Consider the following 115,343-nt stretch of genomic DNA (forward strand, 5'->3'; position numbering starts at 1 on the left):
CGCTGCTGTCGCTGCGGCCATGGCGGCTGCCTCGAACCCTATGTGTCGACCGTTGCGCTCTCCGACATTCTTCAGGTGCGGGAGAGCGATCTGATCGGCCGCGGCGACCGCTGGCCGGATGACTTCAGCATCTCGGCGGCGGCGCGCGCAGAGATCAAGGCGCGGTTGGGCCTGCTGGGCCTCGCGATCGGCAACGCCCTCAATCTCAACCGCCAGCGCAATGTCGTAATTGGCGGATGGCCGGGGGCGCTGCCGGCGGAGGATCGCGCCGTGGTCATGGACGCCATCGGCGCATCGCGCCTCGGCGGCCTGCAGGGCATCGCGCTCAGCTTCGCGCCGGCGAGCCTCGGGCGCGAGCCGGTCTCGGGACTGGCACTCGCCGCCTTCTCGTTCATCCGCCGCAGCGGCGCGCGCCGCAAGCAGCGACAGCAATTGATCTCGAATTGACAAGAGTCGGCGGCCGTCACGTCCGACGATCAGGGGAGGGAAGCATGAAACCACATCACGTCCTGGCGGGCGCTCTGCTCTGCCTGGCAGCCGTGCTGCCGGCCACGTTCGCGCGCGCCGAAACCGTGCTGAAGGTGAAGCCGTCGGGCGACCTCAAGGTGCTCGATCCGACCATCGCAGCGGATTCGATCGCGCGCAATTTCGGCTACATGATCTACGACACGCTGTTCACGGTCGACGACAGACTGCAGGTCAAGCCGCAGATGGTCGACAGCTGGACCACCTCCGCCGACCGCAAGATCTGGACCTTCAAGCTGCGCGCCGGGCTGACATTCGGCGACGGGGCGGGCGTGACATCGGAGGACGTGGTCGCGTCCCTCAAGCGCTGGAGCCAGGCCGATGCGATGGGGCAGATGCTGAATGCGCATGGCGCCGCGTGGGACGTGGTCGATGCCAAGACGTTCAGCCTGACTTTGAAGGAGCCTTGGGGCTTCGTGCTCGATGCGCTCGCCAAGCCGGGCGCGCCGGTGCCCTTCATTGTTCCGGCTCGCGTCATCGCCGCGACCGCGGCCGGCCAGCCGCTTGCAGATCAGACCGGATCAGGTCCTTTCATCTTCAAGAAGGATGAGTGGGTGCCGGGCTCCAAGCTGGTGTTCACCAGGAACCCGCATTACGTGCCGCGCGCCGAGCCGGCCTCGGGGCTTGCCGGCGGCAAGGTCGTCAAGTTCGACCGTGTCGAATGGCTGATCATTCCCGACCAGCAGACCGCGCTCGACGCGTTGAAGAAGGGCGAGCTGGATATCGCCGAGGACATTCCGGCCGACCTCGTGCCGGTGGCGAAGGCCGGCAAGAACGTGGTCGTCTCCAACCAGGACGAGATCGGCGTGGCGCAGCAAATCCGCCTGAATTCGATCCCGCCGCCATTCGACAATCCCGCCATCCGCCGCGCCGCGCTGCTCGCCGTCAATCCGCAGGACTACATCGAGGCCTGGGGCGGCGGCGAGGGCGGGCTCATCAAGGCCTGCAAGTCGTTCTACATCTGCGCCTCGCCCTACTACACGGAGGCCGGCTTTCCGTCCTTCAATCTGGAGAAGGCCAAGACGCTGCTGCGCGAGAGCGGCTATGACGGCACGCCGGTCGTGATCCTCGACGCCTCGGAGAACGCGCAGATCCATCCGGCAAGCCTGGTCGCCGAGCAGCAGCTCAAGGCCGCCGGCTTCAAGGTCGACGTGCAGGCGATGGACTGGGCGAGCGTCGTCAGCCGCCGCGCCAAGAAGGAGCCGGTCGGGCAGGGCGGCTGGTCGATCTTCATCTCCGGCCCGGGCGGCCTCGACATGATGCTGCCGATCAGCCATCTCGGACTGCGCTCGAACTGCGACAAGGCCTGGTTCGGCTGGCCGTGCGACGCCGAGATCGAGAAGCTCCGCGCCGCGTTCGGCGACTCCGCCGACATGGCCGAGCGCAAGGCGCTGGCCGAGCAGATCCAGCAGCGCGCCGTGCAGACCGTGCCCTACATTCCGATCGCGGTAGCCTATCAGTTCCGCGCGGCGCGCGCCGACCTCACCGGCATCCTCAACCCGCCGGCGCCGGTGTACTGGAACGTCTCACGCAAGTGAGACGGCGCGGGCTAGCCCTTCGGCAGCTCGAACACGAGGCACGTCGTGGTCGCGTGCGCCAGCAGACGGCCTTGTGAATCGATGATGCGCGCTTCCGCCGTCGCCGCGCGGCGGCCGAATGACAGCGTGGTGCCTTCGGTCCGCACCACGCCCGTCGCCTCGGTCATCGCCTTGACGAAGGAGATCTTGAACTCCAGCGTGGTGTAGCCGCTGCCCTGCGGACAGCGGGTGTGGACGGCAAGCCCCATCGCCGAGTCCAGCAGGATCGCGGCATAGCCGCCGTGCACGGATCCGATCGGATTGTAGTGCCGCAGGCCGGGCACGCTGTGCATCACGACATGGCCGGGCTCCGCGGTGCAGTCGAATGGCTCGACCGTCTGCATGATCGGCGGCTGTGGCAACCTCCCAGCAAAGATGCGACGCACGAAATCGAGCCCGGGCATCGAGGCCAGTACCGACACCGGCACCACGCCGAATTCGACTTCAGGTCCGGCGGCTTCGCTCATGTCGCGTTCTCCCTATGAATGATGTCAATCATATAAAGAAGGCGAAAGCAACGCGAGCGCAAAACGAGTCGGCGTCATCACGAGGCTGAGCGATAAAAAATGCCCGGGAGCGACCCGGGCATTCGATCTCGTTAAACGCTCGGCCTCACGCCGCGCTGCGCTTCTTCTCGCGCATCAGCTCGGCAAAGCGCTGGAAGAGGTAGTGCGAGTCGCGTGGGCCGGGCGAGGCTTCCGGGTGGTACTGCACCGAGAACACCGGCTTGCCTTCGAGCGCGATGCCGCAATTCGAGCCGTCGAACAGCGAAATGTGCGTCTGGGTCGCGCCGGCGGGCAGCGTGTCCTGGTCGACCGCGAAACCGTGGTTCATCGAGGTGATCTCGACCTTGCCGGTGGTCTCGTCCTTGACCGGATGATTGGCGCCGTGATGGCCCTGATGCATCTTCTTCGTCTTGGCGCCGACCGCGAGACCGAGCATCTGATGTCCGAGGCAGATGCCGAAGGTCGGCGTCCCCGAGGCGATCACCTGCTGGATGACGGGCACGGCATATTTGCCGGTCGCCGCGGGATCGCCGGGACCGTTGGACAGGAACACGCCGTCCGGCTTCATCGCCATGATGTCCTCGGCCGAGGTCGTCGCCGGCACCACCGTCACCTTGCAGCCGACGCCGGCGAGCAGGCGCAGGATGTTGCGCTTGATGCCGTAGTCGATGGCGACGACGTTGAACTCCGGGTTGGACTGGTGGCCGAAGCCTTCGTTCCACACCCAGGGCGTCTCGTCCCAATTGAAGCGTTGCGCCGAGGTGACCATCGGCACGAGGTCCATGCCTTCGAGGCCCGGCCACTCCCGCGCTTCCTTTTTCAGGGCCTCGAGATCGAACGTGCCGGTCTTGGAATGGGCGATCACGGCATTCGGCATGCCCTTGGAGCGGATCAGCGCGGTCAGCGCGCGGGTGTCGATGCCCGACAGGCCGATGATGCCGCGGGCGCGCAGCCACTGGTCGAGATGCCGGCTGGCGCGGTAGTTCGACGGGTCGGTGATCGCGGTGCGCAGGATCACGCCCCGCGCGCCCGGCGTCGCCGCCATGTTCACCGTCTCGATATCCTCGTCGTTAGTGCCGACATTGCCGATATGCGGGAAGGTGAAGGTGATGAGCTGGCCGGCATAGGACGGATCGGTCAGGATCTCCTCATAGCCGGTCATCGCGGTGTTGAAGCAGACCTCGCCCACGGCGTGGCCTTCGGCGCCGAGGCCGAAGCCTTCCAGCACCGTTCCATCGGCGAGCACGAGGAGCGCGGTCGGTTTATGGTCCGGCCAGGCGGCGTCAGTATCGATGTGTGTCATGAGGCCCCTACATAGTGGGACGAGGGCCCGGCGTCAAAGCGGGAAGCGGCCGATTCACACGCGAATTCGGTCAAATTGCGCGGAGAACGGCCCGGTTTGCGCATGGAAAGGCGGAACGGATGCGGAACCGAGTTGTCTCAGGGGGACGAACCGCCTAGACCAGCCGCCAACCGAATTCGAGAGGGCGAGATCATGCTGCGCGACGACATCAACAATGCGGTCAAGGAGGCGATGAAGGCCAAGGACGAGCGCAAGCTGTCCACCCTCCGCATGGTCAACTCGACCCTGAAGAACGCCGACATCGCCGCGCGCGGCGAGGGCAAGCCGCCGCTCACCGATGCGGACGTGCTCGCGGTGCTGCAGAAGATGATCAAGCAGCGCCAGGAATCCGTCGAGCTGTACGAAAAGGGCGGCCGCGCCGAGCTCGCCGCCGGCGAGCGCGAGGAGATCGCGGTGATCTCGGCCTACCTGCCGAAGCAGATGAGCGACGACGAGGTGAAGTCGGCGATCTCCGCTGCGGTTTCGGAGACCGGCGCCGCCGGCATGAAGGACATGGGCAAGGTGATCGCGGTGCTGAAGGCGAAGTACACCGGCCAGATGGACTTTGCGAAGGCCAGCGCACTGGTGAAGGCCGCGCTGTCGAGCTGACCTGCTGATTGCTACAGAGAGAGCGAGCCGCGAGGGCGGTGCGCTCCCTCTCCCCGTTCTTCACGGGGAGAGGGCTGGGGTGAGGGGCAGCCACACGAGAAGTGTGCGCCGATAGACCTGTACCCCTCACCCGGATTGCATCTTGCGATGCAATCCGACCTCTCCCCGCCCTAGCGAAGCTTCGCTTCGCCCTGGCAGGGAGAGGTAAGAGACCGAGCCGGCGCTCGAACTAACAACCGAGAGGGAAACGCCTCCGCCATGCTTCAGGAAACGTCCGACTACGAGCAGCTGTATCGCGATTTCCGCTGGGAGATCCCGGCGCAATTCAACATCGCCGTCGCGACTTGCGATCGCCATGCCGACGGTTCGGGGCGCCTGGCACTGATCGTCGTCGAGGAGGACGGCGCCGCGCGCCGCGTGTCGTTCGACGAGCTACGAGACTATTCCTGCCGCTTCGCCAATGTGCTGAAGGCCGACGGGCTCGCACAGGGCGATCGCGTCGCGGTGTTCCTGTCGCAATCCCTGGAGCTGCCGATCGTCCATCTCGCCGCGTTCCGCGCCGGCCTCGTCTCGGTGCCGCTGTTCACGCTGTTCGGCGAGGACGCGCTGCAATTCCGGCTGCAGAACTCCGGCGCCAAGGTCGTGGTCACCGACACCACGGGTCTCGCCAAGCTCCAGCGCATTCGCGACCAGCTGCCGGAGCTCAAGACGATCTACGTCATCGACGGCGAGGGCAGCGGCGCCCGGCCGTTCTGGCCGACATTGGAGCGCGCCTCCGCTCAGTTTCCGACCGTCGCCACCTCGAGCGACGATCCCGCCATCATCATCTACACCTCCGGCACGACGGGCAATCCCAAGGGCGCGCTGCACGCACATCGCGTGCTGCTCGGCCATCTGCCGAACGTCGAGATGGTGCACGGCTTCCTGCCGAAGCCCGGCGACGTGATGTGGACGCCGGCCGACTGGGCCTGGATCGGCGGCCTGTTCGATGCGCTGTTTCCGGCCTGGTATCACGCGGTGCCGGTGGTGGGCTATCGCGCGAAAAAGTTCGTGCCGCAGGCGGCGATGCAGCTGATGGCGGACTATCACATCCGCAACGTGTTCCTGCCGCCGACCGCGTTGAAGCTGATGCGACAGGCCAACGTCAGGCACGACGGCGTCAAGCTGCGCAGCATCCTGACCGGCGGCGAGTCGCTCGGCGCCGAGCTGCTCGACTGGGTGCGGGCGACGTTCGGCATCGACGCGCACGAGATCTACGGCCAGACCGAATGCAATCTCGTCGTCGGCAACAACGCAAAGCTGCTTCCGATCCGGCCGGGCTCGATGGGCAAGGCGACGCCGGGCTTCGAGGTCGTGATCGTCAACGACAGAGGCGAGGAGCTGCCGCGCGGCGAGCGGGGCATCATCGGCGTGCGCCAGCCCAATCCCTGCACCATGATCGAATATTGGCGCAATCCGGAGGCGACGGCCAAGAAGTTCGCCGGCGACGTGCTGCTGACGGGGGATCTCGGCACGCAAGATGAGGATGGCTATTTCTGGTACGCGAGTCGCGAGGACGACGTGATCACCTCCGCCGGCTATCGCATCGGCCCGGCCGAGATCGAAGATACGTTGCTCAAGCATCCGGCGGTCGCGCTCGCCGCCGTGGTCGGCATTCCCGATGCCGTGCGCACGGAAGCCGTGAAGGCCTGGATCGTGCTGCGGCCGGGCTTCGTTGCGAATGATACGCTGTCGCGGGAGATCCAGGACTTCGTCAAGGTGAAGCTCGCCGCGCATGAATATCCACGGCATGTGGAGTTCACCGACAGCCTGCCAATGACGGCGACGGGCAAGGTGCTGCGGCGGGAGCTGCGGGCGCGGGGGTAGGCTGTCGCGCCCGACTGGGCACGATGGGGCACCTTCTTACTTCACAGCTCCAATCCTCGCGAAGGAGGCCGTCGGCGGCTGCAGCCAGCACCCTGCCTGGTTACTCCGTCATGCCCGGGCTTGTCCCGGGCATCCACGTCCCTCCGAGAATGCCGAACCACGTGGATGGCCGGGACAAGCCCGGCCATGACGGCGCAGAAAAAGACGAGCACAACACGAGACCGTCCTCAGCTGCCCTGCCTACAAGTTGAAATTGAAATCCCGGCCCTCTCGCTGTTAGCATCCCCCTAACAAAAACATGCAGGAGGGACCGCCGATGACCGCATCCGTTTCGGGACGATCCGATCCCGTGGTGCGCCGCATCACCACGGCCGACATTGCCGAGGCCTTGACGCAAGGCTTGCGGGATTTTCAGGCACAGCCGCTGTTCGGCCTTGCTTTCGGACTGATCTACGTGCTCGGCGGCGTCAGCATCGTGCTGTGCGTGACCGCCTTCGGCATGGTCTATCTCGCCTATCCGCTGGCGGCAGGCTTTGCCCTGATCGGGCCGTTCGTCGCCATCGGCCTCTACGAGGTCAGCCGCCGTCGCGAGCTCGGCCAGCCGATCTCCTATGCCGCGATCTGGCGGACGATCACCTCGCGAGCCGAAATCGCCTGGATGGCGTTCGTCACCGTGTTCTTCTTCGTCATCTGGATGTACCAGATCAGGCTGCTGATCGCGCTGCTGCTCGGGCTCAACGCCTCGTTCTCCAGCTTCAAGGAGTTCATGACGGTGGTTCTCACGACCAACGAGGGCCTGCTGTTTCTCGCGATCGGCAATCTTGACGGCGCCGCGCTGTCGCTGGTGCTGTTCTCCCTCACTGTCGTATCGTTTCCGCTGCTGCTGGATCGTGACGTCGATTTCGTTACGGCCATGATCACCAGCGTGCGCGCGGTCGTGAACAGCCCCGGGCCGATGATCGGCTGGGCCGCCGTCATCACCGTCCTGCTGATCGTCTCGGCCTTGCCTTACTTCCTCGGCCTGCTCGTCACCGTGCCGGTCCTGGGCCATGCGACGTGGCATCTCTACCGGCGGATCGTCGCGCCGACGTAACTGCAGGCTGGGACGAAGGTCGCATGGTCGATGGACACGCCGCCGCGTATGTTTGCTGCAAAGCGCGGCCGGCGGTCAGATGTTCGCCCAGTGACGTCACCGGGGAGGGATGATGCCAGACAACATCGCCTTGTTCGCCACCATCATTCTGCTGCTGCCGATGTTCTATCTGCTGCTGGCCGCACCGGCTTTTCTGCTGGTGCGGCTCGACATCGTGCCGGTCACGCGGCTGCTGCGCGGCATGTTCGAGTCCTATTTCGTGGCGCTCGCGATCGCCGGCGGCATCGGCACGCTGGCCGTGCTCGCGGATGGCCGTCCCTTGCTCGCCCTGGGCATCGGTTCCGTGGCGGGCTTTGCACTGCTGTCGCGCCGCTGGTTTCTGCAGCGGATGGATGCCCGCATCAACGATCGCGACCGCGGCGATGTGACGGCCGTGCGCCGGCTGCGCTTGCTGCATTGGGGCGGCATGCTCAGCAATGCCGTCCAGGTCGGCGGCGTGCTGGCGTGCATTCCGCAGATCGCGGCGGTGTCGTAGGCCGCCGCCGTCACGGCATCCCGATTCCCAATGTCTTCATCGCTGTGAGCATGCGCGTAGGCGGCGCCATTCGGACGGTGAGCGGCTTGCCGGTTTCGAGCAGGCTCTTCAGGCTCGACAGGATGGCCGGCCAGCCCTGGCGGCCGCCGGACAGGATGTCGTCGGACAGCGACCGCTCATGCGCTTCGGTCATGGTGAGCCGCACGGCCTCACCGGCTGGCTCGATCTCATAGGTCACGAGCGTGCGGCCGAGCGCCGCGACGAGACCGGGCCAGTTGACGTCCCAGGTGATCGTCAGCCGCTGCGGCGGCTCGCAGACGATCACCTCGCCGCTGATGTGCTCCGAGCCGTCGGGTGCGCGCACGATGAAGGCGCCGCCGGCGCGCAGATCCGCCTCGACGGCGAAGCCATGGAAATACTGCCGGCTGAACTCAGCCGAGGTCAGCGCCTGCCACACTCTCTCCGGCGTCGCCGCGATGTAGATCGTGTAGACGGTCTCTGGCTTGAACTTGGAGATGTCCACTGCGCGTCCCGGCTCAGTCATCGCTATCCTCCAAACGCGTCTTCAAATCGCCTAGCGCGACCAGCCTGGCCCGCTCGAACTTCCTGATCCAGCGCTCGCCGATCTGATGGATCGGCACTGGATTGAGAAAATGCAGCTTCTCGCGGCCATTCCTTATCGCGATGACCAGATTGGCTGCTTCGAGGATCGCAAGATGCTTGGTCACGGCCTGCCGCGTCATCGCGAGGCCGTCGCAGAGCTCGGTCAAGGTCTGGCCATTCCGCGCATGCAACCGGTCGAGCAGCGCCCGCCGCGATGCGTCCGCCAGCGCCTTGAAGACCTCATCCATGGCGGAGAAATTACGCAACCATAAGGTTGCGTGTCAAGCAGCCGAAGAGCTGGCAGAAACCTTCTGGAGCCTTGCGTCGTCAGCTGTTCAGGGCGGCTAGCCGCACGAGCGTCGCCGAGAGGACGCTGCATCCTTCCGGAAAATACTGCCGAAGCGCGTCCTCCTGCTGGTGCGGATAGCCGAGCAGATTGTTCAGGGATCCAACCATCGCCGCAAGCAGCTGGTCGGAGTTGCAGGCCGGAGAAGGCCATGCCTCGTAGATCGCTCTCACCTCAGAGCGCTCGAGACCGAACAGCGTTTGGAACTCCCATTCCGGAAAGAACGAGCCTTCGACAGCGGCGCGAAGCGCGCGATGCACGATCTCGCGATCCGCTGTCGAGAGAGAAGCTATCGAGATGGACATGGCGGGTGGTGCCGGCTCGGCGTCGGATGGCGTGGAGATGCCCTTCTGGTGTATGACAAGGTGTCCTCCTTCACGAGTCCTCTTCATGTCCCTGCAAGTCTATCTCGCCTTCGTTGCCGCCTGTATCGCGCTGGCACTGCTGCCCGGACCCGTCGTCACGCTGCTGATCGCGAACGGGCTGCGTCATGGAACCCGCGCGGCGCTGATCAATATCGCAGGCGTCCAGACCGGGCTTGCGATCGCGATCGGCATCGTCGCGATGGGCCTGACGACCTTGATGGCCACCATGGGCTATTGGTTCGAATGGGTGCGCCTGATCGGCGCCGCCTATCTGGTGTGGCTCGGCATCCAGCTGATCAGCTCGCCGGTCGAAGGCATCGCGGAAGGCGAGGCGCCGCCACCGCCGCCGCGCGGCGGCTTCTTCCTGCAAGGGTTGCTGGTGCTGCTGTCCAACCCCAAGGTGATGGTGTTCTTCGGCGCCTTCCTGCCGCAGTTCATGGACATGAGCCGGGATCACGTGCCGCAGGTCGCGCTGCTCGGCGTCACCTTCATGGTGGTCGCCGGCCTGACCGACGCCGTCTATGCGCTGCTCGCCGGCCGCGCGCGAAAAATGTTCTCGGCCAGGCGCACCCGCCTGGTCTCGCGCATCTCCGGCGGCTTCATGATCGGCGGCGGCCTGTGGCTGGCGCTGACGCGGGCGCGGTGAGCTGACGTCTCGCTGCGGGCGACTGACTACTCGACCAGGCGCGGTCGCGGCCGGAATTCCAGTCCAGCATAGACATCAAGAAGGCCGATCGCGACGTTCAGCTTCTCCAGCTGAATGGTCGCATCGACCCCCTTCAATACCACGTCGGTCCAGGCGCCATTCGGATCGCGTGAATAGAGATGGAGGTTGGGGCTGTCGGTGTCGACGAACAGAATGTAGTCGAGAGAGGGGAGAGCCTGGTATTCGGCCAGCTTGACCGTCACGTCGAAACCGCCGGTCGTCGGAGACAGCACCTCGACCAGCAGCGCCGGTCGATCCGCCACCAGGGAGTCCTCGTCAGGCTTGCCGCAATCCACGCCAAGATCGGGGATGCGACGGGTCGATGGTGAGGTGACCACGTAGATATCGCCGGTGAAGGTCTGGCACGGACCCCCTCTGGTCTGGGCGTGCAGCGCCGCGGTCAGGTTGACGACGATCGCGTCGTGTCGCCGGCCTGCGCTGGCCATCATGACGACCTCGCCGTCGACAAGCTCGTAGCGCTCATCCTACGCTGTCACCCACGAAAAGAACTGTTCGGGCGTCACCGCCGCCGGGTCGATCTTGATGCTCATGCGAGAGCGCCTGTTCGGCTGAACTATAGGCGAGCCGGTCGGCATGTGAAAGCATCGCCCCGGCCTGGATCCGAGCTCCCGTCGACGCTATCCGTGGCCTACACGCTGATCGTGCCCTTCACCACCGGAGCGACGTCGCCGCCGACCCAGATCGTCTCGCCGTCCTGCGCGACGTGCACCCGGCCGGCGCGGCCGAGCACCGTGCCCTGCGACGCGACATATTGCTTCGGAGCAATTCCGGCGCCGATCAGCCATTGCGCCAGACTTGCATTGAGGCTGCCCGTGACAGGGTCCTCGACCCCGCTCCAGGTGAAGGCGCGGACTTCGTACTGCGCGTCGTCCCCGTCCTTCGCAGGGTCCCATGGCGCGACGACGCCGACCGGTTGTTGTGAGAGGGCGAGCACGTTGAACTTGATGTTCAGCAGATCCTGGCGCGAGTCCAGTAGCACGCCGATCCAACCCGGACCGTTGTCGATCCACTCGACGGCGCGCATCGAGCTCGGCTGAAGACCGAGCGCGGCCGCGATCCGGCTCGTGAGCTCCGCATCGACGTGGCCGGAGCGGCGCAGCGGCGGCGCCGCGAAAGCGAGTCGATCGCTGTCGCGCTTGATGCGCACGAGACCCGCACCGCATTCCTGCACGACGTATTCGCCTTTCGGCCGGCCACCGAGCGCGAGCCAGACATGCGCGGAGCCGAGCGTCGGATGGCCAGCAAAAGGCAGCTCGCGCTGTGGCGTGAAGATGCGCACGCGATAATCAGCGCCTGGATTCTGGGCGCGCGACAGAAAGGTCGTCTCGGACAGATTGGTCCAGTTGGCGATCGCCTGCATCGCCGCATCGTCGAGGCCGTCGGCCTCGGCGATCACGGCAAGCGGATTGCCCTTGAACGGGACTGCGGAGAACACGTCGACTTGGTGGAACGGATGCGTCGGCATTGCGGTGTCCTCCTGGAGGTCGTCGTCAGTCGCGCCAGAACGGCTTGTTGGCTTCGTCGTGAACGACGGTCGGATCGAGTCCGCAGTCGCGCATCTGCTCGGCGTCGAGCATCGCGAGCTCGGAGCGCCAGAACAGACGCTGCAGCCACAGCTGGGGGACCTGGAGCAAATTGCTCTTTCCGTGAGCAACTTGCGGAGTTGCCCAACGCTGCGCCAGGGAATATGCCATGAGTCACCTATTGGTCTTCGATTGCGTTGTTCGAAGAGCAATCGCGCAGTACATATCTCGGTGCAATCGAAACATTGCTCTCGGTGCAATATAGCATGAATGCTTCGTATACGACCCTGGTGGACGACATCGCCGAGGAGATCGCGCAGGGCCGGCTGAAGGCCGGCGACCGGCTGCCGCCGCAGCGCCAGTTCGCCTATGAGCGGGGAATTGCCGCATCCACAGCAGCCCGCGTCTATGCCGAATTATTGCGCAGGGGTCTCGTGGTGGGTGAAGTCGGCCGCGGCACCTTCGTCGCCGGCGAGCCTGTACCGGTCCCGCCGTCGTTGCGGCTCGAGGCGTTCGACGGCCGCATCGATCTCGAGTTCAATTTCCCGACACTGCCCGATCAGGCGGCACTGATCGCGAAATCGCTGGCCGTCTGGCAGCGGCCGGAGAAGCTCGCGCCGGTGCTGGCGCCGATCACCCAGCGCCGGCTGGTCGAGGCCGGGCGGACCGCCGCGACGTTTTTTGCCGGGGAGCGCTGGCGTCCGCGCGCGGAAAACTTCGTGTTTGCCGGCAGCGGGCGGCAGTCGCTGGCGGCGGCCATCTCGGCGCTGGTGCCGGTCGGCGGCCGGCTCGGCGTCGAGGCCGTGACCTACCCGATGATCAAGGGCATCGCGGCCCGGCTCGGCGTCACCCTGGTGCCGCTGGCCATGGACGCCGAGGGCGTGCGCCCGGACGCGCTGACCAAGGCGCACCGCACCAGCGCGCTCAATGCAATTTACATCCAGCCGGTCATGCAGAATCCGCTGGGACTGACGATGAGCGAAGCGCGGCGGGAAGAGATCGTGCGGCTCGTGCGCAAGCACGATCTGATGATCATCGAGGATCTCGTCTACGGCTTCCTCAGCGACCAGGTGTCCCTGGCGGCGCAGGCCGAGGAGCGTGTCATCGTGGTCGACAGCCTGGCCAAGCGTCTCGCGCCGGGCATCGCCGTCGGCTTCCTCTACGTCCCGTCGCATCTGCGCGAGAAATTCGCTGCAACCGTGCGCACCGGCGCATGGTCGGTGACCTCGCTCGCCCTGGCCGCCGGCATGGGCCTGCTCGTCGATGGTACCGCGGCCGAGATCACCAAGCGCAAGCGCGCCGATGCATTGGTGCGGCAGGCGATCGTGGCCGAGTGCCTCGCGGGCCATCGCATCGACGCCGATCCGCGCTCCTACCACGTCTGGCTGCATCTGCCGGAAGGCTGGCGTGCTGAGGCGCTGACGGCGGCGGCCGCGCGCGCGGGCATCGCGATCACGCCCGCGAGCGCGTTCGCGGTGGCGCATGGCCACTCGCCGAATGCTGTCAGGCTGGCGCTGGGGCTGCCGAGCCACGACGATCTCAGGACCGCGCTGTGGCGTCTCGCCGGCCTGCTGTCGCACCACGACGCCTCCGACATGACGGAGTAAGGGGCTACGCGAGCCCCTTGCTGCGCAGCTCGACCTCGATCTCGCCGATGATGCGGATCAGCCGCTCGGCCCAGAGCTGCTGACCCTCGGGCTCGGCGATCTCGTTCTGTCGGATCTCGATGCCCGATGTGATCAGGCCGCGGTCTTCGCCGTGCACGGGGATCGTGTAGTCGGTGCCATTGCCGACCGCATAGGGCTGGTTGTCGCCGACGACCAGATCAGGCTCGGCGCGCAGCGCCTTCAGCAGCAGCGGCGGCAGAATTTTGTCATGCTGATACAGCGTGCCGATGTGCCAGGGCCGGGCGATCCCCGCATAAACAGGCGTGAAGCTGTGCAGCGACACGAGAATGGTCGGCCGTCCCGCCGCCTTGCGCGCATCGAGCACTGCGGTGATGCGGTCGTGATAGGGATCGAAGATCGCGCGGCGACGCAGCTCGGCGTCCTCATGCGTGAGACCTTCGTTGCCGGGTATGGTGGTGCGCTCGCTGATCATCGGGATCGAGTTCGGTGCGCCCGGCGAGCGGTTGCAGTCGATCACGAGCCGCGAATAGCGCTGCGCCACCAGATGCGCCTCGAGTGCGCGCGACACCTGCTCGGCCACGCCGGCGATGCCGATGTCCCAGGCGATGTGCCGCTCCAATTCGCTTTCGGGCAAGCCGAGATCGCCGAGTGCGCGCGGCAGCAGCCGGCCGTAATGATCGCAGGTGAAGACGAAGGCCGAAGCGCCGTCCGCGTTCTGCTCGATCACGGGGGAGGGCTCGTCGGACAGCAGCAGATGGCGCGGTTCAGTGCCAGGAATGATCGGGGTCTGGTTCATTTTGCCTCTGGGAAGCGGCTGTCCCGCGAGCCGGCCCTCGCGCGTCAGCCGCAAATCAATTGATCACCCGACGATGCCGATTGCGGCCGAGGACGCAACCCAGAACTGCGCGAGTGCGGTCCATCCCTGTTGATCTCCGCTGGCGGTCGCATCGCGCGGCGAAGTCGGCTAGAGACGGGCCATGACCTGCGATCTGCTCTTCGTCTACGGCACCTTGATGCGCGGCTTCGACCATCCGATGGCGCGGCTGCTGTCGGCCAATGCCGATTTCGTCAGCGAAGCCAGCTGCCGCGGCCGGCTGTACCGCATCCAGCATTATCCGGGTCTCGTGCTCTCGGACGATGCGGCTGATATGGTCCATGGCGAGCTGTTCCGGCTGCATCAGCCCGATCCGATGCTGCGCGAATTCGACATGTACGAGGCCTGCGGCGAGGGTTTTCAGCAGCCGACCGAATATCTGCGCCAGCACCTCGGCGTGACGCTGGCCGACGGTACGGCCCGCGAGGCCTGGACTTATGTCTACAACTGGCCCGTCGACGAGACCGCCCGCATCGCCTCGGGCCGCTTCCTGGCGCCGTAACGGCGCCTTCACTGCGTGCGGCCTGTGAATAGCCCTGATAAAGCCGAGGAAGTTCACATTTCGTACACGGCTGCCTATATGCGTAAGTCCACCCCCACAGGACCACCTCGCCGCCCATGGCCCGCTTCACGCCCGAATTCCTCGACGAGCTGCGCGCCCGGCTTCCGGTGTCGGATGTCGTCGGCAAGCGCGTGAAGCTCAAGAAGGCCGGGCGGGAGTGGAAGGGGCTGTCGCCGTTCCAGCAGGAAAAGACGCCGTCCTTCTACGTCAACGACCAGAAGGGTTTTTATCACGACTTCTCCTCCGGCAAGCACGGCAACATCTTCGACTTCGTGATGGAGACCGAGGGCTGCTCGTTCCCAGAAGCCGTCGAGCGGCTGGCGGGGATTGCCGGCCTGGCGCTGCCGGTGGCGACGCCGGATGCGGCGCGTCAAGAGCGGCAGCGCAAGACGCTGTATGACGTGATGGAGCTGGCGGCGAAATTCTTCGCCGACACGCTGGCCTCGCGCCACGGCGCAAGAGCGCGCGGCTATCTCGCCGATCGCGCGATCCTGCCGCAGACGCAAGTTCAGTTCCGGCTCGGCTACGCGCCGCCGGACCGCTTCGCGTTGAAGGAATATCTCGGCGCCCAGGGCGTGCCGGTGAACGACATGGTCGAAGCCGGTTTGCTGGTCGGCGGCGAGGACATTCCGGTGCCCTACGATCGCTTCCGCGACCGCGTGATGTTCCCGATTACCGATCTCCGCAACCGGGTCATCGCCTTTGGCGGCCGCGCGATGCAGAAGGACGTGCCGGCGAAATATCTGAACTCGCCGGAGACACCGCTCTTCCACAAGGGCGACAACCTCTACAACCTCGCGAGCGCCCGCCAGGCCGCCCACAACGGCGCGCCGATGATCGTGGTCGAGGGCTATGTCGACGTCATCGCGCTGGTGGCGGCGGGCTTTGCCGGCGCCGTGGCGCCGCTCGGCACGGCGCTGACCGAGAGCCAGCTCGCGCTGATCTGGAAGATGGTCGACGAGCCGATCCTGTGCTTCGATGGCGACCGTGCCGGCCAGAAGGCGGCCTATCGGGCCGCGGACATCGCTTTGCCGCACCTCAAGCCGGGCAAGAGCCTGCGCTTCGCGCTGCTGCCTGAGGGCCAGGACCCGGACGATCTCGTCCGCTCCGGCGGCCGCGGCGCGGTCGAGGAGGTGCTCAAGGTCGCCAAGCCCCTCGCCGAGGTGATCTGGTCGCGCGAGATCGAGGGCGGCAGCTTCACCACCCCGGAACGCCGCGCGGCGCTGGAGGCGCGGATCGGCCAGCTCACCGGCGGCATCGCCGACGAGGTGGTGCGCCGATACTATAAGCAGGACCTCAGCGACCGGCTGTACCGGGCCTTCGCCCCCGACGGCGGGAGAGGCTTCGGCCGCGGCTTCAGTGCCGAATCAGGACGCCGGTTTGCCCCGCGCGGTCCCGGTTCCGGACAGCAGGGGCGGTTATCCACAGGGGGCGGCCGCCGTGGGGGCGCGCCATCCACAGGCCCGGCGATGGCCCGCGGCCCCTACATGGCGGCGAGCCCGCAGCTCGCCATGAGCCCGATCATGCGCGGCCAGCGCTCGGCGATCTCCCGCCGCGAGGCGCTGATCCTGCAGTGCCTGATCAACCACCCCTGGATCCTGCACGACCACCTCGAGGAGGTCGCGGCATTGGAACTCGCCCATCCCGAGGCCCACAAGCTGCGCGCCGCCATCATTGCCGCCTTCGCCAACGACCACCACCATTCGCCGGATCCGGACGAACAGGCCGAGAAGATGCGCAGCGACCTGGAGAAGGGAGGCTTTTCCGAGCTTCTTCAACGGGTTGAGCGGGCGATCACGACCGCCGCGGTGTGGGCCGCCAAGCCCGGCGCCGCCCGCGATGACGTTCTTGCGACCTGGCACCAGCTCGTTGCCTTGCATCGGCAATGGCACTCATTATTTAGGGAATTGAAGGATGCCGAGCTTGCTTTGGGCGAGGAGCCGAGCGAGCCGAACATGGGCTGGTTGAGGGACGTGAAGGCCAGGATGGCCGAGATGGACGGCACCGAAGCGCTGATCGAAGGCTTCGGTGAACTGTCCGGGCGTACCAATCGCAACGTGTGAAAATCGGGCCCGGCGCCCTGTCATGGACGAGCACATTTCGGTCCGGTCCCCCCGAGCGGGATCAGGTCCGCGCGAAAAGACTCGCCAAATCCATGGTTTGGCTGCAAAAACAGGGTTAATCGAAGTTTAAGAGGTCCGGGGCATTTTCTGCAAGTGATGGGTTGGTTTCGCTGTCGGATACCACGCCGGTAATTGGGCGCCGGATTCGATTGCAAAACCGGTATCGCTTTTGCAAGAAACGCGCGCCGGTCCAAAACGGGACGACACCAGCGTAGGACGACACGAGCGAAAGACCTTTGGGGGTGGCGACGTGAGATGTGCGCCGCCCTTTCCGCGTCGAGAACAGTTTGAGTAGAGCAGGCGGGCGCCGCCATGCCAAGGGCGAAGATGCCACGGGCGAAGCGGGCGCGTTTCGGGAGCAATGAATGGCCACGAAGGCAAAGACGCTGCAGGTGAAGGACAAGGAAAAGGACGACAAGGCCGCCGACGCTCCCGAAAAGGACGCCGCCGACGCCCCTTCGCCGTTGCTCGACCTGTCGGACGCCGCCGTCAAGAAGATGATCAAGCAGGCCAAGAAGCGCGGCTTCGTGACCTTTGATCAGCTCAACGAAGTGCTGCCTTCCGACACCACCTCGCCGGAACAGATCGAAGACATCATGTCGATGCTGTCCGACATGGGCATCAACGTGACCGAGGCCGAGGAGGCCGACGAGTCCGAGGAGAAGGACGACGGCGAGGACGAGACCGACAACGAGCTCGTCGAGATCACGCAGAAGGCCGTCACCGAGGTCAAGAAGTCGGAGCCCGGCGAGCGCACCGACGATCCCGTGCGCATGTATCTGCGCGAGATGGGCACCGTCGAATTGCTCTCGCGCGAGGGCGAAATCGCGATCGCCAAGCGCATCGAGGCCGGCCGCGAGGCGATGATCGCGGGCCTCTGCGAAAGCCCGCTGACCTTCCAGGCCATCATCATCTGGCGCGACGAGCTCAACGAAGGCAAGATCTTCCTTCGCGACATCATCGATCTCGAAGCCACCTATGCCGGCCCGGAAGCCAAGGGCGGCATGAACCCGCAGATCGCTGGGCCCGCCGCCAATGGTGAGGGCGCTCCGGCCGAGGGCGGCGAGATTCAGGCCGCAGTCGCGCCGCCGGCGGCCCCGCAGCAGGCGACGCCGTTCCGTGCCGCGCCGAACGGCGCGCCCGCCGAGGAGAAGGATCCCGGCGAGGCCGCGGCCGAAGCCGACATGGACGACGACGAGTTCGAGAACCAGATGTCGCTCGCCGCCATCGAGGCCGAGCTGAAGCCGAAGGTGGTCGAGACCTTCGATAAGATCGCGTCCGAGTACAAGAAGCTGCGCCGCCTGCAGGAGCAGGACATCGCCAACCAGCTGCAGAGCGAGTCGCTGTCGCCGTCGCAGGAGCGCAAGTACAAGAAGCTCAAGGACGAGATCATCGTCGAGGTGAAGTCGCTGCGCCTCAACCAGGCGCGTATCGATTCACTCGTCGAGCAGCTCTACGACATCAACAAGAAGCTGGTCTCGTTCGAGAGCCGGCTGATGCGGCTCGCCGACTCCCACGGCGTCGCGCGCGAGGACTTCCTGCGCAACTACCAGGGCTCGGAGCTCGATCCGCGCTGGCTGAACCGCGTCTCCAAGCTGTCGGCCAAGGGCTGGAAGAACTTCGTCCATTACGAGAAGGACCGCATCAAGGATCTGCGCCAGGAGGTGCAGTCGTTGGCCGCGCTCACGGGTCTCGAGATCGGCGAATTCCGCAAGATCGTGCACTCCGTGCAGAAGGGCGAGCGCGAGGCCCGTCAGGCCAAGAAGGAGATGGTGGAAGCCAACCTCCGTCTCGTAATCTCGATCGCCAAGAAGTACACCAACCGCGGCCTGCAGTTCCTCGACCTGATCCAGGAGGGCAACATCGGCCTGATGAAGGCGGTCGACAAGTTCGAGTACCGCCGCGGCTACAAGTTCTCGACCTACGCCACCTGGTGGATCCGGCAGGCGATCACCCGCTCGATCGCCGACCAAGCCCGCACCATCCGCATCCCCGTGCACATGATCGAGACGATCAACAAGATCGTCCGCACCTCTCGCCAGATGCTGAACGAGATCGGCCGCGAGCCGACACCGGAGGAGCTCGCCGAAAAGCTCGGCATGCCCTTGGAGAAGGTGCGCAAGGTCCTCAAGATCGCCAAGGAGCCGCTGTCGCTCGAAACCCCCGTGGGTGACGAGGAGGATTCTCACCTCGGCGACTTCATCGAGGACAAGAACGCGATCCTGCCGATCGACGCCGCGATCCAATCGAACCTGCGCGAGACCACCACCCGCGTGCTCGCCTCGCTGACCCCGCGCGAAGAACGCGTGCTCCGCATGCGCTTCGGCATCGGCATGAACACCGACCACACGCTGGAAGAAGTCGGCCAGCAGTTCTCGGTGACGCGCGAACGTATTCGCCAGATCGAGGCGAAGGCGTTGCGCAAGCTGAAGCACCCGTCGCGGTCGCGGAAGCTGCGGTCGTTCCTCGACAACTAATCACTGCATTAGTGGTCATTGCCGGGCTTGACCCGGCAATCCATCAGACCAGGACGGCGGGCCGAAAGGTCCGCCGCTTTTGTTTGAGGCTCAAGGCTCCGCGAGCTTTGCAAACCCTGGCGGCGCCCCTGATGCGGATGCGTAGGGTGGGCAAAGGCGCGTGCACGGTGTCGAGATTGGCGACGGTGTCGCGCGCCGTGCCCACCGCGCTTCGAGGCAGGCGGCTAATGGTGGGCACGCACCGCCTTCGGCGTCGCTTTGCCCACCCTACGCACTGAGTTTATCCTCCGACGGCTATGGACGAGACTGCGCTGCGCAACGGCAAATGACGGCATTCCTGCAGCAATGCCCGCAGCAACATGGTTAATGACTTGTTTACGCTTCTCAACCAAGGTTCGGCGGGCGACCGAATGACGCTCGCGTTCCGGCACTCTGCCCCCTCGTGACAGAACATGACGATGGCGGCTGATCCCTGGAAGTCGTCAGCATGCAGCCAGCCTTGCGGAAGGGCGACGAGATCGCCGACCTGTTCGCCCGGGCCAGTGCGTTTCACCGGGCTGGCGATCTGGAGAAGGCGCAGGCCGGCTACAAGAAGATCCTGAAGAAGCGGCCGAACCATTTCGGCGCTCTGTATCAACTTGGATTGGCCGAACACCAGAGCAGCAATTCAGAAGCGGCTGAGCGCCTTCTGAAGCGGGCGCTGCTGGTCGACCCGCAAAACGTTGCGGCAAGATATGCACGCGCGGTCGTCCTGTCCGCGCTGCAGCGGGACGGCGAAGCCTTGACCTGCTTCGACGATCTGCTGGCCTTGAAGCCGGATTTCTTCGATGCGCATCTGGAGCGTGGCAAGCTGTTGTCGCGGCTCCAGCGCTTTGCGGACGCGATCTCAAGCTACGACACCGCCCTCCAGCTCAATCGGCAGCGGCTGGACCTGCTGATGAACAAGGGCGAGGCGCTGCACTATCTCGGCCGGTTCGTCGACGCGATCGCGTGCTATGATCAGCTTCTCGCGGCGCATCCCACGCATGTTGCCGCCTTGATCAATCGGGGCTGCGCGTTCAAGGATCTGCGTCGCGCCGATGAGGCGATCGCCGAATTCAACCGCGCGCTGGCGCTGGCGCCCGACGACACCACGGCGCTGATCAATCGCGGCGAGACGTTCCTCACGCTCAAGCGCAACGACGAGGCGCTCGCTGATTTCGACCGGGTGATCGCGCTCGATCCGCGGTTTACCCTGGGCTGGCTCGGCCGCGCCAACGTGCTGATGTTGAACAAGCAGGTGAGCGAGGCGCTGGAGGCCTGCCAGCGCGCGCTTGCGATCGAGCCGAACTCCGCGAAGGCGCTCAGCCAGATCGGTCAATGCCATGCGTTGCTCGGCGATGCGCAGGCCGCTGTCGCATTCTTCGATCGCGTGCTTGCGATCGATCCATCCGACGAGATCGCGCTGGCCAACCGGATCTTCTCGTTGGACTTCTGCGAGGTCGGCTATGCGCAGCACCAGGCGGCCCGATCGGAGTGGTGGCGCCGGATCGGATCCAGGATCGCCGAGGCGCATCCGCCCGACCATGCCAACGTTCTCGACCCTCACCGGCGGCTGGTCGTGGGCTATGTGTCGGGCGATTTCCGGGAGCATTCCGCCGCCCGCACCTTCCGGCCGGTGCTGCAGAACCACGACAAATCGCAGGTCGAGGTGATCTGTTATTCGAACTCGCCGGTCCAGGACGAGATCACGGCCTCGCTCAAGCAGGCTGCCGATCGCTGGCGCGACGTGATGCAATGGTCCGACGATCAGCTCACGGAGTGCATCCGGGCCGACCAGGTGGACATTCTCGTCGACCTGTCCGGACACTCGCGCGGCAACCGTCTCGGCACCTTCGCGCGCAAGCCGGCCCCCGTCCAGGTCACCGCGTGGGGCCATGCGACCGGCACCGGCCTGACAACGATGGATTATCTGTTCGGTGATCCCGTGATGGCGCCGCCGGAGGTGCGTCATCTGTTTGCCGAGCAAGTCCATGATCTACCCTGCATGATGATCATCGAGCCGCCGCCTGAGGGGCTACGCAGCCTCGAGGCGCCCGTGATCTCCAATGGCCATGTGACCTACGGCGCGTTCACCCGGGCGAACCGATTGTCCAGCGCCGTCATCGACGTCTGGGCCCGCATCCTGCGCGCCGACGTCACCTCTCGATTGCTGGTGAAGGATTATCTGCTCAGCGATATCGCGATCCAGGCCAAGTTGCTGGCCGAGTTCGCTGCGCGCGGCATCGCGGCCGATCGCATCGACCTGATCGGGCCGACCTCCCGCGACGAGCACCTGGCCGCCCACCGGCTCATCGACATCTGGCTCGATCCGTTTCCGAATGGCGGCGGCGTTTCGGCCTGGGAAGCCCTGCACATGGGCGTGCCGGTCATCTCGAAGCTCGGCAGCGGAATGTGCAGCCGGGCCGGCGCCGCGATCCTGACCGCGATCGGCATGGCCGACTGGGTCGCCACGACTGATGATGACTATGTCGACATCGCGTTGCGCTCGACGGCGGATCAACTCAGGACGATCCGCCGCCAGCTTCCCGACCTCATCGCCGCCCGCTGTGCTCCGCCCATCTACACAAGGGCCGTCGAAGCGGCCTATCGCACGATGTGGCAGACCTATTGCCGCGGTCGGCAGAGTTGACTTGGGTGACGGCGGGCCAGTGACCGTCGTGGACTGCGCCTCTTAAGGATAATGTCAGTGAAGCCGCTTGGATGAGCGAAGCGATGTCCGAGTTCTCCGAAGTCTCCGCGAGTGCTCGGGCGGGCTACAAACCTTCCATCATTGCAATATGATTCCGATACGCAAAGAAGCAGGTCTATGTCCTCAACCCTGTTTGCGACTATGCGACTGCTCGAGAAACGCGGTGTCCATTTCTTCATCGAACGAACGCGACCTGATACGGTCCGGCTATCCGTGACCTTGGTCGGCGAGCGGCTGGAAATCGACGTCTTCGAAGACGGCCATCTCGAGTTCAGCCGCTTCCGTGGCGACGAGAGCGTCCAAAGTGGCTACGAAGAGCTGATGCGACTTCTGCAGTCTCAGACGAGCGACGGCTAAGAGCTTGCTGTATCCAGCCGCGCAGCCTGCGTGCTTTGCTAACCCTACAGACTGTCAGCAGTTCAGAGCGGACGCTGCTCGATACAGCGCCCTCGCCCCTTGTGGGAGAGGGCATGTACGGCAGATCCTCGTACGCGGTTGGGTGAGGGGTCTCTCCGCGAGCGCAAGAAGACAGCCGCGTGGTGGCGCTTCCGTAGGGTGGGCAAAGGCGCTCGCACGGTGGCGAGGCTGGCGCCAGTGTCGCGCGCCGTGCCCACCGAGCTTCGCGGCGGGCTGCTGATGGTGGGCACGCGCTGCGCGCTTTGCCCACCCTACGGCAGCCGGGTCCAGGGCGGCGGCGGCCGCTACTTCTTCTTCGCGCCAACCCGCTCCAGCGACTTGATCGCCAGGGGCGGCCGGCCGGATTTCTCGGCGATGTCGCGGTCCTGCTCCATGATGAAGCCGCGCGCGGGCTCGTCGCCGTCGAGGCCGCCGAGCAGCTCGGCCGGGACGCGGCGGTTTGAGCGCTGCGAGCCGTCCTCATAGGTGACGTTGAAGAAGGCGAATTCGCCTTTGGGATTGGAGCCGGGTTTCTTTGCCATGGGGGGCTTTTCCAGGATCAGGAGCGCGGCGTCAACGAGGCCATGCGCCGGTCTGCTCATCGATTTTGCTGAAGAGAATGGTTAAGGGCTCAAGCCGGGCAGGGCAGCGATGGCACCGATGCCTCGCGTCTTCCGCTCGGGGGCGAGCGCATCGCGCGGGGCGCGCGGTGCGTGCCCGCTGAGACCAGCCTGATATGGGGATCGTGCGGCGGTTTTCCTACCCTTTTGCCTAGCCTGCGGCCACATTCGGGCTCCTCGATTTTGCCGGATCGGCATGCCCCCATGCGCCCGATTCCATGTCAGCCTGATGAAAGCCGCCTTCCGGGACGCCGATGTCGATGCCGCAACTCACCATCTGGTACAACACGCGCTGCCCGGTCTGCGACGCCGGCATCGACTGGCAGCGCAACAAGCTCTTGGCGCTGGTGAAGTCGGGCCGCGTCGCGTTCAAGGACATCAACGAGGAGCCGCAGGCGCTGGCCGCGTTCGGTGCCGACGTCGACGACGTCCGCCGCCGCCTGCATGCGACCGACGAGGATGGCCAGCTGATCACCGGCGCCGACGTCGCGCTGCTGCTGTGGAAGCTGACGCCGGGCGAGGGCTGGATTGCGACGCTGCTCGGCAACCGCCTGGTGCGTCCGCTGACGCGCTTCGGCTACGACCGGTTTGCGGATGGGCTGTTCGCCTGGAACAAGTGGAAGGGGCATTGGTGAGGCGCGCTCATTGAGCCAGGGCTCTCGCCACGAGACCGGTGTGCTCCCCTCCCCCTTGCGGGGAGGGGTCGGGGGTGGGGGGTCCACGAGTCCCGCTTACGCTGCCGAGCACTGATTCTCGCTGAGCATCTCGCGTGAGTGGACCTTTATCGTCTACTGCGCCTCACTAAGTTCAGCGCCCGGAGACCCCCACCCCCAACCCCTCCCCGCAAGGGGGAGGGGAGCGCACCGAGCGGGGAGCAGCACCTCGGCTCTAACGCCCGCGCACCTTCACCCGCGCATGCACCCGCGTGCCGCCGCGCGGACCATCCTCATCGTCGCTGCGGCCGAGCGCCATGATCGCGGTGCCCATCGCGGTCGAGCCGAAGGTGACGAAGAACGAGCCGAGCAGCAGCCCGATGGCGACGCCCGGCGAATGGTCGGCGAAGATCAGGTGGCGCAGGCCCCAGGGATCGAGCACCAGCAGGCCGCCGACCAGAACCAGGGCCATCACGAGCCCGAGCGCCAGGTTGATCGCGAGCAGGCGGAACAGAGGCGATTGCAGCAGTCGGCGCTGGTGGGGCGGCATCGGCGATCTCCGTTGGGATCGTGTACGACAGCGGAATCGTAGCATCGATCACGCCCCGCTCAAGGCCGGAGCCGCCCGGGAGAGGCATGGCTGAGCCGACCTGACCGTGGTTCGTTTTGGCACAGGCGCGCAGATCGCCGCGTCGCGCAGCTTCAGGCCGCCTCGCCCTCGGCGACGCCGTGCTGCTTGGCGATCACGCCCTGCCAGACGCTGGCGATCGCGCGCTGCGTCTCCGGTGCGATCAGGCAGTGGCCCTCATGGTCGAAGCCGCAGAAGCGCGCCGACGGATCCTTGCGGGTCTCGATCAGCGCCTTGTTGATCATCTCCAGCGACGCCATCACCTGGCCGATGTTCTGCAGCCGCGTGTGATGCAGGATGTCGATCAGCCGATAGATCATCACCGGCGGCTGCCCCAGCGCGATGCCGGGGCGGCCGAACTCGAAGAACACGTTCATCGCCGGCAGCACGCCCTGGATCTGCGCCAGGATCTTCGTGGCATCGTCATTGGTGCAGGCGACGAGATGCGCGCCCTGCACCGGCAGGCTCGGCGCCGGCGGCGTCTCCGGGCCGAGCCCGAGGCCGGCCAGCACCTGATGCTCGATCCAGCGCCGCACCTCCGGTGGCGCCGAACGGATCTGGTCGGCAGTCAGCGTAATCCCGATCATGGCGTCGTCTCCTTTTGCGCGGGAGATTAGGAAGTGAGCATGGCGTGGTATTGACGAGGATCAAGGGGGGCCTATCCCTTCTGCCTCAGCAACATCGCTGCCAAATACAGTGCCCTCGCCCCCAAGGCGAAGCGAAGCTTCGCCAAGGTGGGAGAGGGCATGTGCGGCCTGTCCGAGCATGCGGTTAGGTGAGGGGTCTCTCTCCGCGAGCGACACTTGCGGAGAGAGACCCCTCACCCAACCGAGCTTGCTGCGCTGTCCTACATGCCCTCTCCCACCTTGGCGAAGCTTCGCTTCGCCTTGGGGGCGAGGGCGCATTAACACCCGGCTCGCCCGCGGCGCGATTGCTGGAGCGATGCCCGGCATGACGAGATGATTGAGCGTCTGGGCCATTTCTGCAAATGCGCCGATCGCCACATCCTCCGCCCCTATTTTGACGCCGCGCTTTCCGCCATGGCATGATCGCCCTCCATTGCATGAAATCAGGGATCCCGCATGCTCCTGCGTCGTCTTGCCGTGCTGCTCGCGGCCTCGCTCTCCGCCTGTGTCGCTACCAGCTCCGCGCAGGCCGCGCGCTGCGGCGGGGATTTCAATACGTTCATCTCGAGCTTCTCCGCGGAGGCGCAGAGCGCCGGCGTCTCGGCCGGTACGATCAGCCAGGCCTTGTCCGGCGTGACGCTCGATCCGGCCGTGCTCGCCTTCGACCGCCGCCAGCGCTACACCTTCAACAAGAGCTTTGAGCAGTACGTCTCGACCCGCGTCGGCGCCGGCCGGATCAATGGCGGCCGCGCGATGCTGCAGCGGCATGCGGCGCTGCTGTCGAAGATCGAGCAGCAATACGGCGTGCCGCGCCAGATCCTGGTTGCGATCTGGGGACTCGAGACCGATTTCGGCAAGGGCGACATGGGTAAGCTGCCGGTGATCCGCACGCTCGCCACGCTCGCGCATGATTGCCGCCGCACCGAGCTGTTCCAGACCGAGCTGCTGGCCGCGCTGAAGATCGTCGAGCGCGGCGATCTCAGCTTGCGCGACCTGATCGGCGCCTTCGCCGGCGAGATTGGCCAGACCCAGTTCCTGCCGTCGTCCTACATCAAATACGGCGTCGATTTCGACGGTGACGGCCGCGTCGATCTGCGCCACTCCACCGCCGACGTGCTCGCCTCCACCGCCAACCTGCTGCACAGCAACGGATTCAAGATGGGCCAGCCCTACGACGAGGGCTCGGCGAATTTCGATGCGATGCGCGAGTGGAACAGGGCGGTGATCTACCGCAAGACCATCGGCTACTACGCGGATCAGTTGATGGGCAGGTAGGGGCGCTCTCATTCCCACTCTGTTATGCCGCGCAGAGGCGGGGCCACCTATACAATAAACAGGGCGAGCGCCACGAACGATCGTATCAATCAGTTGCTCAATCATGCCCGGGCTTGACCCGGGCATCCTCCTGCTTCCCCGCGTGCCAAACGACGTGGATGGCCAGGCCTTCGCCGCGCCGGAGCGGCTTCGGCCGCGCAGGCGGGACAAGCCCGGCCATGACGACTCAGGCGAGTGCAAATCTGATCGCGGATGACGCGAGAGAGCCGGGCACATGCCCGCCATGCGCAAACTGCCCGTCGTGTTAGTTTGTCGCACGATCAGCCCTTGTCACGTCGGGCAAATCAGCCGCACATTTGTCGCCGTCCCGGCCCGCCGGAGGGGCGTTTCGCGATCGTCACGAGGCGTGGGCCGTTGGATGCGATGGGCGTAGAGCTCCGCAGCGTGGCTTTGGTCGCGCCGACGAACGGAGCGATGCGCACGCCGAAATCGTGGCGTCCCGGCACCCCGACGCTGGTGTCAACTCACGACGAAGCTTCGCTTCGCGTGGGCATGGTGGCCAACAAGCCCGGCGCACCAAGGAGACCACGTATAAGGCGTCAACCCGTTGCGCAGGGAGGGCCGGGTCTGTCCGGCTGAACCTGTGGTAACCGCCGCGTGCTTTTCTTGTTGCACGCGGGCCGCAGGCCTCAGCCGAGGCCTGGCTCTCCCTGCGCCCTCCATATCCGAGGGCAGCCAATGAAGACAACTCGGACGCTTCCGCGCCGCGAGACCGCTTTTGCTCGCCTCTCAGCTCGCGCCGTCCTTCGCGGCCGCCTTCTCCAGCCGCTTCGCCATCACCTTCCAATAGGTGCCGGGCATGACCCGCTGCAGCAGATCCATGAAGCGCGCATCGCCGCCGATCAGGATGCGCGGCTCGTTGCGCTCGATGCCTTGGATGATGCGCAGCGCGGCGTCGCGCGGGCTCGTCTTGGCGAGCCGCTCGAAGCGTTCGATCGATTGCACGCGGCGCGCATTGTCAGTCATGCCGTGGCCGGCGCGGGCGTTGCGCGCGATCGCCGTGGCAACACCGCCGGGATGCACGACCGACAGCTTCACCGGACTGTTCGCCATGGCGAGCTCATGACGCAGGCTCTCGGAGAACCCGCGCACCGCGAACTTCGCCGCCGCATAGGCCGACTGGCCGGGCGGCGCGATGATGCCGAAGATCGAGGACAAATTGACGATGTGCGCTTCGCGCTGTCGCGCCAGATGCGGCAGAAAGGCGCGGCTGCCGTGCACGACGCCCCAGAAATTGATGTTGAACAGCCATTCGATCTCCGTCTGGTCGATCTCATGGAACGCGCCGAACAGCGCGACGCCGGCATTGTTGACGACGATGTTGAGGCCGGGATGGGCGGCGGTCGCATCCGCGGCGAACTGCGCGATCGCCTGGGCATCGCTGACATCGAGCCGGTGCGTGGTGATTTTGCGGCCGGAGGCGGCGAGTTCGGCGGCGACGCTCGCGAGGCCGGCTTCGTCGCGGTCGGCGAGTGCGAGATCGCATCCTCCCGCGGCCAACTCCACCGCCAGTGCGCGGCCGATGCCGCTGGCTGCCCCCGTGATGGCGGCGGCCGCCTTGTTGATTGTCGTCATTGTCGCATCCTGCCCCTTCGATGCCGGTTCCGGCTCTCGTTCCAAATGGCCCGATCACCTTGCGTCACTTTTTCGCATTGGAACCGAACCATCTGCCGGCTTTGCTTTTAACTCAGACTGCAAATGGGAAGGCACGTTTTTTGGAGGTTTTGCATGGGACAGTCGCAGCCGTTCCGCGCCACGGCGCTGATCGTGGAGGACGATCCTACCCAGCGCGAGATGATCTCGCTGCTGCTCGAGGAGAGCGAGTACGACGTGATCGCGTGCGAGAGTGCCGAGGCGGCGGAGCTGGTCTTGAACAAGCCCGGCAACCGCGTCGTGCTGCTGATGACCGACGTCAATCTTGCCGGCCGCATGAGCGGTGTGGAGCTCGCGCACATCGCGCGGGCGCGGCATCCGCACATCAACATCGTGGTCACGTCGGGACGGCCGCTGTCGCAGCCGTTGCCGGGTGATGCGAAGTTCTGGGCGAAGCCCTGGGCACCGCTCGACGTGCTGCGCGAGGCGGAGGTCACGCTCGAGCGCGCACCCGAGCTGCAACGGAGGCTGGGAGAGTGAGAAGACAATCGCCGTTCCGGAGCTCTTGACCTGCGGAGCGGTCATCCTATTTCAGAAAGAACGAAGGGCGGAGGGAGTCGCAGGGGAGAGCGCAGAGACCGGGTGGAAGCCGCGCTCCCACCCGGGGAGAGCAACTACTTCTTCTTGGCGGCCTTCTTGGTCTTCTTCGCCGCCTTCTTGGTCGCCTTCGCGGCCTTCTTCGCCTTCTTCGCCATGGAATCCTCGTCAGGAGTTGATGGATTGCAACGCGACTTCGAGGCCTTCGCTGGCGCAGGCCAGCTATGCATCAGCCTCGGGAATTGATCCCAGCAGATTCGCGAAGCTCTGCCTCATTCTGTCACCAGTGCGCTCACGCTTATCCACAGCTCGCTGAGACCCCGGTCCGCGTGCGCCGTTCGCACGGGCCATGAGAGCAGGGTTAACGTCCGGCGAATGATGTCTTCATTGATTCAAAACCAAGGCGCAATCTTGATGGAGGAATTGAGGAACCGTTAAGTGCGCGGCGCTCATCTTACCGCGAGCCACAGGGAAGGTCATGAGCGCGGCTTTGCTGAACATCGAGGACGGGACTAGCGTTGTCCCGCGGTTGGAATGCTGAACGTTCCGACCTTGTGGACCGCGTTCGTGGTCAACTTCCTCGCGCTCGGCCTGATCTGGGCCTACGTGATGCGCAGCTATCCCAATCTGGATTCGGCGCGCTACTGGACGGCCTCGGCCTTGATGTGCGCGCCGGCCGCGCTGTTCGCGCTCGGACGCTTCTACTTCGGCTCGTTCCTGCTGTTGCTGGCCGCCGGAGCCTTGATGACGTTCGCGATCTGCCTGGCTGCAATGGGCGTCGAGCGCTTCTACGGCCGAAGAGCATCCTGGCGGTCCAGCGCTGCGGTCGTGGGGCTAACCTGCGCGTCGATCGCCTTCTTCATGTATGTCGACGACAACGGCCCGATGCGCATCCTGAGCTACTCGATCGGGCAGGCCGTTCCGGTGGTGATGATCGCGCGGCTGGTGCTGGATGCGCGGCATGGACCGATCAATCCTGGGGCGCGGCTTGCGGGCCTGCTGTCCATCCTGATTGTTGCCGTCTTCACGGTCCGCGCCGCCGGCGCCTTCCTCGGTGCCGACTTCACCTTCAGCCATTCGACCAGCGGCCAGGCCGCCGCGGTCCTGCTCCTGATCTTCCTGTCGATGTCGCTGAATTTCGGCTTTCTGCTGATGGCCGTCGACCGGCTGCGCAACGAGGTCGCCGACCTCGCGCTGCTCGATGACCTCACCGGCGTCGCCAACCGGCGCCACCTGATGCAGCGGCTCACCGAGGAATGCGCGCGCGCCGAGCGCTCGGGGCGGCCGTTTGCACTGTTGGTGATCGACCTCGACGGCTTCAAGCTCATCAATGACACTCACGGCCATGCGGCTGGCGACGCGTGCCTGCAGCATTTCACCTTGATGGCGCAGACGCGGCTGCGGCCCGGGGACATGCTCGCCCGCACTGGCGGTGACGAGTTCTGCATCGTGCTGCCGCAGTCGAGCTTGGGCGAGGGCGCGATGATCGCTCGACGCATCCTGCAGGTTTGCCGCGAGGACGCGGAGGCCTGCGCCGGGGCCGACGTTCCGATCGAGGTCTCGATCGGCGTCGCCGAATGGACTCACGAGGTCGGCGCGTTTCCGGACCGGCTGATGGCGCGGGCGGATCAGGCGCTGTATGCGGCCAAGAAGGACGGCAAGAATCGTTTTGCCGTCTATCAGGGCGAGCTGGATACGCCCGCATTGGCGCCCGACCAGATCGAGGCCATCGCCATGCATCACCCACGTCAGAATGCCGCGGCGGAGTAGGCTCTGCTAGCATCTCTGGCCATGAGGCCGATCCTGTTCTCCCTCCGCGCAGCGCTCACGCTGCTTCTCATCTCTCCTGCGGCGGCCGACGATCTCGCCGCGCTCGCCCGCGCCTCCGGTACGCCGGAGATCCCGGGCCTGAGGATCGTCTGGCTGGCGCCGTGGGGCGATCCGCACCAGGCGCATCCCTGGACCAACATCATCGTCCACCAGACCGAGGGCCCGGCGGGATCGGCGAAGGCCGGGGCGCTGGCGCAGGCCAAAAACCCGAAACGGCGCGGCGTGACCCTGTGGGTGGAGACCGACGGCACGGTGTATTGGGCGGTGCCGGAAACCTTGGTGACCTTGCATGGCGACGGCGCCAATCGCAACGACAACCGCTATATCGACAACGGCCCCACCTATCGCAAGGTCGTGCGCGACAATTCCATCGGCGTGGAGTTCGCCGGCAACTATCCCGACGTCACCGCGCCTGCCACTGAGGCCCAGGTCGCCGCGTGGCGCATCCTCTCGAAGCTGCTCCGGTTGCGTTATCAGATCCCGCGGGAGCGGATCTATGCGCACAACTGGATCGACTACAAGGACGCCCGGTATTGCGAGGGCTGTGCGCTGGCCGAGCTCGCGCGCGCCGCGCCGGACTAACCTCAACTAACAAGAAGCCGGCGTCTCCGCCGGCTCCGATCGCATTCAAAAACCACCTTCAAGCGAAAGCCGCGCGCTTAGTGCGCGGCCTCCAGGGCGGCCGCCTCCTGCTTGGCGATGGTGCCCTTGACGGCGGACTGCACCTTCTCGAACGCGCGCACCTCGATCTGGCGCACGCGCTCGCGCGACACGCCGAACTCGGCGGCGAGGTCCTCGAGCGTCATCGGCTCGTCGGCCAGGCGCCGCGCCTCGAAGATGCGGCGCTCGCGCGCATTCAGCACGCCGATCGCGCCGTTCAGCGCCTGCCGGCGGTGGTCGTACTCCTCATGCTCGGCCATGATGGCTTCCTGGTTGGGCGAGGTGTCGACCAGCCAGTCCTGCCATTCGCCCGCTTCGCCGTCGTCGCGGATCGGCGCGTTCAGCGAGGCGTCGCCACCGAGGCGGCGGTTCATGTCGATCACGTCCTGATCGGTCACGCCGAGGCGCTTCGCGATCAGCTTGACCTGGTCCGGACGCAGATCACCTTCATCCAGCGCCGAGATCTTGCTCTTCGCCTTGCGCAGGTTGAAGAACAGCTTCTTCTGGTTCGCGGTGGTGCCCATCTTCACGAGCGACCACGAACGCAGGATGTACTCTTGTATCGACGCCTTGATCCACCACATGGCGTATGTGGCGAGGCGGAAGCCCTTCTCGGGCTCGAACCTCTTCACCGCCTGCATCAGGCCGACATTGCCTTCCGACACGACTTCGGATATCGGCAGGCCGTAGCCGCGATAGCCCATGGCGATCTTGGCCACGAGCCTGAGGTGGCTGGTCACGAGTTTATGTGCTGCGTCGCTGTCGTCATGCTCGCGCCAACGCTTGGCGAGCATGTACTCCTCCTGCGGTTCCAGCATCGGGAACTTGCGGATCTCGGAGAGGTAGCGAGCAAGGCCGGATTCTCCGTTGAGAACCGGTAGTGTAGCTGTACGGGCCATCGAGCGCCCTCCAGTTGGTTCAGGCCCCCGATAGCGGCGGGCCAGGCAAAGCGGTCACTTGGTTAAAGCCAACCGGTTTGCGACGTTCCATGCGTCGACCATTCGACGCAGGCGCAACATACACCAAAATTCGCCTCCCGTGGAAGGATTCCGGGGGTCACGACCCCGTGTGAGCGAATTAAGTTTTTGACATCCTTGCGTTTTCCTGAACGGCCTGCGTCATAGCGCCGCTCGGAGCGCCTCTCCCAAAAGAGAAAGATCCTCCGGAAGCTCCGATTCCCAGCGCATAATTTCTCCGGTGCGCGGGTGCTCGATTACCAATAGATACGCATGCAGCGCCTGCCGCCCCAACGACTCGAGCGCCGTCCGCGCCCCCGGCGCGAGCTGGTTCGCCTTGGTCTTGAAGTGCGGGCCGTAGACGGCGTCGCCCATCAGCGGATGCCCGAGATAAGCGAGATGCACCCGGATCTGGTGGGTGCGCCCGGTTTCGAGATGGCAGGCGATCAGCGCCGCCACCGGCTTGCCGTCGCGGCCGGTAAAACTCTCCATCACCTCGTAATGGGTGATGGCCTCGCGGCCCTTCGGCCGCACCGCCATCTTGTCGCGCGCATGCGGATGCCGGTCGATGGCCGCATTGATGGTGCCATGCGGCCGGTGCGGCAGGCCCCAGGCGAAGGCGAGATAGCCGCGCTCCATCGCGCCGGTGCGGCCGTGGTCGGCGAACTGCGCGCTCAAGGAGGCGTGAGCGTGATCGTTCTTGGCGACCACCATCAGCCCGGTGGTGTCCTTGTCCAGCCGGTGCACGATGCCCGGCCGCTTGACCCCGCCGATCCCGGAAAGACTGGCGCCGCAATGCGCGATCAGCGCATTCACCAAGGTACCGCTCTCGTGCCCGGCGGCGGGATGCACCACGAGCCCTGCCGGCTTGTCGATGACGATGATGTCGTCGTCCTCGTAGACGATCGTGAGCGGGATCGCCTCGGCGGCGGGCTCGGCCGGGACGGCCTCGGGCACGTCGATTGTGATCGTGTCGCCGGCCGTGACGTGATAAGCGGGGTCCCGCATCGCCGCCTCGCCAAGGCTTCCTTTAATAAGCGACACCTGTCCGGCCAGGATCAGCGCCTTCAGCCGGGACCGCGACAGCTCCGGCAGCCGGCTTGCGAGCACGCGATCGAGCCGCGGCGAGCCTTCGTCGCCGGCGACAATGACCGTCATCAGACCGTGAGATTGTGAAGTCGAGATGTCCATGAATACTACCGTTGCGCCCGAGCCGTCCTCGCCCGAGCAGGCCCAGCTGATGGCGCGGCTGCGGCGCATGATGATGATCGCGGGCGTGACCACCTCGGTCGCGATCGCAGTGCTCTTGGTCGCCATCGGCTATCGCCTTTTCCGCGGCGAGGGAAGCACGGCGTCGGGCCCGGACCTCACCGCCATGCTCCCGAAGGGCGCCCGCATCGTTTCCACCGGCACCGCCGGCGACCGACTGGCGGTCACGTTGGATGTGGGGGGCACCACCGAGATCCGCACCTTCGACGCCAAAACCCTCAAACCCACCGGCCGCCTCCGCTTCGCCGTCGAGCCGTAAGGGCAGGGCAGCGCCGCAGACGGCGGAGAATGAGAGCCCACGCGGCGGCCGATGTCCGCCCAGGCGACTCGAAAACGGCTCCGATCCACGTGTGAGCCCGGTCGGCGCGGCAACGACGGTCTGCTCCCTCGCCCCGCTTGCGGGGAGAGGGCTGGGGTGAGGGGGGCTCTCCACGAGTCCGGTGCCCGTGGAGAGCCCCCCTCACCCGGATTGCATCTGGCGATGCAATCCGACCTCTCCCCGCGTGCGGGGAGAGGTGACACAGACAGCCGGACCGCGGCGGCCTTGCAGCGTATAGACGATCCCGCGCGAGGAGCCGCGCTACAACTGCCGGTATCATTGTCGCCTGGTTCCATGTCTGCTCTAAACACCCCCGGGGAACTCTCGGAGTGGGGTGGAATGACCGGACATCTGTCGCGCGCGCTGAGCCTGTTGGCCGTGGCGCTGCTGCTGACCGCCTGCGCCGCCACGTCGGCGCTGGAACCGCAGACCAAGCAGCGCGACGGCCGGATGGCGCGGATCTATTTCCTGCGCGAGAAGGGCCTCGTCGGCGCCATGGGCACCACGGCGGGCACCGCCGACGTCAAGGTCGCCGGCAAGGCCGTCGGCGCGCTGCGCAACGGCTACTATCTGTTCGTCGATCGTCCGGCCGGCACCTACGACGTCTCGGTCAATTCGGGCGTCTCGCTCCCCTATGAAACCGAGATCCAGGTCGAGGCCGGGCAGGTCTATTATCTGTGTCTCGGCGCGACGCCCTATGGCCCGCCCGGCCAGGTGCTGCTGAACCAGGCCTATGCCGGCGGCAGCGGCACCTTGATGCCCCCAAGGTCGGGCCTCTCCGGCGCGATGTCCGGCACCGTGCTGTATCGCATGGACGCGAGCTCCGGCGCCGCGCTGATGGCCCAGCTCCAGGCGCCGTGAGGCAGGCTCAGACCACCCGTCCGCAACATCGCCCATGAAAATTGCGTCTTCCGTCTTGCGGCGCGGCGATTTCGAGGCTATGCGGTTCACCTCACGCTCCCTTCGTCTAGCGGTTAGGACGCGGCCCTCTCAAGGCTGAAACAGGGGTTCGATTCCCCTAGGGAGCGCCATTCCCCGGCGCTCAACCCTTTATCTCTGACATGCACGCGCGGCTCCTCGGCCTCGCGGCGCGAATTCGCGTCCGAGCTTTGCTCTCAGGTACGCCCTCGAAACAGAAGGGCGCAGGGAAGGCCGGGTGCAGGCCGCACCCATGGCCCGCCTGCAACAAAAAAAGCAGGCGGCAGTCACCACAGGATTGGCCGAACAACCGGCCTTCCCTGCGCGATGGGTTTTACGGCTGCTCCGTGCTCTCCCAGGGGACCGGGCTTGCTTGCCCCCGTCATCGGCATCGTCGCCGACCAAGACACCAGCGTCGGGGTGTCGGGACCACACGGCTTGACCGTCCGTCCAGGGTTCGTTCGTCCGCACGCGAACCGCGCACTGCGACCCCAGCCGGCCACCGCATCTCCCGCTCCACGGTCCGTGACGATCGCGAAACGCCCCTTCAGTGAGCGGAAGACGGCGAAGAGTGTCGATCTGAGTTGCCCGACGACACAAGGCCGGATTTGCCCGACGGAATGCGACAAACTGGCACGACGGGCAGTCTGGGAGGAGTAGCAGCCAATTTTCTTTCTTAGCGGCGAAATCGAGTTTAGGGGCCCCGCAGTCTCCATGACGTTGGGCGGAACCTGAGTCGCATCGAGTTACAGATAGGCCAGACTAAGTCCAACTGACTGTGAATTTTAGCTGGTCCTGCCGGTCAGCGCGGTTGCCGGATTCGCGCGGGAAGCGTAAGTCGGATGCTCGTTATGATTGATTTGTCGCTTTTTCGGCGTCGGCCGAAGGGGGGTAGATGGCAAGAAAGCAAATCGACCTACGCATGGCGATGAACGCGATTTCGGACGTGGTCCAAAATCGGCCGAGGCCGCTTCGGGAGTTCGATCAGATATACATGAAGAGCGGCGACATGGTTATGCAGACGGAATTCGTTGCAAATTTAGTAGAAGACAAGAACGTCGCATTTATCGGCGATGGCGACGCGATCAGCATTTCGATCGCGTATTTCAAGCACTGCGGGATCACCGAATACGGTCCGAAGTCGGTTACCGTTTTCGATTTCGACGAACGCATCGTCGAGGCCATCAGGTGTTTCGCCGAGAAGGAGGAAATACAAAACTTGAACGCCGAACTATACAACGTGCTGGATGCGTTTCCGAGACCCGGCGCTTTCGACCTGTTCTATACCAATCCGCCGTGGGGCCAGCACAACGATGGCGAAAGCGTCAACGTATTTACGCAGCGAGGCATGGAGGCGGTAGGCTATCGAGGTGATGGGATCATTGTAATCGCCGATGACAAGGAATTGGATTGGCCGAAGCAGGTCTTGAGCAAGGTACAGCGCTTCGGAGCGGAGAGCGGCTACTTCGTATCGAGGATGATGCCCCGCCTCCATCTGTACCACCTGGAGAATGCTCCCGATCTTCAGTCTTGCAATCTGATTTTATCCGCGGTGCCCGGAGAGGTCAGGGCCGTAGACAGCAAGCCAATCGTGGAGCCGGAGCGGCTCAACAATTTCTATGGACGATCGAAAGCTCCGCGCGTCCGCTATGTCCGTGAGAGGAAGCGGTTGAATTACGGTATGGCGAACGAAGACGAATACGAGTTGATTCTGCTGGAAGGACAATCATGACCACCATCATTCGTCCGGGTGCGGGCATACTCTATATGAAGGTCGGAAAGCACGCTCAGGAGTCACTCGCGGACATCATCAAGCGGAAGTCTGAAGAGATAAAAAAGGCCGGCTTCAGTATGTGGGGCTACGGCGGCAATACTTGTCATCCAACGACTATGGTGCAGCCGTTCGCCGAGGACATGCAGAAAAGGGGAGCACCGATCTTCCTCTGCATGCAGGCCATGGAATCGAAACACGAAGCTGCTCCCGTGAGAGCTCAAGAATACTCAGTGGATGGGTTGAAGTGGCAGGAGATACCGAAAGACATCAACGTACTCGGATCGCGCTATGCTTTGATGATCAAGAGCCTCAGGGAGGAGGACCACGTCCTGAAATTGCATGAGACTCGCGTTGCCGTTGGACCCAATGCTGGCCGCGTCGGTAACCGGTATATCAAAGGGCGGGTGGATAAGGCGTGCTTGCTCGTGGATGAGAAGCCGGAATTGGCCAACCAATCAGAAAACTCCGACGTCAATATAAACCTAGTCGCCGAATTAGTGGACCCCTATTCGGTCTTTCTAAGGGATCCTCGCTAGGCAAAAAAGTTGTCGCCGAGCAACTCGCCACTGTTGCCCCGCAGGTGCTCAACGTAGCTGTTCAGCCCCTCTTCTGAATTCTGCTCGTCGAACGTCGACGAACATCCGAAGCAGATGGACATTGCCTTGTCCACGGCAGCTTCGGCGCATACTGAAGCCGCAACAGCTGCTCCGCCCTTTTTGGCGCAGATGCAGAGCATGACCTGTTCGAAGCACGCGATGCGCCCAGCGAGCGCGGGCACGATTCCAAGATCGGTAGCCAGTCGCCAAGCGGCGGCTATGGCTCGCTTATCGCCCGTCACCATGGCTTTAGCCGCTCGATTGACTAGTACGGCGAGCAGTTGGCTTTCGCCCGAATCAAACGCGTAGCCGGCCGACAGCGCGTGCTCCTCGTACTGCGCGGCTAGACCGAGCTCAGCATCGTCGGGTTCAAGGGAAGTAATTGAAGCGAGGACGGTGTCCAGCGACTTCGACGCCCTTTGCCGGTCGACGATCTTGCCTGACTTCTCGATCTTCCGCTTCAGGACGAATTTTGCCAGTGCAAGACTGGCTACGTCGCGGCTTCCGCATGCCAAAATGCTAATAAGCTCAGGCGCCAAATCATAGCACGACGTCTTGAATAGAACGTCGTTGTCGACGAGCATAAGTTCAGCCATTTGGCGTTCCCATGATCGTCCGAATAAACTCCGCGGAGTCGTCGCTCATGGCGGACCAGTCGATCTGATCGTTCGCCAAGCCGTTCACTTCGCGCCAGACTGGCTTTCTTTCGGAGTAGATATACCGCAAGGCCGCCATGGCCCGAGCCCAATTCTCGGTCCGGTAGGCGTAACAGAGAGCCAGCGTTCCGGGTTCGATGCCTCGCTTCGGCCCTTCATCCTGAGCGGCTGCCGCGAGCTGACGTGCGCCGAACTTATCGATGTTGGTCCTGATGTCAGGATCGGGCGAGCCGGTCAGCAGAGAGAGCGCGTACTTGTCAGCCGCCTTCTCGTCGTCGTCTTCCTGTTCGCTTTCGATCGGATCGTCGAGGTCTACAATTGCTGAAGCGCCATTGAGATGGCCGAGCGATGCGTGTCCCAGTTCATGGGCCAGCGTGAAGGCCACCGGCGCGGGGTATAGCGCGTCCTTGCCCAAGAGGACGGCGAAGCGCCCGTTTGTCTCAACGACCATTGCGTGCATCGCCTTCGTGGCGAGTGGAAATACTCGAAGGTGGATGACCGGGATGCCGAATGCCCAACAAGTCGCCAGAAGGGACATGAGATCGACGAATGGCGCGCCGCCATCGCGGATTGCACCACGAAGCTCTTCCGCCGATGGTGGGTGTATTGGCTGGGCCCGAACGCCTTGAAGAAGGAGGTGTGCGACGGCAACTCCGAAAGAGGCGAGGGCATCTTTCTGCGCCGCTCCCTCTCCAGACAAGTGTTTGAACCGTGCAGTATCGTGCCAGACGAATTCTACGCGATCGTCTGACAGGGCTTTCGGCGAAACTCCCAGCTTGCGGGCGAGTGCGAACCGCAATTCTGCGCGGGCCGAAGCAGACCCGTCAGCCTCTTCGCTCCACCAAGTTGGCCAAGCGGCGTCGATAGCCTGATCGCTCAAGCCGGCTTCTTTCAAATCCTTCCTGAGTTTGCCGGACTCAGCCGTCACTTTGTCGCCGCCCGTCGGTGAGTGATTCCTGTTTCGTTCTACACGTTTTTGGAAGCCTAGAACAGCCTTGGCTGAAGTTCGGTCGCGGTTGAAGGTCCCGACCGGATATCGCGTACCATTCGGAGCCACTCATCCTGGCTCAAACATGATAGGTTGGCCAATACCCGCTCAAGCATCGACCGTCGATCCGCGGTGAGATCGATCGGGTCTCCCAGTCGAACCCAATATCCCTGGCCGAGCTTAGCCTTTAGATTTATCTTGTACGTTGGAGCGGGCGCTCCGTCGGAGACCCGTCGGAGCAGGGCAGTAACTTGCGATGCTCCAACGGCTCCCGCAGTGTCGGAAACATTCCGATAAGCGCTCGGGTCGAACGGTCCGAAATCGCCAAGCCTTAGCTTCTGATCAGATCGACACATCAATGCATAGTGAACGTTCCTCACCCGTGTGCCGGCATCGGCTCTACTCGTGATCAGAGTGGACGGCGGCAGGGGCTGCTCCCGGCCAAAATGATCGAAGTAAGATCGCCAAATGCGAAGGCGGCTGGGGGCGACATCAACCGTCTTCGGTCGGGATTTCATGATCGAGAAGACAACGTCGACATCCGTACCGGTCCTGGCAAGTTCAGGGATTGATCTGGAAGGCGCATTGCCCACGCCCCAGCAAAACACGCCGTTTCCAGCCGAGCGTTCTAGCTCCTTCCTCTCGACGATAGCCTGAAGTTCTTGGCCAGCCTCGGTCTGCATGCGCGACCAGCAAACGGTCTCCGTTAACGACGCGCTCGCCGGGGAGATTTCAGGCGGCAGCGATCGGTTACGGGCAAGCATCTGCATGGATCCTCAATTAATCCCAGAGACCGTAAACGGCGGTCGCGGCTGACGCAAACGATCTGCGTGACATCTGCGCCAGACACTATGTATAAAGGTGTTGAAAGGCAGTGGAAATCCTGTTGCCAAATTTATCCCAAATCGTCCCATGAATGCTGGACGCGAGCCAAGCTGGAACCCTGTGTCACGGGTGCATCCCTCGGTTTGGACTGAGGTCGTGAGGCTGTCTTCGAAGGATCGAATGTCCATTCCGCTAATGGTCCGACGGCGTATTGACTGGCTTTCGGCAAAGACCACCGAACTCCTCGCGATCCTTGAGGCGGACGGATCGGCAGAGGTCGTGGCTTGGAAGGGAAAGGGGGTGCATCTGATCACCCAGATCGAAACGGCTTTGCAAGGTCTCACCGTAAGCATCCGCCGTAGACCCAGATGACGCCATCCTCGATGTCCAATTCGCTGGCGACGTCGTGCAACCATTCCTCATCTTCGCCGAGGTCCTTGGCAACCTTGGCGATGGTGGTGACGTGGTGAACTTTGTTGACGTGCGTGGTCATGCTGCTCGGGTGGAGAGCGCTGCGGCCTGAGGCGTCCAGTTCCAGGGCAGCAGTTCGTCGAGCCGTTGGGACGGGTGAGCGGCAATCCGGTCAATGACATCGGTCAGCCAGGCTTGCGGATCGATCCCGTTCATTTTGGCGGTGACGATCAGGCTGTACATCGCAGCTGCGCGCCGGCCGCCGCGATCAGACCCGCAGAAGAGCCAGGATTTTCGACCTAGGGCGATGCCTCGCAGACCGCGCTCGGCGGCATTGTTGGAGAGGCACACACGACCGTCATCGAGGAACAGCGTGAAGCTCGGCCATCGCTTCAGCACGTAATTGAATGCCTTGGCAAGGTCGTGCCCCCGGGCGAGCTTGGCGAGTTGCTCTTGCATGTAGAGCCGCAGGTCTTCGGTCAAAGGCCGACTGAGCGTCTGCCGTGCTTCGAGACGCTCCTGCGCGCTTTTGCCATTGATGGAACGCTCGATCTCGAACAACGCATCGATCCGGCGCACGACCTCGATTGCGATCGGAGAAAGCGGGATCTCCTTCTTGCCCGCAGCCTTGCGGCGCGCATTCTCCTCCAGATCGGCCATGGCAAAGAACGGGCGCCGCGCATGCGCCCAGCACGACGCCTCGCGGATCGGTCCAGGGCCGCGTCCAGCCAGATAGAGCTGGTTATAGCCGTCATAGGCGTCGGCCTGCAGGATGCCGGCATACCGCGCCAGATGCGCCTGCGGATGCTCGCCCTTGCGATCGCGCGAGTAGTAGAACATCGCTGCCGGCGGGTCCGCACCACCGAACGGCCGGTCGTCCCGGACATAGATCCAGCACCGCCCCGTGTCAGTCTTTCCCTTGGCCAGCACCGGCACGGTCGTATCGTCGGCATGAAGGCGCTCGGCCGTCATGACATGCGCTTCAACCAGGCGCAGCAGCGGGTCCAGCGACGCACAGACCGACCCCACGGCATCCGCCATGGTCGAGAGCGCTATCGGCACGCCCTCCAGCGCATAGCGCTCGGCCTGGCGGTTCAAGGGCTGATGCTGACCGAACTTCTCGAACATGATCATCGCCAGCAGGCTCGGCCCGGCCCATCCTCGCGCCACGGCATGGAACGGCGCCGGCACCTGGCTGATCTTCTCGCAGTCCCGGCAGGAGAACTTCTCCCGCACCGTCTCGATCACCTTCCATTGGCGCGGCACCACCTCCAGCGTCCGCGTCACGTCCTCGCCGAGCTTGCGCAGGCGATTGCTGCCGCAGCATTCGCAAGCCGTCGGCGGCTCGATCACCACCCGCTCGCGGGGCAGATGTTCGGGGAAGGTTTGTCGCTCGGTGCGCTTGCGCGTGAAGGCGCGGACCGTGCTGGTCTTCGCCGCGGCGCGTTCCGCCGCAAGCTCGTCCTCGGTGGCGCCAGCTTCCTGCTCTTCGAACGTCAGCGCCAGTTGTTCGAGCAGGCGTGATGAACGCTCCGACCGCTGCCCGTAGATCTGATGCCTCAGCTTGGCGATCTGCAGCTTCTGGGACGCGATCAGGGCTTCGTCTTCCGATGCCTTGGCTCGGGCAGCCGCAAGCTCGGCAGCGACCTCCAATCCCTTCGCGCGCTCGGCCGCCAGCGCCTGTTTCAGGGCGACGACGTCATCCGGTCCAGCATCGCAATCGGCGTTCATGCGACGCAGTGAATCACAGATCAGGCCGGTTGGAACTCCCTAAATACCGGAAAGCCGCAACTATCTCTGCTCAGCCTGCGCTCTGTGGCCGCCATGTCAGCTGCGGATTCCTCCAATCGATCGCCTCAAGCATGTAGGCCATCTGCGCGGCCGAGATCGACACCGCGCCATTGGACACCGAGGGCCAGATGAACTTTCCTCGGTCGAGGCGCTTGGCGTAGAGCGACAAGCCGATTCCGTCATGCCACAGGATCTTGACCAGATCCCCGCGACGGCCGCGGAAGATGTAGAGATCGCCGGCGTGGGGATCTCGCTTCAAAATCTCCTGGACCATCAGGGCCAGGCTCTGCATACCACGGCGCATGTCCGTGTGGCCGGTCGCAATCCAGACCTTGACGTCGCTCGGGATCGGAATCATCGCCGCCTCAAAAGGTCGAGAATGCGCCGAAGTGCCTCGGTGTCCACGTCGCGGTCGACGCGCACGCAGCAGTCGTCCAGTTCGATCTCGATCGTTCCGGCCCGCATGCTCGGTGCGGCACGCGATGGCGACGGTGGTGATGGCACCCTCGTCAAGTCGTCAGCCTGCGACGACACGATGGCGACAGGAACGATAGCCGGCACAGCCTCGGCACCCAGCCGGCCCTGCCGCGCCTGCCGGCGCCAGGTGAACAGCAGGCTCTGAGCCACCCCATGCCGCCGGGCAACTCCGCAGACGGTCTGCCCGGACTGCATCGTCTCCTCGATCAGACGAACCTTATCCTCATAACTCCATCGACGCCGCCGTTCGGCGCCCAAAACTTCCATCTGCATCGCCGCATGACCTCAAGGCTGGACTTAAGGCCATATCCTTAGGCGGCCGGTGACGCCGAACAAGGCGGCCTACGCCGGAGCGATACGTCTCACCGAGCCTCATCGAAGCGAAGTAGCGCTTGCAGCGATGGACCGGTACATTCGGCTGCATCTCGACGATACGGGACGCATGGTCCTGCCCACCACGCTGCTCTCTCACCTCGAAGTGGTCGATCCGCCCGCTCTCCGGCTGGTGGTGCGCAATGGCAAGTTCTGGTTTTGGTCAGAACGACGATGGCGTGCAGGGCAGTTAGAGCGATACCTACAGATGGCGAAAGCGATCGAAGAGCGCAGCCAAGATTCAGGAGCGCATTAGTCTCGCGGCGAGCTGAGATGCCAGTTCTGCGCAAGGCGCGGCCGAGTCGAAGAAGTGTATCGCCGTTCCGAGGTGCATCCCATAGGTAGTGGCGACGCTGGCCTGAAGTTGAGTGTGGAAGCGTGCTTCCTCTTCAGTGATCTGGGGACGGCCCTGCGCGTTATTGGCGATGCGTTGGAGTGCCACCTGCGGTTCGGTGTACAGCACCCAGATCTGAGTAGGCCCGAGCTTCTCAAATTCTTTGAGGCTATAGGGAGTCACCCGATACCCGTAGTTTTCCTTTGTGACCGCGTGGCTGTCGATAATAACGGGGCGGGTCGTTCTGTGCGTCGCGACGAAATCGAGTAGCTCACGATCCACTTCTCGCACGTCGTCGAGCGTTATCGCTCCAGCCGACCGGGATCGAAGTTCAGTTTGGTCGCTCACCCGGCCGGAGCTCAGAAGTCTTGCGGTTAGGCGTTCGCCAAATTCGAAGATCTGTAGATCCTGAATCTGCTCCTTCAAAGCCCTAGTCAGGGTGCTCTTGCCGGTGGCGGGTGCCCCAGTGAGGTAAACAACTTCAGCCATGCGACCTCCTCGGCAGGTCCGAGCAGAGACTGGAAGTACAATTATAGATTGTTTTCTGATTCTTCATAGGGAAGCAAGCGTCGCTAGCCCGAAGCGACAGATGAGTTCCCCGATCGTGCAATCAAAATCCGCGCGTCCTGCGGTGACACAGAAACCAGGATCTCAACGAACTCAGGGTCAAATACAAGCGGGCCGGAGGCCACGCAGTCCAACAATACGTTAGCTGTAATTCTACTGCACTCTCGCCGGCAAATTCAGCGGCCCCCGAAACCCAAACCCATGCCACCGCACGCTGGCCGCATCCACCAGCTCCATCTTCGGAAACCGCTCGAACAGCATCGGCAGCAGGATGGCGCCGACGGTGCGGCGGGAGAGGTGGGCGCCGGCGCAGTGGTGAGGGCCGTTGCCGAAGGCCTGGTGGGGGTTGGGGTCGCGCAGCGCGTTGTAGCGCTCGCCGTCGATGAACAGCTCCTCGTCGCGGTCGGCGGAGGCCTGGATGGTCATCACGGTGTCGCCCTTCGGGATCAGGCAGCCGCGGATCTCGGTGTCCTCCATCACCAGGCGTGAGCTCGCCTGGATCGGCGCCACCCAGCGCACGCCTTCCTCGAAGGCGGCGCGCCATTTGTTGTCCGCGCGCACGGCCTCCAGCTGCTCCGGGTTGGTCAGAAGGCCGTAGAGGATCGTCAGCAGCGCGTCGCGCGGCTCGTTGATGCCGCCGCCGATCGCGATCTTGATGTTGGCGATGATCTGGCTGTCGGGGATGGGGTTCTTCGCGTTGACCATGAAGGACAGTGCGGAGGAATCGGGCGCAGCCTTCACGCGCGCCATGTTGGCACTGATACAGCGGTCCATCTCGGCATTGGCACGGTCGCTGGCGTCGAACGGTCCCGGCGTCCAGCCGAAATTGCCGGCGCCGTCGATCAGGGTCTGCGACCAGCGCTGCATCTCCTCGTCGCTGGCATCCGGCACGCCCATCACATGGGCCAGGATGCGCGCGGCCAGCGGGCCGGCCAGCGCGGGGAACAGATCGACGATCTCCCCGCGCGGCAGCCGGTCGAGATACTCAGTGGCGAATTGGGTGTAGAGCGGCTCCCAGACGGCTTCGATCGTCTTCGGCATCAGGGCCGGCATCATCGCCATGCGCTCGGCGCGGTGCTCGTCGTGATCCTTGCGCATCAGGGTGTGCGCGAGGAAGGCGCGCTTCATCGGCGTGTTCGGATCGTCGGACGAGAACAGCGCCGCATTGTCCTTCACATACTTTGTGTCGGCTGCCTTGGTGAGGAACGTCCGGCCCACCGACTTGACCCGCAGCACTGGCGCCTCGCGCCGCAGCCGCTGATAGATCGGATAGGGATCGCGCGTGAGCTCCGCGATCGTGATCGTCTCGTCCAGGGGAGCCAGTTTAGGAGCCAGGGTCGCGGTCGGCATGGGGCGCTCCTGTTGGGGATGCGGGCCAGCGCGTAGCCTGCTCGACGATAGTGGCAGCGACCGGGCCGTGCAATGCCGGTCCGATGCGCCTCGCAGGACGCGCCTCTGGTCTGAACGGCATCCGGCGACGCCGGTTCCGCGGCGTGACTTCTCTCCGCGGGATCACCCCGCCAGCCACAGCAACAGCAGCATGACCGCGGTGACCGCCGTGATCACCGCGTTCCTGGTCAGGGCCGCGCGGGGCGGCATCCCGCCGTCTCCCGCAACGCCGTCTTCTCTGTGCCCGATCATCGGGTGTGTCCCCCCACCGCGCCGGAATGCGCCTCGACTCAGCCGAATCGCGGGCCGGTGGCGAGCTGTTGTTTTCGATAGCTCCCCCATTTGATGGATCTATGTAAGAAAAAGTGCAGAGCTGAGCGTTTGCACCCGACCGTTTGGTGCCGTCGGGCGACCCATGAGAATGCGTACCCGGCCACCTCCGGCCGGATGCGCTGAAATGGTAATATTGTAGTTGGAAGGTTAGGCAGGTGCGGTCGGTTCTCTTCGTCGACGATCATCCCATCTACCGGGATGCCGTGCGCCGCACCCTCGAGCTGGAGATCGAGGGCCTGCGCGTCGCCACCGCGGAAAACTGCGGCGCGGCGCTGGCGCTGCTCGCCGACCGCGAGGTCGACCTCTGTCTTGCGGACTACCGCCTGCCGGATGGCGACGGCTTGTCGCTGCTGAAGCAGGTGAGGGCGCGCCATCCGCTGATCGCGGTGGGCCTGCTCTGTGCCGATCTCTCGCCGGCTCTGGCCGATGGTGCGGCCGCCCTGGGCGCCGTGCTCTGCCTCTCCAAGGACAAGACCTCGGCCGACCTGGTCGCTGCGATCAGCATCGCGTTTGCGGGCGGGCGGGTCTACGACGCGGCCGGTGCGGGCGCTGATAGCAACGCGCTGTCGCTGCGGCGTCGCGAGATCCTGATCCATGCGAGCCAGGGGCTGCTCGACAAGCAGATCAGCGAGCTCATGGGCGTCAGCGAGAGCACGATCCGGGCGCATTGGGCGCGGATCTTCGAGCAGTTGCAGGTCGGCAACCGCACCGAGGCGGTCACGCGGGCGCTGCGCCAGAGGTTGATCTGAATGCCGGCCGGAACAGCAGCGCGCGCGCGGGCGATCTATCGTGAGCGCATCCAGCTGTTCTTCCGAACGCGGACGCTGCCGTATCTCGGCGGCATCCGCGTGCTCCAGGCGATCTCGACCAGCGGCGCGGCGTGCGCCGGGCTGCTCGTCTGGCTGACGTGCAACCTCTCGCCCGTCCGCGCGGCGATCTGGACCGGTCTCGTCGTGCTGACGGAATGCCTCATCACCAACGTCAATGACGCGTTCCGCGTCGCATCCCCTTCCGACGAGGCGCTGCCGAAATGGGGCTGGGCCAAGGCGGCGCTGTGCGGCCTCAACGCGCTCGCCTGGTCGCTCAGCCCGCTGCTGCTGCATGTCGACGGCGCGCCCGCATCGGTGCTCATGCCGTTGAGCATCGTGATCTTCTTCGTGGCGATCGCGACCTGGATCGTCGGCGCCGACTACACGCCGAGCATGTGGATCGTGATGGTCGCCGCGATCGTGCCGGCGGCGCTGTCGTTCCTCAGCTTCGACGGCGAGCTCGAGCGCGTCGCGGGCTTCAGCCTGCTGGCGCTGCTGCCCTTCATCATGGCGACCGGCATCATCGCGGCGAAGAAGGCCGAGGCTGCGATCAACATCCGCCTCGACATCTCCGAGCTGCTCGACATCAAGGCGAAGCAGGCGCAGCAGATCGAGGCGCTGTTCGCCGAGAGGACCCGCTTCTTCAGCGCGGCCAGCCATGATCTGCGGCAGCCGCTGAACGCGATGGGGCTGTATTTCGAGCTGCTGGCGCGATCCTCCGATCACGGCGACCGCAACGAGATCATCGCGCGGCTGCAGGATTGCGCGAGCAGCCTGCTCCGGCAGTTCGACGCCATCATGGGCGTGTCGGCCACCGATGCCGACATCCGCAATGCGAGCGTCCGAGCCGTGCCCGTTCATGCGATCTTCCTCAGCGTGGCCTCGACGCTCGATCTCGAGGCCCGGCGCAAGGCGCTGCGCCTGCGCGTCAGGCCGTCCGATCTGTGGTGCGCGGTCGATCCGGCGCTGCTCGAGCGGGTGCTGCTCAACCTCGTCGGCAATGCGATCAAATACACTGACAAGGGCACGATCCTGATCGGCGCCCGCCGCCGCGCCGGGTCGGTGAGAATTCAAGTGATCGACACCGGCATCGGCATCGAGCCGCAGCATCTCGACGCGATCTTCGACGACTTCTTCCAGGTCGGAAATCCCGAGCGCAACCGCGACCGGGGGCTCGGCATCGGGCTGGCCATCGTCCGGCGCCTGTGCGCGGCGATGGACTGGCCGCTCGAGGTCAAGTCCGCGGTTGGCCGCGGCACGAGCTTCAGCCTCACCGTGCCGATGGCGGATGCGGTGCCGGCCAGTGCCGACATCGCGCCGATGGAGCAGGGCGCGCGCCTGCCGGATCCGTCCGATCCGCCCGGAATCCTCGTGATCGATGACGATGCGACGACACGCGACTCGCTCGGCCGGGTGCTGACCAATTGGGGCTATGAATGCGCAGCCTTCGACGGCGGCACGCCGGCGCTGCGCTTCCTGGAGCAGGAGGGCGCACGCAAGCGATGGATCGTGCTGCTCGACTACCGCCTCGCGGGACCCGAAACCGGGCTGGGCATTGCCGACAAGATCATCGCGGCTCACGCCAGCCGCACGCGGCTCGTCATGATGACCGGCGACATCGGCGCTGACATCACTGAGGGCGCCCGCGCGCGCGGCATTTTGCTGTTGCGTAAGCCGGTGCAGCCGATCCGGCTCAGCGCGCTTCTGGGTGCGGACATGGCAGCGGAGTAGCGCGCATTCTTTTGGTTTGTTCGTCGGGAATTGGAATAGCAGAGCCATGCACGTCACCGAGAGCTCCGTCATCGCCTGTGTCGGCAACATCTATCAGGCCGCGCATGATCCGACGCTGTGGTCGCAGGCGGTCGAGTCGCTGCGGACGCTGTTCGACGGATCGAAGGCCTGCCTGGTGCGGATCGGACCGGAGCGCGGGCCCGATGATTTGATTGCGCCCAGCAACGACCCGGCCTTCCAGGAGCGCTACATCGCCGAGTTCGCCGACGAGCCCAACATCATCGAGCACGCGGTCGCGCGGGCGGAGGTCGGGACGGCCTACAGCGATGTCAGCTTCATCGGCAGGGAGACGTTGAGAGCGAGCCGTCTGTGGAACGACTGGATGGCGCCGCAGGACATGTATGGCGGGCTGACCTGCAAGCTGGCTGCGGCGGGCGCGTCGACCTGGTTCTTCGACGTGCAGCGCGGCCGCAACCAGACGCCGTTCGACGCCGCCGATCTCGAGCTGCTCGGCACGATCGCGCCGCATCTCACCCGCGCGCTGGAGATGTCGCGACAGGCGCGGATCGCGCAGCTGGTCTCCACCAGCCTGTCGCAGCTGCCGTTCGCGCTGATGGCGGTGGATGCGGGCCTGCGCATTCTCGCCAGGAATGAGGCGGCCGAGCAGATCCTGTCGGAGCGCGACAGCGGCCTGTCGGAGCGGCGCAGCGTGCTGGTGACGCCGGACCTCCAGAGCACGGCGAGGCTGCAGCGGCTCGTCGCCGAATCCTGCGCTTCTGCGCGGGGCCTGCCGGGTGTCGGCGGCGATCTTCTCATCGTGCCTGCGCGGCAGGCCGGCGATACCGGCGCGCTGGCGATCTCCGTCGGTCCTGCGACAGGTCTCGACAGCCCGACGATCGCGCTGGAGCCGTGCGCGATTCTGATTGCGCGCAAGGTCTCGCAGCAGCTGCCTGCGGGATTTGGCGAAGCCATCGCGCGGTTCTTCGAGCTGACGCCGCAGGAGGCGCGCGTCGCCGCCGCGATTGCGGCCGGTCAGTCGCTCAAGCAGGCGGCAGAGCTGATCGGCATCCGCGTCAGCACGGCCCGCACGCATCTCGCGCGGATCTTCGACAAGACCGGCACCAGCCAGCAGAGCCAGCTCGTCGCGCTGCTCCGAAGCGTGCAGGTGACGCTGCCTCGCAAATAGACGAGGCCGCCACACGCTCAGGTCACGAGGCGTCCGCAGGCTTTTGCGAGGGCGAGCGCGCCGAGTCCCATCAGCAGCAGGCTGGCGAGCTTGTTGCTCAGGCCGAGCACGCTCGTATCGAAGCGCAGGCGGATGATGGCGATCGTCGCGCTCAGGATCGTCCACCACAGCACGGAGCCGATGAACACGCCGGCCGCCAGCAGAAGCCCCGCCGAATGCCCCATCAGCGTATGCAGCGCCGCGCAGAACAGGATGATGGTGAGCGGATTGGCCACGCCCAGTCCGATCGCGCTCGTATAGGTCCTGATCAGTCCGGTGCGATCGACCTGATGCGTCGCCGGGAGCGCGATCGGCTGCTGGCGCATGCGGACGGCGAACCACAGCAGAACGATGCCCGACACCAGGCCGAGCACGAGCGAGTTCGTTTCCGCCCAGCGCTGGATGATCGCTCCGATCCCGGCGATTGCAAGCACGCTGTAGGCCAGATGCACCGTGGCCGCGCCCAACCCGGTCGCGAGACCTGCGGCTGCGCCCGACGTCAATGTCCGCTGAATGCAGAGAATGCCCATCGGTCCGACCGGAGCCGCCACCGTCAGCCCGACTCCGATGCCGGCGATGAGCGTCGCAACTGATTGAGGCAGGGACATCGGCGAGCCATCCGTTCGTTCCGGCTCGCTGATTAGCAATGCAGATGACGTGCGGCGTCATTCATTTGACTGAGAGCATGCGCCTGCTGCGACAGTTTGGTGTCGCGATGGATAGTTCTGTGGCGCAGGTCACACGCGTGGCGTCGAGGAGACGCTTCGCGTGGCTATTGCATATGAGCAAAGCCCGCAGCCGACAGCACGCCTTCCTACCGTCCTTCGAGACGCCCGCCTCCGGCGGGCTCCTCAGAACGAGGCCTGTGGCGTGGCGGGACTCTCAACCCTCATGGTGAGGAGCGCCGGGTTCGGCGCGTCTCGAACCATGAGGCCCCCTCCGGAGGTCCGACCGATAGGCAATCGCCCGGCCTCACACCCATCCGCCATCCACGATGTAGTTCTGATTCGTGCATGCCCCGCTGTCATCCGACGCGAAGAACAGCACCACGCGGGCGATGTCGTCGGGCATGATCTTGCGCTTGAGGCATTGGCGTTGCATCAGCTCGGCTTCGCCTTCGGGCGTGAGCCAGAGCTTGAGCTGGCGCTCGGTCATGGTCCAGCCGGGGAGGATCGAGTTGACGCGGATGTTGGCAGGGCCGAGATCGCGGGCCAATGCGCGGGTGAGGCCCTGGATGGCGGATTTCGCCGTCGTGTAGCAGGGCATGCCGCCTTGGCCGAGCACCCAGCTGACCGAACCCAGATTGACGATCGCGCCGCCGCCGGCGTTGCGCATGTCGGGCGCGACCGCCTGGGCGGCGAAGAACTGGTGCTTGAGGTTGACGGCCATGCGCTCGTCCCAATACTCCGGCGTCACCTCCTCGATGCTGTGGCGGTCGTCGCGGGCGGCGTTGTTGACGAGGATCGTGATCGGGCCGAACGCTTTGCGTACGCTGTCGATCGCGGCGCGAAGCGCGGCGATGTCCCGGACATCGGCGTGCTCGAAGTGGATGCGCGCCTCTGCCGGCAGGCTCTTCAGCAGCGTCTGCGAAGCCTCGCGGTCGATGTCGATGAAGGCTGTGCGCGCGCCCTGGTCGAGGAAGTTGCGCACGATGGCTTCGCCGATCCCGGAGCCGCCGCCGGTCACGAGCACCGTGCGGTCCTTCAGGCTGGGATAGATGGCGGTCGGCATGGGGCGTCCTCTCGATCTCGGTGGCTGACGGGGATGGGTGATGATTTGCAATGCATGGCGCCGCGTCACGGGCGCCGCGGCGGGGAGGACGATCGCATAGCTGCGCGCGAGTTGGTAGTCCGGCGTCTCGCGACGCCATCATGGCCGGCCTTGCGCGATTGACATCGTTGCGGTGCGGCGAACGTTTGGAAGGCCACGGCTTTCGATGCATGCCGAACCACTGACACGCACAGGCTGAACCCGCCGATGATCGCGATGACAGGCGAGCGCAGGCCGCTGATCGTCACCACGCGGCTCGGCGACGCGTGACCGTCAGTAGCGGCCGCCGCTGCGCTCCTGCTGCTTGATCCAGTCGGACAGCGTCTTGGGGGCGGCGACGGTCGCGCCGGAGCGCGTCGGCTTGGCTGCGCCGCTGCGTCCGCTCCGGGGCGTGGTCTCACCGGGCCCGCGCGGACGTGTCGCAGCGTGCGCGCCCGCGCTGCCGCGCGATGCGGCGGCGGGCTTGTCCGCTTCCTCCTTCTCCAGCCGCAGCTTGCGCAGCCGCTCCATCTTCTCGCGCTCGGGATCGGGCGGTGGCGGCGGCAGCTCGCGCTGGCGGGCTTCCTCGGCGGAGACCAGTAGCGCCTTGATGGCGCCTTCGCCGAGAGCCTTGCAGGCTTCCAGGCGGTGCAGGCCCTCGACCAGCACGAAATGGTCCTTGTCGCGGCGCACGAGGATGGGCTCGCGCTGGCCGACTTCCAAAATGCTCTCGGCCAGCGCGTCGACCACGTCCGGCTTGAGCGCTTTGCGCTTCTTCTCGGGAACGTGGATCTTGTCGATGGGCAAGCTTTCCGGAGCGGACACGGTCGGGACTCCCTTGTCGTTACGCCCTCGGCTTCCTCTCGATCACGCCGGATCCAGCGAGCCGGTCGGACGATCGCGAGCGGAGTCCAACAGCGGCGCGCCGCATCGCGAGAGGAGACGCGGGCGGATACCATAGGGACATTGCGCGGACATCTGCAAGCGCGGCGATGCGGAGCCGCGGCGCATGCCGGCTGGCCGCTCCGTTCCAGACGTTCCTCAACTGCCCGCAGCGTGCGAGGTCGCAAGATCCGGCGTCGCGGCGAGCGCCGCGCGCAGGTCGTGCTGCAAGGCCGCGGCGAGCGTGGCTGCGTGGTCGCGGAGATAGAAGTGGTCGCCGGGAAACAGCCTGTTGACGCAAGGACCGGTCGTTTCCTTGCGCCAGGCACGCAACTCGGCCGCGTCCACCTCGGCATCGTTGAGGCCGCCATAGGCCGCGATCGGAATGGACAGCATGCGGCCGGGCGCGGGCGCGTAGGTCTCGCAGGCGCGGAAGTCGGCGCGCAGAATCGGAAGCAGCAGGTCCATGAGATCATTCTCTGCGATCACCTCGGGCGGCGTCGCGCCGAGCTCGCGCAGATGCGCGATGAACACCGCATCCGATGTATCATGCATCGCGGGCGTTTGTCGTGGCGCGTCCGGCGCGCGATGTCCGGAGACGGCGAGAAGCGCGGGACGTGAGCCGTGACGCAAAGCGAGTCGATGACACACTTCGAATGCGACGAGGCTGCCCATGCTGTGCCCGAACAACGCGTAGCGCGCATGACGGCGTGACGCCATCGTCTCGGCAAATTCGTCGGCAATGCGCGCGATCGAATCAAGCAGCGGCTCGCGCATGCGGGTTCCGCGCCCGGGATAGTCGACGGAAACGATCTTGATGTCGGGATGGAAGAAACGTTGCCACGCGCTGAACACGCGGCCGCTGCCACCGGCATAGGGCATACAATAAAGAAGAGTCTCTGCACTCATCTGTCGCTCATCGTGATGAGATCATTCGGAACGTCTGAGGTTGGCAGGAGTTGCTGCCCGTCTCACGCGATGTGTACGTGTGACGTCGGCGTTGTTTGTAAAAGTTTTATGGTGACCGGGCTCGACGCGGAGCTGGCCGCCCTTCAAATAAACGTTAGAGAGAAGTTACAACCTAAAGTGGGTTCCTGCTTTACATTGGTATTGCGGTAGGGAGAGGCCTCCTGTATTAGGAGAGATATAGGACGAGCTAACAAGTGCGATCGTCTTCTTCAAAGATCGATCGTCGTTGCTCGGCTCGTGCTGCTGTGTTGCGTTGCCCGAGGCGTCGGAAGCGCGTGTCCAGCGGCGTGTCTAACGAGGAGGTCGAACGTCATGCATGCCAACGCCAAGCCGAGCACGCCGGCCGAGGAGGAGTTCATCGTCGTCCTCAACGACGAGGAGCAGTATTCGATCTGGCCGGCCGGCCGTGCCATTCCCGACGGCTGGCGCGCCGAGGGCGTGCGCGGAGCCAAGGCCGATTGCCTGAAGCATATCGATGAAGTCTGGACCGACATGAGGCCGCTCAGTCTGCGTCGCCGCATGGCGGAGGCCTCCTGAGAGCGGGAGATCGTAGCTGTCGCAGCCTGCGCCGCGCGATGCAGGTCGGTGGTTTCTGGAGTTGCACATCAACCTGAGTGTGGCTGTCGAGCGTCAGGCATAGGCGAAGCTGATCCTGATGGGTGGGTCGGTGGTCCGTAGTGCCTCGAAAGACGGCTGTTTGGAGTTGCGACCGAGTGGATGCGGTCGCGACGGGTGATGTGCTGCCGACAAATAACCCATGTCCGCCGAGGTGCTGGCGGACGTCGTTGTGATGCGTTCGGCTGGGGACCTGAGGCCGATGATGAGATCCGAGAGTCTAGTAAAGAGCAGTGCCGTCAGCACTGGTGCGGCAACGATGGTGGAGGCGTTGCGATCGAACGCGCTGATGATGCCGGAGCGGGCCGCATTCCGCTTTCTGCCGGCTGCGTCGGTGACGGCCGACATCAGTTATGCCGAACTCGATCGCGTTGCGACGCGATTGGCGGTGCGGCTGCGCAAGTCGGGACTTAGGCGTGGCGACCGTGTCCTGATGTTCTACCCGCCGGGGCTGGAGTTCGTGAGCGCGTTCTTCGCGGTGCTCTATGCAGGTGCGGTGGCGGTGCCGCTCGCGTTGCCGCGTCGCGCAGGCGGTGGCGGCGCCATCGCGGCGCTGATCGAGAATTCCGAGCCGGCGATGGTTCTGACATCTGCGTCGCTGCAGGCGCGGCTCGATGGCTTGGTGTCGGCGTCCGGCCATCCGCTGCCAACGATTGCAACTGACACGCTTCCGCTCGATGGCGCAGGCCTCGACGACGCAGGCGACGGCGAGCTGATCATGCCGTCGCCCGACGAGCTCTGCGTGCTGCAATATACGTCCGGCTCGACCGGTTTGCCCCGCGGCGTCGCGGTGACCCATGGCAATGCGGCGCGCAACGCGCTTCTGCTCGGCCGTCAGGCCGAGCTCGACACCGGCTCGGTGTGGGTCAGCTGGGTGCCGCACTTCCACGATCTCGGCCTGTTCGGCAGTATCTGCACCTCGCTCTATCACGGCGCCACTGCCATCCTGATGCCGCCGGCCGCCTTCGTCAGTCGTCCGGTCCGCTGGCTGGAGGCCATCTCACGCTTCGGCGGCACGATCACGATCGCGCCGAACTTCGCCTATGATCTCTGCCTACGGCAGGTGGCCGAGGAAGACTGCGTCGGCCTTGATCTGCGCCACTGGCGCGTCGCGGGCTCCGGCGCCGAGCCGATCAATCAGCAGACCATGGACCGTTTCGCCGAACGTTTCGCGTCCTACGGGCTCGACCCTCGCGCGATGTGTCCGTTCTACGGGCTGGCCGAAGCGACGCTGCTCGTCTCCGGCGGACCGGTGTGGGGCGGGCAGTCGGCCTTGACCGTGTCACATGCGGCGATGAAGCAACGCGCGATCCGCGACGCCGACACTGCCGAGGATGCCTACAGTTTGCCCTCATGCGGTGTGCCGAGCCCGGAGCATCGCATTCTCATCGTCGATCCCGACACGCGACAGCCTTGTGCGCCGGATGCGATCGGCGAGATCTGGATCGACGGCTCGACCACCGGTCCTGGCTATTGGCGCAATCCCGACGAGACCGAGCGCGTGTTCGGCGCGCGCCTTGCCGACGGTGAGGGCCCCTATCTGCGGACCGGCGATCTCGGCGTGATGCGCGACGGTACGCTCCATGTCTGCGGGCGGATCAAGGACGTGATGATCGTTCACGGTCAGAACGTCTATCCGCAGGACGTCGAGCTGACGGCGCGCGAAGCCGTTCCCGAGATCACCGAAGCGGCGGCGTTCACCACGCCCGATCGCGCATCGGAGCAGCCCATCCTGGTGATCGAGCAGCCGAGGCGGGGCTGGCGCGATACCGCGGCCGTGCTTGAGACCGTGCGGTCCGCGGTGTCGGCGCGGCACGGCATCGAGCTCACGCGTGTCGTGGTGACGCAACATCGTCTGCTGCCGAAGACCTCGAGCGGCAAGATCCAGCGCTCTCGCGCCCGCGCGATGCTGGCCGACGGCTCGCTGCCGATCCAGGCCGAGTGGAACTCGGAGCTCGACGAGGCGGCGGCGGAGGAGCAGCGACTCGACGCGGTCGAACTCGTGATCGCCTTGAAGGGGCAGACGCGCTCTCAGCAGGAGCGGTCGATCGAGGACTATCTGCGCGACATTCTGCGCGACTTGGCCGGCATCGATGCCGACCAGCTCGGTCCAGATGATCCGTTGATGGCGTTCGGCGTGACGTCGCTCGGGCTGATGCGGATCAGGAGCAGAATCGAGAGCGACTTCATGGTGCGGATCGATTCGACACGGCTGTGGCAGGACTGCTGCCTCGCCGAGCTCGGGCGCGAGCTGCACGCGCGTTTGCTGGTCTCGCCGCTGTGGGCCGAGGCCGACATGCTGCGGGGTCTCGCCATGGAGGTCGCCAGAATGGACGACAGCGAAGTCGCCCGCGCATTGGGTGCAGGCCAAGCCTGACGCTTGGCCTGACCCGTTCCCGATAGTCGCGCAGGACTATCCAAAGAGATTAGCGATCGATCGCCGTCCCTGTCATCGATGACGCAGGTGCGTCATCCAAAAATACAATCTTAAATTGAGTAGTGGTGCCGGCGTCCTGTTGCGCGTGTCGACATCGGACGTTGGAACGAGAGCGTGACACCAACAGAAGCAGGCGACCGCCGATGCAGAAGTTCGAGAGCCAGGCACCGTCGACGACAGCGATGCGAGACAGCCGCCGTGCCTTGCTACGGCGCAAGGTCCGCGATCTGTTCGAGCAGCAGGCGGCGCGGATTCCGAGCGTGCCGCGCAGCGGTGATCTGCCGCTGTCCTTCGCGCAGGAGCGGCTGTGGTTCTTCGATCGGCTCGGCCGGCTCGGGCCGGCCTACCAGATCGGTCTCGCCACGCGCCTGAGGGGCGCACTGGACGTTGCGGCGTTGTCGGCGGCGCTGACCGAGATCGTCCGTCGCCATGAAAGCCTTCGTACCCGCTTCTGCCTGCGCGAGGGCGGGCCTGCGCAGCAGATTGATCCGCCCTGGCCGGTCGAGCTCGCGGCGGCAGAGAGCGCCGGGACATCACCGCAGGCGTGGGCGCGCGGAGTGATGGAGGCGCCGTTCGAGATCGACCGCGATCGGCTGTTTCGATGCGCGCTGCTCCGAGTGGCGCCGCGGGAGCACATCCTGGCGCTCTCGATGCACCACATCATCTCGGACGGCTGGTCGGTCGGCCTGCTGTTCCGCGAGCTGGCTGTGCTGTACGGAGCCTATGCGGAGCAGCGCCCATCACCGCTTGCAGAGCTGCCGATCCAGTATGCGGACTATGCGAGCTGGCATCGCCGCTGGGTCGAGGATGAGGTGCAGCGGCCGCAACTCGCTTATTGGGAGAAGCGCCTTGCCGATGCGCCGGCCGGGCTGGAGCTGCCGTCCGACCGCTTGCGCCCCGCTGCGCAGAGCTTCCGCGGCGCGGCGCATCGCTTCGCGCTCGATCGTGACATGTCGGCAGCGCTCGCCGCCCTGAGCCGCCGCGAGGGTGCCTCGCTCTTCATGGTGCTGCTGGCCGCGTTCAAGGCGCTGCTGTCGCGCTGGACGGGGCAGGACGACGTCATCGTCGGCTCGCCAATCGCCGGACGCGGACGCGCAGAAGCCGAGCAGCTGATCGGCTTCTTCGTCAACATGCTCGCGCTGCGCACCGATCTCGGCGGCGATCCGTCGGTTCGCGAGCTGGTGCAAAGGGTGAAATCGTCGGCGCTCGGCGCCTATCAGCATCAGGACCTGCCGTTCGAGAAGCTCGTCGACGCGTTGCAGCCGACGCGCGATCTGAGCCGGCAGCCGATCTTCCAGACCGTGTTCGTTCTGCAGGACGTCTCGGTCGAGCAGATGACGCTGCCCGGTCTCAAGGTCGAGCGCTTCGACGAAGGCGCGGTCTCCGTGCGCTTCGACATCGAGATGTCGATGACCGAGGTCGATGGCCGGCTGACCGGGTGCCTGCTCTACGCGACGGATCTGTTCGAGGCCGCGACCGCCGAACGGCTCGTATCGCGTTTCGTCGAGCTGCTGCGCGGCGTGATCGCCGATCCAGATGCGCGGCTGTCTCAATTGCAGCTGCTGTCGGATGACGAGCGCGAGCGTGTCGTCAGGCAGTGGAGCGCCGGGCCGACGCTGCCGGCGCCTCATCGCACGCTGCATGAGCTGTTCGCCGCGCAGGCAGCTCGCACGCCGGATGCTCCGGCGCTGGTCAAAGGAGGCCAGCAACTGACCTATGCCGAGCTGGACCGTCGTGCCAATCAGCTCGCACATCATCTCAGCACGCTCGGTATCGGTCGCGATGCGATCGTCGGCATCTGCGTCGAGCGATCGTTCGAGATGGTGATCGGTATCCTCGGCATTCTCAAGGCCGGCGGCGCCTATCTGCCGCTCGATCCGAACTATCCGGCCGAGCGGCTCACCTACATGATCTCGGACTCCGCTGCGTGCATCGTGCTGACCCACAGCGCTCTGGCCGATCGGCTCGCCGTCGGCGACGCCAAGATGGTCTGTCTCGACACTGTGAGCTCCGAGGTCGCCAGCCTTGACACGACGGCTCCGGCCGTTGCGGTCGATCCGGACAATCTCGCTTATGTGATCTACACCTCCGGCTCGACCGGGCGGCCCAAGGCGGTGATGGTCCCGCATTGCGGCGCGACCAATTTGGCCGAGGCGCAGGTCGCGCCGCTCAAGATTGCTCCGCAAAGCCGGGTGCTGCAGTTCGCCTCGTTCAGCTTCGATGCGGCAGTCTGGGAGCTCCTGATGAGCTGGCGCAGCGGCGCCGCGCTCGTGCTGGCCGATCGTCACGACATGATGCCGGGCGAGCCGCTGCAGGATCTGCTGCGGCGGGAGCGGATCGGCGCAATCTTGCTGCCACCGTCGGCACTCGGCACGCTCGAGGCCGGCGCCTTGCCCGACCTCAAGACGCTGCTCGTCGGCGGCGAAGCCTCCGCCGCGGAGCTCGTCGCGCCCTGGACCGGCCCGCGAATCGTGCTCAACGCCTACGGGCCCACCGAGGCGAGCGTCTGCACGACGGTCTATCCCTGCACGGCGGAAAAACGCGCGCCCGCCATCGGACGCCCGCTCGCCAACACCAGTGTCTACGTTCTCGATCAGCATCTTCAACCCGTGCCGATCGGCGTGCCGGGCGAGCTACACATCGGCGGTGCCGGATTGGCGCGCGGTTATCTGTCTCGCCCGGGCCTCACCGCCGAACGATTCATCCCGAATCCATTCGGATGCGGCGACCGCCTCTATCGCACCGGCGATCTCGTGCGCTGGCGGTCGGACGGCGCGTTGGAGTTTCTTGGGCGTCTCGATCAGCAGGTGAAGGTTCGAGGCTTCCGGATCGAGCTCGGCGAGATCGAAGCCGCGCTGCTCGCAGACTCCAAGGTCAGCCAGGCGATCGCGCTGGCGCGCGAGGACAGGCCCGGGCACAAGCGGATCGTCGCCTATGTCGCAGCCGACCTGGAACGGCTGAAGCAGGAGCGCCGCGCGATCGGAGCGAACGAGGATGCCGACGGCGTTGCCGGCTGGCAGGCGCTGTTCGACGAGACCTATGGCGGCGCAGGCGAGGCGAAGGCGCCGAGCTTCGTCGGCTGGAACAACAGCTACACCGGCGAGCCGATCCCGGAAGCGGAGATGCGCGAATGGCAGATGGCCACCGTGCAGCGCATCGCCGGATTCGGACCGCAGCGGATTCTCGAGATCGGCTGTGGTGTCGGCTTGCTGTTGGAACATCTCGCGCCGCTCAGCAGCGTCTATCGCGGGACTGATATCTCGACGGCGGCCATCGACGGCCTGCGGCGATGGGCGAAGAGCAGGCCGGAGCTGGCGCATGTCGAGCTGGCCCAGCGCGAAGCCATCGCGATGTCCGACCTCGCGCCGGCATCGGTCGACACCGTCATCATCAATTCGGTGGTGCAGTATTTTCCTGATACCGACTATCTAGCCCAGGTGATTTCCGGCACGTTGGATGCCGTTGCCGACGGTGGCCGCATCTTCGTCGGCGACGTCCGTCACTTCGGCCTGCTGCTGATGTTCCGCACGGCGATCGAGATCGAGCGCGCCAATCCGGCCGCGCGGGCCGATGATGTCAGGACCCGTGCGGTCGCAGCCGCCAAGCGCGAGACCGAGCTCGCGGTCGATCCGAGCTTCTTCCTGGCGTTGCAGAGCCGTCTGCCGCGGATCACCCATGTCGAGATTCTGCTCAAGCGGGCCGAGGCGCATAACGAGCTCAGCCGGTACCGCTATGACGTGGTGCTTCATGTCGGTGGCAGCGTGCCGGAGGCGCCGGAGCGCGTGATCGATGGGTCGGCAGGCGTGCTGACCCAGCTATCCGGCATTCTGGCTGCGGAGCGGCCAGCCAGTCTGGCGGTGCTGAACGTGCCGAATGCGCGGCTGGCGCTCGATCTGGCTCGCCTGCAGTCGCTCGGCGAGTGCGAGCCGACGGCACGTCTCGCCGATCTGGCGCGCAGCATCGATGAGCGCGAGACCATCGGCGAGGATCCGGAAGCGTATTGGGCGCTGGGCCAACGGCTCGGCTACGAGGTGCGCGTCAGCTGGACGTCTGGCTCGACCGATGGCAGCTACGATGTCGTCTTCATCGATCGCGAGCAGACCGGCGGTCCGGTGCGCTTGCCGCGTCCGGCGCAAATATCAGGCCGCATCCACGGCAACGATCCCGGCGCGGCGCCGCTGCTGCACGCCTACGTTCAGCAGCTTCGCCAGGCGCTGCAGCAGAGATTGCCGGACTACATGGTGCCGGCCGCGATCGTGCCGATCGACGCCTTGCCGCTGACGCCGGGCGGCAAGATCGACCGTGCGGCGTTGCCTGCGCCAGAAGGCCGACCGGAGCTCGGGCAGATCGTCACGCCCAGGACCGAGAACGAGCGCAAGCTGGCAGCGATCTGGTGCGACATCCTGAAGCTCGATCAGGTCGGCGTGACCGACAATTTCTTCGAGCTCGGCGGCGATTCCATCCAGTCGATCCAGGTCGTCGCACGGGCCAACCGGGTGGGTATGAAGCTGACCTCGCGCCAGATCTTCGAACATCAGACGATCGCAGCGCTGGCCGCTGCCGCAGGACATGAGCCCGATACGGTGGCCGCGCAGGAGGGCCATCCAGCCTTCGAGGGCCGCTTCGACGGCGTCTCGCCGACGGATCTGGCGCAGCTGCGTGGCGCGGTCGCCGATCCCGCCGATATCGAGGATGTCTATCCGCTGACGGCGACGCAGCAGGGCATGCTGTTTCACAGCCTTTATGAGCCGGCGTCACGGGCCTATGTCACCACGCTCGGCTGCCGTCTCTCCGGAGAGCTCGATGTCGATGCGTTCCGCCGCGCCTGGGACAGTGTCGTCGCGCGTCATGCCGTACTGCGCTCGGCGTTCATCGGCCAGCACCTGGACACGCCGTTGCAGGTCGTGCTGCGCAGCGCCAGGCCGGCATTTTTGCTTCAGGATTGGCGCAGCCTTTCGGACGCCGACAAGAACAGCCGGCTCGCCGATATCGAGGAGGCCGATTGCGCGTGCGGATTCGATTTTGCGCGACCGCCGCTGATGCGGCTCGTACTCGTCAGGTTTGCCGAGCAGGATTACCGCCTGTTGTGGTCCTGCCATCACATTCTGCTGGATGGCTGGTCGATCACGACCCTGCTCAACGAGCTGTTCGCCTGCTACGGCGCGCTCAGCCGCGGTGACATGCCGCGTCTTGCGCCGGCGCATCCGTTTCGAAACTACGTCGCGTGGCTGCAGCGCCGGGATGTCGCGGCTGCGGAGGCGTTCTGGCGCCGTCGCCTGGCCGGGTTCGAGGCTCCGACCACGCTTCCCCTCGAACGTCCGTTGCGCCCCGTCGCAGCCGCAGCGCGGCACGCTGAATATGATGAGGAGCTGCGCATTGGCGCTTATGCCCTTGAAAGCTTTGCGCGACAGCATCGGCTGACCGTCAACACGCTGGTGCAGGGCGCCTGGGCCTTGCTGCTCGGACGTTACAGCGGCAGCGACGACGTGGTGTTCGGCGTCACCGTGTCGGGACGTCCGGAAACGCTGCCGGACGTGGAGAATGCGGTCGGACTGTTCATCAACACGCTGCCGCTGCGCGTCGGCTTGGCGGGCTCGGCGACGGTGCTGGACTGGCTCGGCGAGATCCAGGCGCGGCAGAGCGAGCTGACGGACTATCAATATAGCGCGCTGGCCGATGTGCAGCGTTGGAGCGAGGTGCCCGGCGGCACGCCGTTGTTCGACAGCATCGTGGTGTTCGAGAACTATCCGGCCGAGCTGCAGGCGCAAGCGCAGGACCACACGATTCGCCTGGACATGATCCGGGCGATCAACCGGATCAACTATCCGCTGGCGCTTCAGGTCGCGATGGGCGCGTCGCCGGCGCTCAAGCTGATGTACGATCCGGCACGCTTCGAGCAGGCCTCGATCGCGAAACTCGTGTCCCATCTGGTGCGGCTGCTCGGCGAGATCGTCGCGGATCCGGCGCGACCATTGTCGGCGATGCCGCTGCTGAGCGATGACGAGCGTCACCAAGTGGTGCGCACCTTCAACGCCACCGCGAAGAGCTACCCGCAAGCGCTGCTGCATGAGCAGATCGCGGCGCAAGCCAGGCGGACGCCGGACGCGGTGGCGCTGTGCTTCGAGGACGAGACCCTGACCTACGCCGCGCTGGAGCGGCGGGCCAACCAGCTGGCGAATCATCTGCAGAGGCTCGGCGTCGGCCCCGATGTCGTGGTCGGCCTGTGCGCGGAACGCTCGCTGGAGATGGTGATCGGGCTGCTCGGCATCCTCAAGGCCGGCGGCGCCTATCTGCCGCTCGATCCGGGGCTGCCGCCGGAGCGGCTGACGATGATGCTGGAGGATGCCGGGGCCAATGTGCTGCTGGCGCAGGATGCGCTTGTCGAGCGGCTGCCGGCAAATGACGCGGTCGTGGTGCGCTTCGCGGCAGATGCGGCGGCGATCGCAACGCAGGTCGAGACGGCGCCGACCACGTCCTGCGATCCGGACAATCTGGCCTACGTGATCTACACCTCCGGCTCGACCGGCCGGCCGAAGGGGGTGATGAACAGCCACCGCGGCATCGTCAACCGCATCGCCTGGATGCAGGACGCCTACCGGCTGACGCCCGATGATCGGGTGTTGCAGAAGACGCCGTTCGGCTTCGACGTCTCGGTGTGGGAGTTCTTCTGGCCCCTCACCGAAGGCGCCGAGCTGGTGATCGCCCGTCCCGGCGGACATCAGGATCCGGCCTATCTGTCCGCGCTCATCGAACAGCGTGGCGTGACGGTGATGCACTTCGTGCCGTCGATGCTGCAGGCCTTCCTCGAATCGGCGGAGCTCGATCGCTGCGGCAGCCTGCGTGACGTGATGTGCAGCGGCGAGGCGCTGCCGGTGGAGACGCAGAACCGCTTCCTCCAGGCCTTGTCATGCCGGCTGCACAATCTGTACGGCCCGACGGAGGCGGCGGTCGACGTCAGCTTCTGGCCGTGCCGGGTCGAGGATGGTGCGAGCCAGGTGCCGATCGGGCAGCCGATCAGCAACATCCAGCTCTACGTCCTGGACGCTCAGCTCGAGCCGTTGCCCGCAGGCGTGGCCGGCGAGCTCTACATCGGCGGCGTCGGTCTTGCGCGCGGCTATCTGCATCGGCCGGCGCTGACAGCGGAGCGGTTCGTGCCGAGTCCCTTCGCCAGGGGCGAGCGGCTCTATCGCACGGGCGACCTCGCGCGCTGGCGCGCCGATGGCGTGCTGGACTATCTCGGGCGGCTCGACCATCAGGTGAAGCTGCGCGGCTTCCGGATCGAGCTCGGCGAGATCGAGGCGGCGCTGCTGGCGCAGGCTGGTGTCGCGCAGGTGGCAGTGGTGCTGCGCGAGGACGGCGGAGCCAAGCGGCTGGTGGCCTATGTGGTGGCCCAGCCGAACGCTGCCATCAACAGCGACACGCTGCGCCAGCAGCTGCAGCGGAGCCTGCCGGACTACATGGTGCCCTCAGCGATCGTCGCACTCACGGCGCTGCCGCTGACGCCGAACGGCAAGCTCGACCGCAACGCGCTGCCGGCGCCGGAGTGGCAGGGCGCAGCCGAGACGATGGTCGCGCCGCGCAACGCCACCGAGGCCACGCTCGCCGCGATCTGGCGCGACGTGCTCAAACGCGAGCAGGTCGGCGTCACCGACAATTTCTTCGCGCTCGGCGGCGACTCGATCCAGTCGATCCAGGTGGTGGCGCGTGCCCGGCAGGCGGGCTTGGCGCTGACGGCGCGGCAGGTGTTCGAGCAGCAGACCATCGCGGCACTTGCGGCGGTCGCGGGCGAAGCCACGACGACGGTGGCGGAGCAGGGGCTGGTGTCGGGCGCGGTGCCGCTGACGCCGATCCAGCACTGGTTGTTCGCCCAGGATCTGGCTGTGCCGGATCACTTCAACCAGGCGGTGCTACTCGACGTCAATGCGCTGACGCCGGATTTGGTGATGTCAGCGTTGGACGCACTGTTGCACCAGCACGATGCGCTACGGCTGCGGTTCGTGCTTGGAGACAATGGCTGGCAGCAAGCCCATGACGCAGGCGCATCCGCGCTACGCTCCGCCACGCTGTTCGAGGCGATCGACCTGTCGGGCCTCGATGACGCCGTGCAGGGACCGGCGCTGCGGCGGCATGCGGAGCGGCTGCAGGGGAGCCTCGGTTTGGCGCAGGGCCCGGTGCTGCGGGCGGTCCTGTTCGATCTCGGCGAAGCCCGTCAACGCCTGCTGCTGATCGCGCATCATCTGGTGGTCGACGGCGTGTCCTGGCGGATCCTGCTGGAGGATCTTGGCGCGGCGCTGTCCGCCTTGCAGCGTGGCGAACCGATCCGGCTGCCGCCGAAGACGACATCGTTCCGGCACTGGGCGGAGCGGCTGACGGCGCATGCCCGATCGGATGCCGCTCGCGGAGAGCTGAGCTATTGGCAGAGCCAACCCTGGCACACCGCGCCGCGGCTGCCGCGGGACCACGCCGACGGTGCGAACAGCGCGGGCGAGGTGCAGCTGGTGAGGGTCGCACTCGATGCGGCGGAGACGCAGGCGCTGCTGCAGGAGGTGCCGGAGGTCTACCACACCCAGATCAACGACGTGCTGTTGACGGCGCTGGTGCAGGCGTTTGCTGGTTTGACCGGTGCGCCGCGCCTGCTGGTCGGGCTGGAAGGCCATGGCCGGGAAGAACTGTTCGACGATGTCGACGTGTCGCGGACGGTCGGCTGGTTCACCAGCCTGTTCCCGGTGCTGCTGGATGTCGACGGGACGAGCGATCCCGGCACGGCGCTGAAGCGGGTGAAGGAGCAACTGCGCGCGGTGCCGCAGCGCGGCGTCGGCTACGGCGTGCTGCGCTATCTCCACGGAGCTGATCTGCCGGCGCCTGATGTCGAGGTCAGCTTCAACTATCTCGGCCAGCTCCATGGCGCCGCCGGCGGCCAGAGCTTTGGCTTCGCGGCGGAAGACGTCGGCCGCGAGCAACACGCCTCCAACGGCCGCGCGCATCTGATCGACGTCTCTGCTCATGTCGGCAAGGACGGCCTGGAGCTGCGCTGGTTCTATGGCGGCGAGCTGTTCGAGCCCGCCACGATCGAGCGGATAGCGCAGCGCCACGTGGCGGCGCTGCGCGAGCTGATCGCGCATTGCCGGACCAGCGCCGGCGGGCTGACGCCGTCGGACGTGCCGCTGGCGCAGCTCGACCAGGACACGCTCGACCGCGTCGTTGCCTCGGCCGGCGGCGCCAGGGCCGTGGCCGACCTCTATCCGCTGTCGCCGCTGCAGCGGGGGCTGCTGTTCCACAGCCTGTATGAGCCCGATGCGGCAGTCTATGTGATCTCGCTGGCCTGCCGGCTGCAGGGGACGCTCGACGCGGCCGCGTTCGAACACGCGTGGCAGCTGGTCGTGGCGCGGCATGCGGTGCTGCGCACCGCCTTCGTCGGCCACGAGCTCGACAGGCCGCAGCAAATGGTGCTGCGCCAGGTTGAGCTGCCGTTCGTTCCCGAGGACTGGCGGCATCTGTCACCAGCTGAGCAAGCCGCGCGCTTCGCCGAGCTGCAGCGGACCGAGCGCAGCCGGAGCTTCGACTTCGCGCAACCGCCTTTGATGCGGATCAGTCTGGTCCGGATCGGCGACGACGACCACCGGCTGTTGTGGAACGTGCATCACATCGTGCTGGACGGCTGGTCGCTGCCGCTGCTGCTCGACGAGGTGTTCGCGGCCTATCAGGCGTTGAGCCGGCGCGAGACGCCGGTGCTGTCCGAGGCCCGGCCGTTCAAGGACTATATCGGCTGGCTGCAGCGCCAGGACATGGTCCGAGCGGAGGCCTATTGGCGCCGGCGCCTCGGCGGGTTCGACACGCCATCCTCGTTCGGGCTCGCCCGTCCGGCAGCGACGTCGCAAGCCGACGCGACGGAGCGCCACGCCGATCGCCATAGCGAGCATCACGGCGAGCTCGCGCTCGCCGATCTCGACCGCTTTGCCCGGCAACATCGGTTGACCGTCAACACGCTGGTGCAGGGCGCCTGGGCGCTGCTGCTCGGGCGTTACGGCCGCTCCGAGGACGTCGTGTTCGGCGTCACCGTCTCGGGTCGTCCGGCGGAGCTCGCCGGCGTCGAGCGCACCGTCGGGCTGTTCATCAACACGCTGCCGCTGCGGGTGGAACTGCCGGGGCAGGCGACCGTGCTGGACTGGCTGGCCGAGATCCAGGACCGGCAGAGCGAGCTGACGGACCATCAGTCGACGTCGCTCGCCGATGTGCAGCGCTGGAGCGAGGTCAGTGACGGCACGGCGCTGTTCGAGAGCATCGTGGCGTTCGAGAACTATCCGGTGGAGATGACGGCGGTCAGCGGCCAGCAGCAGCTGCGGATCAGCGAGGTCCAGCCGCTGGAGCGGACCAATTATCCGCTGACCTTGCAGGTGACGGTAGGGACGACGCTGTCGTTCCGCCTGATCGCGGATACGACACGGTTCGCCGCCAACGCGGCCGGGCAACTTGTGGCGCATCTGGTGCGCCTGCTCGGCGAGATCGTCGTAGATCCGGCGCGGCCATTGTCGGCGATCCCGCTGCTGAGCGGCGACGAGCGCCACCAACTGGTGCGCGGCTTCAATGCGACCGATGTGAGCTACCCGCAAGCGCTGCTGCACGAGCAGATCGCGGCGCAAGCGAGGCGGACGCCGGACGCGGTGGCGCTGCGCTTCGAGGACCAGACGCTCAGCTACGCTGCGCTGGAGCGGCACGCCAACCGGCTGGCGCATCATCTGCAGAGGCTCGGCGTCGGGCCCGACGTGGTCGTCGGCCTATGCGCCGAGCGCTCGCTGGAGATGGTGATCGGGCTGCTCGGCATCCTCAAAGCCGGCGGCGCCTATCTGCCGCTCGACCCGGGGCTGCCGCCGGAGCGGCTGGCGATGATGCTGGAGGACGCCGGGGCCAAGGTGCTGCTGGTGCAGGATGCGCTTGTCGAGCGGCTGCCGGCAAATGACGCGGTCGTGGTGCGCTTCGCGGCGGATGCGGCGGCGATAGCAAGGCAGGCCGAGACCGCGCCGACCACGTCCTGCGATCCGGACAATCTGGCCTATGTGATCTACACGTCGGGCTCGACCGGCCGGCCGAAGGGGGTGATGAACAGCCACCGCGGCATCGTCAACCGCATCGCCTGGATGCAAGACGCCTACTGGCTGACGTCCAATGATGTCGTACTGCAGAAGACGCCGTTCGGCTTCGACGTCTCGGTGTGGGAGTTCTTCTGGCCGCTGACCGAAGGCGCGCAGCTGGTGATCGCCCGTCCCGGCGGTCATCAGGACCCGGCCTATCTGTCCGAGCTGATCGAGCGTTACGGCGTGACGGTGATGCATTTCGTGCCCTCGATGCTGCAGGCGTTCCTGGAGGCGGCCGATCTCGATCGCTGCGGCAGCCTGCGTGACGTGATCTGCAGCGGCGAGGCGCTGCCGGTGGAGACGCAGAACCGGTTCCTGAGCGCATTGCCATGCCGGCTGCACAATCTGTACGGCCCGACGGAGGCGGCGGTCGACGTCAGCTTCTGGCCGTGCCGGATCGAGCCGGGCGCCAGCCAGGTGCCGATCGGGCAGCCGATCAGCAACATCCAGCTCTACGTGTTGGATGCGCAGCTCGAGCCGTTGCCCGCGGGCGTGGCCGGCGAGCTGTATATCGGCGGCGTTGGCCTTGCGCGTGGCTATTTGCACCGGCCGGCGCTGACGGCGGAGCGGTTCGTACCAAGTCCGTTCGTATCCGGCGAACGATTGTATCGCACCGGGGACCTCGCACGCTGGCGTGCCGACGGCGTGTTGGACTATCTCGGGCGTCTCGACCATCAGGTGAAGCTGCGCGGCTTCCGCATCGAGCTCGGCGAGGTCGAGGCGGCGCTGCTGGCGCAAGCCGGCGTCGCGCAGGCGGCGGTGGTGCTGCGCGAGGACGGCGGCAGCAAGCGGCTGGTAGCCTATGTCGTGGCGCAGCCTGAGACCGACATCAACATCGACACGTTGCGCCAGCAGCTGCAGCGGAGCCTGCCGGACTACATGGTGCCCTCAGCGATCGTGCCGCTCGCAGCGCTGCCGCTGACGCCGAACGGCAAGCTCGACCGCAACGCACTGCCGGCGCCGGAATGGCAGAGCTCTGCCGAGACGATGGTCGCCCCACGCAACGCCACCGAGGCCACGCTCGCCGCGATCTGGCGCGACGTGCTCAAGCGCGAGCAGGTCGGCGTCACCGACAACTTCTTCGCACTCGGTGGTGACTCGCTGTCGGCAACCCGCGCGATTGCCCGCACGCAGAAGGAGCTGAAGCTGAACGTTCCTCTCAAGGCGATGTTCGAGGCGCAGACGCTCGAGGCGCTCGCCGAACGCCTCGACGTGCTCGGCTGGGCCAACGTGCCGCAACCGTCGTCTCACGCGGATGCAGAGCTCGAGGAAGGGGTCATCTGATGATCGAGAAGCTGCTCTCCTCGCTGCGCCAGGACGGCGTCCAGATCTGGTCCGAGAACGGGCGTTTGCGCTATCGCGCGCCGAAGGGCGTCATGACGCGTGAGCGGCTCGACGAGCTGCGCGCCCGCCAGCTGGAAATCGCGACATTTCTGCAGGAGGCAAGCGCGGCGGGCGACACGCTGCCGCCGATCGAGGTCACGCGCAGCGGCGACCTGCCGCTGTCCTTTGCCCAGGAGCGTCTCTGGTTTCTCGAACAGCTCGGCCTCGCCAGCTCCTCCTACCATGTCGCCGTGGCGATCCGAATGGACGGTGATCTCAATGAGGAGGCGTTGCGGAAGACCTTCGAAGCCATCGTCGATCGGCATGAAGTCCTGCGGACGCGCTTTGACAATGTCGCAGGACAACCCAGGCAGATCGTGGAGTCCAATTCGTCATGCCGTCTGGAGCTGATAGATCTGTCGGCTCTCGACGAGGATGAGCAGGCGGCAGAGGTCGACCGAGAATCTATCCTCCATGCCACACAGCCGTTCGATCTCCAGGCGGGCTCTCCCTTGCGCATGCGGCTGCTTCGACTCTCAGCCCGCGAGCACGTGCTGCTGCTCGCCATGCACCACATCGTCTCCGACGCGTGGTCGATCGAAGTGCTGATCGGCGAAATCACCGCCATCTACCGCGCGTTCTGTTCTGGCGAGCGCGCTCCGCTCGATCCTTTGCCCGTGCAATATGCCGATTATGCGCTGTGGCAGCGCGGCTGGCTGGCGGGCGAGGTTCTCGAACGTCAGCTGCAATATTGGAGGCAGCGCCTCTCCGGCGCGCCACCGCAACTCGAGCTTCCGATCAGCCGGTCCCGTTCCGCGGCCACGGCCTCGACCGGCGAGACCTATGCGTTCAGCCTGTCGGAGAAAGCCACGTCGCAGCTGCGGGCGCTCGCCCGCAGCGAGTCCGCGACGTTGTTCATGGTCCTGCTCGCGGCGTTTCAGCTGCTGTTGTCGCGCTATAGCGGCCAGAGCGATGTGGTGGTGGGATCGCCGGTCGCTGGCCGCCGCCGGCATGAGCTGCACGACCTGATCGGCTTCTTCGCCAACATTCTCGTTCTCCGCGCTGATTGCTCGGGAAACCAGCGCTTCGTCGATCTGCTGGCGCAGGTCAAGGACACGGTGCTCGACGCCCATGCGCATCAGGATTTGCCGTTCGAGCGGCTGGTCGAGGCGCTCCAGCCGGATCGGGATCTCGTCAGGCATCCGCTGGTCCAGGTGATGTTCGCGCTTCAGCAGGAGCCGTTCGAGGAGCTCGTGCTTCCCGGCCTGCGGCTCACGCCGATGCCCGCGCGGTCGCTCGAGACGAAGTTCGATCTGACGCTGCATGTCTACGAGAAGACGGCCGGACTCACTGCCTCGATCGAGTATGCTGCCGAGCTGTTCGATCCCGATACGATCGCGCGCTTCGCAACTCATTTTCAGCATTTGCTGGAAGCGATCGCTGCGGATCCGCATGCGCGGCTGGCTGACCTTCCCCTGATGCGGGATGCCGAGCGGCTCGAGATCATCTTCGGCATGAACCGGACCGCGCGGCCGTTCCCGCGAGATGCATCGCTCGACCAATTGTTCGCGGCTCAAGCCGCGCGCCGGCTGCAGGCCGTCGCCATCGTCGACGATGCGCGCAGCGTCAGCTACGCCGAGCTCGATCGCTGGAGCAACGGCATTGCAGCCGCACTGGCGGCGCAGGGCGTCAAGCCCGGCGCGAGCGTCGGGCTCTCGGGGGAGCGATCGGCGGGTCTGATCGCCGGCATGCTGGGAATCATCAAGGCCGGCGCCTGCTACGTGCCGCTCGATCCCGGTTATCCGGAGGAGCGGCTCGCCTTCATGGCGGGGGATGCCGACCTGGCGGCCGTCGTGATGGGCCGCGGCGGCGCGGCGCTGCCGGGCTTGCCGTTGCTGCGTGCCGAGGAGGTTGAGCCGGTCGAGACATTTCAGTGCCGATCGGCTGGTGGTGAGACCGTCGCCTATATCATGTTCACATCCGGCTCGACGGGGGTGCCCAAGGGCATCGCCGTGCCTCATCGCGGCATCTCCCGCCTCGTGCTGGGAACGGACTATATCGAGCTCTCTGAGGATGACCGCATCACTCATCTCGCGAGCCCGTCCTTCGATGCGGCGACGTTCGAGCTGTGGGCCGCGCTCCTGAACGGCGCCGCGCTCGTGATCATCGACCGCGAGACCGCTCTGGACTCGGACCGCTTGGCCGCTTCGGTGCGCAGCCACGGCATCAGCTGCTTCTTCGCCACCACCGCGCTGTTCAACCGGTTGGCGCAGGATGTCCCGGAGATGTTCGCGCCGCTGCGCGTGGCTCTGTTCGGCGGCGAGGCGTGCGATCCGCAGGCGGTCGCTAGCGTGCTGGCCAATGGCGCGCCGCAACGCCTGCTGCACGTCTATGGTCCGACCGAGGCAACGACGTTCAGCACCTGGATGGAGGTCGGTCATGTCGCGCCCGACGCGCGCACTGTTCCGATCGGCGGACCGCTCGCCAATGGCAGCTGTCACGTGCTCGACGACCGGTTGCAGCCGGTGCCCATCAATGTTCCCGGCGAGCTCTATGTCGGCGGTGATGGTCTCGCGCACGGCTATTGCCGACGGCCCGCGCTGACCGCGGACAAATTCATTTTCGATCCATTCGGACGTCCCGGCAGCCGTCTCTATGCTACCGGCGACATCGTCAGGCGGTTGGCCGACGGCAACATCGAATATCTCAGCAGGCGCGACGGGCAGGTCAAGATCCGCGGCTTCCGCATCGAGTTGCAGGAGATCGAAGCCGTGCTGCGCCAGTCGCCTGAGGTCGGGCAGGCGGTGGTGCTGGTCCGCGAGGGCGTGAGCGGTGCGCAGCTCATCGCCTACGTCGTGGCCGCACCAGACGCTGAGCCTTCGCCCGACGCGCTTCGACAGCAGCTGAAGCAGTCACTGCCCGACTACATGGTCCCGGCGCAGCTGGTCATCCTGGACAGCCTGCCATTGACGTCGAATGGCAAGGTCGATCGCGCGAGGCTGCCCGATCCCGAGGAGACGCCAAGCCGCAGGCAGGCGGCGCCGGCCACCGTGATCCAGCAGATGCTGGCAGTGATCTGGTCCGATGTTCTCGGCGTGACAATGCCGGGTATCGACGATGATTTCTTCGGCTCCGGCGGTCACTCGCTGGTGGCGTCGCGGCTGCTCGGACGCGTGAACGCCGCGTTCAACGTGAACCTGCCGCTGCGTCGCGTGTTCGAGGCGCCCTCGATCAGGATGCTCGCGGCCGCCGTGGAGCAGGCACAGCGCGACGAGGCCGACATCGCCGCGCCGCCGGTGATCGCGGCGCCGCGGGCGTCATCGATTCCGTTGTCCTATGCGCAGGAGCCGATGTGGTTTCTCGATCAGGTCGGGCTCGTCGGCGCCGCCTACAACATGGCCGGGGCGCTTCGGCTGCAGGGCAGACTCGATGTCGAGGCGTTGATCGCGAGCCTGCATGAGATCGTCCGTCGTCATGAGGTCCTGCGAACCCGCTTCTGCGTTGTGGATGGTCATGGTGTGCAGATCATCGGGCCGGGCGACCAGCTTCAGTGTGAGGTCATCGACCTTTCGGCCCGTGACACTGGCGACTGGGACGGCATCCACCGTCTGATCAGCGACCATGCGAACGCGACGTTCGATCTGCAGGCTGGTCCGCTGATGCGCACGACGATCGTCCGTGTTGGCAACGAAGAGCATCTGCTGCTGATCAACCTTCATCACATCGTCGCTGATGGCTGGTCGGTCGGCGTGCTGTTTCGCGAACTCGGACATCTCTATGGCGGCCAGTGTGGGGCAGCGCAATCGGCGCTCGCGCCACTTCCCGTCCAATATGCCGACTACGCGATCTGGCAACGGCAGTGGCTCGATGGCGACGTCGGCGAGTATCAGCTCGACCATTGGCGTCGCCGCCTCGCCGGCGCAACAACGACGCTGGCATTGCCGACGGACCGTCCACGTCCGGCGGTGCAATCCTTTGCCGGCGCGACGTTGCGCTTCGCGATGCCGGCCAAGCTGTCCGACCAGCTGCGGGACTTGGCGCGTCGGGAGAGCGCGAGTCTCTATATGGTTTTCCTCGCCGCGTTCTCGACGCTGCTGTCCCGCTACAGCGATCAACGCGACATTCTGATCGGCTCGCCGGTCAACGGACGCTCGCGGCCCGAGCTGGAAGACCTGATCGGGATGTTCGTCAACATGCTGGTCATGCGTTGCGACCTCGTGGGTGATCCGGCGTTTCGCGACTACCTGGCCGATATCAAGGCGACGGCGTTGGATGCCTATGCGCATCAGGATCTGCCGTTCGAGAAGCTGGTGGATGCGCTGCAGCCGGAGCGGGATTTGTCGCGGCAACCGCTGTTCCAGGCCTGCATGTCCTTCGAGAACATTCCATTCGATGGGCTGGAGATCGCGGGGCTGACGGTCTCCACGGTGGCCGCGGATCAGCATCCGACGACGAAGTTCGATCTGACGCTCTTCGTCCGCGAGACAGCGGGCGGAATTGAGTGCGCGCTGGAATACGCCACAGATCTGTTCGATGCCACGACGATCGCGCGGTTCGCGGATCAGTTCGTGCGACTGCTCCAGGAGATCGCGGCACGGCCGGATGCGCGTTTGTCCGAGTTCAGTTTCTTGAGCTCCGAGGAGCGGCAGCAGCTCGAATCGTGGAGCGGCAGCAGCGCCGCCTATGCGCAGGACCGTTGCCTGCATGAGCTGTTCGCCGAGCACGCGGCACGCGATCCGGCCGCGCTTGCCGTGGTGATGGAGGGCGAGGAGCTCAGCTATGGTGCACTGGAGCGGCGGGCCAATCAGCTGGCGCATCACCTGCAGCGGCTCGGCGTCGGCCCCGACGTGATCGTAGGTCTCTGCGTTGAGCGTTCGCTCGACATGGTCATCGGCGTGCTCGGCATCCTGAAGGCCGGCGGCGCCTATCTGCCGCTCGATCCGCGTTATCCGCCGGAGCGGCTGGCCTATATGCTCGGGGATGCTGAGGTCACCGTGCTGGTGACGCAGGCTGCGGTACGCGAGCGCGTGCCGGCGACGGAAGCGGTCGTGGTGCAGCTCGATGCCGACGCTGCGGCCATTGCCCGGCATCCGGAGACGGCGCCGCTCACGTCCTGCGATCCCGATCACCTGGCCTACGTGATCTATACCTCCGGCTCGACCGGACGGCCGAAGGGGGTGATGACGTCGCATCGCGGCATCATGAACCTGGCGGATGCGCAGCTCGATCAGCTGCCGCTCACGGCCGGCGATCGCATCCTGCAGTTCGCCTCAATCAGCTTCGATGCGGCGGTGTGGGACCTGGTGATGAGCTGGCGGGTCGGCGCGGCCCTGGTGCTGGCAGATCAGCACGATCTGATGCCGGGCGAGCCATTGCGTGAGCTGCTCGAGCGGCAGCGGGTGACGACAGTGCTGCTGCCGCCGGCGGCGTTGGCCGCGTTGCCAGTGACGCCTTTGCCGGATTTGAAGATCCTGATCGCGGGCGGCGAGGCCTGCACGGCGGAGCTGTTGCGGCCATGGCTCGCGGGCCGGGCCGTGTTCAACGCGTATGGCCCGACCGAGTCGAGCGTCTGCACGACGATGCATCGGTGCGGCGACGAGCGACGTCCGCCGATCGGGCGCGCGCTGCCGAACACGCGCACTTACGTGCTCGATGCGCAGCTTCAGCCGGTGCCGGTTGGTGTTGCCGGCGAGCTGTATATCGGCGGCGTCGGTCTGGCGCGCGGCTATCTGCATCGGCCGTCACTGACGGCGGAGCGATTCGTGCCGAGCCCGTTCGCCGGCGGTGAGCGGCTGTATCGCACGGGCGACCTCGCGCGATGGCGCGCGGATGGCGTGTTGGACTATCTCGGCCGTCTCGACCATCAGGTGAAGCTACGCGGCTTCCGGATCGAGCTCGGCGAGATCGAGGCGGCGCTGCTGGCGCAAGCCGGCGTCGCGCAGGCGGCAGTGGTGCTGCGTGAGGACGGCGGAGCCAAGCGGCTGGTGGCCTATGTGGTGGCCCAGCCGAACGCTGCCGTCAACAGCGACAACCTGCGCCAGCAGCTGCAGCGGAGCCTGCCGGACTACATGGTGCCCTCAGCGATCGTGCCGCTCGGAGCGCTGCCGCTGACGCCGAACGGCAAGCTCGACCGCAACGCGTTGCCGGCGCCGGAATGGCAGGGCGCAGCCGAGACAATGGTCGCACCGCGCAACGCCACCGAGGCCACGCTCGCCGCGATCTGGCGCGACGTGCTCAAGCGCGAGCAGGTCAGCGTCACCGACAACTTCTTCGCGCTTGGCGGCGACTCGATCCAGTCGATCCAGGTGGTGGCGCGTGCCTGGCAGGCGGGCTTGGCGCTGACGGCACGTCAGGTGTTCGAGCAGCAGACCATCGCTGCGCTGGCGGCGGTTGCCGGCGAAGCGACGACGGCGGTGGCCGAGCAGGGGTTGGTGTCGGGCGTAGTGCCGCCGACGCCGATCCAGCACTGGTTCTTCGCCCAGGACCTGGCTGTGCCGGATCACTTCAACCAGGCAGTTCTGCTCGACGTCAGCGCGCTGACGCCGGACCTGGTGATGTCGGCGTTGGACGCACTGTTGCACCAGCACGATGCGCTACGGCTGCGGTTCAGCCGTGGAGACAATGGCTGGCAGCAAGCCCATGATGCAGGCGCAGCCGCGCTAGAATCGGCGACACTGTTCGAAGCGATCGATCTGTCGGGCCTCGATGAACCCGTCCAGGCCCCCGCGTTGCGGCGGCATGCGGAGCGGCTGCAAGCGAGCCTCGACCTGGCGCAAGGCCCGGTGCTGCGGGCGGCGCTGTTTGATCTCGGCGAAGGCCGTCAACGCCTGCTGCTGATCGCGCATCATCTGGTGGTGGACGGCGTGTCCTGGCGGATCCTGCTGGAGGATCTTGGCACGGCACTGTCGGCCTTGCAGCGTGGCGAGCCGATCCGGCTGCCGGCGAAGACGACATCGTTCCGGCACTGGGCGGAGCGGCTGGTGGCGCATGCGCGATCCGATGCGGCAACCAGTGAGCTGAGCTACTGGCAGAACCAGCCCTGGCACACCGCACCTCGGCTGCCGCGCGATCATGCCGATGGTGCAAACATCGCGGCCGACGTGCAACTGGTCAAAGTCGCACTCGACGCAGCGGAGACGCAGGTGCTGCTGCAGGAGGTGCCGGAGGTCTACCACACCCAGATCAACGACGTGCTGCTGACGGCGCTGGTGCAGGCGTTTGCCGATCTGACCGGCGCGCCGCGGCTGCTGGTCGGGCTGGAAGGCCACGGCCGCGAGGAGCTGTTCGACGATGTCGACGTATCGCGGACGGTCGGCTGGTTCACCAGCCTGTTCCCGGTGCTGCTGGATGTCGACGGGACGAGCGATCCCGGCACGGCGCTGAAGCGGGTGAAGGAACAACTGCGCGCAGTGCCACAGCGCGGCGTCGGCTATGGCGTGCTGCGCTATCTCGGTCATGCTGAGATGCGAGCGCCTGATGTCGAGGTCAGCTTCAACTATCTCGGCCAGCTCGACGGCGCCGCCGGCGGACAAAGCTTCGGCTTTGCTACTGAAGACGTCGGCCGCGACCAGCATGCCTCCAACCGCCGCGCACATCTGATCGACGTCTCCGCTCATGTCGGCAAGGACGGCCTGGAGCTGCGCTGGTTCTATGGCGGCGCGCTGTTCGAGGCCGCCACAATCGAGCGGATAGCGCAGCGCCATGTGGCGGCGCTGCGCGAGCTGATCGCGCATTGCCGGACCAGCGCCGGCGGGCTGACGCCGTCGGACGTGCCGCTGGCGCAGCTCGACCAGGAGACACTCGACCGCGTCGTCGCCTCGGTCGGCGGTGCGAGGGCGGTCGCCGACCTCTATCCGCTGTCGCCGCTGCAGCGGGGGCTGCTGTTCCATAGCCTGTATGAGCCGGATGCGGCAGTCTATGTGATCTCGCTGGCGTGCCGGCTGCAGGGGACGCTCGACGCGGCCGCGTTCGAACAAGCGTGGCGGCTGGTCGTGGCGCGGCATGCGGTGCTGCGCACCGCCTTCGTCGGCCATGAGCTCGACAGGCCGCAGCAAATGGTGCTGCGCCAGGTTGAGCTGCCGTTCGTTCCCGAGGACTGGCGGCATCTCTCGCCAACTGAGCAGGCCGCGCGCTTCGCCGAGCTGCAACGGACCGAGCGCAGCCGAAGCTTCGACTTCGCGCAACCGCCGTTGATGCGGCTGTGGTTGGTTCGGATCGGTGACGACGATCACCGGCTGTTGTGGAACGTGCATCACATCGTGCTGGATGGCTGGTCGCTGCCGCTGCTGCTCGACGAGGTGTTCGCGGCCTATCAGGCCTTGAGCCGGCGCGAGACGCCGGTGCTGTCCGAGGCCCGGCCGTTCAAGGACTATATCGGCTGGCTGCAGCGCCAGGACATGGTCCGAGCGGAAGCCTATTGGCGCCGGCGCCTCGGCGGGTTCGACACGCCATCCTCGTTCGGGCTCGCCCGTCCGGCATCACGTCCAAGTGCCGACGCCGGTGACACAGCCGAGCGTCATGCCGAACTGCACGGCGAGCTCGCGCTCGCCGATCTCGACCGCTTTGCCCGGCAACATCGGCTGACCGTCAACACGCTGGTGCAGGGGGCCTGGGCGCTGCTGCTCGGGCGTTACGGCCGCTCCGACGACGTGGTGTTCGGCGTCACCGTCTCGGGCCGTCCGGCCGAGCTCGCCGGCGTCGAGCGCACCGTCGGGCTGTTCATCAACACGCTGCCGCTGCGGGTCGAGCTGCCGGGGCAGGCGACGGTGCTGGACTGGCTGGCCGAGATCCAGGACCGGCAGAGCGAGCTCACGGATCATCAATATACGTCGCTCGCCGATGTGCAGCGCTGGAGCGAGATCAGTGAAGGCACGGCGCTGTTCGAGAGCATCGTGGCATTCGAGAACTATCCGGTGGAGATGACGGCGGTCAGCGGCCAGCAGCAGCTGCGGATCAGCGAGGTCCAGCCGCTGGAGCGGACCAATTATCCGCTGACCTTGCAGGTGACGGTAGGGACGACGTTGTCGTTCCGCCTGATCGCGGATACGACACGGTTCGCCGCCAACGCGGCCGGGCAAATTGTGGCGCATCTGGTGCGCCTGCTCGGCGAGATCGTCGCCGATCCGGCGCGTCCCATCTCTGCAATCCCGCTGCTGAGCGACGACGAGCGCCAGGAGGTGGTGCGCGGCTTCAATGCGACGGCAGCGAGCTATCCGCAAGCGCTGCTGCATGAGCAGATCGCGGCGCAGGCCAGGCAGATGCCGGACGCGGTGGCGCTGCGCTTCGAGGACCAGACACTCAGCTATGCCGCGCTGGAGCGGCGCGCCAACCAGCTGGCCCACCATCTGCATAATCTGGGCGTCGGTCCCGACGTGGTCGTGGGCCTCTGCGCCGAGCGCTCGCTGGAGATGGTGATCGGACTGCTCGGCATCCTCAAGGCCGGCGGCGCCTATCTGCCGCTCGACCCGGGGCTGCCGCCGGAGCGGCTGGCCTATATGCTGGAGGACGCCGGGGCCAAGGTGCTGCTGGTGCAGGATGCGCTTGTCGAGCGGCTGCCGGCAAATGACGCGGTCGTGGTGCGCTTCGCGGCGGATGCGGCGGCGATAGCAAAGCAGGCCGAGACGGCGCCGGCTACGTCCTGCGATCCGGACAACCTCGCTTACGTGATCTACACGTCGGGCTCGACGGGCCGGCCGAAGGGGGTGATGAACAGCCATCGCGGCATCGTCAACCGCATCGCCTGGATGCAGGACGCCTACCGGCTGACGCCTGACGACGTCGTGTTGCAGAAGACGCCGTTCGGCTTCGACGTCTCGGTGTGGGAGTTCTTCTGGCCGCTGACCGAAGGCGCCGAGCTGGTGATCGCCCGTCCTGGTGGCCATCAGGACCCGGCCTATCTGTCCGAGCTGATCGAGCGTCAAGGCGTGACGGTGATGCACTTCGTGCCGTCGATGCTGCAGGCGTTCCTGGAGGCGGCCGATCTCGATCGCTGCGGCAGCCTGCGTGACGTGATCTGCAGCGGCGAGGCGCTGCCGGTGGAGACGCAGAATCGGTTCCTGAGCGCCTTGCCATGCCGGCTGCACAATCTGTACGGCCCGACGGAGGCGGCGGTCGACGTCAGCTTCTGGCCGTGCCGGATCGAGCCGGACGCCAGCCAGGTGCCGATCGGGCAACCGATCAGCAACATCCAGCTCTACGTGCTCGATGCGCAGCTCGAGCCCGTGCCGGTTGGTGTTGCCGGCGAGCTCTACATCGGCGGCGTCGGTCTTGCGCGCGGCTATCTGCATCGACCGTCGCTGACGGCGGAGCGGTTCGTGCCGAGTCCGTTCGCCAGCGGCGAGCGGCTGTATCGCACGGGCGACCTCGCGCGCTGGCGCGCCGACGGCGTGCTGGACTATCTTGGCCGGCTCGACCATCAGGTGAAGCTGCGCGGCTTCCGGATCGAGCTCGGCGAGATCGAGGCGGCGCTGCTGGCGCAAGCCGGCGTCGCGCAGGCGGCGGTGGTGCTGCGCGAGGATGGCGGAGCCAAGCGGCTGGTCGGCTATGTCGTGGCGCAGCCGGAGACCACCATCAATATCGACACGCTGCGCCAGCAGCTGCAGCGGAGCCTGCCGGACTACATGGTGCCCTCGGCGATCGTGCTCCTCGCATCGCTGCCGCTGACCCCGAACGGCAAGCTCGACCGCAACGCGCTGCCGGCGCCGGAGTGGCAGGGCACCGCTGAGACGATGATCGCCCCCCGCAACGCCACCGAAGCGACGCTCGCCGCGATCTGGCGCGACGTGCTCAAGCGCGAGCAGGTCAGCGTCACCGACAACTTCTTCGCACTCGGCGGCGACTCGATCCAGTCGATCCAGGTGGTGGCGCGCGCGCGGCAGGCGGGCTTGTCGCTGACGGCACGGCAGGTGTTCGAGCAGCAGACCATCGCTGCGCTGGCGGCGGTGGCCGGCGAAGCGACGACGGCGGTGGCCGAGCAGGGGCTGGTGTCAGGCGCGGTGCCGCTGACGCCGATCCAGCACTGGTTCTTCGCCCAGGATCGGGCGGTGCCCGACCACTTCAATCAAGCAGTGCTACTCGACGTCAGCGCGCTGACGCCGGACCTGGTGATGTCGGCGTTGGACGCACTGTTGCACCAGCACGATGCGCTACGGCTGCGGTTCGTGCGTGGAGACAATGGCTGGCAGCAAGCCCATGACGCAGGCGCATCCGCGCTCCGCTCCGCCACGCTGTTCGAGGCGATCGACCTGTCGGGCCTCGATGACGCCGTGCAGGGACCGGCGCTGCGGCGGCATGCGGAGCGGCTGCAAGCGAGCCTCGATTTGGCGCAGGGCCCGGTGCTGCGGGCGGCGTTGTTCGATCTCGGCGAAGGCCATCAACGCCTGCTGCTGATCGCGCATCATCTGGTGGTGGACGGCGTGTCCTGGCGGATCCTGCTGGAGGATCTTGGCACGGCACTGTCGGCCTTGCAGCGTGGCGAGCCGATCCGGCTGCCGGCGAAGACGACATCGTTCCGGCACTGGGCGGAGCGGCTGGTGGCGCATGCGCGATCCGATGCGGCAACCAGTGAGCTGAGCTACTGGCAGAACCAGCCCTGGCACACCGCACCTCGGCTGCCGCGCGATCATGCCGATGGTGCAAACATCGCGGCCGACGTGCAACTGGTCAAAGTCGCACTCGACGCAGCGGAGACGCAGGTGCTGCTGCAGGAGGTGCCGGAGGTCTACCACACCCAGATCAACGACGTGCTGCTGACGGCGCTGGTGCAGGCGTTTGCCGATCTGACCGGCGCGCCGCGGCTGCTGGTCGGGCTGGAAGGCCACGGCCGCGAGGAGCTGTTCGACGATGTCGACGTATCGCGGACGGTCGGCTGGTTCACCAGCCTGTTCCCGGTGCTGCTGGATGTCGACGGGACGAGCGATCCCGGCACGGCGCTGAAGCGGGTGAAGGAACAACTGCGCGCAGTGCCACAGCGCGGCGTCGGCTACGGCGTGCTGCGCTATCTCACGGGAGCGGATGCGCCTTCGCCTGACGTCGAGGTCAGCTTCAACTATCTCGGCCAGCTCGACGGCGCGGCTGGCGGACAAAGCTTCGGATTTGCCACGGAAGACGTCGGCCGCGACCAACATCCATCCAACTGCCGGGCGCATCTGATCGACGTCTCCGTCCATGTCAGCGACGGGTGCTTGCAGACGCAATGGGCCTACAGTCCCGCATGTCACGACGCGTCCACCGTCGAGATCTTGGCGGAAAAGTTTGTCGTCGAGCTCCGTCAAATGATCGCGCATTGCGGCACGAGTGAAGGCGGTTTCACGCTGTCTGATTTCCCGCTGCTGCAGAACAGCCTGAGCCTCTGAGATCGGAATCGACCATGAACATGGAAGCAAATCGTAACAAGAACCGGGTTGGTCAGGAGGCGCTCGAGCGCGTGATCGCATCGGTGGGTGGGGCGCGGCGTGTGGCCGACATCTACCCGCTATCGCCGCTGCAGCGAGGATTGTTGTTCCACAGTCTGTACGAGCCGGATGCCGCGGTCTACGTGATCTCACTGGCTTGCCGGCTGCGGGGTACGCTCGATCGCGACGCCTTCGAGCAGGCGTGGCGGCTGGTGGTGGCGCGGCATGCCGTGCTGCGCACGGCGTTCGTCGGCCACGATCTCGACGTGCCGCTGCAGGTGGTGCTGCGCGACGCGGCCTTGCCCTTCACTTTTGAGGACTGGCAGCATCTGCCGGCGATGGAGCAGGACGGACGCTTTGCCAAGCTGCAGCGATCCGAACGCAACCGGGGCTTCGACTTCGTACAGCCGCCGTTGATGCGACTCAACCTGATCCGGCTAGGGGATGACGATCACCGGCTATTGTGGAACGTGCACCACATCGTGCTCGACGGCTGGTCGCTGCCGCTGCTGCTCGGCGAGGTGTTTGCAGCCTATTCTGCGCTGAGCCGGCGCGAAGCGCCGGTCCTGTCTCAGGTGCGGCCGTTCAAGGATTATATCGGCTGGCTGCAGCGGCAGGACATGACCAGGGCGGAAGCGTATTGGCGTAGCCGCTTGGCCGGGTTCGATACGCCGGCCTCTTTGACCCTTCCTGGGCCTTCCCGGGACCATGTCAGGGGTGAGCGTTACGCCGCGCTTCATCGCGGCCTGAAGGTTGAGTTCTCTGCGCTCGAAAACTTCGCACGAGAGCACAGACTGACACTCAATACGCTGGTGCAAGGTGCCTGGGCGCTCTTGCTAGGCCGCTACAGCGGCTCCGAGGACGTGGTGTTCGGTGTTACCCTGTCGGGCCGCCCGGCAGAGCTGGCCGAGGTCGAGCGGGCGGTCGGGCTGTTCGTGAATACCTTGCCGTTGCGAGTCGGATTGCCTCATGCTGTGACAGTGCTGGATTGGCTGGGCGAGATCCAGACGCGGCAGAGCGAGCTGACGGAGTATCAATATAGTCCGTTGCCGCTGGTGCAGCGCTGGAGCGAGCTGGCTGAGGGGACCGCTCTGTTCGAAAGCATCGTCGCCTACGAGAACTATCCGGTGGACATGTTGGCGGGCGCGGACGTCGCGCGGAAACTCCGGATCAGCGACGTCCAAACGACGGAACGCACCAGCTATCCGTTGACGCTGCAGATCGTCATCGAAGGATCTGTTGCGGTCAAGCTCATCTATGATGCCGAACGGTTCGCGGCAGCCGCGATGGAGCGGATGATCGCTCATCTCGGCCATCTGCTCGGCGAGATCATCGCAGATCCAGCGCGGCAACTCGGTTCGATCTCGCTGCTGGGCGTCGAGGAGCAGCGTGAGCTGATAGCTCCCGCAAGCGATAAGGCCACGTATCGCCCACAGAGCTGCCTGCACGAGCTGTTCGCCTTGCAGGCCGAACGCACGCCGGAGGTGGTGGCAGTCAGCTGCGACGAGCAGGTGATGAGCTACGCGGCGCTGGACAAGCGCGCCAACCGGCTGGCGCATCATCTGCGCGGGCTCGGCGTCGGCCCGGACGTGGTCGTCGGGCTGTACGTCGAGCGCTCGATAGAGATGGTGGTGGGTGTGCTCGGCATCCTCAAGGCGGGCGGCGCCTACCTGCCGCTCGACCCGAGCCATCCGCCGGAGCGGCTGGCCGGCATGCTGAACGATGCGGGCGCGCGCGTGCTGCTGGCGCAGGATGCCCTGATAGAGGGGATCCCGCCGACGGTCGCTGTCATTGTGCGCTTCGAAGCAGATGGTCAGGTGATCGCAGATTAGCCCGACACGGCGCCGGTGATCACCTGCGATCCGGACAATCTGGCCTATGTGATCTACACGTCGGGCTCGACCGGACGGCCGAAGGGAACGCTGATCAGCCACGCCAGCGTGGTCAGGCTGTTCTCGGCGACCGATGCCTGGTTCGGCTTCGGCGCGCAGGATGTCTGGACGCTGTTTCACTCGCTCGCCTTCGACTTCTCGGTGTGGGAGCTCTGGGGCCCGCTGCTCAGGGGCGGCCGGTTGGTCGTGGTTCCCTACTGGATCAGCCGCTCGCCGGATGATTTTCATGCGCTACTATCGCGCGAAGGCGTGACCGTGCTGAACCAGACGCCCTCGGCCTTTGCCGGATTGATCCGTGCGGATCGCGAGAGGCCCCGGCCGTTGGCGCTGCGCACCGTGATCTTCGGCGGCGAAGCCTTGAACTTCGCCGAGCTGGCGCCGTGGTTCGAGCGTCATGGCGACGTCACCCCGCAGCTGATCAACATGTATGGGATCACCGAGACGACGGTGCATGTGACCTGGCGGCCGGTGCGTCAGGCCGACATCGGTGCCGCCGCAAGCGCGATCGGACGGACCATTCCTGATCTGCAGGCCTACGTGCTCGATCCGCGCATGGAGCCGGTGCCGATTGGCGTCGCCGGTGAGCTGTACATCGGCGGCGCAGGTCTCGCGCGAGGCTATCTGCATCGTCCTGGTCTGACGGCGGAGCGGTTCGTGCCGAGCCCGTTCGGGCAGGGTGAGAGGCTCTATCGCACCGGAGATCTTGCGCGCTGGAGCGCAGTCGGCGCGCTCGATTATCTCGGCCGGATCGATCATCAGGTCAAGATCCGCGGCTTCCGCATCGAGCTCGGGGAGATCGAGTCGGCGTTGCTGGCCGTGTCGGACGTGGAGCAGGCGGCGGTCGTCGTGCGCGGGGAGGGCGGGGATCGCCGATTGGTCGCCTATGTCGTGGCACGTGACGACGCGGCGCTCGATGCGGACGTGATCCGCCAGGAGTTGCAACAGAACTTGCCGGACTACATGGTGCCCTCTGCGATCGTGACGCTCGCGGTGCTGCCGCTGACGCCGAACGGCAAGCTCGATCGCAACGCGTTGCCGGCGCCGGAGCTCGCTTCGACCAGCGGCTATGCGGCGCCACGCGGCCAGACCGAAACGATTCTGGCGTCCATCTTTGCCGACGTGCTCGGCCTGGATCGGGTCGGCATCCACGATGATTTTTTCGCGATCGGAGGCCATTCCTTGCTCGCGACGCAGGTCGTCGCGCGAGCTCAGCAGGAGCTGAATGTCCAGCTCGCCTTGCGAGCTCTGTTCGAAGCCTCGACGGTCGCAGGCTTGGCCGCCCGCTTGAACTCGTCGACGGAGATCAAGGTATCTCCGTTGCTGCCGGCTTCAAGACAGCAGCCGCTGCCGTTGTCGCATGGCCAGGAACGGTTGTGGTTTGTGGAGCAGCTCGGGCTTTCGAACGGCGGTTACAATGTCTCCGCAGCGGTGCGGCTGACTGGGAAGCTGGACGTCGATGCGCTGTCGGCGGCCTTGAGCGAGGTGGTCCGGCGGCATGAGAGCCTGCGCACGCGGTTTGCGGGGCGAGGCGACAGCGCGGTGCAACTGATCGATCCGCCTTGGCCGGTTGTGCTCTCGCCGGAGGCAGTCGCGACCGAGGACGCTGCGCGACAGCGGCTGGTCGCGTTGATGCAACAGCCGTTCGATCTTGCGCAGGACCGGCTGCTGCGCGTGGCGCTGCTGCAGCTGTCGCCGGACATGCATGTGCTGGCGCTGTCGATACATCACATCGTGTCGGATGGCTGGTCGATGGGCGTGCTGGTCGGCGAGATCGAGACGCTGTATGCGGCGTTCTGCGCCGGACGGCCGTCCCCCTTGCCGGAGCTGCCGATCCAATATGCCGACTACGCAGTGTGGCAGCGGCGCTGGCTGGAAGAGACCGCGCTGCAGCGGCAGCTGGAATATTGGACGGTGCAGCTTGCCGGCGCGCCAGGCAGCATCGAGCTGGCGACCGACCGGCCGCGGCCGGCGGTGCCGAGCTTCCGCGGCGCGGTGCACCGGCTCACGGTCGATCAGGCCTGCACGGCGGCGCTGACGCGACTGGCGCGGCAGGACGGCGCGACGCTGTTCATGGTGCTGCTGGCGGCCTTCGACGTGCTGCTGTCGCGCTGGAGCGGACAGAATGATGTCGTGGTGGGCACGCCGGTCGCAGGCCGGACACGGATCGAGACCGAGCGGCTGATCGGCTTCTTCGTCAACATGCTGGCCTTGCGCTGCGACCTGTCGGGGGCGCGGACATTCCGCGACGTGTTGCGGCAGATCAAGGCGACCGCGCTGGATGCCTATGCGCATCAGGACCTGCCGTTCGAGAAGCTGGTAGAGGCGCTGCATCCGGTCCGCGATCTCAGCCGTGAGCCGGTGTTCCAGGTCGTGTTCGCGCTGCAGAACATGCCGCAGCGCGCGAGCGGTCTGCCCGGGCTGACATTGGAGCCGTTCGAGGCGGAGGCGGTGACGGCGAAGTTCGATCTTGAGCTGGCGATGAGCGAGGTCGGGGACGGACTGCAGGCGACGCTGACCTACGCCACGGATCTGTTCGATGCGGCGACGATCGCGCGGCTTGCGGATCACTTCGTGCGGCTGCTTCAGGAGATCGCGGCACGGCCGGATGCGCGGCTGTCGAAGCTGAACCTGCTGAGCACCGAGGAGCGGCAGCAGCTCGAATCGTGGAGCGGCAACACGATCGCCTCTACGCAGGACGGTTGCCTGCATGAGCTGTTCGCCGAGCAGGTGACGCGCGATCCGGCCGCGCTGGCCGTGGTGATGGAGGGCGAGGAGCTCAGCTATGGCGCGCTGGAGCGGCGGGCCAACCAGCTGGCGCATCATCTGCGGACGCTCGGCGTCGGCCCCGACGTGATCGTCGGACTGTGCGTTGAGCGCTCGCTGGAGATGGTGATCGGGCTGCTCGGCATCCTCAAGGCCGGCGGCGCCTATCTGCCGCTCGATCCGCGTTATCCGCCGGAGCGGCTGGCCTATATGCTCGGGGATGCCAAGGTCACCGTGCTGGTGACGCAGGCTGCGGTACGCGAGCGCGTGCCGGCGACGGAAGCGGTCGTGGTGCATCTTGATGCCGACGCTGCGGTGATTGCCGACCAGCCGGAGACGGCACCGCTCACGTCCTGCGATGCCGATCATCTGGCTTACGTCATCTATACGTCCGGCTCGACCGGACGGCCGAAGGGCGTGATGACGTCGCATCGCGGCATCATGAACCTGGCGGATGCGCAGCTCGATCGGCTGCCGCTCACGGCCGGCGATCGCATCCTGCAGTTCGCCTCGATCAGCTTCGATGCGGCGGTGTGGGATCTGGTGATGAGCTGGCGGGTCGGTGCGGCCCTGGTGCTGGCGGCCCAGCACGATCTGATGCCGGGCGAGCCATTGCGTGAGCTGCTCGAGCGGCAGCGGGTGACGGCGGTGCTGCTGCCGCCGGCGGCCTTGGCGGCGTTGCCAGTGACGCCTTTGCCTGATTTGAAGATCCTGATCGCAGGCGGCGAGGCCTGCGCGGCGGAGCTGCTGCGGCCATGGCTCGCGGGCCGCAGCGTGTTTAACGCCTATGGTCCGACGGAGTCGAGCGTCTGCACGACCGTACATCTGTGCGGTGACGAGCGGCGTCCGCCGATCGGCCGTGCCCTGCCGAACACCCGCACTTACGTGCTCGACGCGCAGCTCGCCCCCGTACCAATTGGTGTGGCCGGCGAAATCTACATCGGCGGCGTCGGCCTTGCGCGGGGCTATCTGCATCGGCCGTCGCTGACGGCGGAGCGGTTCGTGCCGAGCCCGTTTGCCAAGGGCGAGCGGCTGTACCGGACTGGGGACCTTGCGCGATGGCGCGCGGATGGCGTGCTGGATTATCTCGGGCGGCTGGACCATCAGGTGAAGCTGCGCGGCTTCCGGATCGAGCTTGGTGAGATCGAGGCGGCGCTGTTGGCGCAAGCCGGCGTCGCGCAGGCGGCGGTGGTGCTGCGTGAGGACGGCGGAGCCAAGCGGCTGGTGGGCTATGTGGTGGCGCAGCCGGACGCCGTCCCCAACAGCGATACGCTGCGCCAGCAGCTGCAGCGGAGTCTTCCGGACTACATGGTGCCCTCGGCGATCGTACCGCTCGCGGCGCTGCCGCTGACGCCGAACGGCAAGCTCGATCGCAATGCACTGCCGGCGCCGGAGCGGCGGCGTGAGCTTGATGGCCAGCTGCCGCGCAATCCGGTCGAGACCGTGATCGCTGGCCTGTTCGCCGATCTGCTCGGCCTGGAGGAGGTCGGCATTCACGACAACTTCTTCGAGCTCGGTGGCCACTCATTGCTTGCCATGCAATTGCTGGAGCGCATGCGAGCTGCACTCGGCATCGCACTGCCGGTCCGCCTGATCTTCATGGACCCGACCATTGCTGGCCTTGCCGAGCATGTCGAGCAGGCACTGGCGAGCGAGATCGAGGCGATGTCCTCGGAGGAGATCGAAATGGCGCTGCAGGATCTGGATGAGACCAGCATCCAGCGCGCGGCGTCTGTGGCCTGATCTGGAGCATTGGGATGACCGACCTTGCGACGTTACGACGAGAGCTGCTGCAACGCCGGCTCGCAGCTGCCGCGGCGGGCCGCCAGTCTGGTCCGCCCGCGATCCCGCGTCGTGGCGAAACAGAAGCGCCGCTGTCGCATGCACAGGAACGGTTGTGGTTTGTGGAGCAGCTCGGGCTGTCGGTCAGCAGCTACACGGTCTCTGCGGCGGTACGGCTGACTGGAAAGCTGGACGTCGACGCGCTGTCGGCCGCCTTGAGCGAGGTGGTCCGGCTGCATGAGAGTTTGCGCACGCGCTTTGCGGGGCGTGGCGAGAACGCGGTGCAACTGATCGATCCGCCTTGGCCGGTTGTGCTCTCGCCGGAGACGGTCGCTACCGAGGACGCTGCGCGGCAGCGACTGGTCGCGTTGATGCAACAGCCGTTCGATCTGTCGGAGGACAGGCTGCTGCGCGTGGCGCTGCTGCAGCTGTCGCCGGACATGCATGTGCTGGCGCTGTCGATGCATCACATCGTGTCGGATGGCTGGTCGATGGGCGTGCTGGTCGGCGAGATCGAGACGCTGTATGCGGCGTTCTGCGCCGGACGGCCGTCCCCCTTGCCGGAGCTGCCGATCCAATATGCCGACTACGCGGTGTGGCAGCGGCGCTGGCTGGAAGAGACCGCGCTGCAGCGGCAGCTGGAATATTGGACGGTGCAGCTTGCCGGCGCGCCAGGCAGCATCGAGCTGGCAACCGACCGGCCGCGACCGGCGATGCCGAGCTTCCGCGGCGCGGTGCATTGGTTCGCGGTCGATCCGCGCTGCACAGCAGCGCTGACGCGACTGGCGCGGCAGGACGGCGCAACGCTGTTCATGGTGCTGCTGGCGGCCTTCGACGTGCTGCTGTCGCGCTGGAGCGGCCAGCAGGATTTGGTGGTGGGCACGCCGGTCGCAGGCCGGACGCGGATCGAGACCGAGCGGCTGATCGGCTTCTTCGTCAACATGCTGGCCTTGCGCTGCGACCTCTCGGGAACGCCGACGTTCCGCGACGTCCTGCGGCAGATGAAGGTGACCGCGCTGGATGCCTTTGCGCATCAGGACCTGCCGTTCGAGAAGCTGGTGGAGGCGCTGCATCCGGTCCGCGACCTCAGCCGCGAGCCGGTCTTCCAGGTCGTGTTCGCGCTGCAGAACATGCCGCAGCGGTCGAGCGGTCTGCCCGGGCTGACATTGGAGCCGTTCGAGGCGGAGGCGGTGACGGCGAAGTTCGATCTTGAGCTTGCGATGAGCGAGGTCGAGGACGGGCTGCAGGCGACACTGACCTATGCCACGGATCTGTTCGATGTCGCGACGATCGCCCGGCTTGTGGATCACTTCGTGCGGCTGCTTCGGGAGATTGCGGCACGGCCGGATGCGCGTTTGTCGGAGCTGAGCTTGCTGAGCACGGAGGAGCGAAAGCAGCTGGAAGCGTGGAGCGGTCGCAGCGCCGCTTATGAGCAGGACCGCTGCCTGCATGAGCTGTTCGCCGAGCACGCGGCACGCGATCCGGCCGCGCTTGCCGTGGTGATGGAGGGCGAGGAGCTCAGCTATGGCGCACTGGAGCGGCGGGCCAACCAGCTCGCGCATCACCTGCAGCGCCTTGGCGTCAGGCCCGACGTGATCGTCGGTCTCTGCGTTGAGCGCTCGCTCGACATGGTCATCGGCGTGCTCGGCATCCTCAAGGCGGGCGGCGCCTATCTGCCGCTCGACCCGCGTTATCCGGCGGAGCGGCTGGCTTACATGCTGGGCGACGCCAAGGTCACCGTGCTGGTGACGCAGGCTGCGGTACGCGAGCGCGTGCCTGCGACGGAAGCGGTCGTGGTGCATCTTGATGCCGACGCTGCGGTGATTGCCGACCAGCCGGAGACGGCACCGCTCACGTCCTGCGATGCCGATCATCTGGCCTACGTGATCTACACGTCCGGCTCGACCGGACGGCCGAAGGGCGTGATGACGTCGCATCGCGGCATCATGAACCTGGCGGATGCGCAGCTCGATCAGCTGCCGCTCACGGCCGGCGATCGCATCCTGCAGTTCGCCTCGATCAGCTTCGATGCGGCGGTGTGGGACCTGGTGATGAGCTGGCGCGTCGGCGCGGCCCTGGTGCTGGCAGCCCAGCACGATCTGATGCCGGGCGAGCCGTTGCGCGAGCTGCTTCAGAGGCAGCGGGTGACGGCGGTGCTGTTGCCGCCGGCGGCCTTGGCGGCGTTGCCGGTCGCGACGCTGCCGGACTTGAAGATCCTGGTCGCAGGCGGCGAGGCTTGCACCGTGGAGCTGCTGCGGCCATGGCTCGCGGGCCGCAGCGTGTTCAACGCGTATGGCCCGACCGAGTCGAGCGTCTGCACCACGATGAATCGTTGCGGTGACGACCGGCGCCCGCCGATCGGGCGAGCCTTGCCGAACACCCGCACTTATGTGCTCGATGCGCAGCTTCAACCTGTTCCGGTTGGCGTGGCTGGCGAGCTGTACATCGGCGGCGTCGGCCTTGCGCGGGGCTATCTGCATCGGCCGTCGCTGACGGCGGAGCGGTTCGTGCCGAGCCCGTTTGCCAAGGGCGAGCGGCTGTACCGAACCGGGGATCTCGCGCGATGGCGCGCGGATGGCGTGCTGGACTATCTCGGCCGGCTCGACCATCAGGTGAAGCTGCGCGGCTTCCGGATCGAGCTTGGTGAGATCGAGGCGGCGCTGCTCTCGCAAGCCGGCATCGCGCAGGCGGCCGTGGTGCTGCGCGAGGACGGCGGCGGCAAGCGGTTGGTGGCGTATGTGGTGGCGCAGCCGGACGCTGCCATCAACAGCGACGCGCTGCGTCAGCAGCTGCAGCGGAGTCTTCCAGAATACATGGTTCCTTCTGCAATCGTCACCCTCAACTCTCTGCCGCTGACGCCGAACGGCAAGCTCGATCGCAATGCACTGCCGGCGCCGGAGTGGCGGCGTGAGCTTGATGGCCAGCTGCCGCGCAATCCGGTCGAGACCGTGATCGCCGGGCTGTTCGCCGATCTGCTCGGTCTGGAGCGGGTCGGCATTCACGACAACTTCTTCGAGCTCGGCGGCGACTCCATTCAGTCGATGCAGCTGGTGTCGCGGGCGCGCGCGGCTGGCCTTGCGATCACGCCGCGGCAGATCTTTCAGCATCAGACCGTCGCGGCGCTGGCGCAGGCGGCAGCTGCCTCGCAGGCTTCGGTCGAGGCCGACGATCCGCTGCAGCCGTCGCCGTTGACGCCGATTCAGCGCTGGTTCTTCGAACGATCAGGGCCCATCCATCACTTCAACCAATCCGCGCTGCTGCAGGTCCCGCCGGACATCAAGCCGGCCCGGCTCGAACGTGCACTGGCGTCGCTCCTCATCCATCACGATGCGTTGCGCAGCCGTTTCATGCGGGATGAGTCCGGCTGGCGGCAGGAGCCGCGTCCCGTCGCAGACGTCGCCGTCACGCTCACGCATGTCGACGTCGCCGAGCTGGCGCCGGAGGTGAGAGTCGAGCAGCTGCACGCCGCCGCCGCCACGCTTCAGAACAGCCTCGATCCCGCGACGGGCCGGCTCGTCGCTGTCGCCTGGTTCGATTTCGGCGCGGATACGCCGGGGCGCTTGCTGTTTGTCATCCATCATCTGGCCGTCGACGGTGTCTCCTGGCGCATCCTCGTCGAGGACCTGATGGCGGCCTACGCGCAGCTCGCGCGCGGCGACGCCGTCGACCTGCCGGCAAAGACGACGTCGTTTGGCCGCTGGGCAACGCGGCTGGCCGACCACGCACACGCCCCCGACATCGTGCAGCAGCTCGACCTCTGGACCTCGATCTGCCGAGACGCTCCGCTCCTCCCAGTTGACCGCACGACGGGCACTCGCCCCGCGACCTATGGCGACACGGACGCCCTGACGATCGATCTGCCTGAGGACGACACCCAGGCGCTGCTGACGATCGTGCCAAAAGCCTATCGCAGCCGCATCAACGACGCGCTGCTGGCGGCGCTCGCGATCGCCCTGGCGGATTGGCGTGCCGCGCGCGGCGGCAACGAGACCGTCAGCCTCGTCGATCTCGAAGGCCACGGCCGCGAAAGCATCTTCCCGAGCGTCGATCTGTCGCGCACCGTCGGCTGGTTCACCACGATGTTTCCGGTGCGGCTTGACGTTGGACAAATCGACCTCGCTGACGCCATCCATGGCGGGCCCGCGGCGGGCGTGGTGCTCAGGCGGATCAAGGATCACCTGCGCGACGTACCGGATGGCGGCATTGGCTGGGGCCTGTTGCGATACCTGAATCAGGACACAGCAAAGACCCTGCAAGACCTGCCGCGCGCGTCCGTCAGCTTCAACTATCTCGGACGGTTCGACGAGCGCGGTACGGCCGGGTGGGCTGCGGCGTCGGAAGACGCCGGTCCCGCGATTGCCGCGGAGCGTGAGCGCGAGCACCTGATCGAGGCGGTGTCGGTGATCCGCGGCGGCACATTGCTGGTCGAGTGGCGCTGGTGGCCGGAGGCGCATGACCGCGCGTCGATCGCGGATCTGGCCGAGCGCTTCAAGGCGGCGCTGAAGGGACTGATCGCGCATTGTCGCGCCTGCGAGCGTAGCCAGTTCACGCGCTCCGATTTCCCTTTGGTCGCGCTCGACGAGACCAGGCTCGCGAGCCTGCAGCAGCGCTATCCCGATCTGGAGGACATCTGGCCGCTCGGTCCGATGCAGCAGATCATGCTGAGCCATGCGCGCCGCGCGCCGGACAGCATCGCCTATCATGAGCAGCTCCAATTGACGCTCGACGGCGCGCTCGATGCCGGCGCGCTCGAGACGGCGTGGCGTGGCCTGATCGCACGGCACGGCGCGCTGCGCGTCGCGTTTCCGGATGACGGCGAGAGACCGGTCCAGATCGTGCGGCGGACACCCGATCCGCGCTGGCGCTTCATCGATTGGGCGGAGCTGCCGCAGGATGGCGTCGACGCGCAACTGGAGGCGTTCCTGCGCCAGGATAGGAAGGCCGGCTTCGACCTCGCCCGCGGCGACGTGCTGCGGGCGTTGCTGCTGCGCCAGTCGCGAACCCGCCACACACTGGTGCTGAGCTTCCACCACATCCTGCTGGACGGTTGGTCCGTGCCGCTCGTGCTGCGCGAGCTGCTGGCGCTCTATCAGGCCGCGCGCCTGATGCGGCCGGTGTCGCTGCCGGAGCCGGTGTCGTATCGCGAGGTCCTGTCCTGGCAGGGCGCCGCGAATGCTGCGCTCACCCGCGAGTTCTGGACCAGCCGTCTGCGCAGCGTCGAGCTTCCCAACCGGCTCGACCTCATCAGTGGCAGCGCGCAGGAGAACGCGGATGCGGCCGGCGAGGTCCAGGCGCGCATTCTCGAACGCTTGACGGCCAAGATCCAGGCCGCTGCGCAAGCACTGCGGCTCACGACGAATACGCTGGTTCAGGGCGCCTGGAGCCTGGCGCTGGCCCGCCACGCCAACACCGGCAGCGACGTGCTGTTCGGCATGACCACGGCCGTCCGGCCGGCGGATGTCGCTGGAGTCGAGCAGATCATCGGGCTCTGCACCAACACGCTGCCGCGACGGGTGACGCTGGCCCCCGAGATGCGTCTCTCGGACTGGCTGGCGGGGCTGCAGGCGCGGCAGGCCGACGAGCAGATGCACGACCGCTGCCTGATGAGCGACATCTGCGGCTGGCTCGATCTGCCGGGCGATCAGCGGCTGTTCGAGTCCGTCGTCGTGTTCGAGAACTATCCGGCCGGCCATGCGCTCACCGCCGGTGAGGGGACCGCGCCCGACGACATCAACGTCGTGTCGTTCAAGAGCGTCGAGGCGGGCATCGATTTCCCGCTGTGCCTCGTGGCCTCCGTCGACAGCTGCATGAGCTTCCGCCTGATCTTCGGACGGCGGCGGTTCGATGCGGATGCCGTCGCGCGCCTGCTCGACGATGTCGTCGAACTGATGCTCGCGATCACAGCCGATCCCGAACAGCGGCTTGCCGATCTCTTGCCGAGCCAACCGCCCTCCGCCGCAACGCCGCGCGCACCGTTCACGGGGACAGTGACGGACACCGCATATGCGGATGCGCGATGACCGGCCATCGCGAGGCGGCCGCCACCGCGGAGTCGGTCGCCGACATCGTGCCGGAGCCGGACCCGATCGCGGACGCAGCGGCGGCGCCGTCGCTGTGGTGGCCGCTGGCGCGCTTCGCGATTCCGCAATCGGCCAGTGCAGCGCTGCAATTGTTGTCCGGGACGGTCACCGCGATCTATTTCGGCCAGCTGCTCGGCGGCTCCGCGCTCGCGGTCGCCTCGGTGTTCTTTCCGATCTTCTTCCTGCTGGTCTCGTTTCTGATCGGCCTGATCTCCGGCGGCATCGTGCTTGTGGCGCGGGCGCATGGCGCTGACGATCCCGATGGGGTCAGGCGCGCCGCCGGCACCACGCTGTGCGTCTGCGTCTGCCTTAGCGTCGCGATCGCGGCCATCGGCTATGGCTTCGCCCCCGCGCTGCTCGGACTGATGGCCACGCCGCCTGACATCATCGCATCGGCCATCGACTATGCGCACGTCACCTTCCTCTCGCTGCCGCCGGTGACATTGCTGTTCGCCTATGCCTTTCTTCTGCGCGGCACGGGCGATGCGAAGACGCCGCTGCTCGTGATGATCGTGTATTTCGGCACCTCCATGCTGCTGACGCCGGCGCTGATCCTGGGGTGGGGCGGATTGCCGAAATGCGGCGTCACCAGCGCCCCCCTGGCCAACATCGTCGCCTGCGCCGTCGCGCTGCCGGTCCTCGTGATGCTGCTGCGCCGGCAGGGCCATGCCCTGGCGCTCGGCAGCGAGCTGATCCGGCGGCTGCGGATCGACCGCGCGCTCGTCGGGCCGTTCTTCGGCCTCGGCATTCCCGGCGGCGTGCAGACCATGGTGGCGTCGCTGGCCGAGGTCGCGGTGATCACACTGGTCAATTCGTTCGGGTCGAACGCGACGGCGGCGTATGGCGCGGTCAACCAGGTGATCGGATATCTGCTCGCGCCGATGCAGGCCGTGGGCCTCGCCGCGACCGTGATCGCGGCGCAGTCGATCGGGGCACGGCGGTTCGGACAGCTCTACCGGGTGGTGCGATCGGCTGCGGTCATGAACGTCGTGGTCGGCGCCGTCAGCGTCGCGGCGCTGTTGGTGTTCGCCGAGACGATCCTGTCCTGGTTCGTCACCGATGCTGCGACCCTGGCGATGGCGGAGCGCGCCCTGAAGCTCATGCTGTGGAGCTACGTCCTGGTGGGACTAGCCGACGTGATCGTCGGCGCGATGCGGGCGTCTGGAACGGTGGCATGGCCCACGGTCATCGCGCTCTCCGGAATCTGGCTGGTTCAAGTGCCCGTCGCCTATCTCTGCTCCGGCGCCGCGGGCCTGGATGGCGTCTGGCTCGGCTATCCCGCCGGCTTCACGGCAGCCCTGCTGGCCCAGCTCGCTTATTTCAGCCTGATCTGGACACCTCGCACCGAGCGCTGACGAGACCGCACGCGGTTGCTCAGCCTCGCGGCGCGCTGTCGCGTCCGAGCTTTGCTTGTCAGGACGCCCTTTCAGAAGAAGGGCGCAGGGAAGGCCGGGTGCAGGCCGCACCCATGGCCCGCCTGCAGAAAGAGTAGCAGGCGGCAGTCACCACAGGATTGGCCGAACAACCGGCCTTCCCTGCACGGTGGATCTAACGGCTGCTCCGTGCTCTCCCAGGGGACCGGGCTTGTTTGCCCCCGTCATCGGCATCGTGACCGACCAAGACACCAGCATCGGGGTGTCGGGACCACACGGCTTGACCGTCCGCGAAGGGTTCGTTCGTCCGCACGCGAAACGCGCACTGCGACCCAGGCGGCCACCGCATCCCCCGCCCCACGGTCCGTGACGATCGCGAAACGCCCCTTCTAGCCGAGCAGGAGACGGCGGGGAGGATCGGTCTGATTTGCCCGACGGCGCAAGGCCGGATTTGCCCGACGGAATGCGGCAGATTGGCACTGAGCGGTTTGTGAATGCCAGGCGGCGGTGTCGAGATAGGGCGGAACGCTTTCTGCCGTTACCATCATGCATATTTTTGAATAATCCGAGCGATCGCTTCCATGGCTAATTTGGCCTCTCGTGACCTTTCGGCAGCTACTCGAATCGTCTCAAGCCAAGGCTCTATTTCTACAGCTGGAATGCAGTCATAGATATTTTCAATTCGAATCCTTAGTCTTTCGCTCGGAAGAATTTTTCTGCTCTTTATCTTAGACAGATGTCCCTGGGTTATGCCCAAGCGATCCGCCAACTCTTGCTGAGTCGCAGGCATCCTCTTCAGGATTTCAGTCAACTGAATGTGGATATCGGGCGGTTTTCTTCTAGCGACCATACATGAATAATGCATAAGAATGCATAAGTTGACAACAATTACGTCGAGAACAGTGACGATGCAGACTATGTACGCTCTAGTCTCAGGGCAGACATTTCGGCGTGACATGCCGCCGGCTGGTGCAATTTTGAATTCCGGCATCTCCTGGGGCCGATTCGACGAACTCTTTACAGCCGCCTACTGGTGCGGTCAGGCGTGGCAGGCGGGTCTGCTTGGGTTGTATAAGCGGATTAACCTCGGCCGCTCACTTGCAGAAGAGACCGCAGCCTGTCTTCTTGGTGGTTACGGCATGCCGGCTGAGATTGGCTTGGCGGCGTTCGAGCGCTTACGATCGAATGGGCTCTTGACCGCAGGCAGTTCCGCGGAAGAGCTGGAGCGCTCTCTGTCTGAACCGTTTGAAATAAATGGGCATTGTTCGAGGTATCGATTCCCGCGTCAAAAAGCGAAATATTTGGCGGTTTGCTTAGATCAGGTCGAGAAGATAGATGAAACGGCTTTAGATGATGCCGGTCTAAGAAGCGCTCTGACAGGGCTGCCCGGCGTTGGTTATAAAACAGCATCATGGATCGTTCGAAATAGACGGAACTCCTCACGTGTAGCTGTACTTGACGTGCACATATTGAGAGCCGGGCGGCTTATGGGCCTATTCGAAGGAAGCCAGAGCCCTCAGCGCGACTATCTAGTGTTAGAAGCAAGATTTGTTGAGTTCGCAAAAGAAATCGATGTGCCTGCATGGTTGTTGGACGCAGTCATGTGGCAGCATATGCGATTACTCAGAAATGCCTAAATGGTGCGTCCTAGAACCGCGACGCCTACCCCCTCGAAGCGGTCATCCATGGCAAACAGCGCGTCACGAATCTCTGAGCCGCCAATTCCTGCCGGACAAAATGCCATTCGGAAAGCCGTTGCGCAGAGATGCAAAGTTTGCATTAGGGCGCCAGCATCGCGCCATATCAGAGTTCGAGCTGATGAGTACTGTGAGGAAGTGAGTAGTTGATCCGCGAGAAGGACTATGTAGTCGCTAGTCGCGTCCGGAAACATTCCCCTCAATTTTGTGTTCAGCGCTCGCAAAGGATCTAGTCGTGCAATCGTAAGTAACTGTAGCGAAGAGGTTGCTGGGTCAATCCGAAAGACACGATTTCTGAGCGATCCTGAAATCAAAAGTAAATCCAAAGGATGAAGCGCTCCTGCCGAATGGCTTGCTCCGCTGAATCGTGGGGGATTGTCCCCCCAAGTATATCTTCGTCCATGTGCGTACATAAGAAAATTGACTGTTTCCCGTAAGGGGGCTCGGGTAATGACCCTAACCGACTGCCGAGCTCTAATAACCCCAGCAAAATCGGCAGCAGGGGGCGGAGCGGGCCTAATCGCTTGCCAAATCCTCTGCACGGGCCACCTGGCTGGAACATAGATAAAAGGATCGGATCTCGGCTTTGGGTCCTCCTCTCGATCAAAATCAATAGGGAGCGACACCAAGCGCCTCCATAGTCCTGTAATGCTTTCGGCATCCGCCGCAGTCTCCACACGCATAATCGGATCGATGGCAGGAGTGCGACCATGCTAGGATCTCAATCGGCACTCTCGCGACCTGAGCTAGTTCAACCGCGTCCATCCCGATCGCTGGTGCTTCAAGACGTATCTTCCCCTCTTGCTGAAATAGAAGGTCGGCTAATCGATCAACAAACCCTTTTGTCCCGTCCGAATGATGCCCATCGGTTCGTAATGTCCCAATCATAAGATGATCGACGCCCAAGCCAATGGTTGCCATCGCTGCAATGGTGATCAATGCTTGGTTTCTGAATGGCCACCATTCGCGGACCGGAGCAAGTTCAATTGCTGGTCTTCCGGCCATGTCGCCGCTGCCGAATGGCGAAAGATCGACATTGATTGGTATGTGGCGGATAGCTAAATCGGCACAAACTGCAGCAGCAGCCCGCAGTTCAGCTGGAGCAGCCACTTGACCGTAGTCAATTGTAACTCCGATCGCCGGCCGCTTCCAAAATGCGATCGCAGTAGAGTCCATTCCTCCAGAAAGAAGAAGAGCCGATGTCATGGTCGCGCCGCCGCAGCCAGGATCGCTGTGGCGAAATCCGAGAAAATCATGCATCCCGAGCCTTCGATCATTTTCAGATCCTCCTCGGACACGATCTGGCTGAATCCGACAACTGGTTTTCCGAGTGCTCGCGCATAGCCGACCTCATACACTGTCCCACTATCCAGGCCATCCAGTATCGCGAACATTGATTGACATTCGACTATAGCCGCGATGTCGGCGGGAGCTATTTCTTCAGCGGGACCTGGACCGATTTCGTGGAAAGGCGAAAAAACCTTTAGTCCGGCCTCGGTTAAGCATCGTCGAGCTTCGTCGATCAGCCATCGCTGAGCCATCGTGAAAAATGGTCCTGCGAGATAAATCCGATCGCGGCTAGGTTTGAGCGCCTTTCTTCCATTGGACGCCAGTGCGTCGGCTGGCCTAATCGGCAGACTCCTATCCTCAACGTAGTCCGCCACCGCAAGCGACGATAAACGGGACGCCGCAATCGGATCGCAGCCGTGAACGCCCCAGAAAGCTGCAAAGGCTGCCGCGAAGACGTCTCCGCTTCCGATAGTGAAGCTGCTTTTGGTTTGGTACGCAGGGATAACTTCGTAACGCCCGCTCGTCATGACGAGCGCGCCTTCCAGTCCGGATTTCACTACGACAACTTCGGCCTTTGAACGCAATAACAATTCTTGAGCCGCGACAAGCGGGTCAGCAATGCCAGACAGCGATCTGACTTCATCAGAATTTGCCACAATCGCGAGTCGTTCTGCAACGCTGCCGTTTGCGTGAAAGTGCTCCGGGGCGAACGCAGATTGAGGATCGTAGACGCAGGTCTTTGCACGTACAACCGCAGTGCCTTCAAGCATTCCAAAGCGTAGGACAGTCTCGCCGTTGACTAAAATCGGAGCGCCTTGAGGGATCGTTCCGAACGGCGGTCTCAGGGTAGGTATTGAAAGTGGATGGATGTAATCGAATGACAATGTTCGAGGAATCTTAGTAGAGGAGAATTCAAAACCATAGAGTGTGGCTGTGGTGGAGAACTGGGGTGCGGCGTCGTCGGATGCGTATGACCAGAGCCGAACCTTATCAATAAGGCTAGTTACTGCTGTAGCGGCACGGCCGCCAGAACCAAAGATCATATTCCATTCGGGCCACTCGCAGCGTTCATAGTAGACGCCGCCGACAACGGCTAGTTCTGTCATTTTGGCTGTACCTGCACTTCGATTAGGCCGCCTGAGATCGAGAGCACGATCGCTTCGTACGCGTAGCCAGCCAGGATGCATTGAATAATTTGAGCCATCGACGCCGATGTAATTGATCCTAGCGTCGCTCCAGAATTCGTCTTTACAAGTAATCTTTTTGGTGGCCCGGCAGAATACTCGACTTCAAGAATATCGTTTGGGCGCAAAGTGGCCCTAACCGTGCGATCTGGCGAGTTAACGTTGGTTCGCTCGACAATATTGCATTCATTCGACCCGGCCGAGCCGCCGCCACCTCCTCCTTTTTTCTTTGGCGAGACAGGCTTGGCAGCAGGCCTCGGATCGCTGGAGGGTCCCCCACCACTCGACATCGGCTTCCTCCCTAATAATTCATCAATTAATCAGAGGAGGATGGCACAACGTTTCGGCGCAGCCAATACTGTTATGCACGTGCGCCGCAAGCGCTTGGCTAGGTAGTTCGGAGGTCAAAAAGGGTTCCTTATGAAGCAAATTCCGTTCGTCTACGCTCGCGAGACGGTCCTGTGATAAGCTTGGCTCGGCCGTTTCGGGGCAAGAGGCGCTTGCGACGTTTGGACAAACGGCAAGACGTCTCGCCCGCCAATCCCGGAGGGACCTGCCATGCTTCACATCAGATCGTTTCGTTTCTCGGTCCTCCCGGCAGCCGTGCTGGGCGCGGTGATGCTGCTGGCCGGTGCTGTCCGCGGTGAGCCGTTGCCGGCCGGGCTGGTCGAGCAGTTGCGGGCGGGGGGCCAGGTCATCGTGTTTCGCCATGGTGCGACGGTGGCGGCGGCGGCCAAGGTGGATTCGATGAGTCGGCCGAATGTTCCGGCGCAGCGGCAGCTCAATGATGAGGGCCGGGCACAGGCCAAGGCGATCGGCGAGGCGCTGCGCAAGCTGAAGATCCCGGTGGCCCAGGTGCTCACCAGCACGGTGCAGCGCGCCGTCGATACCGGCAGGCTGTTCGGCCTCGGCGAGGTCGCCACGACCGGGGATCTGGCCGAGAGCGGGCAGGAGAGCTCGGCCGAGGATAATGAGCGGCGCGCGCAGGCGCTGCGCAAGCTTGTGGCCACCGCGCCGCCGGCCGGCGGCAATGTCGTGCTGGTGTCGCACAAGCCGAACCTCGTCGATGCCTTCGGCGCCGGCTGGTCCGACGTGCGCGAGGGCGAGGCGTCGGTGTTCCAGCCGGACGGCAAGGGTGGCACCCGGCTCGTCGCCCGTGTCCCCGCGGCGGCATGGACGGAGCTGGCCGCGGAGGCCCATTGAGCGCAGTGGCGCGGCGCTGAGGCTGCCAACGGGGGCCGGCGTGGCGGTGGCCCGCGGCCACGAAAGTCGCTCTCGCGTCAATCGGGACTGCTATGCTGCATCGCCCCAACAGGAGATGCCGCCGATGATGACACGCCGACTCGCAGCTACGCTGGCCGGATTTGCGCTAGCCATGCCCACCATCGCCCTCGCGCAGGATGCGCCGATCGAGGAGCAGCTCGTCAATGCCATGAACAAGGTGTTCGGCGTCCATGCCGGCTTCCGCGCCAATCATGCCAAGGGCGTCGTGGTCGAAGGCAAGTTCAAGCCGTCGGCGGAGGCCGCAGGCCTGAGCAAGGCGGCTTTGTTCAGCGGCGGCGAGATTCCGGTGACGGTCCGGTTCTCGGACTCCACCGGCGTGCCGAACCTGCCCGACGGCTCCGACGACGCCAATCCGCACGGCATGGCGGTGAAGTTTCATCTCGCCGATGGCAGCGACGTGGACCTCGTGATCAACTCGCTGAAATTCTTCCCGGTGTCGACGGGTGCGGAGCTGCGCGATTTGTTCCTGGCGATCGCCGAGTCCGGGCCGACTGCGGCGAAGCCGACCAGGCTCGAGCAGTTCATCGGCAGCCATCCCTCGGTGCCGGCGGCGCTCGGCACCATCGCGACGCCCGACAGCTTCGCCGACGAGGCCTATTTCGGCGTCAACGCCTTCGTGCTCGTCAACAAGGCCGGCGGGAAGCAGGCCGTGCGCTGGCAGATGCTGCCGGAGAAGGTGGTGCATCTCGAGAAAGCCGACGCCGCGAAGCGCGCGCCGGACTATCTGATGGCCGAGCTGCCGGAGCGGCTGAAGCAGGGGCCGGTCTCCTTCCGCTTCAAGGCGCAGCTCGCGGCCGCCGGCGACGACACCAAGGACCCCGCGAAGCCGTGGCCGGAGGATCGCAAGCTCGTCGAGCTCGGCGTGCTGACGATCGACAAGGCGGTCGCCGACAGCGACGCCGCGCAGAAGAAGCTGTTATTCCTGCCGGGCCAGCTCACCGACGGCATCGAGGCGTCGGACGATCCGATGATCGACATCCGCAATGGCGCCTACGCGGTCTCGTTCTCCCGGCGCAATCCGTAAGTCCTGAAAGCAGCGCGCATGATGTGAGCGTCGTGCGCGCTGCTGCTGCTGGTTGCGGAGTGCGCTCGGCGCGATCGGCCGACGGACGCAATGTGATGGCATTGCGGCGGCCGTGCGAGCTTCGGTCGCGAGATCGATCGGCTCTCGCCACATTCGCTTCCATTGCGGCGCGGCTGCGCCATTCTTTGTCCTGATCGGTGGCGACGCGCGCCGGTATGATCATAGCAGCAGCGTTGCCGATGAGCGTCACCCGAGCCGTCGCGTGTCGCATCGAGGGCACATTGATCTCATCGCGACTGCGACACTTCATCTAACAACCAAGACGAGTAGTTCGCTCCGCGCCGCCGTCGCGGCTTCGCAGCCTGGTCGCGAAACAGCCTTTGGCAAAGGGGGCATCCGCATCTCTGGGTGACGCGCAGCGCGTTCATTCGTCGACGAACGATCCCGCCCTCTCCGCACTCTGCGACGTAATCATGTCCGCGATCGCCGGATTTTGCCTGAATTCTGCATCTTCGATGCAACACTCGAAACGGAAGTGTTAACGGCTGACCGCCGCGATCCGCATTCCGCAGCAATGACATTTTTCAATTCAGATCGCGACACAATCTGACCCTCCTGATGCGGCCGTCGTTGTTGCGGCACGTGTTCAGGAGTTATGAGTTCGATGCGTCGCGTATTTGGCGTGTGTCTTTGCCTATCGACTTTCGCAGGAAGTACGACATCGGTCTGGGCGACTGATCTCGCCCTGCCGCCCCCGCTCCCGCCGCCGGACGTCTTCGCCTACAGGTGGAGTGGCTGCCACGCCGGCGCCAACGCCGGGATGGCGTGGTCGCGTCAGCAGCAGAACTGGAGCCAGCTCGCCAATGCCGCGCCTGCGCCCGCGCAGCCTGCGCCACAGCCTGCGGGCAACGCCAACAACCCGCCGGTGGTGAAGCCGCCTGTGGTTGCAAATCCGGCGCCGAACCCGCCGCCGCCGAACAACCCGGGCGGGAACAATGGCGGATGGAAGCCGCCGCCTAAGCCACCGGGCAAGCCCCCGATCTGTGAGCGCAACGACAAGGGTTGGTGGCAGCCCGGCAAGCCCTCTCACGGCGACAAGGATCACGGCTGGCCGTACGACAAGCCGTCCTACAAGCATGGTCACGATGACGACCATCATTGGCCGCAGGTCGGATCGAAAGGTGGCGACAACAAGTCGTCCTGGCCGGCGCAGGCGTCGTACAAAAACGACAAGGACGACAACTACAAGAACGTCAAATACAGCGACAACTGGTTCGGCAAGCATCACGACGACGACCACGACAAGTCGGGCGGCTGGTCGCAGCTGCACTCCAACGGCTATTCCGACCGCTCGACCTGGCTGCATCAGGACAAGGACGACGACAAGAAGGGCGGCAGCTGGGGTGGCAAGAAGGATGATGCCGACAAGCCCGTCTCATATGGCTGGTCGAAGCAGCCGGCGAAGGGCGACAGCTACGCCTGGATGAAGCCGGATCACGACGACAAGAAGGGCGGCGGCTACGGCTGGGGCGGCAAGCCGAAGGACGACGACGACTATGGCAAGGGCGGCTATGGCGGCAAGCCCGACAAGGATCATTGGGAGCAGCACGGCAACAACGATCATCACGGCGGATGGCCGTATCATCCGGACAAGCCTGGCTGGCCGCCGAAGAACCCGCCGCCGAAGGATGGCGGGGGACAGAAGCCGCCGCCGCAGGGCAACAACAATCCGCCGGTGCAGAATCCGCCTGTCCAGAATCCGCCCGTGCAGAATCCGCCCGTGGTGGGTGGCGGCAATGTCGCGCCGCTGCCGGTCGCGGCCGTGCAGATCCCGACAGCCATCTCCAGCAATGGCAGCGACGTCGTCGGCGGCCTGCAGCTCGGGTGCGACTATGAGGTCGACCGTATCGTCGTCGGCATTCAGGCGATGGCCGATCTCGGCAACATCAACGTGACCAATCCGCTGGCGCCGGGGCTTTCGTTGAGCACGCGCACCAGCAACCTCTATACGGCCACGGTGCGCGCCGGCTATCTGGTGACGCCGGAGATCCTCGCTTATGTCCGCGGCGGCGCGGCGTGGACGCGCACCGGCGTCACCGTCACCAACACCGCCACCGGACAGTCCTCCACCGTTGCCTTCAACCGCAGCGGCTGGACGGTCGGCGCCGGCGTCGAGTGGATGTTCGCCCGCAACTGGTCGGCCTTCGCCGAATATGACTACGCCGATTTCGGCACCGCGACCGGCGTGCTGCCGGGCGGGGCTGCGATCACCGGCGGGCCGAACGTGGTCAGCCAGAAGACGCAGCTCCACACCGCGATGATCGGCGTGAATTACCGGTTCGAAATGCTGTCGCGCGGCGGACGCTGAGGGACGGATCGAACATCATCCTGTAAGGCAAGAGGCCGCCCGGTGATCCCGGGCGGCCTTTTTGTGTCGCGTGCGCCGTCTGGTATTGAACGTTTCGGCGGCGCGCAGGGACAAAAAGGTCCTATCGTCGAAGGCAACGTCGACGATGTCGCGTGCAGGACCACGGAGAACCGGATGAAGATCGTCTCACATGCGCTGCTGGCCGGCTGCGCGCTCCTGCTCGCGATCTCAGGCGCCCGCGCGCAGGCGCCGCTCGTGGACGAGGCGGCGGCGCCGAGCGAGCCGTATCAGGGTCCGTTCGCCTATGACGAGGAGCAGATCGTGGTGGCGCGGTCGCCGGCCGAGGCGGTGTCGTTCGATCTGCCGCCGGGCCTCGCCTTGCGCGACTATGAGGCGTCGCCGACCGGCACCGAAGTCGCCGTCATCGTCGAGGACGCGTCACGGCGCCAGCAGGTGGCGTTCTGGGCATTCGGCCGCGACGGCTTCTCCCGCCGCATCGATGTGCCCGCGCAGACCCGGCTCGCCTCGCTCACCTGGCACCCCCAGGGCAAGGCGGTGTTCCTGCTCGCGACCAGCGATCGCGGATCGCAGATCCTCAAGCTCGATGCCAAGGCGGCGAGCTTCACGGCGCAGACGGTGTATTCCAGCGCGGCGTCGTTGCGGCGGCTCGTCGTCGGGCCGCGGCCCTATGAGGTGAACGGCGAGAAGGCGCCGGTGCTGCGGCTGTTCTTCGGCGAGAAGCTTGCCAGCGGCGCCTATGCGCTGCGCACGGTCACCGAGACCGGCAAGGGTCTCTATACGGTGGTCGGGCCGCAGCGCGATGCCGGCAAGAAGGAGGACGAGGAGACGCCGAACACGACCATCGCGCCGTCGGCGCTGCCGCTGCAATTCCATCCCGCCGGCAATCAGCTGGTCTGGGAGGATGGCAAGAAGTGCCTGCACAAGCTGAGCTACGGTGTTGACAATTGGGGCAAGAGCGCGCCGTTCGGCCGCGACTGCGGCCATACGCTGACCTACACGCCGAACGGCATCGCCACGATCGACTGGCAGGCAGGGCAGCCCGGCATCCGCATCAAGGGCCTGATCGACGGCTCCGACCAGCCGGCGCTCGGCGACTACAAGCTCGACTCCGTGCCGTCGCAGATGCCGGACGGACGCGGCGTCATCGCACTGACGGCGAATGGTCCGACCAAGACCCTGCGCTATCTGCCGATCTCGGTGCCGCTCGCCGATGTCGCCAATGCCTGGATGTACATGGAGAGCGCGGCCGACCAGCAGGCCTTCCTGCGCGACCGCGGCCTGTTCCGCAAGCTGCCGGAGCTGGACCAGCTGTTCAAGCTCTACGACACCGAATCCTATCAATGCGGCGCGCCCGACACGCGGGTGCCGACGCGGCCTTATTTCGTCACCACCGATTTGTTCTGGGAATTGTACAGCGCCGCCTTCGACGGCCTGTTCATCATCCTCGAGCGCGAGCAGGCGGCGCCTGCCTTCGCGCGCTTCGTCGCCGCGGCCGATGCCGAGCTTGCCAGGCGCCATCCGGGCAGCCGCATGGCCAAGGCGTTCGCCGCGGCGCATGCCGTGCTCGAAGGCCGCAGCGAATCGAATGCGGAAGCGCGCCTGATCGTCGCAGCCAGCGGCTCCGCGCAGTCGCTGGCGCTGCAGGCGCCACTGGACTTCGCGCAGTTCAAGCCGCGCGGGCACTACACCACCGATGCGCAGAAGCACTATTTCGGCGCAGTGCGCTATCTCAGCGCGCTGCCGCTGTCGGCCGAGGACACCGCGATGCTGCGCGGTCTCGATGCGGCCGTGGCTAAGGCCGCGACCGATTGGATCGCCGTCTATCGGCCGTTCATCGCCTCGTCGCGGCTCGACCTCGTCTGGGGCGGCGCCGCCTCGACCATCGCCTCGCACCCGGATAACAGCGGCACGCGGCTGTTTCCGTTGTCCTGGGGCTGGGACAATGAGGCGCTCGACAATGTCGTCGATCATGCCGAGCGGCCGGACGCCGAGCGCATCACGTCCCGCGACGGCGGCTCGCGCCTGTTGCCGTCGGGCCTCGATTTCGCGGCCATCGCGGGCAACCGGCTGGCAGGCGAGCTGCTCAGCCGCGACATCGCCACCTATCCCAATCTCGGCAACCGCATCGCGGCCGTGCGGCAGCGCTTCGCGGCCGCCGGAGGCAAGTCGCGCAGCGGCCTGTACGATTCCTGGATCGCGGCGCTGGCCACGCAATGGGCCGACAGCACCACGTCGTCGGCCGTCGCGGGCCCGGTGTGGAACGCCAAGCGTCTGCAAACGGGTCTCGCCTCATGGGCGACGCTGCGCCACGCCACCGTGCTGGTCAACGACAAGACCGTCGCCGAATGCGGCGAGGGCGGTTTCGAGGCGATCGTGATGCAGCCGCCGCGTGGCTATGTCGAGCCAGATCCCGCAAGCTTCGCGGCGATCGCCGATCTGTTCGAGGCGACCATCGCGATGGTGCGGGACAGCCGGAGCCTCGCGGCCGATGCCGCGGCGAATGCACGGCTGCGCGACGGCATCATCCGGCGCCTGACCGAGTCGCGCGACACCATCCGCAAATATCAGGGGATCGCCGAGAAGGAGCTAAAGGGCGCGGCGCTCAGCGCCGAGGACTACAAGCTGATCCAATATGTCGGCCGCGCCGCCGAGCACAATTTCCTGATCTTCTCCAGCCTGTCGAACCCGCAATATGCATTGTCCAACCCAGATCCGATGATGAAGGTGGTCGACGTCGCCGATGCGCCCTCGGGAACGCGCGAGCTCGGCGTCGGCCGGCCGCTGGAATGGGACCAGATCGTGCCGCACAACGGCCGCGCGCAGATCGTCAAGGGCGGTGTCTATTCCTACTACGAGTTTGCCTCGCCGCAGCCGATCGATGATGCCCAGTGGCGCAAGATGGTCGATGCGCAGCCGCGGCCGGACTGGGTGTCGCGGCATCTCTCGGCGAACGTGCTGTCGTGTCCGGCGCGTCAGCCGTGATGCGGAGCGTGCTGGCGCTGCTGCTCACGCTGTCCGGCGTGGTAGCGGCAGAGGCGGCGGAGCCTGACGCGGCGCGGCTGCTGTTCACCGGCGACATCATGTTGTCGCGGCAGGTGGCGCGGGAGATCGACGCCCGCCGCGGCCTGTCGCCCTGGCATGGCCTGCGCGACGTGCTCCGGCGCGCCGATGTCGTGGTCGGCAATTTTGAGGGCACGGTTGGCGCGAGTGAGGCGTGTGATGCGCCGAAGGAGCTGTGCTTCGCGGTCGAGCCGCAGTTGGTGCCGCTGCTCAAGGATGCCGGCTTCACGGCGCTCGGCATCGCCAATAATCATTCCGGCGATCTCGGCGCCGCCGGGCGCAAGGCGACGCGCGAGGCGCTGCAGGCGGCCGGGCTCGGCGCCATCGGCTCGGCGGAGTCTCCGGCGTTCGTGAAGGTCCGCGGTCGCACGCTGGCGCTGATCAGCCTCAATCTCGTGCCGGGCCGCGACGGCCAGATGGATCGGATCCCGTCCTGGCAGGCGGCGCAGAAGCTGCGGCTGGCGCGCGCGCTGGCGGATTGGGTGATCGTCTCGGTGCATTGGGGCAAGGAGCTCGCCGACTGGGTCGTGCCCGAGCAGGAGGCGGCTGCGACATGGCTGGTCGCGCAAGGTGCCGACCTCATCACCGGCGCGCATCCGCATGTGGTGCAGCCGCCCGCCTGCGTCGACGGCAAGCCGGTGTTCTACTCGCTCGGCAATCACGTGTTCGATCAGAAATATCCGCAGACCAAGCGCGGCCTGATCGCGGATTGCGAGATCAAGGACGATCGGTTGATCTGCAGCGGCCTGCCGACCAGGACCCCTGATGGCTCGGCCTATCCCGCCTGGACGGCGGAGCAGGACCAGCCGCAGGCAACCCTCGCGCAATGCTCCGTCAAGCCGAGTGCGCCGTTGCGCGTGGCGGGCCAAGCCATCAGTCCCTGGATCCGCGACGGCGAGATCGCCTCGGACCGTCTCGTGCTCGAAGGTCGCGCCGAGGCGAGCCGCTGGCGCACGCCGCCGCGTGCCCTGCTGTCAGCAGAAGCGGGGCGTCTCGTTGCCGACCAGCCGCCGCTGCTGTTCACGCTGGAGCGTCATGCCTCGCCGATCGACGGCGAGGACGGCCCGCGTCCCTATGTCTATGAGGTCACGCCGCATGGCCTGGTGGCGAAGTGGCGTGGCTCGGCGCTGGCCTGGCCGCTGCTCGATGCGGTGCTGATCGCCGATGCTGCCGGGCAGTCCTATCTCTGCGCCCTGCATCGCGGCGATTCCTTCATCATGCTGGACACGGCGACGCCATCAGCGACGCGAACGCAGGTCTATGCCTGGAACGGCTTCGGCTTCACCGGCGTGAGCGATGACACGCTCGCCGCGCGTTGCGCAGGGCGTTTCGACCCTCGGCGGCTGAGCGAATAGTTCGACGGCGCGTCACGCGCCGGCTTTGCCGTCGTCGAGCAGCTTGGCCACGCGCCGGAGCGCGAGCTGATAGCCCTGGGTGCCGAAGCCGGCGATGACGCCGTCGGCGCGCTTGGAGACGAACGAGTGGTGGCGGAATTCCTCGCGCTTGTGCACGTTGGAAATGTGCACCTCGATGACCGCACCATCGAACGTGTTCAGCGCGTCGAGGATCGCGACCGATGTGTGGGTGAACGCGGCAGGATTGATGACGATGGCGGCGGCGATCTCGCGCGCCTCGTGAATCCAGTCGATCAGCTCATATTCCCGGTTCGACTGATGGAAGCGGATCTCCAGTCCGAGCTCGGTTGCGAGCGCCCGGCAGTCCCGCTCCACATCGGCCAGCGTCTCATGGCCGTAGATCTCAGGCTGGCGCTTGCCCAGCAGGTTCAGGTTGGGGCCATTGAGAACGTAGACGAGGCGGCTCATGCGAGAACTCCAATCGGCGATGCGCAGGACCTTTGCCGCCTGCAGCTTAAGGGCGGGTTTCGGATTGCGCGATCGCGCTGGGGCGGACAATCGCACCAAATGGGGGCCGTCTGCCAGCATCTTTCGGGGGCAGGGGATAGGTCGTCCACCTCTGGGTGTCTCCCGAACGCATGAGCCCCGCCGATGGGCGGGGCTCTGGTTAGGCTCCGGTCAGAGAGTCTGGTCGTCCGCCGGGCGCGATGGCTCAGCTGGCGCGGACGGAGCCGAGGAACTTGCTCACCTCGTCCTTGAGCCGGCCGCTGTCCCGCGATAGCAGCTTCGCGGCCGACAGCACCTCCGACGAGGCGGTGCCGGTCTGCGTCGCGCCACGTTGCACATCGGTGATGTTCGACGAGACCTGCTGCGTGCCCTGGGCGGCCTGCTGCACGTTGCGGGAGATTTCCTGGGTCGCGGCGCCCTGTTCCTCGACCGCGGCGGCGATCGTCGCGGAAATCTCCGACAGCCGCTCGATCGTGTCACTGATCTCGCGGATGGCGGCGACCGATTCCTGCGTCGCGGTCTGAATACCGGCGATCTGCTGGCCGATGTCGCCGGTCGCCTTCGCCGTCTGCTCGGCCAGCGCCTTGACCTCGGTCGCGACCACGGCGAAGCCGCGTCCGGCGTCGCCGGCGCGGGCCGCCTCGATCGTCGCGTTGAGCGCGAGCAGATTGGTCTGGCCGGCGATGCTGTTGATCAGCTCGACGACGTCGCCGATCCGCGCCGCGGCCTTGGAGAGCTCGCCGACGCGGCCCGTGGTGCTCCGCGCCTGGGTCACCGCCTCATTCGCCATCTGCGCGGATTGCTGCACCCGGCGGCTGATCTCGGTGACCGACGACGCCATCTCCTCGGTCGCCGACGCCACCGATTGCACGTTGGTCGACGCCTGCTCCGAGGCGACGGCGACGGTCGTGGCGAGCTTCTCGGCCTGGTCCGCGGTCGTTGTCAGCGTGACCGCCGACGTCTCGAGCGTGCGCGAGGCGGTCGAGACCGTCTCGACGATGCCGCCCACCGAGGCCTCGAACTGGTCCGCCATCACGTTCATGGCTCGCCGGCGCTCCGCATCCGCGGCCGCCTGATCCTCCGCACGCTGGGCGATGCTGCGCTTGAGGTCGCCCTGCATCGCCTTCAGCGATGTCGCGAGCGCGCCGACCTCGTCGGCCTGCTCGATCGTCAGGCTCTGGTTGAAATCGCCCTTCGCGATGCCGTCGGCGAAGACAGCGCAATCCTGGATCGGACGGGCGATGCTGCGCGCCGCCACGGCGATCAGGAAGATCGCGAGCGCGGTGATTGCGACGCCGACGCCGAGCTGCCAGATCGTGTTGGTGGTCGAGCGGCCGCTCAGCGACGCGTCGAGCTGCTCCGCCGCGGCCAGCACGACATGGCGTGGGATCGAGATCACGACCGACCACGGCGTGTCGGTAAGGCCGAGGCGGATGGGCGCGTAGATGTCGATGTTGGCGACGTTGGGATCGTCCTGAACCGTTCCCTTGCCGCTGCGGACGATGGCGGTGCTGTCGGTCCAGCGCGGATCGGCGGATGTCGCGGCCTTGCCGATGACGTCGTGATCGGCGCTGTCGGCGACGACCAGGCCGGTGTCGTTGAGGATCACGACCTTGCCCTTGCCGCCGAACAGCGAGGCGTTCATCTTGGTCGCGAGCGTCTGGACGAAGTCGAGATTGTAGTCGGCACCAGCGAGGCCACGGAATTTGCCGTCGATCATCACTGGCACGGACATCGTGGCCAGGAACACCGGCTTGCCCTGGACGATGTAGGGCAGCGGCCCGAGGATGTTCTCCTTACCCGTGCTGCTCGGGTTGATGTACCAGGCGCCCTTCACGAGACCGTTTGGATGACGCTCGCTGCTGTCATATTCGACCAGCGGCTGGACCGCGATCGCGCCGCCGGCGCTGCGCGTCCAGTAGGGCAGGAAGCGGCCGGTCTGATCGGAGCCGGCCTCCTTGCGTCCCTTGAAGGCCGCGTCATTGCTGTCGAGCGCGCCGGGCTCCCAGGCGGAGTAGGTGCCGTTGAACGCCGGATTGAGCTCCAGCACGCGCCGCAGGACGGCGTTGAGCTGGGTGCGGCGCGAGGCCACGTCGATGCCGTTCTTGTCGTCCGCCAGCACCGCGAAGGAATGCGCCATGGTGCGGGCGGCATCGAAGCCGACCTCCAGCTCGGCCTTGATGACGTTGGCCTCGGCGGCCGCCCGGTTCATCAGGCTTTCCTTGGTCTGGTGGTCGACCAGCTGCATCACCTCACGGTTGACGAACTGATTCATGCTCTGTGTCGAGAACAGGCCGTAGCCGATCAGGACGATGCAGGTGAGGACGAGGCAGACGCCCGCGATCAGGGCGATCTTGGTCTGGATGGAGCGGATGGCCGCAAAGGATGTCAGTCGCATGGTTCTCTCTCTCGATGTCCGTCGCGCGACCGAAGTCTCGGCGCGTGCGTTGGGCGCATGCGGGAACCATGGGGAACCGGGATTAACGCGTTTTGAGGAATGGCGCACACAGACTGGCCCGCCCTTCGTTTCGCGCCCACTTGTGTCGCAGCCTTGCGACACCCGGTAATTGTCCGGAAACGCGGAGATTGCCGCTGGCTTCGCGATACACGCAAACGGGGTGGCCGCTGCTCCATGCGTCTTGCGGCGAATCGTTCGCGAGACTGGCCTGCGGCGTCTTGCTTGACCTCTGTCAAACAGCGGTGCTGTATTTGGCCTAACATGACGTCAAAGAAGACTGCGGCTGGGGAGAAGGCCAGGAGGAGTGACATGCGGCGCTCGCCCGGGAGTGCGCATTCCGATCGCGTGCTGGATGTTGTCGCCAAAGGCGACCCCAATGGCGATCACAAGAGCGATCTCAAGGACGATGCCACTGCCAGCCCTGCCGTCTCGGCGCTGGCGGCCTCATGGCGCCGCTCCGGCCATCTCCACGCGCTCGATCCTGCGACCCATGCACCGTCCCGCCGTCTGACGGCTACCGAGATCACTGTGGCGCGCGAGCGCCTGGGGCGGCTGCTCGCGATCGCGCAAGCGAGCCTCGACCGGCTGTTTCTCGCCGTCGGCGGCGTCGGCTGCTCGGTGCTCTTGGCCGATGCCGAGGGCACTGTGCTCGACCGGCGCGGGGCCCGCGGGGACGATTCGACATTCGAGGCCTGGGGATTGTGGACCGGGGCTGTGTGGAGCGAGCGGCACGAGGGCACCAACGCGATCGGCACCTGTCTGGTCGAGAAGCGGCCGCTGACCATCGATCGCGGCCAGCACTACCTCACCCGCAATTCCCGGCTGTTCTGCACCACCGCGCCGATTTTCGACGAGCATGGCCAGCTCAGGGCGGCACTGGACGTGTCGTCATGCCGGACGGATCTCACCGAAGGTTTTGGCCGCCTGATCGCGACCACGGTGGCCGATGCCGCGCGCCTGATCGAGGCCGAGAACTTCCGCCAGGCGTTTCCACAGGCGCGCATCGTGCTGACGCCGGAGAGCGAGCGCGAGATCAACTCGCTGCTGGCGGTGGACAGCAACGATCTCGTGGTCGGTGCCACGCGCGCGGCGCGTCGGGCGCTGGGCTTGTCTCCGTCGGCGCTGGCGCGCCCGGTGCCGGCAAGCGACCTCATCAAGGGCGGGCACAGCCAGGGCGATGATATCGATGCCGCCGAGCGCGCCGTGCTGAAGCGCGCGCTTGCGCGCGCCGGCGGCAATATCTCGAAGGCCGCCAAGGAACTCGACATGTCCCGCGCCACCCTGCACCGGAAGATGAAGCGGCTCGGGCTGGAGCGCTGAGCGCGACTTCGCAAGTCGAGTTGTCGCAGAACTGCGACACTTCCGGCGACGCACCGCTGCCGGCCACTGGTCTCATGCACACGTTTGACCGACGCTCTCCTCAACGCCGTGTGCATCGGCGTGATGGGAGAGACAAATGACCAAGGTTGACGTCCATGCGGCGCTCAAGCCGCCTTTCGCTGCGCGTTACGACAACTTCATCGGTGGCGCCTGGAAGGCCCCGAACGCGGGCAAATATTTCGACAACATCTCGCCGATCACCGGCCAGCCGGTGTGCCAGATCGCGCGCTCCGATGCGTCCGACATCGAGGCCGCACTCGATGCGGCGCATGCCGCCAAGGATGGCTGGGCGCGCACCAGCGTCACCGAGCGGGCGCTGGTCCTCAACAAGATCGCCGATCGCATGGAGGCCAATCTCGCCAAGCTGGCGCTCGCCGAGACCTGGGACAATGGCAAGCCGATCCGCGAGACCACCGCCGCCGACATCCCGCTCGCGATCGATCATTTCCGCTACTTTGCCGGCGTGATCCGCGCCCAGGAAGGCTCGATCGCCGAGATCGATCACGACACCATCGCCTATCACTTCCACGAGCCGCTCGGCGTCGTCGGCCAGATCATTCCCTGGAACTTCCCGATCCTGATGGCGGCGTGGAAGCTCGCGCCCGCGCTCGCGGCCGGCAACTGCGTCGTGATGAAGCCGGCGGAGCAGACCCCGGCCTCGATCATGGTCTGGATGGAGCTGATCGGCGACTTGCTTCCGGCCGGCGTGCTCAACGTCGTCAACGGCTTCGGCCTCGAGGCCGGCAAGCCGCTGGCCTCATCGCCGCGCATCGCCAAGATCGCCTTCACCGGCGAGACCTCGACGGGCCGGCTGATCATGCAATACGCCTCGCAGAACCTGATCCCGGTAACGCTCGAGCTCGGCGGCAAGTCGCCGAACATCTTCTTCAAGGATGTCTGCGCCGAGGATGACGACTTCCTCGACAAGGCGATCGAAGGCTTCGTGATGTTCGCGCTCAACCAGGGCGAGGTCTGCACTTGCCCGAGCCGTGCGCTCATTCATGAATCGATCTACGAACGCTTCATGGAGCGCGCCTTGAAGCGCGTCGGCGCGATCGTGCAGGGCAGCCCGCTCGATCCGGCCACCATGATCGGCGCGCAGGCCTCGTCCGAGCAGCTCAACAAGATCCTGTCCTACATCGACATCGGCAGGAACGAGGGCGCGCAGCTGCTGATCGGCGGCGAGCGGAACGTGCTCGGCGGCGACCTCGCCGGTGGCTACTATGTCAAGCCGACGGTGTTCAAGGGCCACAACAAGATGCGCGTGTTCCAGGAGGAGATCTTCGGGCCCGTCGTCTCGGTCACGACCTTCAAGACCGAGGAGGAGGCCTTGGCGATCGCCAACGACACGCTTTACGGCCTGGGCGCTGGCGTGTGGAGCCGCGACGCCAACACTTGCTACCGCTTCGGTCGCGCGATCCAGGCCGGACGCGTCTGGACCAACTGCTATCACGCCTATCCGGCGCACGCAGCGTTCGGCGGCTACAAGCAGTCGGGCGTCGGACGCGAGACCCACAAGGTGATGCTGGACCACTATCAGCAGACCAAGAACATGCTGGTCAGCTATAGCCCGAAGAAGCTCGGCTTCTTCTAAAGGCTGAGAGCGGGCCGGTCGGGCATCCTCGCCCCGATCGGCCGGTGCGCCGGCCCATGTCAATGGGACGCTATCGCATTCGACGAGCGCAGTTTTGTGCTCGTCTGTGCCTACGTCGTCATGCCCGGGACAAGCCCGGGCATGACGGAGTAACTAACGGGCAGGATCGTTCGCTGGAACAGATCTGCATTTCCAAATGCGATCGCCCTGCATGTTGATCGGGCGCGTTTTGGCTTTCGACCCGTTAGTTCAGTTGCGCCAGCAGAGCCTCGCGTGCTTCGGAAATGCGCCGGTAGAGCTCGTTGCTGCCGCCGGCATCGGGATGCGCTGATTTGGCGAGCCTCCGGAAGCCCGCGTTGATCTCCGTCGCCGTCAGGCGGCCCTGCAACGGCAGCTCGAGCAGCGCGCGATGGGCCTCGTCATCCTCGTCCCGCGTGAACAGATCCAGCAGCGCGCGCCGTGCCGCCCGCGCCGCGATACGCAAGCCGTCCTGATCCTCGCGCCAGCGCTGCTGCGACATCACCAGGCAGGCGCCGAATGCAATGCGGCCCTCGGCTTCCAGCGCGTCGAGGCTGAACGGACCGACGACCTCATAGGGCGGCGCGAGCGAGACGAGCCGTCCCGTCGCGCCATCGCTGACGGGGCCAAGCCGGACCGTATCGACGATCCCCATCGACCCGTTCCAGATCACCCAGTCCACGGCACTCGTCATGCGGCCACTCGTCTTCATGCAGCGTTCGGCTGCCGCGCGCCTTTCTCTCGCGTGCCGGTCAGGCCGGCGCCCGCGGGAGCTTGACCGGTCCGACATCCACTTGGATCTCGTTACCCTCGATCTGCAGCGGATAGGAATGAAGCGCGTTGCGCACCAGATGCGTGACGCATTTGCCGCTCGCGCCGTCAAAGCCCCATTGATGGTGCGGGCAGGTGATCGTCTTGCCGTCGAACGTCGCCTCGCTCAGCGGCACGTCGGCATGCGGACAGCGGCCGCGCCACGCCGTCAGCTGGCCGCCCGCGGGCCACAGCAGCAGCACGCTCTTCTTGCCGACCTGATACAGGCCCATGCCGCCTTCGGAGATCGCGCTTGTCGGACAGACTGCAGTGAAAGCCATCGGATCGCCCGCTGATGATGCCGCTGCACATGCTCTCGCAAGTTCCGGACCAGCGGAAACAGCGCTCAGAATGGCGACATCAGGCAGATCGTTGTCGCAAACGCGACAAGTGCTGTCGCTTGACCCTGACGGCAAAACGCCGCCCGAGAGGGCGGCGCTGCTGTCGCGATCGCAATGTGGTTCGATGCCGAACTCTATTCCTTGCGCTCCGACGTCCAGCCTTTGTACTCGGCGACATTGTCGCGCGTGATCAGCTTCGACGGGAGCAACTCGACGGTGGAGGCCGGCTTCTGGCCATTGAGCAGCCCGACGCCGATCTGCACGGCGCGGCGGGCCATGAAGAACGGGTCCTGCGAGGCCGAAGCCTGGATCTGCTTGGTTGCGGGATCCTTCAACGCGGCCTCGATGTCGGGCGCGCCGTCGACGGAGGTGATGATGATCCCGGTGCGGCCTTGCTGGCGGGCGGCGAGATCGGTGCCGATCGCCTGCGGATCGTTGATCGCAAAGATCGCGTCGATCTTCGGGTAGCGCGTCAGATAGCCCTGCGCGACCGTGAGGCCGCCCTCGCGCGAACCCTTGCCGTCCTGGTCGCTCGACAGCACCTTGATGCCCGGGGCCTTGGCGAACACGCTCTTGCAGCCGTTGACGCGGTCGATCACCGCCGACACTTGCGGTCCGTTCTGGATGATGACGTCGCCTTTGCCGCCGAGCTTGTCGACGATGTATTGGCACGAGATCTCACCGGCCTGCACGTTGTTGGTGGTCACGGTGGCGTCGGCGCCTTCGGCCGCGGTGTCGACCGCGACGACGAGGATGCCCGCCGCTTGCGCCTTCTTGATCGCGGGTCCGATCGCCTTCGGGTCACCGGGGTTGAGCAGGATCATGTCGACGCCTGCGGCGATGAAATTGTCGATCTGGGTGACCTGCTTGCCG

The 115,343-nt window shown here is 65.6% G+C and carries 78 protein-coding genes, 1 tRNA gene and 1 pseudogene (2 of these 80 only partly in view); 43 read left to right on the forward strand and 37 right to left on the reverse strand.

All coding sequences use genetic code 11. From position 1 onward, the window contains the following. Positions 1-447, forward strand: partial view of an ROK family transcriptional regulator gene (locus BRAD285_RS03620; protein WP_139020585.1) — the 3' end only. The gene continues 723 nt to the left of window position 1, outside the view; only the last 447 of its 1,170 coding nucleotides appear in the window; its start codon lies off the left edge, out of view; its stop codon occupies positions 445-447. Between the two features lie 44 nt (positions 448-491). Further along, a complete protein-coding gene (locus tag BRAD285_RS03625) occupies positions 492-2,063 on the forward strand; it encodes an ABC transporter substrate-binding protein (RefSeq protein WP_006610470.1) in 1,572 nt (523 codons plus the stop codon). 11 nt (positions 2,064-2,074) lie between these two features. Here BRAD285_RS03625 and BRAD285_RS03630 read toward each other — a convergent pair whose 3' ends face one another. Next, positions 2,075-2,569: a PaaI family thioesterase gene (locus BRAD285_RS03630; RefSeq protein ID WP_006610469.1), complete on the reverse strand. Its 495-nt coding sequence runs from the start codon at positions 2,567-2,569 to the stop codon at positions 2,075-2,077. Positions 2,570-2,714: 145 nt separating this feature from the next. After that, positions 2,715-3,911 carry a glutamine-hydrolyzing carbamoyl-phosphate synthase small subunit gene (gene carA, locus BRAD285_RS03635; protein ID WP_006610468.1) on the reverse strand — a complete coding sequence of 399 codons (1,197 nt, stop codon included), beginning with the start codon at positions 3,909-3,911 and terminating at the stop codon, positions 2,715-2,717. 192 nt (positions 3,912-4,103) lie between these two features. Between carA and BRAD285_RS03640 the strand changes: the two genes are divergently transcribed. From BRAD285_RS03640 to BRAD285_RS03655, 4 genes are all read left to right on the forward strand, one after another. Further along, a complete protein-coding gene (locus tag BRAD285_RS03640; protein WP_035645214.1) occupies positions 4,104-4,559 on the forward strand; it encodes a GatB/YqeY domain-containing protein in 456 nt (151 codons plus the stop codon). A 258-nt stretch (positions 4,560-4,817) separates the two neighbouring features. Beyond that, positions 4,818-6,425 (forward strand): acyl-CoA synthetase, encoded by a 1,608-nt coding sequence (locus BRAD285_RS03645; protein WP_006613618.1) that lies wholly within the window; start codon positions 4,818-4,820, stop codon positions 6,423-6,425. Positions 6,426-6,741: 316 nt separating this feature from the next. Then, complete coding sequence (locus tag BRAD285_RS03650) at positions 6,742-7,518, forward strand: DUF2189 domain-containing protein (RefSeq protein ID WP_006613617.1); 777 nt, start codon at positions 6,742-6,744, stop codon at positions 7,516-7,518. A gap of 112 nt (positions 7,519-7,630) precedes the next feature. Further along, entirely contained in the window at positions 7,631-8,053 is a 423-nt protein-coding gene (locus BRAD285_RS03655) for a hypothetical protein (RefSeq protein ID WP_006613616.1), read from the forward strand. 10 nt (positions 8,054-8,063) lie between these two features. On the opposite strand, the gene BRAD285_RS03660 is transcribed toward BRAD285_RS03655, so the two are convergent. The 3 genes from BRAD285_RS03660 to BRAD285_RS03670 form a co-directional block, all read right to left on the reverse strand. Further along, positions 8,064-8,597, reverse strand: a complete 534-nt coding sequence (locus BRAD285_RS03660; RefSeq protein ID WP_006613615.1) for an SRPBCC family protein — start codon at positions 8,595-8,597, stop codon at positions 8,064-8,066. Further along, positions 8,590-8,904, reverse strand: a complete 315-nt coding sequence (locus tag BRAD285_RS03665) for a helix-turn-helix transcriptional regulator (RefSeq protein WP_006613614.1) — start codon at positions 8,902-8,904, stop codon at positions 8,590-8,592. The genes BRAD285_RS03660 and BRAD285_RS03665 overlap by 8 nt, the downstream gene beginning before the upstream one ends. 79 nt (positions 8,905-8,983) lie before the next feature. Beyond that, a complete protein-coding gene (locus BRAD285_RS03670) occupies positions 8,984-9,394 on the reverse strand; it encodes a hypothetical protein (protein ID WP_244422304.1) in 411 nt (136 codons plus the stop codon). On the opposite strand from BRAD285_RS03670, the gene BRAD285_RS03675 reads away from it, so the two are divergent. Beyond that, positions 9,393-10,013: a LysE family translocator gene (locus BRAD285_RS03675; RefSeq protein ID WP_006613612.1), complete on the forward strand. Its 621-nt coding sequence runs from the start codon at positions 9,393-9,395 to the stop codon at positions 10,011-10,013. The two genes, BRAD285_RS03670 and BRAD285_RS03675, sit on opposite strands and share 2 nt — an antisense overlap. Before the next feature lie 26 nt (positions 10,014-10,039). On the opposite strand, the gene BRAD285_RS03680 is transcribed toward BRAD285_RS03675, so the two are convergent. The 3 genes from BRAD285_RS03680 to BRAD285_RS35660 all read right to left on the reverse strand — a co-directional run bounded on the left by BRAD285_RS03680 (position 10,040) and on the right by BRAD285_RS35660 (position 11,728). Then, positions 10,040-10,522, reverse strand: a complete 483-nt coding sequence (locus BRAD285_RS03680) for a Uma2 family endonuclease (RefSeq protein WP_006613611.1) — start codon at positions 10,520-10,522, stop codon at positions 10,040-10,042. A 200-nt stretch (positions 10,523-10,722) separates the two neighbouring features. Continuing rightward, the gene (locus BRAD285_RS03685) at positions 10,723-11,559 is read right to left on the reverse strand and encodes a PhzF family phenazine biosynthesis protein (RefSeq protein ID WP_006613610.1); all 837 of its coding nucleotides are present in this window, start codon (positions 11,557-11,559) and stop codon (positions 10,723-10,725) included. A 25-nt stretch (positions 11,560-11,584) separates the two neighbouring features. Beyond that, positions 11,585-11,728: a hypothetical protein gene (locus BRAD285_RS35660; protein ID WP_006613609.1), complete on the reverse strand. Its 144-nt coding sequence runs from the start codon at positions 11,726-11,728 to the stop codon at positions 11,585-11,587. Positions 11,729-11,814: 86 nt separating this feature from the next. Here BRAD285_RS35660 and BRAD285_RS03690 point away from each other — a divergent pair, with 86 nt between their 5' ends. Further along, positions 11,815-13,224, forward strand: a complete 1,410-nt coding sequence (locus BRAD285_RS03690; protein ID WP_006613608.1) for a PLP-dependent aminotransferase family protein — start codon at positions 11,815-11,817, stop codon at positions 13,222-13,224. A 4-nt stretch (positions 13,225-13,228) separates the two neighbouring features. Here BRAD285_RS03690 and BRAD285_RS03695 read toward each other — a convergent pair whose 3' ends face one another. Beyond that, on the reverse strand, positions 13,229-14,041 hold the full coding sequence (locus BRAD285_RS03695) for an N-formylglutamate amidohydrolase (RefSeq protein ID WP_006613607.1): 813 nt from the start codon (positions 14,039-14,041) through the stop codon (positions 13,229-13,231). Between the two features lie 181 nt (positions 14,042-14,222). Between BRAD285_RS03695 and BRAD285_RS03700 the strand changes: the two genes are divergently transcribed. The 5 genes from BRAD285_RS03700 (at position 14,223) to BRAD285_RS03720 (ending at position 22,369) form a co-directional block, all read left to right on the forward strand. Next, a complete protein-coding gene (locus BRAD285_RS03700) occupies positions 14,223-14,621 on the forward strand; it encodes a gamma-glutamylcyclotransferase (protein WP_006613606.1) in 399 nt (132 codons plus the stop codon). A gap of 116 nt (positions 14,622-14,737) precedes the next feature. Beyond that, positions 14,738-16,744 carry a DNA primase gene (gene dnaG, locus BRAD285_RS03705; protein WP_006613605.1) on the forward strand — a complete coding sequence of 669 codons (2,007 nt, stop codon included), beginning with the start codon at positions 14,738-14,740 and terminating at the stop codon, positions 16,742-16,744. Positions 16,745-17,169: 425 nt separating this feature from the next. Next, positions 17,170-19,281 (forward strand): RNA polymerase sigma factor RpoD, encoded by a 2,112-nt coding sequence (gene rpoD / locus BRAD285_RS03710; protein ID WP_006613604.1) that lies wholly within the window; start codon positions 17,170-17,172, stop codon positions 19,279-19,281. A 487-nt stretch (positions 19,282-19,768) separates the two neighbouring features. Continuing rightward, positions 19,769-21,952: a tetratricopeptide repeat protein gene (locus tag BRAD285_RS03715; protein ID WP_006613603.1), complete on the forward strand. Its 2,184-nt coding sequence runs from the start codon at positions 19,769-19,771 to the stop codon at positions 21,950-21,952. Between the two features lie 177 nt (positions 21,953-22,129). Beyond that, the gene (locus BRAD285_RS03720) at positions 22,130-22,369 is read left to right on the forward strand and encodes a hypothetical protein (protein ID WP_006613602.1); all 240 of its coding nucleotides are present in this window, start codon (positions 22,130-22,132) and stop codon (positions 22,367-22,369) included. 344 nt (positions 22,370-22,713) lie between these two features. On the opposite strand, the gene BRAD285_RS03725 is transcribed toward BRAD285_RS03720, so the two are convergent. Further along, entirely contained in the window at positions 22,714-22,950 is a 237-nt protein-coding gene (locus BRAD285_RS03725) for a hypothetical protein (protein ID WP_006613601.1), read from the reverse strand. Positions 22,951-23,288: 338 nt separating this feature from the next. Here BRAD285_RS03725 and BRAD285_RS03730 point away from each other — a divergent pair, with 338 nt between their 5' ends. Beyond that, positions 23,289-23,663 carry a thiol-disulfide oxidoreductase DCC family protein gene (locus BRAD285_RS03730; RefSeq protein WP_006613600.1) on the forward strand — a complete coding sequence of 125 codons (375 nt, stop codon included), beginning with the start codon at positions 23,289-23,291 and terminating at the stop codon, positions 23,661-23,663. 253 nt (positions 23,664-23,916) lie between these two features. Here BRAD285_RS03730 and BRAD285_RS03735 read toward each other — a convergent pair whose 3' ends face one another. Together BRAD285_RS03735 and BRAD285_RS03740 are read right to left on the reverse strand one after the other, a co-directional pair. Then, positions 23,917-24,231 (reverse strand): hypothetical protein, encoded by a 315-nt coding sequence (locus BRAD285_RS03735; protein WP_006612253.1) that lies wholly within the window; start codon positions 24,229-24,231, stop codon positions 23,917-23,919. A 152-nt stretch (positions 24,232-24,383) separates the two neighbouring features. Next, positions 24,384-24,896, reverse strand: coding sequence for a hypothetical protein (locus BRAD285_RS03740; protein ID WP_006612254.1), 513 nt, complete (start codon positions 24,894-24,896; stop codon positions 24,384-24,386). A gap of 495 nt (positions 24,897-25,391) precedes the next feature. Here BRAD285_RS03740 and BRAD285_RS03745 point away from each other — a divergent pair, with 495 nt between their 5' ends. Continuing rightward, a complete protein-coding gene (locus BRAD285_RS03745) occupies positions 25,392-26,210 on the forward strand; it encodes a lytic murein transglycosylase (RefSeq protein ID WP_006612255.1) in 819 nt (272 codons plus the stop codon). A gap of 789 nt (positions 26,211-26,999) precedes the next feature. Here the strand turns inward: BRAD285_RS03745 and BRAD285_RS03755 are convergent. Continuing rightward, positions 27,000-27,845 (reverse strand): SDR family oxidoreductase, encoded by an 846-nt coding sequence (locus BRAD285_RS03755; protein WP_006612256.1) that lies wholly within the window; start codon positions 27,843-27,845, stop codon positions 27,000-27,002. A gap of 153 nt (positions 27,846-27,998) precedes the next feature. On the opposite strand from BRAD285_RS03755, the gene BRAD285_RS03760 reads away from it, so the two are divergent. Then, on the forward strand, positions 27,999-28,403 hold the full coding sequence (locus BRAD285_RS03760) for a response regulator (protein ID WP_006612257.1): 405 nt from the start codon (positions 27,999-28,001) through the stop codon (positions 28,401-28,403). Positions 28,404-28,537: 134 nt separating this feature from the next. Here the strand turns inward: BRAD285_RS03760 and BRAD285_RS36045 are convergent, their stop codons facing one another. Then, positions 28,538-28,690, reverse strand: a complete 153-nt coding sequence (locus BRAD285_RS36045; protein WP_175345159.1) for a hypothetical protein — start codon at positions 28,688-28,690, stop codon at positions 28,538-28,540. Between the two features lie 304 nt (positions 28,691-28,994). Between BRAD285_RS36045 and BRAD285_RS03770 the strand changes: the two genes are divergently transcribed. Together BRAD285_RS03770 and BRAD285_RS03775 are read left to right on the forward strand one after the other, a co-directional pair. Further along, a complete protein-coding gene (locus tag BRAD285_RS03770; protein ID WP_006612259.1) occupies positions 28,995-30,230 on the forward strand; it encodes a diguanylate cyclase domain-containing protein in 1,236 nt (411 codons plus the stop codon). A gap of 21 nt (positions 30,231-30,251) precedes the next feature. Next, complete coding sequence (locus BRAD285_RS03775) at positions 30,252-30,872, forward strand: N-acetylmuramoyl-L-alanine amidase (RefSeq protein WP_006612260.1); 621 nt, start codon at positions 30,252-30,254, stop codon at positions 30,870-30,872. 77 nt (positions 30,873-30,949) lie between these two features. On the opposite strand, the gene rpoH is transcribed toward BRAD285_RS03775, so the two are convergent. Then, entirely contained in the window at positions 30,950-31,849 is a 900-nt protein-coding gene (rpoH, locus tag BRAD285_RS03780) for an RNA polymerase sigma factor RpoH (RefSeq protein WP_006612261.1), read from the reverse strand. Between the two features lie 219 nt (positions 31,850-32,068). Next, positions 32,069-33,064: an RluA family pseudouridine synthase gene (locus BRAD285_RS03785; RefSeq protein ID WP_035646581.1), complete on the reverse strand. Its 996-nt coding sequence runs from the start codon at positions 33,062-33,064 to the stop codon at positions 32,069-32,071. 31 nt (positions 33,065-33,095) lie between these two features. Here BRAD285_RS03785 and BRAD285_RS03790 point away from each other — a divergent pair, with 31 nt between their 5' ends. From BRAD285_RS03790 to BRAD285_RS03810, 5 genes are all read left to right on the forward strand, one after another. Continuing rightward, entirely contained in the window at positions 33,096-33,434 is a 339-nt protein-coding gene (locus BRAD285_RS03790) for a hypothetical protein (RefSeq protein ID WP_006612263.1), read from the forward strand. A 399-nt stretch (positions 33,435-33,833) separates the two neighbouring features. Further along, positions 33,834-34,355, forward strand: a complete 522-nt coding sequence (locus BRAD285_RS35130) for a DUF2846 domain-containing protein (protein WP_035645019.1) — start codon at positions 33,834-33,836, stop codon at positions 34,353-34,355. A 95-nt stretch (positions 34,356-34,450) separates the two neighbouring features. Then, positions 34,451-34,525, forward strand: a tRNA-Glu gene (locus BRAD285_RS03800). A gap of 782 nt (positions 34,526-35,307) precedes the next feature. After that, entirely contained in the window at positions 35,308-36,144 is an 837-nt protein-coding gene (locus BRAD285_RS03805; RefSeq protein ID WP_006610220.1) for a bis-aminopropyl spermidine synthase family protein, read from the forward strand. After that, positions 36,141-36,722 carry a hypothetical protein gene (locus BRAD285_RS03810; RefSeq protein ID WP_006610221.1) on the forward strand — a complete coding sequence of 194 codons (582 nt, stop codon included), beginning with the start codon at positions 36,141-36,143 and terminating at the stop codon, positions 36,720-36,722. Before BRAD285_RS03805 ends, BRAD285_RS03810 begins: the two co-directional genes overlap by 4 nt. On the opposite strand, the gene BRAD285_RS03815 is transcribed toward BRAD285_RS03810, so the two are convergent. The 6 genes from BRAD285_RS03815 to BRAD285_RS03835 form a co-directional block, all read right to left on the reverse strand. Then, the gene (locus BRAD285_RS03815) at positions 36,719-37,378 is read right to left on the reverse strand and encodes a hypothetical protein (protein WP_006610222.1); all 660 of its coding nucleotides are present in this window, start codon (positions 37,376-37,378) and stop codon (positions 36,719-36,721) included. The genes BRAD285_RS03810 and BRAD285_RS03815 overlap by 4 nt on opposite strands. After that, positions 37,371-38,366: an ImmA/IrrE family metallo-endopeptidase gene (locus tag BRAD285_RS03820; protein WP_139020576.1), complete on the reverse strand. Its 996-nt coding sequence runs from the start codon at positions 38,364-38,366 to the stop codon at positions 37,371-37,373. The genes BRAD285_RS03815 and BRAD285_RS03820 overlap by 8 nt, the downstream gene beginning before the upstream one ends. A gap of 1,225 nt (positions 38,367-39,591) precedes the next feature. Next, positions 39,592-39,744, reverse strand: a complete 153-nt coding sequence (locus BRAD285_RS35135) for a hypothetical protein (RefSeq protein WP_157681654.1) — start codon at positions 39,742-39,744, stop codon at positions 39,592-39,594. Then, on the reverse strand, positions 39,741-41,393 hold the full coding sequence (locus BRAD285_RS03825) for an IS66 family transposase (RefSeq protein ID WP_157681655.1): 1,653 nt from the start codon (positions 41,391-41,393) through the stop codon (positions 39,741-39,743). The genes BRAD285_RS35135 and BRAD285_RS03825 overlap by 4 nt, the downstream gene beginning before the upstream one ends. 70 nt (positions 41,394-41,463) lie before the next feature. Continuing rightward, a complete protein-coding gene (gene tnpB, locus BRAD285_RS03830; protein ID WP_006613318.1) occupies positions 41,464-41,811 on the reverse strand; it encodes an IS66 family insertion sequence element accessory protein TnpB in 348 nt (115 codons plus the stop codon). Further along, positions 41,808-42,197 (reverse strand): transposase, encoded by a 390-nt coding sequence (locus tag BRAD285_RS03835; RefSeq protein WP_157681650.1) that lies wholly within the window; start codon positions 42,195-42,197, stop codon positions 41,808-41,810. Before BRAD285_RS03835 ends, tnpB begins: the two co-directional genes overlap by 4 nt. Before the next feature lie 55 nt (positions 42,198-42,252). Between BRAD285_RS03835 and BRAD285_RS35140 the strand changes: the two genes are divergently transcribed. Next, positions 42,253-42,558: a hypothetical protein gene (locus tag BRAD285_RS35140; protein WP_157681656.1), complete on the forward strand. Its 306-nt coding sequence runs from the start codon at positions 42,253-42,255 to the stop codon at positions 42,556-42,558. On the opposite strand, the gene BRAD285_RS03840 is transcribed toward BRAD285_RS35140, so the two are convergent. After that, the gene (locus tag BRAD285_RS03840; protein ID WP_006614599.1) at positions 42,544-43,125 is read right to left on the reverse strand and encodes an ATP-binding protein; all 582 of its coding nucleotides are present in this window, start codon (positions 43,123-43,125) and stop codon (positions 42,544-42,546) included. The genes BRAD285_RS35140 and BRAD285_RS03840 overlap by 15 nt on opposite strands. 231 nt (positions 43,126-43,356) lie before the next feature. After that, positions 43,357-44,553, reverse strand: a complete 1,197-nt coding sequence (locus tag BRAD285_RS03845; RefSeq protein ID WP_006614598.1) for a cytochrome P450 — start codon at positions 44,551-44,553, stop codon at positions 43,357-43,359. 527 nt (positions 44,554-45,080) lie between these two features. Here BRAD285_RS03845 and BRAD285_RS03850 point away from each other — a divergent pair. From BRAD285_RS03850 to BRAD285_RS03860, 3 genes are read left to right on the forward strand one after another with little or no spacing between them, the layout of a single operon-like run. Next, positions 45,081-45,674, forward strand: coding sequence for a response regulator transcription factor (locus BRAD285_RS03850; RefSeq protein WP_006614597.1), 594 nt, complete (start codon positions 45,081-45,083; stop codon positions 45,672-45,674). Next, entirely contained in the window at positions 45,675-47,465 is a 1,791-nt protein-coding gene (locus BRAD285_RS03855) for a hybrid sensor histidine kinase/response regulator (protein WP_006614596.1), read from the forward strand. 46 nt (positions 47,466-47,511) lie between these two features. Beyond that, a complete protein-coding gene (locus tag BRAD285_RS03860) occupies positions 47,512-48,651 on the forward strand; it encodes a helix-turn-helix transcriptional regulator (RefSeq protein WP_006614595.1) in 1,140 nt (379 codons plus the stop codon). Between the two features lie 17 nt (positions 48,652-48,668). Here the strand turns inward: BRAD285_RS03860 and BRAD285_RS03865 are convergent, their stop codons facing one another. The 4 genes from BRAD285_RS03865 to BRAD285_RS03885 all read right to left on the reverse strand — a co-directional run bounded on the left by BRAD285_RS03865 (position 48,669) and on the right by BRAD285_RS03885 (position 52,230). Continuing rightward, positions 48,669-49,298 (reverse strand): LysE family translocator, encoded by a 630-nt coding sequence (locus BRAD285_RS03865; RefSeq protein WP_006614594.1) that lies wholly within the window; start codon positions 49,296-49,298, stop codon positions 48,669-48,671. Between the two features lie 364 nt (positions 49,299-49,662). Next, on the reverse strand, positions 49,663-50,421 hold the full coding sequence (locus tag BRAD285_RS03875; RefSeq protein WP_035648336.1) for an SDR family NAD(P)-dependent oxidoreductase: 759 nt from the start codon (positions 50,419-50,421) through the stop codon (positions 49,663-49,665). Between the two features lie 312 nt (positions 50,422-50,733). After that, positions 50,734-51,264: a ParB N-terminal domain-containing protein gene (locus BRAD285_RS03880; RefSeq protein WP_087877569.1), complete on the reverse strand. Its 531-nt coding sequence runs from the start codon at positions 51,262-51,264 to the stop codon at positions 50,734-50,736. 216 nt (positions 51,265-51,480) lie between these two features. Continuing rightward, on the reverse strand, positions 51,481-52,230 hold the full coding sequence (locus BRAD285_RS03885; protein WP_006611426.1) for a thioesterase II family protein: 750 nt from the start codon (positions 52,228-52,230) through the stop codon (positions 51,481-51,483). A 372-nt stretch (positions 52,231-52,602) separates the two neighbouring features. Between BRAD285_RS03885 and BRAD285_RS03890 the strand changes: the two genes are divergently transcribed. Further along, a complete protein-coding gene (locus tag BRAD285_RS03890) occupies positions 52,603-52,827 on the forward strand; it encodes an MbtH family NRPS accessory protein (protein WP_050886823.1) in 225 nt (74 codons plus the stop codon). Positions 52,828-52,920: 93 nt separating this feature from the next. On the opposite strand, the gene BRAD285_RS35665 is transcribed toward BRAD285_RS03890, so the two are convergent. Further along, positions 52,921-53,253 carry a hypothetical protein gene (locus BRAD285_RS35665; RefSeq protein WP_172889717.1) on the reverse strand — a complete coding sequence of 111 codons (333 nt, stop codon included), beginning with the start codon at positions 53,251-53,253 and terminating at the stop codon, positions 52,921-52,923. On the opposite strand from BRAD285_RS35665, the gene BRAD285_RS03895 reads away from it, so the two are divergent. The 7 genes and pseudogenes from BRAD285_RS03895 (at position 53,240) to BRAD285_RS03925 (ending at position 94,061) form a co-directional block, all read left to right on the forward strand. Further along, the gene (locus tag BRAD285_RS03895; RefSeq protein WP_244422163.1) at positions 53,240-55,282 is read left to right on the forward strand and encodes an AMP-binding protein; all 2,043 of its coding nucleotides are present in this window, start codon (positions 53,240-53,242) and stop codon (positions 55,280-55,282) included. The two genes, BRAD285_RS35665 and BRAD285_RS03895, sit on opposite strands and share 14 nt — an antisense overlap. Positions 55,283-55,485: 203 nt before the next feature. Continuing rightward, positions 55,486-67,758 carry a non-ribosomal peptide synthetase gene (locus BRAD285_RS03900; RefSeq protein ID WP_087877570.1) on the forward strand — a complete coding sequence of 4,091 codons (12,273 nt, stop codon included), beginning with the start codon at positions 55,486-55,488 and terminating at the stop codon, positions 67,756-67,758. Continuing rightward, positions 67,758-80,150 (forward strand): non-ribosomal peptide synthetase, encoded by a 12,393-nt coding sequence (locus tag BRAD285_RS03905; protein ID WP_087877571.1) that lies wholly within the window; start codon positions 67,758-67,760, stop codon positions 80,148-80,150. The genes BRAD285_RS03900 and BRAD285_RS03905 overlap by 1 nt, the downstream gene beginning before the upstream one ends. A 20-nt stretch (positions 80,151-80,170) precedes the next feature. After that, positions 80,171-83,038, forward strand: a pseudogene (locus BRAD285_RS36585) (amino acid adenylation domain-containing protein); the annotation flags it as partial. A 3-nt stretch (positions 83,039-83,041) separates the two neighbouring features. Continuing rightward, positions 83,042-86,587 (forward strand): amino acid adenylation domain-containing protein, encoded by a 3,546-nt coding sequence (locus tag BRAD285_RS36590; protein ID WP_371507681.1) that lies wholly within the window; start codon positions 83,042-83,044, stop codon positions 86,585-86,587. 14 nt (positions 86,588-86,601) lie between these two features. Further along, positions 86,602-92,646, forward strand: coding sequence for a non-ribosomal peptide synthetase (locus tag BRAD285_RS03920; RefSeq protein WP_087877573.1), 6,045 nt, complete (start codon positions 86,602-86,604; stop codon positions 92,644-92,646). After that, positions 92,643-94,061, forward strand: coding sequence for an MATE family efflux transporter (locus tag BRAD285_RS03925; RefSeq protein WP_006611676.1), 1,419 nt, complete (start codon positions 92,643-92,645; stop codon positions 94,059-94,061). Before BRAD285_RS03920 ends, BRAD285_RS03925 begins: the two co-directional genes overlap by 4 nt. Before the next feature lie 562 nt (positions 94,062-94,623). Here BRAD285_RS03925 and BRAD285_RS35145 read toward each other — a convergent pair. Further along, positions 94,624-94,890: a helix-turn-helix transcriptional regulator gene (locus BRAD285_RS35145; protein ID WP_139020613.1), complete on the reverse strand. Its 267-nt coding sequence runs from the start codon at positions 94,888-94,890 to the stop codon at positions 94,624-94,626. A 58-nt stretch (positions 94,891-94,948) separates the two neighbouring features. On the opposite strand from BRAD285_RS35145, the gene BRAD285_RS03930 reads away from it, so the two are divergent. Then, the gene (locus tag BRAD285_RS03930) at positions 94,949-95,716 is read left to right on the forward strand and encodes a hypothetical protein (RefSeq protein WP_006611675.1); all 768 of its coding nucleotides are present in this window, start codon (positions 94,949-94,951) and stop codon (positions 95,714-95,716) included. A 669-nt stretch (positions 95,717-96,385) separates the two neighbouring features. Here BRAD285_RS03930 and BRAD285_RS03935 read toward each other — a convergent pair. Both BRAD285_RS03935 and BRAD285_RS03940 read right to left on the reverse strand, forming a co-directional pair. Beyond that, positions 96,386-97,036 (reverse strand): 7-cyano-7-deazaguanine synthase, encoded by a 651-nt coding sequence (locus BRAD285_RS03935; protein ID WP_244422183.1) that lies wholly within the window; start codon positions 97,034-97,036, stop codon positions 96,386-96,388. Continuing rightward, entirely contained in the window at positions 96,979-98,172 is a 1,194-nt protein-coding gene (locus tag BRAD285_RS03940; protein WP_006611672.1) for a PfkB family carbohydrate kinase, read from the reverse strand. Before BRAD285_RS03940 ends, BRAD285_RS03935 begins: the two co-directional genes overlap by 58 nt. Positions 98,173-98,808: 636 nt before the next feature. On the opposite strand from BRAD285_RS03940, the gene BRAD285_RS03950 reads away from it, so the two are divergent. From BRAD285_RS03950 to BRAD285_RS03970, 5 genes are all read left to right on the forward strand, one after another. Continuing rightward, positions 98,809-99,453 carry a histidine phosphatase family protein gene (locus tag BRAD285_RS03950; RefSeq protein ID WP_006611671.1) on the forward strand — a complete coding sequence of 215 codons (645 nt, stop codon included), beginning with the start codon at positions 98,809-98,811 and terminating at the stop codon, positions 99,451-99,453. Positions 99,454-99,577: 124 nt separating this feature from the next. Then, the gene (locus BRAD285_RS03955; RefSeq protein ID WP_006611670.1) at positions 99,578-100,558 is read left to right on the forward strand and encodes a catalase family peroxidase; all 981 of its coding nucleotides are present in this window, start codon (positions 99,578-99,580) and stop codon (positions 100,556-100,558) included. A gap of 820 nt (positions 100,559-101,378) precedes the next feature. Further along, complete coding sequence (locus BRAD285_RS03960) at positions 101,379-102,926, forward strand: outer membrane protein (protein ID WP_050886830.1); 1,548 nt, start codon at positions 101,379-101,381, stop codon at positions 102,924-102,926. Positions 102,927-103,100: 174 nt separating this feature from the next. Then, positions 103,101-105,929 carry a DUF3160 domain-containing protein gene (locus BRAD285_RS03965; RefSeq protein ID WP_006611668.1) on the forward strand — a complete coding sequence of 943 codons (2,829 nt, stop codon included), beginning with the start codon at positions 103,101-103,103 and terminating at the stop codon, positions 105,927-105,929. Next, positions 105,908-107,362, forward strand: a complete 1,455-nt coding sequence (locus tag BRAD285_RS03970; protein ID WP_035646136.1) for a CapA family protein — start codon at positions 105,908-105,910, stop codon at positions 107,360-107,362. Before BRAD285_RS03965 ends, BRAD285_RS03970 begins: the two co-directional genes overlap by 22 nt. Positions 107,363-107,374: 12 nt before the next feature. Here BRAD285_RS03970 and aroQ read toward each other — a convergent pair whose 3' ends face one another. Together aroQ and BRAD285_RS03980 are read right to left on the reverse strand one after the other, a co-directional pair. Then, the gene (gene aroQ / locus BRAD285_RS03975) at positions 107,375-107,830 is read right to left on the reverse strand and encodes a type II 3-dehydroquinate dehydratase (RefSeq protein ID WP_006611666.1); all 456 of its coding nucleotides are present in this window, start codon (positions 107,828-107,830) and stop codon (positions 107,375-107,377) included. A 244-nt stretch (positions 107,831-108,074) separates the two neighbouring features. Further along, positions 108,075-110,267: a methyl-accepting chemotaxis protein gene (locus BRAD285_RS03980; RefSeq protein ID WP_006611665.1), complete on the reverse strand. Its 2,193-nt coding sequence runs from the start codon at positions 110,265-110,267 to the stop codon at positions 108,075-108,077. A 369-nt stretch (positions 110,268-110,636) separates the two neighbouring features. Between BRAD285_RS03980 and BRAD285_RS03985 the strand changes: the two genes are divergently transcribed. After that, positions 110,637-111,647, forward strand: coding sequence for a helix-turn-helix domain-containing protein (locus tag BRAD285_RS03985; RefSeq protein WP_006611664.1), 1,011 nt, complete (start codon positions 110,637-110,639; stop codon positions 111,645-111,647). 136 nt (positions 111,648-111,783) lie between these two features. Then, entirely contained in the window at positions 111,784-113,301 is a 1,518-nt protein-coding gene (gene adh, locus BRAD285_RS03990; RefSeq protein WP_006611663.1) for an aldehyde dehydrogenase, read from the forward strand. Positions 113,302-113,545: 244 nt separating this feature from the next. Here adh and BRAD285_RS03995 read toward each other — a convergent pair whose 3' ends face one another. The 3 genes from BRAD285_RS03995 to BRAD285_RS04005 form a co-directional block, all read right to left on the reverse strand. Beyond that, positions 113,546-114,013 (reverse strand): molecular chaperone DnaJ, encoded by a 468-nt coding sequence (locus BRAD285_RS03995; RefSeq protein WP_035646134.1) that lies wholly within the window; start codon positions 114,011-114,013, stop codon positions 113,546-113,548. Between the two features lie 58 nt (positions 114,014-114,071). Continuing rightward, positions 114,072-114,410, reverse strand: coding sequence for a Rieske 2Fe-2S domain-containing protein (locus BRAD285_RS04000; protein ID WP_006611661.1), 339 nt, complete (start codon positions 114,408-114,410; stop codon positions 114,072-114,074). A gap of 194 nt (positions 114,411-114,604) precedes the next feature. Continuing rightward, on the reverse strand, positions 114,605-115,343 hold the 3' portion of the coding sequence (locus BRAD285_RS04005) for an ABC transporter substrate-binding protein (RefSeq protein ID WP_006611660.1). Its footprint extends 209 nt past the window's final position; only the last 739 of its 948 coding nucleotides appear in the window; its start codon lies off the right edge, out of view; it ends in the stop codon at positions 114,605-114,607.

This window comes from Bradyrhizobium sp. ORS 285 (assembly GCF_900176205.1).
Lineage (GTDB): Bacteria > Pseudomonadota > Alphaproteobacteria > Rhizobiales > Xanthobacteraceae > Bradyrhizobium.

Excerpts from the sequence above, each read along its gene's own strand:
- BRAD285_RS35130 (WP_035645019.1), top strand. The coding sequence starts at position 33,834 with ATGACCGGACATCTGTCGCGCGCGCTGAGCCTGTTGGCCGTGGCGCTG.
- BRAD285_RS03845 (WP_006614598.1), bottom strand. The coding sequence starts at position 44,553 with ATGCCGACCGCGACCCTGGCTCCTAAACTGGCTCCCCTGGACGAGACG.
- BRAD285_RS03700 (WP_006613606.1), top strand. The coding sequence starts at position 14,223 with ATGACCTGCGATCTGCTCTTCGTCTACGGCACCTTGATGCGCGGCTTC.
- BRAD285_RS03785 (WP_035646581.1), bottom strand. The coding sequence starts at position 33,064 with ATGACGGTCATTGTCGCCGGCGACGAAGGCTCGCCGCGGCTCGATCGC.
- BRAD285_RS36045 (WP_175345159.1), bottom strand. The coding sequence starts at position 28,690 with ATGCATAGCTGGCCTGCGCCAGCGAAGGCCTCGAAGTCGCGTTGCAAT.
- BRAD285_RS36590 (WP_371507681.1), top strand. The coding sequence starts at position 83,042 with ATGGTGCCCTCTGCGATCGTGACGCTCGCGGTGCTGCCGCTGACGCCG.
- BRAD285_RS03935 (WP_244422183.1), bottom strand. The coding sequence starts at position 97,036 with ATGCATGATTTTCTCGGATTTCGCCACAGCGATCCTGGCTGCGGCGGC.
- BRAD285_RS03940 (WP_006611672.1), bottom strand. The coding sequence starts at position 98,172 with ATGACAGAACTAGCCGTTGTCGGCGGCGTCTACTATGAACGCTGCGAG.
- BRAD285_RS03640 (WP_035645214.1), top strand. The coding sequence starts at position 4,104 with ATGCTGCGCGACGACATCAACAATGCGGTCAAGGAGGCGATGAAGGCC.
- BRAD285_RS03630 (WP_006610469.1), bottom strand. The coding sequence starts at position 2,569 with ATGAGCGAAGCCGCCGGACCTGAAGTCGAATTCGGCGTGGTGCCGGTG.
- BRAD285_RS03665 (WP_006613614.1), bottom strand. The coding sequence starts at position 8,904 with ATGGATGAGGTCTTCAAGGCGCTGGCGGACGCATCGCGGCGGGCGCTG.
- BRAD285_RS03930 (WP_006611675.1), top strand. The coding sequence starts at position 94,949 with ATGCATAAGTTGACAACAATTACGTCGAGAACAGTGACGATGCAGACT.
- BRAD285_RS03715 (WP_006613603.1), top strand. The coding sequence starts at position 19,769 with ATGCAGCCAGCCTTGCGGAAGGGCGACGAGATCGCCGACCTGTTCGCC.
- BRAD285_RS35135 (WP_157681654.1), bottom strand. The coding sequence starts at position 39,744 with ATGACCACGCACGTCAACAAAGTTCACCACGTCACCACCATCGCCAAG.
- BRAD285_RS03890 (WP_050886823.1), top strand. The coding sequence starts at position 52,603 with ATGCATGCCAACGCCAAGCCGAGCACGCCGGCCGAGGAGGAGTTCATC.
- BRAD285_RS03685 (WP_006613610.1), bottom strand. The coding sequence starts at position 11,559 with ATGCCGACGCATCCGTTCCACCAAGTCGACGTGTTCTCCGCAGTCCCG.
- BRAD285_RS03810 (WP_006610221.1), top strand. The coding sequence starts at position 36,141 with ATGACCACCATCATTCGTCCGGGTGCGGGCATACTCTATATGAAGGTC.
- BRAD285_RS03995 (WP_035646134.1), bottom strand. The coding sequence starts at position 114,013 with ATGACGAGTGCCGTGGACTGGGTGATCTGGAACGGGTCGATGGGGATC.
- BRAD285_RS03755 (WP_006612256.1), bottom strand. The coding sequence starts at position 27,845 with ATGACGACAATCAACAAGGCGGCCGCCGCCATCACGGGGGCAGCCAGC.
- BRAD285_RS03670 (WP_244422304.1), bottom strand. The coding sequence starts at position 9,394 with ATGAAGAGGACTCGTGAAGGAGGACACCTTGTCATACACCAGAAGGGC.
- BRAD285_RS03680 (WP_006613611.1), bottom strand. The coding sequence starts at position 10,522 with ATGATGGCCAGCGCAGGCCGGCGACACGACGCGATCGTCGTCAACCTG.
- BRAD285_RS03625 (WP_006610470.1), top strand. The coding sequence starts at position 492 with ATGAAACCACATCACGTCCTGGCGGGCGCTCTGCTCTGCCTGGCAGCC.
- BRAD285_RS03955 (WP_006611670.1), top strand. The coding sequence starts at position 99,578 with ATGATGACACGCCGACTCGCAGCTACGCTGGCCGGATTTGCGCTAGCC.
- BRAD285_RS03745 (WP_006612255.1), top strand. The coding sequence starts at position 25,392 with ATGCTCCTGCGTCGTCTTGCCGTGCTGCTCGCGGCCTCGCTCTCCGCC.
- BRAD285_RS03720 (WP_006613602.1), top strand. The coding sequence starts at position 22,130 with ATGTCCTCAACCCTGTTTGCGACTATGCGACTGCTCGAGAAACGCGGT.
- BRAD285_RS03645 (WP_006613618.1), top strand. The coding sequence starts at position 4,818 with ATGCTTCAGGAAACGTCCGACTACGAGCAGCTGTATCGCGATTTCCGC.
- BRAD285_RS03775 (WP_006612260.1), top strand. The coding sequence starts at position 30,252 with ATGAGGCCGATCCTGTTCTCCCTCCGCGCAGCGCTCACGCTGCTTCTC.
- BRAD285_RS03980 (WP_006611665.1), bottom strand. The coding sequence starts at position 110,267 with ATGCGACTGACATCCTTTGCGGCCATCCGCTCCATCCAGACCAAGATC.
- BRAD285_RS03660 (WP_006613615.1), bottom strand. The coding sequence starts at position 8,597 with ATGACTGAGCCGGGACGCGCAGTGGACATCTCCAAGTTCAAGCCAGAG.
- BRAD285_RS03730 (WP_006613600.1), top strand. The coding sequence starts at position 23,289 with ATGCCGCAACTCACCATCTGGTACAACACGCGCTGCCCGGTCTGCGAC.
- BRAD285_RS35665 (WP_172889717.1), bottom strand. The coding sequence starts at position 53,253 with ATGTCGGCCGTCACCGACGCAGCCGGCAGAAAGCGGAATGCGGCCCGC.
- BRAD285_RS04000 (WP_006611661.1), bottom strand. The coding sequence starts at position 114,410 with ATGGCTTTCACTGCAGTCTGTCCGACAAGCGCGATCTCCGAAGGCGGC.
- BRAD285_RS03905 (WP_087877571.1), top strand. The coding sequence starts at position 67,758 with ATGATCGAGAAGCTGCTCTCCTCGCTGCGCCAGGACGGCGTCCAGATC.
- BRAD285_RS03985 (WP_006611664.1), top strand. The coding sequence starts at position 110,637 with ATGCGGCGCTCGCCCGGGAGTGCGCATTCCGATCGCGTGCTGGATGTT.
- BRAD285_RS03740 (WP_006612254.1), bottom strand. The coding sequence starts at position 24,896 with ATGATCGGGATTACGCTGACTGCCGACCAGATCCGTTCGGCGCCACCG.
- BRAD285_RS03860 (WP_006614595.1), top strand. The coding sequence starts at position 47,512 with ATGCACGTCACCGAGAGCTCCGTCATCGCCTGTGTCGGCAACATCTAT.
- BRAD285_RS03950 (WP_006611671.1), top strand. The coding sequence starts at position 98,809 with ATGCTTCACATCAGATCGTTTCGTTTCTCGGTCCTCCCGGCAGCCGTG.
- BRAD285_RS03925 (WP_006611676.1), top strand. The coding sequence starts at position 92,643 with ATGACCGGCCATCGCGAGGCGGCCGCCACCGCGGAGTCGGTCGCCGAC.
- rpoD (WP_006613604.1), top strand. The coding sequence starts at position 17,170 with ATGGCCACGAAGGCAAAGACGCTGCAGGTGAAGGACAAGGAAAAGGAC.
- adh (WP_006611663.1), top strand. The coding sequence starts at position 111,784 with ATGACCAAGGTTGACGTCCATGCGGCGCTCAAGCCGCCTTTCGCTGCG.
- BRAD285_RS03815 (WP_006610222.1), bottom strand. The coding sequence starts at position 37,378 with ATGGCTGAACTTATGCTCGTCGACAACGACGTTCTATTCAAGACGTCG.
- BRAD285_RS03865 (WP_006614594.1), bottom strand. The coding sequence starts at position 49,298 with ATGTCCCTGCCTCAATCAGTTGCGACGCTCATCGCCGGCATCGGAGTC.
- BRAD285_RS03835 (WP_157681650.1), bottom strand. The coding sequence starts at position 42,197 with ATGGAAGTTTTGGGCGCCGAACGGCGGCGTCGATGGAGTTATGAGGAT.
- BRAD285_RS03655 (WP_006613616.1), top strand. The coding sequence starts at position 7,631 with ATGCCAGACAACATCGCCTTGTTCGCCACCATCATTCTGCTGCTGCCG.
- BRAD285_RS03900 (WP_087877570.1), top strand. The coding sequence starts at position 55,486 with ATGCAGAAGTTCGAGAGCCAGGCACCGTCGACGACAGCGATGCGAGAC.
- BRAD285_RS03790 (WP_006612263.1), top strand. The coding sequence starts at position 33,096 with ATGAATACTACCGTTGCGCCCGAGCCGTCCTCGCCCGAGCAGGCCCAG.
- BRAD285_RS03825 (WP_157681655.1), bottom strand. The coding sequence starts at position 41,393 with ATGAACGCCGATTGCGATGCTGGACCGGATGACGTCGTCGCCCTGAAA.
- carA (WP_006610468.1), bottom strand. The coding sequence starts at position 3,911 with ATGACACACATCGATACTGACGCCGCCTGGCCGGACCATAAACCGACC.
- BRAD285_RS03805 (WP_006610220.1), top strand. The coding sequence starts at position 35,308 with ATGGCAAGAAAGCAAATCGACCTACGCATGGCGATGAACGCGATTTCG.
- BRAD285_RS03650 (WP_006613617.1), top strand. The coding sequence starts at position 6,742 with ATGACCGCATCCGTTTCGGGACGATCCGATCCCGTGGTGCGCCGCATC.
- BRAD285_RS03840 (WP_006614599.1), bottom strand. The coding sequence starts at position 43,125 with ATGGCTGAAGTTGTTTACCTCACTGGGGCACCCGCCACCGGCAAGAGC.
- rpoH (WP_006612261.1), bottom strand. The coding sequence starts at position 31,849 with ATGGCCCGTACAGCTACACTACCGGTTCTCAACGGAGAATCCGGCCTT.
- tnpB (WP_006613318.1), bottom strand. The coding sequence starts at position 41,811 with ATGATTCCGATCCCGAGCGACGTCAAGGTCTGGATTGCGACCGGCCAC.
- BRAD285_RS03760 (WP_006612257.1), top strand. The coding sequence starts at position 27,999 with ATGGGACAGTCGCAGCCGTTCCGCGCCACGGCGCTGATCGTGGAGGAC.
- BRAD285_RS03735 (WP_006612253.1), bottom strand. The coding sequence starts at position 24,231 with ATGCCGCCCCACCAGCGCCGACTGCTGCAATCGCCTCTGTTCCGCCTG.
- BRAD285_RS03960 (WP_050886830.1), top strand. The coding sequence starts at position 101,379 with ATGGCGTGGTCGCGTCAGCAGCAGAACTGGAGCCAGCTCGCCAATGCC.
- BRAD285_RS03695 (WP_006613607.1), bottom strand. The coding sequence starts at position 14,041 with ATGAACCAGACCCCGATCATTCCTGGCACTGAACCGCGCCATCTGCTG.
- aroQ (WP_006611666.1), bottom strand. The coding sequence starts at position 107,830 with ATGAGCCGCCTCGTCTACGTTCTCAATGGCCCCAACCTGAACCTGCTG.
- BRAD285_RS03725 (WP_006613601.1), bottom strand. The coding sequence starts at position 22,950 with ATGGCAAAGAAACCCGGCTCCAATCCCAAAGGCGAATTCGCCTTCTTC.
- dnaG (WP_006613605.1), top strand. The coding sequence starts at position 14,738 with ATGGCCCGCTTCACGCCCGAATTCCTCGACGAGCTGCGCGCCCGGCTT.
- BRAD285_RS03675 (WP_006613612.1), top strand. The coding sequence starts at position 9,393 with ATGTCCCTGCAAGTCTATCTCGCCTTCGTTGCCGCCTGTATCGCGCTG.
- BRAD285_RS03965 (WP_006611668.1), top strand. The coding sequence starts at position 103,101 with ATGAAGATCGTCTCACATGCGCTGCTGGCCGGCTGCGCGCTCCTGCTC.
- BRAD285_RS03920 (WP_087877573.1), top strand. The coding sequence starts at position 86,602 with ATGACCGACCTTGCGACGTTACGACGAGAGCTGCTGCAACGCCGGCTC.
- BRAD285_RS03770 (WP_006612259.1), top strand. The coding sequence starts at position 28,995 with ATGCTGAACGTTCCGACCTTGTGGACCGCGTTCGTGGTCAACTTCCTC.
- BRAD285_RS03855 (WP_006614596.1), top strand. The coding sequence starts at position 45,675 with ATGCCGGCCGGAACAGCAGCGCGCGCGCGGGCGATCTATCGTGAGCGC.
- BRAD285_RS03885 (WP_006611426.1), bottom strand. The coding sequence starts at position 52,230 with ATGAGTGCAGAGACTCTTCTTTATTGTATGCCCTATGCCGGTGGCAGC.
- BRAD285_RS03875 (WP_035648336.1), bottom strand. The coding sequence starts at position 50,421 with ATGCCGACCGCCATCTATCCCAGCCTGAAGGACCGCACGGTGCTCGTG.